Annotated in this window: 110 protein-coding genes and 1 tRNA gene (2 of these 111 running past the window's edge); 70 read left to right on the top strand and 41 right to left on the bottom strand. The window is 70.7% G+C overall.

Translation table 11 applies throughout. The features are described 5' to 3' along the window. The 3 genes in view from flhA to AC2D9U_RS10635 are tightly spaced (at most 2 nt apart) and all read left to right on the top strand, a layout consistent with a single transcriptional unit that may run on beyond the window. Positions 1–2,027 carry the 3' portion of a flagellar biosynthesis protein FlhA gene (gene flhA, locus AC2D9U_RS10645; protein WP_484748634.1) on the top strand. Its footprint begins 34 nt before the window's first position, so 2,027 of the gene's 2,061 nt are visible here — the last part of the coding sequence; its start codon lies beyond the left edge, outside the window; the stop codon is at positions 2,025–2,027. A gap of 2 nt (positions 2,028–2,029) precedes the next feature. Beyond that, entirely contained in the window at positions 2,030–2,911 is an 882-nt protein-coding gene (locus AC2D9U_RS10640) for a flagellar biosynthesis protein FlhF (RefSeq protein WP_484748632.1), read from the top strand. Then, positions 2,908–3,648: a nucleotide-binding protein gene (locus AC2D9U_RS10635; protein ID WP_484748630.1), complete on the top strand. Its 741-nt coding sequence runs from the start codon at positions 2,908–2,910 to the stop codon at positions 3,646–3,648. The genes AC2D9U_RS10640 and AC2D9U_RS10635 overlap by 4 nt, the downstream gene beginning before the upstream one ends. Here AC2D9U_RS10635 and AC2D9U_RS10630 read toward each other — a convergent pair. The 3 genes from AC2D9U_RS10630 to AC2D9U_RS10620 all read right to left on the bottom strand — a co-directional run bounded on the left by AC2D9U_RS10630 (position 3,614) and on the right by AC2D9U_RS10620 (position 6,151). Continuing rightward, positions 3,614–4,594, bottom strand: a complete 981-nt coding sequence (locus tag AC2D9U_RS10630; RefSeq protein ID WP_484748628.1) for a sterol desaturase family protein — start codon at positions 4,592–4,594, stop codon at positions 3,614–3,616. The two genes, AC2D9U_RS10635 and AC2D9U_RS10630, sit on opposite strands and share 35 nt — an antisense overlap. Positions 4,595–4,643: 49 nt before the next feature. Continuing rightward, the gene (locus AC2D9U_RS10625) at positions 4,644–4,817 is read right to left on the bottom strand and encodes a hypothetical protein (protein WP_481998366.1); all 174 of its coding nucleotides are present in this window, start codon (positions 4,815–4,817) and stop codon (positions 4,644–4,646) included. A 116-nt stretch (positions 4,818–4,933) separates the two neighbouring features. Next, positions 4,934–6,151: a class I SAM-dependent DNA methyltransferase gene (locus AC2D9U_RS10620; protein WP_484748626.1), complete on the bottom strand. Its 1,218-nt coding sequence runs from the start codon at positions 6,149–6,151 to the stop codon at positions 4,934–4,936. Positions 6,152–6,180: 29 nt separating this feature from the next. Between AC2D9U_RS10620 and AC2D9U_RS10615 the strand changes: the two genes are divergently transcribed. Both AC2D9U_RS10615 and AC2D9U_RS10610 read left to right on the top strand, forming a co-directional pair. Further along, entirely contained in the window at positions 6,181–7,350 is a 1,170-nt protein-coding gene (locus AC2D9U_RS10615; protein ID WP_484748625.1) for an OpgC family protein, read from the top strand. After that, positions 7,347–8,096, top strand: a complete 750-nt coding sequence (locus AC2D9U_RS10610; protein WP_484748623.1) for a GDSL-type esterase/lipase family protein — start codon at positions 7,347–7,349, stop codon at positions 8,094–8,096. Before AC2D9U_RS10615 ends, AC2D9U_RS10610 begins: the two co-directional genes overlap by 4 nt. A gap of 15 nt (positions 8,097–8,111) precedes the next feature. Here the strand turns inward: AC2D9U_RS10610 and AC2D9U_RS10605 are convergent, their stop codons facing one another. The 3 genes from AC2D9U_RS10605 to AC2D9U_RS10595 all read right to left on the bottom strand — a co-directional run bounded on the left by AC2D9U_RS10605 (position 8,112) and on the right by AC2D9U_RS10595 (position 12,019). Next, positions 8,112–9,782, bottom strand: coding sequence for a formate--tetrahydrofolate ligase (locus AC2D9U_RS10605; RefSeq protein ID WP_484748621.1), 1,671 nt, complete (start codon positions 9,780–9,782; stop codon positions 8,112–8,114). Between the two features lie 90 nt (positions 9,783–9,872). Beyond that, complete coding sequence (locus AC2D9U_RS10600; protein ID WP_484748619.1) at positions 9,873–11,015, bottom strand: M24 family metallopeptidase; 1,143 nt, start codon at positions 11,013–11,015, stop codon at positions 9,873–9,875. A gap of 2 nt (positions 11,016–11,017) precedes the next feature. Next, positions 11,018–12,019, bottom strand: a complete 1,002-nt coding sequence (locus AC2D9U_RS10595) for a Bug family tripartite tricarboxylate transporter substrate binding protein (RefSeq protein ID WP_484748617.1) — start codon at positions 12,017–12,019, stop codon at positions 11,018–11,020. Positions 12,020–12,216: 197 nt separating this feature from the next. On the opposite strand from AC2D9U_RS10595, the gene AC2D9U_RS10590 reads away from it, so the two are divergent. Beyond that, entirely contained in the window at positions 12,217–13,035 is an 819-nt protein-coding gene (locus AC2D9U_RS10590) for a MipA/OmpV family protein (protein ID WP_484748615.1), read from the top strand. A 9-nt stretch (positions 13,036–13,044) separates the two neighbouring features. Here AC2D9U_RS10590 and AC2D9U_RS10585 read toward each other — a convergent pair whose 3' ends face one another. Together AC2D9U_RS10585 and AC2D9U_RS10580 are read right to left on the bottom strand one after the other, a co-directional pair. Further along, on the bottom strand, positions 13,045–13,428 hold the full coding sequence (locus tag AC2D9U_RS10585; protein WP_484748613.1) for a hypothetical protein: 384 nt from the start codon (positions 13,426–13,428) through the stop codon (positions 13,045–13,047). 4 nt (positions 13,429–13,432) lie between these two features. Beyond that, positions 13,433–14,158 (bottom strand): M48 family metallopeptidase, encoded by a 726-nt coding sequence (locus AC2D9U_RS10580; RefSeq protein ID WP_484748611.1) that lies wholly within the window; start codon positions 14,156–14,158, stop codon positions 13,433–13,435. A 76-nt stretch (positions 14,159–14,234) separates the two neighbouring features. Between AC2D9U_RS10580 and AC2D9U_RS10575 the strand changes: the two genes are divergently transcribed. Then, on the top strand, positions 14,235–15,134 hold the full coding sequence (locus AC2D9U_RS10575; RefSeq protein ID WP_484748609.1) for a DMT family transporter: 900 nt from the start codon (positions 14,235–14,237) through the stop codon (positions 15,132–15,134). Here the strand turns inward: AC2D9U_RS10575 and AC2D9U_RS10570 are convergent. From AC2D9U_RS10570 to AC2D9U_RS10560, 3 genes are read right to left on the bottom strand one after another with little or no spacing between them, the layout of a single operon-like run. Continuing rightward, on the bottom strand, positions 15,115–15,429 hold the full coding sequence (locus AC2D9U_RS10570) for a cupin domain-containing protein (RefSeq protein WP_484748607.1): 315 nt from the start codon (positions 15,427–15,429) through the stop codon (positions 15,115–15,117). The genes AC2D9U_RS10575 and AC2D9U_RS10570 overlap by 20 nt on opposite strands. Further along, positions 15,426–16,364 (bottom strand): dihydrodipicolinate synthase family protein, encoded by a 939-nt coding sequence (locus AC2D9U_RS10565; RefSeq protein ID WP_484748606.1) that lies wholly within the window; start codon positions 16,362–16,364, stop codon positions 15,426–15,428. Before AC2D9U_RS10565 ends, AC2D9U_RS10570 begins: the two co-directional genes overlap by 4 nt. Continuing rightward, positions 16,361–16,873, bottom strand: a complete 513-nt coding sequence (locus tag AC2D9U_RS10560) for a YcgN family cysteine cluster protein (protein WP_484748604.1) — start codon at positions 16,871–16,873, stop codon at positions 16,361–16,363. The genes AC2D9U_RS10565 and AC2D9U_RS10560 overlap by 4 nt, the downstream gene beginning before the upstream one ends. Before the next feature lie 71 nt (positions 16,874–16,944). Between AC2D9U_RS10560 and AC2D9U_RS10555 the strand changes: the two genes are divergently transcribed. Next, complete coding sequence (locus AC2D9U_RS10555) at positions 16,945–18,078, top strand: hypothetical protein (RefSeq protein WP_484748602.1); 1,134 nt, start codon at positions 16,945–16,947, stop codon at positions 18,076–18,078. A 10-nt stretch (positions 18,079–18,088) separates the two neighbouring features. Here the strand turns inward: AC2D9U_RS10555 and AC2D9U_RS10550 are convergent, their stop codons facing one another. Further along, positions 18,089–18,694: a hypothetical protein gene (locus AC2D9U_RS10550; protein WP_484748601.1), complete on the bottom strand. Its 606-nt coding sequence runs from the start codon at positions 18,692–18,694 to the stop codon at positions 18,089–18,091. 97 nt (positions 18,695–18,791) lie between these two features. Here AC2D9U_RS10550 and AC2D9U_RS10545 point away from each other — a divergent pair, with 97 nt between their 5' ends. The 3 genes from AC2D9U_RS10545 (at position 18,792) to AC2D9U_RS10535 (ending at position 23,249) form a co-directional block, all read left to right on the top strand. Next, positions 18,792–20,327 carry a UxaA family hydrolase gene (locus tag AC2D9U_RS10545; RefSeq protein WP_484748599.1) on the top strand — a complete coding sequence of 512 codons (1,536 nt, stop codon included), beginning with the start codon at positions 18,792–18,794 and terminating at the stop codon, positions 20,325–20,327. Positions 20,328–20,406: 79 nt separating this feature from the next. Further along, complete coding sequence (locus AC2D9U_RS10540) at positions 20,407–22,614, top strand: esterase-like activity of phytase family protein (protein WP_484748598.1); 2,208 nt, start codon at positions 20,407–20,409, stop codon at positions 22,612–22,614. Beyond that, positions 22,611–23,249, top strand: a complete 639-nt coding sequence (locus tag AC2D9U_RS10535) for a class II aldolase/adducin family protein (RefSeq protein WP_484748597.1) — start codon at positions 22,611–22,613, stop codon at positions 23,247–23,249. Before AC2D9U_RS10540 ends, AC2D9U_RS10535 begins: the two co-directional genes overlap by 4 nt. On the opposite strand, the gene AC2D9U_RS10530 is transcribed toward AC2D9U_RS10535, so the two are convergent. From AC2D9U_RS10530 to AC2D9U_RS10495, 8 genes are all read right to left on the bottom strand, one after another. After that, positions 23,246–23,560: a YdhR family protein gene (locus AC2D9U_RS10530; protein ID WP_484748595.1), complete on the bottom strand. Its 315-nt coding sequence runs from the start codon at positions 23,558–23,560 to the stop codon at positions 23,246–23,248. The genes AC2D9U_RS10535 and AC2D9U_RS10530 overlap by 4 nt on opposite strands. A gap of 7 nt (positions 23,561–23,567) precedes the next feature. Beyond that, positions 23,568–23,759: a hypothetical protein gene (locus AC2D9U_RS10525; RefSeq protein WP_484748594.1), complete on the bottom strand. Its 192-nt coding sequence runs from the start codon at positions 23,757–23,759 to the stop codon at positions 23,568–23,570. Between the two features lie 30 nt (positions 23,760–23,789). Beyond that, entirely contained in the window at positions 23,790–24,635 is an 846-nt protein-coding gene (locus AC2D9U_RS10520; RefSeq protein WP_484748593.1) for a fumarylacetoacetate hydrolase family protein, read from the bottom strand. Between the two features lie 24 nt (positions 24,636–24,659). After that, the gene (locus tag AC2D9U_RS10515) at positions 24,660–25,409 is read right to left on the bottom strand and encodes an SDR family oxidoreductase (protein ID WP_484748591.1); all 750 of its coding nucleotides are present in this window, start codon (positions 25,407–25,409) and stop codon (positions 24,660–24,662) included. A gap of 73 nt (positions 25,410–25,482) precedes the next feature. After that, positions 25,483–26,004 carry a response regulator gene (locus tag AC2D9U_RS10510; RefSeq protein ID WP_484748589.1) on the bottom strand — a complete coding sequence of 174 codons (522 nt, stop codon included), beginning with the start codon at positions 26,002–26,004 and terminating at the stop codon, positions 25,483–25,485. Positions 26,005–26,053: 49 nt separating this feature from the next. Continuing rightward, complete coding sequence (locus tag AC2D9U_RS10505; RefSeq protein WP_484748587.1) at positions 26,054–27,055, bottom strand: asparaginase; 1,002 nt, start codon at positions 27,053–27,055, stop codon at positions 26,054–26,056. A 253-nt stretch (positions 27,056–27,308) separates the two neighbouring features. Then, entirely contained in the window at positions 27,309–27,737 is a 429-nt protein-coding gene (locus tag AC2D9U_RS10500) for a PaaI family thioesterase (RefSeq protein ID WP_484748585.1), read from the bottom strand. 27 nt (positions 27,738–27,764) lie between these two features. Next, positions 27,765–29,213, bottom strand: coding sequence for an MATE family efflux transporter (locus AC2D9U_RS10495; protein ID WP_484748583.1), 1,449 nt, complete (start codon positions 29,211–29,213; stop codon positions 27,765–27,767). 75 nt (positions 29,214–29,288) lie between these two features. Here AC2D9U_RS10495 and AC2D9U_RS10490 point away from each other — a divergent pair, with 75 nt between their 5' ends. Both AC2D9U_RS10490 and AC2D9U_RS10485 read left to right on the top strand, forming a co-directional pair. After that, positions 29,289–30,332 carry an alpha/beta hydrolase gene (locus AC2D9U_RS10490; protein WP_484748581.1) on the top strand — a complete coding sequence of 348 codons (1,044 nt, stop codon included), beginning with the start codon at positions 29,289–29,291 and terminating at the stop codon, positions 30,330–30,332. A 115-nt stretch (positions 30,333–30,447) separates the two neighbouring features. Then, complete coding sequence (locus tag AC2D9U_RS10485) at positions 30,448–31,974, top strand: flavin monoamine oxidase family protein (RefSeq protein WP_484748579.1); 1,527 nt, start codon at positions 30,448–30,450, stop codon at positions 31,972–31,974. Positions 31,975–32,033: 59 nt separating this feature from the next. Here the strand turns inward: AC2D9U_RS10485 and AC2D9U_RS10480 are convergent, their stop codons facing one another. Then, positions 32,034–33,827, bottom strand: a complete 1,794-nt coding sequence (locus AC2D9U_RS10480; RefSeq protein ID WP_484748577.1) for an IlvD/Edd family dehydratase — start codon at positions 33,825–33,827, stop codon at positions 32,034–32,036. Between the two features lie 127 nt (positions 33,828–33,954). Here AC2D9U_RS10480 and AC2D9U_RS10475 point away from each other — a divergent pair, with 127 nt between their 5' ends. From AC2D9U_RS10475 to AC2D9U_RS10465, 3 genes are all read left to right on the top strand, one after another. Further along, positions 33,955–34,710: a response regulator gene (locus tag AC2D9U_RS10475; protein ID WP_484748575.1), complete on the top strand. Its 756-nt coding sequence runs from the start codon at positions 33,955–33,957 to the stop codon at positions 34,708–34,710. Continuing rightward, positions 34,703–35,803 (top strand): ATP-binding protein, encoded by a 1,101-nt coding sequence (locus AC2D9U_RS10470; RefSeq protein ID WP_484748574.1) that lies wholly within the window; start codon positions 34,703–34,705, stop codon positions 35,801–35,803. The genes AC2D9U_RS10475 and AC2D9U_RS10470 overlap by 8 nt, the downstream gene beginning before the upstream one ends. Before the next feature lie 163 nt (positions 35,804–35,966). Continuing rightward, entirely contained in the window at positions 35,967–36,839 is an 873-nt protein-coding gene (locus tag AC2D9U_RS10465) for an FkbM family methyltransferase (protein ID WP_484748572.1), read from the top strand. 234 nt (positions 36,840–37,073) lie between these two features. Here AC2D9U_RS10465 and AC2D9U_RS10460 read toward each other — a convergent pair whose 3' ends face one another. Then, positions 37,074–37,403, bottom strand: a complete 330-nt coding sequence (locus tag AC2D9U_RS10460) for a hypothetical protein (protein WP_484748570.1) — start codon at positions 37,401–37,403, stop codon at positions 37,074–37,076. Between the two features lie 325 nt (positions 37,404–37,728). Between AC2D9U_RS10460 and AC2D9U_RS10455 the strand changes: the two genes are divergently transcribed. The 23 genes from AC2D9U_RS10455 to AC2D9U_RS10345 all read left to right on the top strand — a co-directional run bounded on the left by AC2D9U_RS10455 (position 37,729) and on the right by AC2D9U_RS10345 (position 64,121). Beyond that, the gene (locus AC2D9U_RS10455) at positions 37,729–39,009 is read left to right on the top strand and encodes an ABC transporter substrate-binding protein (protein WP_484748568.1); all 1,281 of its coding nucleotides are present in this window, start codon (positions 37,729–37,731) and stop codon (positions 39,007–39,009) included. A gap of 189 nt (positions 39,010–39,198) precedes the next feature. Then, entirely contained in the window at positions 39,199–40,212 is a 1,014-nt protein-coding gene (locus AC2D9U_RS10450; protein ID WP_484748566.1) for a branched-chain amino acid ABC transporter permease, read from the top strand. Between the two features lie 19 nt (positions 40,213–40,231). After that, positions 40,232–41,305, top strand: a complete 1,074-nt coding sequence (locus AC2D9U_RS10445; protein ID WP_484748564.1) for a branched-chain amino acid ABC transporter permease — start codon at positions 40,232–40,234, stop codon at positions 41,303–41,305. Then, entirely contained in the window at positions 41,302–42,120 is an 819-nt protein-coding gene (locus AC2D9U_RS10440) for an ABC transporter ATP-binding protein (protein WP_484748562.1), read from the top strand. The genes AC2D9U_RS10445 and AC2D9U_RS10440 overlap by 4 nt, the downstream gene beginning before the upstream one ends. Then, complete coding sequence (locus AC2D9U_RS10435) at positions 42,107–44,338, top strand: Tm-1-like ATP-binding domain-containing protein (protein ID WP_484748560.1); 2,232 nt, start codon at positions 42,107–42,109, stop codon at positions 44,336–44,338. Before AC2D9U_RS10440 ends, AC2D9U_RS10435 begins: the two co-directional genes overlap by 14 nt. Then, positions 44,335–45,174, top strand: coding sequence for a phosphoenolpyruvate hydrolase family protein (locus AC2D9U_RS10430; protein ID WP_484748558.1), 840 nt, complete (start codon positions 44,335–44,337; stop codon positions 45,172–45,174). Before AC2D9U_RS10435 ends, AC2D9U_RS10430 begins: the two co-directional genes overlap by 4 nt. A gap of 18 nt (positions 45,175–45,192) precedes the next feature. Next, positions 45,193–47,886, top strand: a complete 2,694-nt coding sequence (locus AC2D9U_RS10425) for a flotillin family protein (protein WP_484748556.1) — start codon at positions 45,193–45,195, stop codon at positions 47,884–47,886. Continuing rightward, positions 47,887–48,324, top strand: coding sequence for an SRPBCC family protein (locus AC2D9U_RS10420; protein WP_484748554.1), 438 nt, complete (start codon positions 47,887–47,889; stop codon positions 48,322–48,324). It abuts the gene before it with no gap. A 1-nt stretch (position 48,325) separates the two neighbouring features. Next, positions 48,326–48,772 carry an SRPBCC family protein gene (locus AC2D9U_RS10415; protein ID WP_484748552.1) on the top strand — a complete coding sequence of 149 codons (447 nt, stop codon included), beginning with the start codon at positions 48,326–48,328 and terminating at the stop codon, positions 48,770–48,772. Next, entirely contained in the window at positions 48,772–49,566 is a 795-nt protein-coding gene (locus tag AC2D9U_RS10410) for an FAD binding domain-containing protein (protein WP_484748550.1), read from the top strand. Before AC2D9U_RS10415 ends, AC2D9U_RS10410 begins: the two co-directional genes overlap by 1 nt. 1 nt (position 49,567) lies before the next feature. Further along, positions 49,568–50,041, top strand: coding sequence for a (2Fe-2S)-binding protein (locus tag AC2D9U_RS10405; protein ID WP_484748548.1), 474 nt, complete (start codon positions 49,568–49,570; stop codon positions 50,039–50,041). Beyond that, the gene (locus AC2D9U_RS10400) at positions 50,038–51,717 is read left to right on the top strand and encodes a xanthine dehydrogenase family protein molybdopterin-binding subunit (protein ID WP_484748547.1); all 1,680 of its coding nucleotides are present in this window, start codon (positions 50,038–50,040) and stop codon (positions 51,715–51,717) included. The genes AC2D9U_RS10405 and AC2D9U_RS10400 overlap by 4 nt, the downstream gene beginning before the upstream one ends. A gap of 2 nt (positions 51,718–51,719) precedes the next feature. Next, complete coding sequence (locus AC2D9U_RS10395; protein ID WP_484748545.1) at positions 51,720–52,742, top strand: xanthine dehydrogenase family protein molybdopterin-binding subunit; 1,023 nt, start codon at positions 51,720–51,722, stop codon at positions 52,740–52,742. Between the two features lie 57 nt (positions 52,743–52,799). Continuing rightward, positions 52,800–53,678 carry an AAA family ATPase gene (locus AC2D9U_RS10390; protein WP_484748543.1) on the top strand — a complete coding sequence of 293 codons (879 nt, stop codon included), beginning with the start codon at positions 52,800–52,802 and terminating at the stop codon, positions 53,676–53,678. Further along, positions 53,675–54,778, top strand: coding sequence for a vWA domain-containing protein (locus AC2D9U_RS10385; protein WP_484748542.1), 1,104 nt, complete (start codon positions 53,675–53,677; stop codon positions 54,776–54,778). The genes AC2D9U_RS10390 and AC2D9U_RS10385 overlap by 4 nt, the downstream gene beginning before the upstream one ends. Then, on the top strand, positions 54,775–55,656 hold the full coding sequence (locus tag AC2D9U_RS10380; protein WP_484748540.1) for an amidohydrolase family protein: 882 nt from the start codon (positions 54,775–54,777) through the stop codon (positions 55,654–55,656). The genes AC2D9U_RS10385 and AC2D9U_RS10380 overlap by 4 nt, the downstream gene beginning before the upstream one ends. 10 nt (positions 55,657–55,666) lie before the next feature. After that, positions 55,667–56,515, top strand: coding sequence for an N-acyl homoserine lactonase family protein (locus AC2D9U_RS10375; RefSeq protein ID WP_484748538.1), 849 nt, complete (start codon positions 55,667–55,669; stop codon positions 56,513–56,515). A gap of 11 nt (positions 56,516–56,526) precedes the next feature. Next, on the top strand, positions 56,527–58,086 hold the full coding sequence (locus tag AC2D9U_RS10370) for an isochorismatase family protein (protein ID WP_484748537.1): 1,560 nt from the start codon (positions 56,527–56,529) through the stop codon (positions 58,084–58,086). A 539-nt stretch (positions 58,087–58,625) separates the two neighbouring features. Beyond that, positions 58,626–59,687: an ABC transporter substrate-binding protein gene (locus AC2D9U_RS10365; protein ID WP_484748535.1), complete on the top strand. Its 1,062-nt coding sequence runs from the start codon at positions 58,626–58,628 to the stop codon at positions 59,685–59,687. A gap of 64 nt (positions 59,688–59,751) precedes the next feature. Further along, positions 59,752–60,492, top strand: a complete 741-nt coding sequence (locus AC2D9U_RS10360) for an ABC transporter ATP-binding protein (protein WP_484748533.1) — start codon at positions 59,752–59,754, stop codon at positions 60,490–60,492. Continuing rightward, the gene (locus AC2D9U_RS10355) at positions 60,489–61,295 is read left to right on the top strand and encodes an ABC transporter permease (protein WP_484748531.1); all 807 of its coding nucleotides are present in this window, start codon (positions 60,489–60,491) and stop codon (positions 61,293–61,295) included. The genes AC2D9U_RS10360 and AC2D9U_RS10355 overlap by 4 nt, the downstream gene beginning before the upstream one ends. Before the next feature lie 22 nt (positions 61,296–61,317). After that, positions 61,318–62,709 carry an amidohydrolase family protein gene (locus AC2D9U_RS10350; protein ID WP_484748529.1) on the top strand — a complete coding sequence of 464 codons (1,392 nt, stop codon included), beginning with the start codon at positions 61,318–61,320 and terminating at the stop codon, positions 62,707–62,709. Then, entirely contained in the window at positions 62,706–64,121 is a 1,416-nt protein-coding gene (locus tag AC2D9U_RS10345; protein WP_484748528.1) for an amidohydrolase family protein, read from the top strand. The genes AC2D9U_RS10350 and AC2D9U_RS10345 overlap by 4 nt, the downstream gene beginning before the upstream one ends. Positions 64,122–64,139: 18 nt before the next feature. On the opposite strand, the gene fahA is transcribed toward AC2D9U_RS10345, so the two are convergent. The 6 genes from fahA to AC2D9U_RS10315 form a co-directional block, all read right to left on the bottom strand. Continuing rightward, on the bottom strand, positions 64,140–65,462 hold the full coding sequence (fahA, locus tag AC2D9U_RS10340; protein WP_484748526.1) for a fumarylacetoacetase: 1,323 nt from the start codon (positions 65,460–65,462) through the stop codon (positions 64,140–64,142). Between the two features lie 7 nt (positions 65,463–65,469). Then, the gene (locus tag AC2D9U_RS10335; protein ID WP_484748525.1) at positions 65,470–66,456 is read right to left on the bottom strand and encodes a Bug family tripartite tricarboxylate transporter substrate binding protein; all 987 of its coding nucleotides are present in this window, start codon (positions 66,454–66,456) and stop codon (positions 65,470–65,472) included. Then, positions 66,453–68,237 carry a hydantoinase B/oxoprolinase family protein gene (locus AC2D9U_RS10330; protein ID WP_484748523.1) on the bottom strand — a complete coding sequence of 595 codons (1,785 nt, stop codon included), beginning with the start codon at positions 68,235–68,237 and terminating at the stop codon, positions 66,453–66,455. Before AC2D9U_RS10330 ends, AC2D9U_RS10335 begins: the two co-directional genes overlap by 4 nt. A gap of 13 nt (positions 68,238–68,250) precedes the next feature. Next, the gene (locus tag AC2D9U_RS10325; RefSeq protein WP_484748521.1) at positions 68,251–70,302 is read right to left on the bottom strand and encodes a hydantoinase/oxoprolinase family protein; all 2,052 of its coding nucleotides are present in this window, start codon (positions 70,300–70,302) and stop codon (positions 68,251–68,253) included. 106 nt (positions 70,303–70,408) lie between these two features. After that, complete coding sequence (locus AC2D9U_RS10320; protein ID WP_484748520.1) at positions 70,409–71,323, bottom strand: LysR family transcriptional regulator; 915 nt, start codon at positions 71,321–71,323, stop codon at positions 70,409–70,411. A gap of 165 nt (positions 71,324–71,488) precedes the next feature. Further along, positions 71,489–71,564: transfer RNA gene (locus AC2D9U_RS10315), tRNA-Ala, on the bottom strand. A gap of 131 nt (positions 71,565–71,695) precedes the next feature. On the opposite strand from AC2D9U_RS10315, the gene AC2D9U_RS10310 reads away from it, so the two are divergent. Next, positions 71,696–72,433 (top strand): CoA transferase subunit A, encoded by a 738-nt coding sequence (locus tag AC2D9U_RS10310; protein ID WP_484748517.1) that lies wholly within the window; start codon positions 71,696–71,698, stop codon positions 72,431–72,433. A 13-nt stretch (positions 72,434–72,446) separates the two neighbouring features. Then, positions 72,447–73,097, top strand: a complete 651-nt coding sequence (locus AC2D9U_RS10305; RefSeq protein WP_484748515.1) for a CoA transferase subunit B — start codon at positions 72,447–72,449, stop codon at positions 73,095–73,097. 21 nt (positions 73,098–73,118) lie between these two features. Here the strand turns inward: AC2D9U_RS10305 and AC2D9U_RS10300 are convergent, their stop codons facing one another. The 4 genes from AC2D9U_RS10300 to AC2D9U_RS10285 all read right to left on the bottom strand — a co-directional run bounded on the left by AC2D9U_RS10300 (position 73,119) and on the right by AC2D9U_RS10285 (position 76,188). Then, complete coding sequence (locus AC2D9U_RS10300) at positions 73,119–73,595, bottom strand: hypothetical protein (RefSeq protein WP_484748513.1); 477 nt, start codon at positions 73,593–73,595, stop codon at positions 73,119–73,121. A gap of 94 nt (positions 73,596–73,689) precedes the next feature. Next, on the bottom strand, positions 73,690–74,493 hold the full coding sequence (locus AC2D9U_RS10295) for an undecaprenyl-diphosphate phosphatase (RefSeq protein ID WP_484748511.1): 804 nt from the start codon (positions 74,491–74,493) through the stop codon (positions 73,690–73,692). Between the two features lie 81 nt (positions 74,494–74,574). After that, on the bottom strand, positions 74,575–75,675 hold the full coding sequence (locus AC2D9U_RS10290) for a TRAP transporter substrate-binding protein (protein ID WP_484748509.1): 1,101 nt from the start codon (positions 75,673–75,675) through the stop codon (positions 74,575–74,577). A gap of 93 nt (positions 75,676–75,768) precedes the next feature. Then, positions 75,769–76,188, bottom strand: a complete 420-nt coding sequence (locus tag AC2D9U_RS10285) for a DUF4149 domain-containing protein (RefSeq protein WP_484748507.1) — start codon at positions 76,186–76,188, stop codon at positions 75,769–75,771. 164 nt (positions 76,189–76,352) lie between these two features. On the opposite strand from AC2D9U_RS10285, the gene folE reads away from it, so the two are divergent. Continuing rightward, positions 76,353–76,991: a GTP cyclohydrolase I FolE gene (folE, locus tag AC2D9U_RS10280; protein WP_484748505.1), complete on the top strand. Its 639-nt coding sequence runs from the start codon at positions 76,353–76,355 to the stop codon at positions 76,989–76,991. Positions 76,992–77,148: 157 nt separating this feature from the next. On the opposite strand, the gene AC2D9U_RS10275 is transcribed toward folE, so the two are convergent. Together AC2D9U_RS10275 and AC2D9U_RS10270 are read right to left on the bottom strand one after the other, a co-directional pair. Then, complete coding sequence (locus AC2D9U_RS10275) at positions 77,149–77,394, bottom strand: hypothetical protein (RefSeq protein ID WP_484748503.1); 246 nt, start codon at positions 77,392–77,394, stop codon at positions 77,149–77,151. Between the two features lie 159 nt (positions 77,395–77,553). Then, positions 77,554–77,988 carry a DUF1489 family protein gene (locus tag AC2D9U_RS10270; protein ID WP_484748502.1) on the bottom strand — a complete coding sequence of 145 codons (435 nt, stop codon included), beginning with the start codon at positions 77,986–77,988 and terminating at the stop codon, positions 77,554–77,556. Between the two features lie 128 nt (positions 77,989–78,116). On the opposite strand from AC2D9U_RS10270, the gene AC2D9U_RS10265 reads away from it, so the two are divergent. The 3 genes from AC2D9U_RS10265 to AC2D9U_RS10255 all read left to right on the top strand — a co-directional run bounded on the left by AC2D9U_RS10265 (position 78,117) and on the right by AC2D9U_RS10255 (position 82,824). Continuing rightward, positions 78,117–79,109 carry a TAXI family TRAP transporter solute-binding subunit gene (locus tag AC2D9U_RS10265; RefSeq protein WP_484748500.1) on the top strand — a complete coding sequence of 331 codons (993 nt, stop codon included), beginning with the start codon at positions 78,117–78,119 and terminating at the stop codon, positions 79,107–79,109. An 82-nt stretch (positions 79,110–79,191) separates the two neighbouring features. After that, a complete protein-coding gene (locus tag AC2D9U_RS10260; protein ID WP_484748498.1) occupies positions 79,192–81,510 on the top strand; it encodes a methyl-accepting chemotaxis protein in 2,319 nt (772 codons plus the stop codon). 111 nt (positions 81,511–81,621) lie between these two features. Next, positions 81,622–82,824, top strand: a complete 1,203-nt coding sequence (locus AC2D9U_RS10255; protein WP_484748496.1) for a multidrug effflux MFS transporter — start codon at positions 81,622–81,624, stop codon at positions 82,822–82,824. A 90-nt stretch (positions 82,825–82,914) separates the two neighbouring features. Here the strand turns inward: AC2D9U_RS10255 and AC2D9U_RS10250 are convergent, their stop codons facing one another. The 6 genes from AC2D9U_RS10250 to AC2D9U_RS10225 all read right to left on the bottom strand — a co-directional run bounded on the left by AC2D9U_RS10250 (position 82,915) and on the right by AC2D9U_RS10225 (position 89,101). Further along, on the bottom strand, positions 82,915–83,736 hold the full coding sequence (locus AC2D9U_RS10250) for a CheR family methyltransferase (RefSeq protein WP_484748494.1): 822 nt from the start codon (positions 83,734–83,736) through the stop codon (positions 82,915–82,917). Further along, positions 83,733–84,839 (bottom strand): chemotaxis-specific protein-glutamate methyltransferase CheB, encoded by a 1,107-nt coding sequence (gene cheB / locus AC2D9U_RS10245; protein ID WP_484748493.1) that lies wholly within the window; start codon positions 84,837–84,839, stop codon positions 83,733–83,735. The genes AC2D9U_RS10250 and cheB overlap by 4 nt, the downstream gene beginning before the upstream one ends. Positions 84,840–84,853: 14 nt before the next feature. Next, positions 84,854–85,258, bottom strand: coding sequence for a response regulator (locus AC2D9U_RS10240; RefSeq protein ID WP_484748492.1), 405 nt, complete (start codon positions 85,256–85,258; stop codon positions 84,854–84,856). Further along, on the bottom strand, positions 85,255–85,719 hold the full coding sequence (locus AC2D9U_RS10235; protein ID WP_484748490.1) for a chemotaxis protein CheW: 465 nt from the start codon (positions 85,717–85,719) through the stop codon (positions 85,255–85,257). The genes AC2D9U_RS10240 and AC2D9U_RS10235 overlap by 4 nt, the downstream gene beginning before the upstream one ends. Positions 85,720–85,829: 110 nt before the next feature. Then, positions 85,830–88,412 carry a hybrid sensor histidine kinase/response regulator gene (locus tag AC2D9U_RS10230; protein WP_484748488.1) on the bottom strand — a complete coding sequence of 861 codons (2,583 nt, stop codon included), beginning with the start codon at positions 88,410–88,412 and terminating at the stop codon, positions 85,830–85,832. Positions 88,413–88,486: 74 nt separating this feature from the next. Further along, positions 88,487–89,101, bottom strand: a complete 615-nt coding sequence (locus AC2D9U_RS10225; protein ID WP_484748486.1) for a histidine phosphotransferase family protein — start codon at positions 89,099–89,101, stop codon at positions 88,487–88,489. A 176-nt stretch (positions 89,102–89,277) separates the two neighbouring features. Here AC2D9U_RS10225 and AC2D9U_RS10220 point away from each other — a divergent pair, with 176 nt between their 5' ends. From AC2D9U_RS10220 to AC2D9U_RS10115, 22 genes are all read left to right on the top strand, one after another. Then, positions 89,278–89,457, top strand: coding sequence for a DUF3553 domain-containing protein (locus AC2D9U_RS10220; RefSeq protein WP_484748485.1), 180 nt, complete (start codon positions 89,278–89,280; stop codon positions 89,455–89,457). Between the two features lie 8 nt (positions 89,458–89,465). Beyond that, complete coding sequence (locus tag AC2D9U_RS10215) at positions 89,466–90,209, top strand: sulfite exporter TauE/SafE family protein (protein WP_484748484.1); 744 nt, start codon at positions 89,466–89,468, stop codon at positions 90,207–90,209. Positions 90,210–90,291: 82 nt separating this feature from the next. Next, the gene (moaA, locus tag AC2D9U_RS10210; RefSeq protein ID WP_484748483.1) at positions 90,292–91,284 is read left to right on the top strand and encodes a GTP 3',8-cyclase MoaA; all 993 of its coding nucleotides are present in this window, start codon (positions 90,292–90,294) and stop codon (positions 91,282–91,284) included. A 4-nt stretch (positions 91,285–91,288) separates the two neighbouring features. Beyond that, entirely contained in the window at positions 91,289–91,666 is a 378-nt protein-coding gene (locus AC2D9U_RS10205) for a hypothetical protein (RefSeq protein ID WP_484748481.1), read from the top strand. Between the two features lie 72 nt (positions 91,667–91,738). Next, positions 91,739–92,134: a hypothetical protein gene (locus AC2D9U_RS10200; protein ID WP_484748480.1), complete on the top strand. Its 396-nt coding sequence runs from the start codon at positions 91,739–91,741 to the stop codon at positions 92,132–92,134. Positions 92,135–92,207: 73 nt separating this feature from the next. Further along, the gene (locus AC2D9U_RS10195; protein WP_484748478.1) at positions 92,208–93,053 is read left to right on the top strand and encodes a carbon-nitrogen hydrolase family protein; all 846 of its coding nucleotides are present in this window, start codon (positions 92,208–92,210) and stop codon (positions 93,051–93,053) included. Beyond that, positions 93,050–93,817: an NAD kinase gene (locus tag AC2D9U_RS10190; protein WP_484748476.1), complete on the top strand. Its 768-nt coding sequence runs from the start codon at positions 93,050–93,052 to the stop codon at positions 93,815–93,817. The genes AC2D9U_RS10195 and AC2D9U_RS10190 overlap by 4 nt, the downstream gene beginning before the upstream one ends. 184 nt (positions 93,818–94,001) lie before the next feature. Next, complete coding sequence (hisG, locus tag AC2D9U_RS10185) at positions 94,002–94,712, top strand: ATP phosphoribosyltransferase (protein WP_484748474.1); 711 nt, start codon at positions 94,002–94,004, stop codon at positions 94,710–94,712. Next, on the top strand, positions 94,709–96,016 hold the full coding sequence (hisD, locus tag AC2D9U_RS10180; RefSeq protein WP_484748472.1) for a histidinol dehydrogenase: 1,308 nt from the start codon (positions 94,709–94,711) through the stop codon (positions 96,014–96,016). Before hisG ends, hisD begins: the two co-directional genes overlap by 4 nt. A 91-nt stretch (positions 96,017–96,107) precedes the next feature. Beyond that, positions 96,108–96,326, top strand: a complete 219-nt coding sequence (infA, locus tag AC2D9U_RS10175) for a translation initiation factor IF-1 (protein ID WP_007003972.1) — start codon at positions 96,108–96,110, stop codon at positions 96,324–96,326. A 12-nt stretch (positions 96,327–96,338) separates the two neighbouring features. After that, the gene (locus AC2D9U_RS10170) at positions 96,339–96,917 is read left to right on the top strand and encodes a Maf family protein (RefSeq protein WP_484748470.1); all 579 of its coding nucleotides are present in this window, start codon (positions 96,339–96,341) and stop codon (positions 96,915–96,917) included. A 37-nt stretch (positions 96,918–96,954) separates the two neighbouring features. After that, complete coding sequence (locus AC2D9U_RS10165) at positions 96,955–98,100, top strand: ribonuclease E/G (RefSeq protein WP_484748469.1); 1,146 nt, start codon at positions 96,955–96,957, stop codon at positions 98,098–98,100. Then, positions 98,097–98,270, top strand: a complete 174-nt coding sequence (locus AC2D9U_RS10160; protein WP_484748467.1) for a DNA gyrase inhibitor YacG — start codon at positions 98,097–98,099, stop codon at positions 98,268–98,270. The genes AC2D9U_RS10165 and AC2D9U_RS10160 overlap by 4 nt, the downstream gene beginning before the upstream one ends. Positions 98,271–98,340: 70 nt before the next feature. After that, positions 98,341–99,321 carry a Bug family tripartite tricarboxylate transporter substrate binding protein gene (locus AC2D9U_RS10155; RefSeq protein ID WP_484748466.1) on the top strand — a complete coding sequence of 327 codons (981 nt, stop codon included), beginning with the start codon at positions 98,341–98,343 and terminating at the stop codon, positions 99,319–99,321. Positions 99,322–99,440: 119 nt separating this feature from the next. Continuing rightward, on the top strand, positions 99,441–100,355 hold the full coding sequence (locus AC2D9U_RS10150; RefSeq protein WP_484748465.1) for an ABC transporter permease subunit: 915 nt from the start codon (positions 99,441–99,443) through the stop codon (positions 100,353–100,355). Positions 100,356–100,393: 38 nt separating this feature from the next. Continuing rightward, on the top strand, positions 100,394–101,686 hold the full coding sequence (livM, locus tag AC2D9U_RS10145; protein WP_484748463.1) for a high-affinity branched-chain amino acid ABC transporter permease LivM: 1,293 nt from the start codon (positions 100,394–100,396) through the stop codon (positions 101,684–101,686). Then, a complete protein-coding gene (locus AC2D9U_RS10140; RefSeq protein WP_484748462.1) occupies positions 101,683–102,498 on the top strand; it encodes an ABC transporter ATP-binding protein in 816 nt (271 codons plus the stop codon). Before livM ends, AC2D9U_RS10140 begins: the two co-directional genes overlap by 4 nt. Beyond that, the gene (locus AC2D9U_RS10135; protein ID WP_484748461.1) at positions 102,495–103,211 is read left to right on the top strand and encodes an ABC transporter ATP-binding protein; all 717 of its coding nucleotides are present in this window, start codon (positions 102,495–102,497) and stop codon (positions 103,209–103,211) included. The genes AC2D9U_RS10140 and AC2D9U_RS10135 overlap by 4 nt, the downstream gene beginning before the upstream one ends. 85 nt (positions 103,212–103,296) lie before the next feature. After that, positions 103,297–104,259, top strand: a complete 963-nt coding sequence (locus AC2D9U_RS10130) for a Bug family tripartite tricarboxylate transporter substrate binding protein (protein ID WP_484748459.1) — start codon at positions 103,297–103,299, stop codon at positions 104,257–104,259. Further along, positions 104,256–104,711 (top strand): tripartite tricarboxylate transporter TctB family protein, encoded by a 456-nt coding sequence (locus AC2D9U_RS10125; RefSeq protein ID WP_484748458.1) that lies wholly within the window; start codon positions 104,256–104,258, stop codon positions 104,709–104,711. Before AC2D9U_RS10130 ends, AC2D9U_RS10125 begins: the two co-directional genes overlap by 4 nt. A gap of 6 nt (positions 104,712–104,717) precedes the next feature. Next, positions 104,718–106,205, top strand: a complete 1,488-nt coding sequence (locus tag AC2D9U_RS10120) for a tripartite tricarboxylate transporter permease (RefSeq protein WP_484748456.1) — start codon at positions 104,718–104,720, stop codon at positions 106,203–106,205. Continuing rightward, positions 106,202–107,410 carry a YncE family protein gene (locus AC2D9U_RS10115; RefSeq protein WP_484748455.1) on the top strand — a complete coding sequence of 403 codons (1,209 nt, stop codon included), beginning with the start codon at positions 106,202–106,204 and terminating at the stop codon, positions 107,408–107,410. The genes AC2D9U_RS10120 and AC2D9U_RS10115 overlap by 4 nt, the downstream gene beginning before the upstream one ends. Here the strand turns inward: AC2D9U_RS10115 and gluQRS are convergent. Then, the gene (gluQRS, locus tag AC2D9U_RS10110) at positions 107,377–108,234 is read right to left on the bottom strand and encodes a tRNA glutamyl-Q(34) synthetase GluQRS (RefSeq protein ID WP_484748454.1); all 858 of its coding nucleotides are present in this window, start codon (positions 108,232–108,234) and stop codon (positions 107,377–107,379) included. The genes AC2D9U_RS10115 and gluQRS overlap by 34 nt on opposite strands. A gap of 45 nt (positions 108,235–108,279) precedes the next feature. On the opposite strand from gluQRS, the gene AC2D9U_RS10105 reads away from it, so the two are divergent. The 3 genes from AC2D9U_RS10105 to AC2D9U_RS10095 all read left to right on the top strand — a co-directional run. Further along, a complete protein-coding gene (locus AC2D9U_RS10105) occupies positions 108,280–108,936 on the top strand; it encodes an alpha/beta hydrolase (RefSeq protein WP_484748453.1) in 657 nt (218 codons plus the stop codon). 151 nt (positions 108,937–109,087) lie between these two features. Continuing rightward, complete coding sequence (locus tag AC2D9U_RS10100; RefSeq protein ID WP_484748451.1) at positions 109,088–109,663, top strand: HNH endonuclease; 576 nt, start codon at positions 109,088–109,090, stop codon at positions 109,661–109,663. A 110-nt stretch (positions 109,664–109,773) separates the two neighbouring features. Beyond that, positions 109,774–110,934, top strand: partial view of a VCBS domain-containing protein gene (locus AC2D9U_RS10095; RefSeq protein ID WP_484748450.1) — the 5' portion only. Its footprint extends 1,062 nt past the window's final position; only the first 1,161 of its 2,223 coding nucleotides appear in the window; its start codon is at positions 109,774–109,776; its stop codon lies off the right edge, out of view.

The raw sequence follows: 110,934 nt of genomic DNA, 5'->3' as shown, positions 1-110,934 counted from the left end.
GGATCCGCCTGACCGGCGACGTGATCCTCGGGCTTGGCGTCGTGCTGCTGGTGGCGGTGCTGGTGGTGCCGCTGCCGGGCTGGCTCCTCGATGCGGGGCTGGCGCTGTCGATCACCAGCTCGGTGCTGGTGCTGATGGTGGCGCTGTTCATGCGCCGGCCGCTCGACTTCACCTCCTTCCCCACGGTGCTGCTGCTCTCGACGCTGCTGCGCCTCGCGCTGAATGTCGCCACCACGCGCGCCATCCTGACCGCGGGGCATGAGGGGCCGCAGGCGGCGGGGCAGGTGGTCTTCGCCTTCGGCGGCTTCCTCATGGGCGGGGATGTGCTGGTCGGGCTGATCGTCTTCGCCATCCTGCTGCTGGTGAATTTCGTCGTCGTCACCAAGGGCTCGGGCCGCATCGCGGAAGTCGCCGCGCGCTTCAGCCTGGACGCCATGCCGGGCAAGCAGATGGCGATCGACGCCGATCTCTCCGCCGGCGTGATCACCGAGGACGAGGCGCGCCGCCGCCGCCGCGACCTGGAGGAGGAAAGCGCCTTCTTCGGCGCCATGGACGGTGCCGCGAAATTCGTGCGCGGCGACGCGATCGCGGGCCTCGTCACCACGCTGATCAACCTGCTCGCCGGCATTGCCATCGGCACGCTGCGACACGGCCTGCCCTTCAGCGAGGCGGTGACGACCTTCTCGGTGCTGACGGTGGGCGATGGGCTGGTGGGGCAGATCCCCGCACTGCTCGTCTCGCTCGCGGCCGGCATCGTGGTGACCAAGAGCGGCGCGGAAGGCCGCGCCGACCAGGCGCTGGCGCTGCAGCTGGGCGGGGCGAAGCCGCTCGCCATCGCCTCGGGCGCCTCGGTGCTGATGGGGCTGATGCCAGGCATGCCGCTGCTGCCCTTCCTGGGCCTGGCGGGCGCGGCGGGCTGGGGCGCCTGGCGGCAGCACCAGGCGGATCTCGCGCGGGCCATCGCCGAGCTGCCGCGCCCCGCGCCGCCGCAGGAACCGCCGGCCTCGGACGCGCTGCGCATGGACCTGCTGCGGCTCGAGCTCGGCTACGGGCTGCTCAGCCTCGCCGCCGGCGATGCGGCGCGGCTGTCGGAGCAGATCCGCACGCTGCGCCGGCAGACGGCGCAGGAGATGGGCTTCGTGCTGCCCTCGGTGCGCATCCAGGACAATCTGCAGCTGCCGCCCGACACCTATGTGATCCGGGTGAAGGAGATCGAGGCCGCGCGCGGCGTGCTGAAGCCGCCGCTGCACCTGGCCATCGATCCCTCCGGCAATCCGCCGCCCCTGCCCGGTGAGCGCGTGGCCGAGCCCACCTTCGGCCTGCCCGCCGCCTGGATCGAGGAGGTACAGCGCGAGGAGGCGCTCGCCATGGGCTGCACCGTGGTCGATTGCGCGGGCGTGCTGGCGACGCACCTCACCGAGGTGACGCGCGAGAACATGGCCGAGATGCTCTCCTTCGCCGAGACGCAGAAGCTGGTCGATGAACTGCCGCCCGAGCACAAGCGGCTGGTGGCGGATCTCATCCCCACCCAGGCCAGCCTGGGCACGGTGCAGCGCGTGCTGCAGGGGCTGCTGAGCGAGCGGGTGTCGATCCGCGACCTGCCGACCATCCTGGAAGGCGTGCAGGAAGCGGCCGCCGGGGGCGCGCGCAGCCTCGCCCCCATGCTCGCCGCCGTGCGCGCGCGGCTTGCGCGCCAGATCTCGGATGCGGCGCGCGGGCCTGCGGGGCATGTGCCGATCATTGCGCTGTCGAATGACTGGGAGCAGGCCTTCGCCGAGGCGCTGATCGGCCCCGGCGAGGAGAAGCAGCTGGCGATGCAGCCCTCGCGCCTGTCGGCCTTCATGCACGCGCTGCGCGCCGCCTTCGACGCGGCGGCGAGTGCGGGGGAGCCGGCGGTGCTGGTCTGTTCGGGCGGCATCCGTGCCCATGTGCGCGCGGTGGTCGAGCGCTTCCGCCCCGCCACCGCCGTGCTGGCGCATAACGAGATCCATCCGCGCGTGCGGATCCGCACCATCGGCACGGTCTGAGCATGCGCCTGAAGGTGGTGCGCGCCGCGCGGATGTCGGACGCCCTGGCGAGCCTGCGCGCCGAACTGGGGGAGGAGGCCGTGATCCTTTCCACCCGGCGGGTCCAGGGCGGGGTCGAGGTCACGGCCGGCGAGGCGCCGGACGACGAGCCGCTGATGATCGCGCCCGAGGCCGCGCCCGCGGCGGTGGCGATCCCGGCCGCGCTGGCCCGGCACAATCTGCCGCGCGAGCTTGCCGCGGCCCTGGCCGGCGGCGGCCTGGCCCCGGCGCTGGCCGGCACGCTCGGCTTCCAGCGCCTGCCGGAGGGTCCGCTGCTGCTCGCGGGCCCGCCCGGCGCGGGCAAGACGCTGACGGCGGTGAAGCTCGCCACGCGCTGGGTGATGGCGGGCGCGAAGCCGCTGCTGGTCACGGCCGATGGCAGGCGGGCCGGGGCGACCGAGCAGCTTGCCGCCTTCGCGCGCGTGCTCGGCCTGCCGCTCGCGGTCGCCGCCACCGCCTCGGCCCTGCGCAAGACGATGCAGCGCCGCGACGTGGCGCAGCCCGCCATCATCGACCTGCCCGGCTGCGACCCCTTCGACCCCGCCGCCGCGCATCACCTCTCGGCCCTGATCGAGGCAGCGCAGGGCACGCCAATCCTGGTCCTCCCCGCCGGGCTGGATGCCGAGGAAGCGGCCGAGACGGCGCGCGCCTTCGCGCTGCTTGGCTGCCGGCACCTGCTGCCCACGCGGCTCGACATCGCGCGCCGGCTGGGCAGCGTGCTGAGCGCCGCGGCGGCGGGGCTGGCGCTGACCGAAGCGGGCACGGGGGCGGAGGCGGCCGATGGCCTCACCCCCCTCACGCCGGAGTGGCTGGCCGCGCGGTTGCAGAAGGGAGCGACGCCGTGAGCGGACGCGTGATCGCCGTGGCCTCCGGCAAGGGCGGCCTGGGCAAGACCTGGCTTGCCATCACGCTGGCGCAGGCGCTGGCGGCGGCGGGGCGGCGGGTGCTGCTCTTCGATGCGGATTTCGGCCTCGCCAATCTCGACGTGCAGCTCGGCCTCGCCCCGGCGCGCGACCTCGGCGATGTCATCGCGGGCCGGGCCGAGGCGCGGGCGGTGGTGATCCGCCATAGCGCGGGGTTCGACCTGCTGCCCGGCCGCGCGGGCTCGGGCCGGCTTGCGGGGCTGGCCGGGCCGGGGCTGGAGGCGCTGCTCGCCCTGCCGCGGCAACTCGCCGCCGAATGGGATGAGGTGGTGGTGGATCTCGGCGCGGGGGTGGAGCCGCCGCAGCGCCGCCTCGCCGCCGCCGCGGACCTGCTGCTGGTCCTGGCCAGCGAGGAGCCGACCAGCCTGACCGACGCCTATGCCGTGCTGAAGCTGCACGCGCAGGACGCGCCGGCGGGCGCGGCGCGGCTGGTGGTGAACCTCGCGGCGAGCCAGGCGGCGGGGCTGCATGTGCATGCCACGCTGCGGGCGGCGATGCAGCGTTTTCTCCAGCGTGACCTGGTCCTGGGGGGCATCCTGCGGCGCGACCCGAAGGTGCCCGACGCCATCCGCCACCAGGTGCCGCTGCTGACGCGCCACCCGGGCAGCCCGGCGGCGTGCGACGTCACCGCGCTGGCGCAGGCGCTGCTGCGCGGCTGAGGAAGCCGCGCCAGCGGCGCGCCAGCAGGCCATAGGGGCGGATCGAATCCGCCAGGGGCTGGCGCGTGTCATAGGTCGCATCCGGCGCGCCGAGCTGCGCGGGTGGGGCGGCCTGCCAGAGCAGCGTGCCGAACAGGCGATCCAGCCAGGGGAAGACGATGGCGAAGTTGCGGTCATGGTGCCGCACCTCCGTGCTGTGGTGCAGCCGGTGCAGATGCGGGCCCACCAGCACCCAGCGCTCGACCCAGCCGGGCATGGGCAGGGCGGAATGCGTCAGGCTGCTCGCGAAGGCGGCGCAGGCCATGGCCCAGGCCAGGGCGTCGGGATCCGGGCCGAGCAGCAGCAGGGGCAGGAAGCCGGTGGCGATGCGCGTCAGCACATTCTCCAGCGGATGGCTGCGGAAGGTGGAGAGCACGGTCAGCTCCTCCGCGGCGTGATGCATCGCATGGATCGGCCAGAGCCAGCGGCTGTGTAGCGCGCGGTGGCACCAGTACTGGCAGAAATCGCCCAGCAGGATCAGCGCCAGCACCTGCGCGGGCAGCGGCAGGCCGGCGACGAGGCGCCAGCCCTCGGCCTCGGCGAAGGCCATCTCGAAGGCGATGAGCAGCCCGGCACTCGCCACCACCATCAGCGCGATGCCCAGGCCGGAGACCTCGATCAGGAACCACAGCAGATCCGAGCGCGTGGCGAGGTGACCCTCATCGCTCAGCCGGCCGAGGCTGCTCGGCGCCAGGCCCACCCAGGCGGCCTCGGCGACCAGCATGGCGCCGACCACCATCAGCATCACGCCCGAGCCTTCCTCGAAGGGGGAGAAGGGCAGGCTGGCGAGGTCGAGCGGCGCCTGGGCCAGCACTCGTCGCGCGGCTTCCAGCGCCGCCGTCATCATCGCTCCCGCGCCGAACAGCGCGGCGAGGAGCAGCAGGAAGCGAAGGGGGCGCTGGCGCATGGCGATGAGGGCCGGCGCTGCCCGCGACGGGGCGGCGCCGGCCAGCCCTTCAGCGCGCGGCGCCGGGCAGGGTGATGCCGGTCAGGCGCTGCGCCTCGATCGGCTGGGTCGCCTGGTCGGCGACACCGGATTCGGAGACGCCCTGGAAGCGCATCCGCGCCTCGGCACCGAGGCTCATGGTGCAGGCGATGGCGAGGGCAGCGAGGGCGAGGGAAAGGCGCATCGGGGTGATCCTTCTTTGGGTCCGTCCGGGCGCTGCGGAAGTGCAGGCTGCGGCGACGAAGCGAGGATGGTGTTCGGATGTTGCAATCCGACTGCGCTCTGTGGTGCGTCGTTGCGTCAGGTTTCGCTCTGCTTCGCGACCAGCAGCAGCGCGCCGGCGACCGGCACGCCCTGCTCCTGGCGCAGCACCGCCGCTTCCTGCGCGCGCAGCCGCAACCCGGCGGCCTGCGCCAGGGCCACGACATGCGCCGGGTCGTGGCGATAGCGCAGCCCGGCGCCGAGGGCGAAGGGCTGTCCCTCGCCCACCTCCAGGCTGAACACGGCAAGCCCGCCCGGTCGCAGCGCGGCAGCGATGGCGGCCAGGGCTTCGGTCAGGTCGCCCAGGTAGTTCAGCACATCCACCGCCGCGATCAGGTCGAAGCGCGCCTTGTGGCGGGGCAGGAAGTCCAGCAGGTCGGCCTCATGCAGCGCGTCGTAGAGGCCGCGCGCCCCGGCCTGCGCCAGCATGCGCGGCGAGAGGTCCAGACCCTCCAGCCGCCGGGCGAAGGGCCTGAGCACAAGGCCCGACAGCCCCGTGCCGCAGCCGAGGTCGAGCACCTGCAGCCCGCCCGCCGCCGCCACGCCCTGGGCACGCAGCAGATCGGCGATCAGCTGCGGCGTGCGGTAGCCAAGCCGGCCTTCGAGATCCGCGTCGAAGCGCGGCGCATACTGGTCGAACAGGTCGCGCACATAGGCCGCTGGCGCGCGGGCCGGCGCGGGTTCATCGCCCAGCCCCGCCAGCAGGAAGCGCGCCTGCTCGGCCAGCGCTTGCGGCACGCCTGGCAGGGCGAGCAGGCGCTGCGCGGCGGCGGCGGCGCCGGCCCGGTCGCCCAGTTCGCGCCGGGCATGCGCAAGGCCGAGCCAGGGCTCGGCCGCCCCGGGGGCGAGCTGCGTGGCGCGCAGCAGCGGTGCCAGCGCCGCCGGCGCCTCGCCCTTCGCGCAGAGCGCCTGGCCCAGGTTGCGCAGCGTCGTCGCATCCGCCGGCCGCAACGCCAGGGCGGCGCGGAAGGCGGCGATGGCCTCATCGAGTTGCCCGGCCTCGGCCAGGGTGGCGCCGCGGCTGGCGAGGAAGACCGGGCTTTGCGGCATGCGCGCGAGCGCCTGCGCCGAGAGATCGAGCGCCGCGGCAATATCGCCACGCTGCCGCGCCAGGACGGAGAGCAGGTTCAGCGCATTGGCATCCCCGGGACGCAACTTCAGGACGCGGCGATAGAGCCGTTCCGCCATCGCAAGATCGCCGCGCGCATGGCGCGCGCCGCCCTCGCGCAGCAGCTCGTCAGCGGATGCTTGCGCCATGGCCCCCTTCTCCGCGATGGTGTCGTTGCATGTCGGTTCCTCGCATTCCACTCGTCCGGCCGGGGCGGGACCTTCGGGTCGATTTCTTCCGGGGACTCGCGCTGTGGATGATCTTCGTGAACCACACGCCCGGCAATGTCCTCAGCTACTTCACGCTGCGCAAGATCTCGCTGGGCGATGCGACGGAGGCTTTCGTGCTGCTCGCCGGCTACGCCGCGGGCATCGCCTATGGCAAGGCGCTGGAACGCGATGGCTGGCTGCGCACCGGGGCGCGGGTGCTGCAGCGCGTCGGCACGCTCTATGTCGCGCACATCTTCCTGTTCGTCGTGTTCACGGCGCAGGTCGGCTTCTCGGCCGCGGCGCTCGACCAGGCGGCCTTCCTGGACGAACTGGCGCTCGATCCGTTCAGCCAGGAACCCTACCGCGCGCTGTTCGAGGCGCTGCTGCTGCGCTACCAGCCCGCCTTCCTGGACGTGCTGCCGCTCTACATCGTGCTGCTGGCGATGTTCGCCTTCACCATGCCGCTGATGTTGCACCTGCCGGCGATGCTGGCCTGCTCGGCGCTGCTCTACGCCGCCACCCGCTTCTACGACCTGCAATTGCCGAGCTGGACGGGCGACACCTGGTTCTTCAACCCCTTCGCCTGGCAGCTGCTGTTCGTCATCGGCATCTGGATGGGCCGCACCCCGCCCGAGACCATGGCGCGCTGGTTCCCCTGGAACCGCTGGCTGGCGGTGCTGCTGGTGATCCTGCTGGCGGCCAATGCCGTCGCGCTCAACCTGTTCTGGGGGGTCGCGCCATCGGGTTTCGAGACGCCGGAATGGATCTATGACTGGTACTCGACCATCGACAAGGCGGGGCTGCACCCGGCGCGGCTGGCGAGCATCCTGGTGCTCGCCTGGCTGCTCGCGCATCTGCTGCCGATGGGGGCCGCCTGGCTGAACGGGCGGGTCGCGGGGCTGTTCATCCTGATGGGCCAGCACGGGCTGCCGGTGTTCTGCCTGGGCATCTTCCTGTCCTTCCTCGGCCGCGTGGCGATCGAGATCTCGGCCGGCTGGGAGATGCAGCTGGCGGTGAACCTGCTGGGGCTGGCGGCGCTGATCGGCATCGGTGCGCTCTCGGCCTGGTATGACGGGGCGGAGGGCAAGCGCCGGCCGCCCGCCTTGCCGGCCAAAAGTGACATGGCTAAAGTTTCATGATGCCTCGGGGAAAGCTGCTCGCGACTGCGCTGCTCGGACTGCTCCTGGCCCTGCCGGCCCGGGCAGAGGGCCCGGGCTGTGGCGCCCCGCCCGATGCGCTGCAGGCCACGGCGCTGAAAGGCACGCAGGTCGCGGTGGATCGCGGCACGCTGCGCGTGATGGTGGTGGGCTCGGCCTCGACGCAGACGGGCGGCACCTCCGGCACCAGCTCAACCTGGCCGCATCGCTTCCACCGGCTGATGGAAGCGCGCCTGCCCGGCGTGCAGGTGGATCTGCGCAATGAGGGCGCGCGCGGCATGACGGCGGCCGAGCATGCGCGGGTGCTGGCCGATATGGCGCCGGATTTCCGGCCGCATCTGGTGATCTGGCAGCTCGGCACGGTGGAGGCCGCGCGCGGGCTCTCGGCCGACGAGATGGCCGACACGGTGAAGGTGACGGCCGGGCACATCCGCGCCGCGCGGGGCGAACGCACGGATGTGGTGCTGATGGACCCGCAATTCTCGCGCTTCCTGCGCGCCAATGCCGATGTCGATCTGTATCGGGACCGGCTGAAGATGGCCGGTGCGGCCGTGGGCGCGCAGCTCTTCAGCCGCTGGGCGATCATGAAATACTGGTCGGAGAATGAACGGCTCGACCTGGAGCGCGCGCCGCGCGGCATGCGCGTGGCGGTGGCGGATGAGCTGCATGATTGCCTCGCCCGCGCCCTGGTGGCCTTCGTGCTGGATGGCGTGAACGAGGCGCGGTAGGGGCGCCGCCGCCCCTCAGAACAGCCCTTCGATCTGCCCCGCCGCGTTCAGGCCGATGGTCTCCGCCGCCGGGCGGCGCGGCAGGCCGGGCATGGTCATGATCTCGCCCGCCACCGCCACCACGAAGCCCGCCCCGGCCGAAAGCCGCACGTCGCGCACCGGCAGCACATGGCCGCTGGGCGCGCCCAGCGCGGTCGGGTCGGCGGAGAAGGAATACTGCGTCTTGGCCACGCAGACCGGCAGATGGCCGAAGCCCTCTTCCTCCCAGCGCTTGAGCTTCTGCATCACCGTCGCCGGCAGGGAGACATCGGCGGCGCGGTAGATCTCGCGCGCGATGGTGCGCAGCTTCTCGGCCAGCGGCATCGCATCGGCATAGAGCGGCGCGAAGCGCGCGGCCCCGGCGGCGATGCGCGCCTGCACGGCCCGGCCCAGCTCCATCGCGCCGGCCGCGCCATCGCCCCAATGCGTGCACAGGATGGCCTGCGTGTCGAGCCGCGCCATCGCCGCCTGCACGGCCTTGATCTCGGCCTCGGTGTCGGAGGTGAACTTGTTCAGCGCCACCACCACGGGCACGCCGAATTTGTGCAGGTTCTCGACATGGCGGGCGAGGTTCACCACGCCGCGCTCGACCGCGGCGACATCCTCGGTACCGAGCGCGGCCTTGGCCACGCCGCCATGCATCTTGAGCGCGCGCACCGTCGCAACGATCACCGCGCAGGCGGGGTTGAGGCCCGCAAGGCGGCACTTGATGTCGAAGAACTTCTCGGCGCCGAGATCCGCGCCGAAGCCCGCTTCCGTCACCACCACATCGGCGAGGCCCAGCGCGAGGCGCGTCGCCACCACCGAGTTGCAGCCATGCGCGATGTTGGCGAAGGGCCCGCCATGCACCAGCGCCGGGCTGCCCGCGATGGTCTGCACGAGGTTGGGCGAGAAGGCGTCGCGCAGCAGCGCGGCCATGGCGCCATCCGCCTTCACGTCGCGCGCCGTCACCGCCGAGCCGTCCCGCCGCCGCGCGACGATGATGCGGCCGAGGCGTTCCTGCAAATCGGGCAGGTCCTTCGCGAGGCAGAACACCGCCATGACCTCGGAGGCCACGGTGATGTCGAAGCCGTCCTCGCGCAGGATGCCCTGCGAGGCGCCGCCCATGCCGACGACGCAATCGCGCAGGTTGCGGTCGTTCATGTCGAGCGCGCGGCGCCAGCTCACCCGGCGCGGATCCATGCCCAGTTCGTTGCCCCAGTAGAGATGATTGTCGATCATCGCCGAGAGCAGGTTGTTGGCGCTGGTGATGGCGTGGAAATCGCCGGTGAAATGGAGGTTGATGTCCTCCATCGGCAGCACCTGCGCATAGCCGCCACCCGTCGCGCCCCCCTTCACGCCGAAGCAGGGGCCGAGCGAGGGCTCGCGCAGCGCGATCATGGTGCGGGTGCCGAGCGCGTTCAGCGCATCGCCCAGGCCGATGGTGGTGGTGGTCTTGCCCTCGCCGGCGGCGGTGGGGTTGATCCCGGTGACCAGCACCAGCGCGCCGGGCGGGCGGGCCGAGGCTTCGGCCACGAAGCCCGCGGCGACCTTGGCCTTGGTCTTGCCATAGGGCTCGAGCGCGGAATCGGGGATGCCCGCCTTGGCGGCGATGGCCGCGATCGGCTGCAAGGTGGCAGCGCGCGCGATCTCGAGGTCGATGCTCATGGCGGATCCTGTCTCCCTGGTCGCCCGCGCTTATCGGCAGGCGCGCGCGGGAGCAAGACCATCCGCGATCAGTGATCGACCATCCCGCGATCAGTGATCGACCACGAACAGCTCCTGGAACCCCGCCGTCAGCCGCTCACCGCCACCGGGCCGCGCCACCACCACATCCTCGGTCCGGGCGCTGAAGCCGCGCTCCTGCAGGATGGAGGGCTCGACGGTGAACAGCATGCCCTCCTGCAGCACCGTGGCGTTGCCCTTGGTCAGGAAGGGGGGTTCGTGCACGTCCCAGCCGATGCCATGGCCGAGCCGGTGCCGGAAGGCCGGCCCGAGCCCGGCGTCGAGGATCACCTGCCGCGCCGTCGCATCCACCTGCTCGCAGGTATCGCCCACCTTCAGCGCGGCGATGCCGGCGCGCTGCGCTTCCATCACCAGGGCATGCACGCGGATCTGCTCGGAAGAGGGCGCGCCGAAGCTCACCGTGCGGCCGTAATCATAGCAGAGCCCCTCATGCGAGGCGCCGAAATCGAACAGCACGGAGACCGGCGGCACCACCTTGCGCTTCCAGCTCTCGAGCCGCCGGCCGAGCAGCAGCGGGTGGGTGGGCCCCGAATTGTAGAGCGTGGTGGTGAAGGTGGGGCCGAGACTGTCCTGGCGCTTCATCTGGTAGTCGATCTCGGCGACGATATCGAGCTCGGTCATGCCGAAGCGCAGCTTGGGCAGCACCTCCGCGAAGGCCGCCTCGGTGCGCCGCCCGGCCTCGCGCATCAGGGCGATCTCTTCCTCGCTCTTGATCAGGCGCAATTCGCGGATGATGGCGGTGGCGGAGACGAAGCGTGCCTCGGGCAGCAGCGCCTGGAGATGGATCAGGCTCTCCGCATGGGCACGCTCGCTCACCGCGATGCGCGGCTTCGCGGGCAGGCGGAAGCGGGCGATGATGTCGCGCACCAGCGCGGCGGGGTCATCCCAATCGCCGAGCACGCGCACCTCGATGCCCTCGGCCGCGCCCCTGCCGCCGAATTCCGCCGTCATGCGCGGCAAAGCGAGCACCGGCGCATGGCCCGGCGCGACCCAGGCGCCTTCCAGCCAATCGCCCGGATGCAGCGTGACGCCGTATTTCGGGATGTCGCGCGCGATGCCGGCCAGGTAGTGCAGGTCGGTCGAAAGAGGGATGAAGGCGAGGTCGGCCCGGCCTTCCAGGAGACCCTGGAAGGCGAGCAGGCGGGAGTTGTTCACGCTCAATCCACCGTCGCACCCGAGGCGATGACCAGCGGCCGCCAGGTCTCGACCTCCTGCGCCACGAAGGCCTGCGCCTCGGGCCCGAAGCGCGTGCCGGTGTCGATCGCGAGCTGCTGGTAGCGCGCGATGATGGCGGGCAGTTCCAGCACCTCCTTCAGCACGGCGGTGAAGCGCTGCTGGATGGGCAGCGGCGTGGCGGCGGGCATCGCCATGCCGGCCCAGCCCTCCGCCACCAGCCCTTCGAAGCCATGCTCGACGAAGGTGTGCATGTCGGGGAAGGAGGTCTGGCGCGTCGGCGCGGTGATGCCGATGCCGCGGATCTGCCCGGTGCGGATCTGGTTCACGCTGCTCGCGATGCCATCGAGCGTCACCGGCACCACCCCCGCCATCGTGTCCGTCACCGCCTGGCCGCCGCCGCGATAGGGCACATGGGTCAGCTCGATCCGCGCCGCCTGGGCGAAGCGCAGCATGAACAGATGCGGCAGCGAGCCGACGCCGGAGGTGGCATAGGCGATGCCCGGCGTGCGCCGCGCGGCGGCCGCCAGCTCACCCGGATTGCCGAAGGGCGCGTTGCGATAGGCCATCAGCGCGTAGTAGCCGGACTGGATCATGCCCAGATGCGCGAAGCTGCGCACCGGGTCCCAGGTGATCCGCCCGCGATAGAGCGTGCTGCCGACGCTGAAGGCGCTGATCACGCTCAGCAGCACCGTATAGCCATCGGCCGGCGCCTCCGCCCCCAGCCCGGTGCCGAGCGTGGCCCCCGCGCCGGGGCGGTTGTCGATGATGAAGGGCTGGCCGAGGCGCGGCGACATCTGCTCGGTCAGCAGCCGGGCCAGCACATCGGTGGACCCGCCGGGCGCGAAGGGCACGATCAGGCGGATCGGCCGGTTCGGCCAGGTGCCAAGGCCCTGCGCCTGCACCAGGGCGGGCGCGCCGAGCAATGCGGCGGCGCCGGCCAGCAAGGGGCGACGCCCGAGGGGCGGCAGCTTCGGCTCGGTCATGGGTCAGCCCTTTCTTCGGCAAAGGTGATTCGAAAGTTAATCAGGCGGTCAGCTTGGCGACAATCGCGTTCCAGCGCTTTTCCTGGCGTATCAGGGCGCAAGGCGCGTGTTGCCTTGGCACGGATGACATGGAAGAAGCGAGCCGAGGGCGCGCCTCCCCGCGCCGGAACGCTCGCCGCCGGAAGGATTCCCTGGAGATGCGCCTGTTGCTTCGCCCGTTCCTGGCCGCCGCCGCCCTGCTGGCGAGCGCCGGCGCCAGCCTCGCCCAGACCGGGCTTGCGCCGCAGGCGCTGCCGCAGGTGACGCCGCAGGGGCAGACCGGCTGGCGCATGTCGCTCGGCGCCGGCTCGATCTTCGGGCCGGCCTATCAGGGTTCGGACCAGTTCCGCCCGGTTTTCATCGTGGCCCCCGATGTGCGCTACGGCGACGACACCTTCTTCCTCTCGATCCGCGACGGCGTGGGGCTGACGCTGCTGCGCCAGGGCGGCTTCAGCGCGGGGCCGCTGGTGCGCCTGCGCATGGGCCGCGACCAGGATGACAACACGGCGCTGAACGGGCTCGGCAATATCGACCCGGCAGGCGAGGCCGGCGTCTTCCTGCGCTACCAGGAAGGCGCCTGGGTGGGCCGCGCCGAGTTGCGCCAGGGCTTCGGCGGGCATTCGGGCGTGCTGGGCGATCTCAGCCTCGACCGCGTCTTCCGCGTACGGCCGGACGTGATCATGACGGCGGGGCCGCGCCTCAACTGGGGCAATCGCGACTTCGCCGACACCTATTTCGGCATCACGCCGAGCCAGGCGGCGCGCAGCGGCTACCAGACCTATCGCGCCGACGATTACTGGTTCGCCGGCGCCGCGGCGAGTGCGACCTGGATCATCAACCGCAACCTCGCCGCGACGATGTTCGGCGAGGTCGGCCAGATCATCGGCAGCAGCGCCGACAGCCCGCTGGTCGACCAGCGCGGAAGTGCGACGCAGGGCGTGCTCGGCATCGTGCTCGCCTGGCGCTTCCTGAACTGAGGCAGGGCACTAAAGCAGGCGACCGATGAGGTCGCCGAAGCCCCACACCAGCGTGCCCAGCACCAGCAGCGCGAAGCCCGCCCGTTCCATCACCTGACGATCCAGGTCGCGCTGCAGGCGCTTGAAGCTGTCCAGCCGCGCGGTGCGCTCGGCGCCGTCCACGCGCTCCATGTCGGCGAGCAGCGCCAGCAAATCGGCGCGCGCGATCAGCACCTTGCGGCTGGTCAACACGAGGCCGAGCGCGGTGAGGATCGCACCCGAGCGCGCGAACCACGTCCAGTCCGCGCTGGCGAGGCTGAGCGCCACGCCGCCGGCCATGGTGAAAAGGCTCGCCAGCGCGAAGCCGCGCACGACGCGCCGCAACGCGCGCGAGCCTTCCTCGGTCACCGGCATCCGATCAGCCGATCCGCAGCAGGGCCGGACCTTCCCGGGTCAGCCAGGCCACGGCCTCCTCGCGATGCGGGGTGAGCTTCGCCAGATGCGCCCAGAAGCGGGGCGAGTGGTTCAGCTCCTTCAGATGCGCCACCTCATGCGCCACGACGTAGTCCATCACCCATTCCGGTGCCATGACGAGCCGCCAGGAGAAGGCGAGCGTGCCATCCGGCGCGCAGGAGCCCCAGCGGCTGCGCGTATCCTTCACGCGGATCGGCCCCGGCTCCACGCCGAGCGCGGCCGCATGGGGGGCGATGCACGCGGTGATGCGCCGGCGCGCCTCGGCGCGCATGAAGTCCATGGTGCGGCGGCGGAACATCTCCACCGCGCCGGGCACCACCAGCGCGCGGCGATGCAGGAAGGGGCCACCCTTCGCATCAGGCTCATGCAGCAGGCGATGCTTCACGCCGCCGATCGGCACGCGCGCGCCCGGCACGAAGGGCATGGCGGGCGCCAGCGCGGCCAGGCGATCCATCACCCAGGCGCCATGCTCCTTCAGCAGCGCGAGCCCCGCGCGCCGTCCCTCGCCGGGCGGCAGCGTGACCAGCACCGTGCCGTCGCGCGGGCAGACGCGCAGCGACACGCGCTGCGCGCGGGTGGAGGGACGCCAGCAGACGGTGAATTCCATCGTGGGCGCGAGCGCGCCGCGCGGCGCGGGCAGGAGGATGCGTTCGGAGTCGGGCAAGGCCATGCGCGCAGATTTGCGCGCGCCGGCGCGTCGCATCAACCGCTTGACAGCGCAGGCCGGTCATCCGTTGTTGAATGTGATGGTCCGCACCCTGAAGATTTTCGGCGCGCTGCTGCTGCTCGGTGCGGTCTGGGGGCTGATGCCCTCGCTCGCCAAGCTCATGATGGGCCACGGCATGCGGCCGCTGGGCATCGTTGCAATCGCCGCGAGCCTCAGCATGATCGCCTTGTTGCTCGTGGCGGCCTGGCAAGGCCATCTGCCGCGCTTCACGCCGGCGCATCTGCGGCACTACCTGCTGGGTGGCTTCGTCGGCATGGCGCTGGCGAATCTCTTCGCCTTCACAGGGCTGCAGCGCGCGCCGGCCGGCCTGTTCGCGCTGATCGTGCCGCTGGCGGGGCTGTTCAGCGTGCTGCTCTTCGCGCTCGCCGGGCTCGACCGCGCGACGCCGCGGCGCATCCTGGGTTCGCTGGTGGGCCTCGCCGGCGTGATGCTGGCGATGGCGCCGGGTGCGGCGCTGCCCGATCCGGCCGTGCTGCCCTGGGCGGCGCTGATGCTGCTGACCCCGCTCTGCTATGCGCTGGCGAATCTGCTGTCGGTGAAGCTCGCCGTGCCGGGCAGCGCGCCGGTGGCGCAGGCGGCGGGGACGGTGATGGGGGCGGCGCTGACCTCGGTGCTGCTCGCCTGGCCGATGGGGCATCTCAGCCTGCCGGCGAATGGCACGGTGGCGCTGCTGCTGCTGGCGCATGGCCTGCTGAATGCGGCCGGCTACCTGCTCTATTTCCGCCTGCTGGTCGGCGTGGGCGGCATCGTCACCAGCCAGACGAGCATGACGCTTACGCTCTGCGGGCTGTTCTACGGCTTCGTGGTGTTCGGCGAGGTGCCGGGATGGCTGACCATCCCGGCGGTGGTGCTGATCTTCGGCGGGCTCGCGCTGGTGACCATGCCGCCGCGGCGCAAGATCACCCCGGCAGGTTCTTGAGCTCGACCTCGACGAAGGAGAGCTTCTGCGCGCCGCCATTGACCACATTGTGCTCCACGCCGGCATCGCGCGTATAGGCGACGCCCGCCTTGAGTTCCGCGGTCATGGTCGCGCCGCCGGGCAGTTCCAGCAGCAGCGTGCCGTCCGTGATCGGCACCACGACATAGCCGAAGCCATGCCGGTGCCAGCCCGTCTCCGCGCCGGGATCGAAATCCCAGCGCGTGACGCGCATCTTCGCATCATCGACCTGCACCGTGCCGACCGCCGGCGCGCGGCAGGTAAGGGGCTGGTTCATTCGGCGGCCTTCGCGAGCCCGAGGCCAGGCAGCGGCAGCGCGCCGGTGGCGTTCATCGCATCCCAGGCCTTCTGCGCCTGCTCGGCCGTGAGCGGCATGTTGGGCGGCCGCACATTGCGCCAGCCCGCATCGCCGGTCGCGCGCGCGAAGATCTCACGCAGGCCGGAGATCAGCGGCACGGAGGTGGCGGCCTTGCGCGTCGCGTTCAGCACCGCCTGCGCGGCATCGGCCTCGGGGCCGGTGCGGTGCTTGTAGACGGTCGCGCCGAAGCGCGCATTCACGTTGGAGGCGGCGGTGATGCAGCCCGCGCCACCCTCGGCCAGGATCTTCTGGATGAACTCGTCGCTGCCCGAATAGACCTCGAACCCGTCCTTGGCGAAGGCGTCGATCATCGCCTTCATGTTGGCATAGTCGCCCGAGGAATCCTTCACGCCCTTGATCGTGCCCGGGAAGGCCTTGAGCAGCCGGCCGATGAGATCCAGGCTGAAGGGCACCGCCGATTGCTGCGGGAAGTGATACAGGTAGATGGCGATGCCGCCGCCGACGCGATTCACGACTTCGCTGAAATAGGCGAAGATCCCGTCATCGGAGGGGTTCTTGTAGTAGAAGGGCGGCAGCACCAGCACGCCGCGGCAGCCCGCATCGCGCGCATGCTTCGTCAGCGCCACCGTGTCGCCGAGGCTCGCACAGCCCGTGCCGGGCATCAGCGCCGTGGCGGGCACGCCGCGTGCCAGGATGCCTTCCAGGATCTCGCGCCGTTCCTCATAGCCGAAGCTCGCTGCCTCGCCGGTCGTGCCCAGGATGCCCAGGCCGTTGCAGCCATTGGCGAGCAGCCATTTGCAATGGGCCGCGAAGCGATCGAGGTCGGGCGAGAGATCCGCCTTCATCGCCGTCAGCGCCGCGGCGTTGATGCCGCCGAACAGGGCGTCCTTCATGGGGTGATGTTCCTTCCTTCGGTGTCGTCGCGACGGACTCGCGGGTGGGGCCGCGCGCTGCGCGGGATCTTGCCGGGCCAGTCCACGGCATGGCTTTCGAGCGGCCCGGCCTCACGCTCCGCCACCACGCGCCCGGCCACGGCGATGCCGGCCTTGGCGACGGTGGCGGGATCGCCGGAAACGAGGGGGTGCCACCAGGCCAGGTCCCGCCCCTCCGCCAGCATGCGGTAGGCGCAGGAGGGCGGCAGCCAATCGATGGTGGCGAGCTTCTTCGGCGTCAGCTTCACGCAATCGGGCACGCGCGCCTTGCGGTTGGCGTAGTCGCTGCACCGGCAGGTGCTGGTGTCGAGCAGCCGGCAGGCGACCTCGGTCCAGATCAGCTCCTGCGTCTCCTCATTGCGGAGCTTGTGCAGGCAGCAGCGGCCGCAGCCATCGCACAGGCTTTCCCACTCCGCGCGCGACATCTCGCCGAGGGTCTTGGTGCGCCAGAAGGGGGCGGCGTCGGTCATCGCGGGCAACCTAGCGCCTGGGGCGTCGGGCGCAAGCTTGACCGGGCGCGGCGCTCACGCGACCAAGGCGCATGGCTCTCCCCCGCCGCGCCCTGCTGGCCAGCCTGCTCGCCGCGCCGCTCGCCGCACCTTTGGCCCCACGCGCCCAGCCACAGCCGGTGGCCGTGGGCGCGATCCGCTGGGATGCCTGGTACGCGCCGGGCTCCGTGCCGACCGAGGCGGTGGTGCGCAGCCTCTCGCCCGCGCCCTGGCGCGCCCGCGCGCCCTTCTTCGCCGAGGTGCCGCCCGGCGAGGCGCCGATCCGCTTCCCACCGCCTTCCCAGGCGGTGATGGACCGCCAGATCGCGCTCGCCGCCGCTGCCGGGCTCGATTACTGGGCCTTCCTCGCCTATCCGCGCGGCAGTTCCATGAGCGAGGGGTTTCGCCTCTATCGTGCCAGCGCCGATCGCGCGCGCGTAAAATTCTGCTTCATCACCGAGCTGGTGCGCTGGGGCCGGGCGGAGGCACCCTCCGACATCCTTGCGAGCCACCCGGCCCTGCTGGCCGACCCGGACTACCAGACCGTGGCGGGCGGGCGGCCGCTCTATTTCCTGGCCTTCCTTTCCGATGAGATGCTGGTCGAGAACTGGGGCGGCATCGAGGGGCTGCGCCGCGCGCTGGCCGATTTCCGCCGCCGCGTGCGCGCCGCCGGCGCGCGCGACCCCTACATCGTCATCATGACGCCCGTGCCCGACCAGGCGCGGCGCTGGGTGCCGCTGCTCGGCGCCGATGGCGTCTCGGCCTATGCGCTGCAGGCGGGCGCGCGCGCCGCCCCCTATGCCGCGCTGGCGAGCCATGCGGAGCGCGCCTGGGCGCAGCAGGCCGCCCTCGGCCTGCCGGTGATCCCGACCGCGATGTCGGGCTGGGACCGCCGCCCGCGCGTGCAGAACCCCGTGCCCTGGGAGAGCTGGCAGCGCCCCGGCGAGGGCATGGCCCTGCACTACGCCGCGCCAACCCCGGCGGAGCTTACCGCGCATCTCGGCCGCGCCGTCGCCTTCGCCGCGGGGCAGCCGGCGCGGGCCGCGCTGATCTATGCCTGGAACGAGAATGACGAGGGCGGCTGGCTGCTGCCCACCCATCCCTTCGACGACCAGCGCCTGCGCGCACTCCGCACCGCGCTGTGTCAGCCCCAGCCCGCGACCGCCTGCGTCAGGCGAGCCGCCTGAGCGCCAGGTTTCAGGAAAGCCGCCGCAGAGCGGCGAGAAACCGCGCGGCGGCCACCTCCGGCGGCCAGGGCTCCCAGGGCGTGCCGCCGAACTCGGCCTGCAGCGGGTCCTCGCGCAGCACGGGGGCGCGGATGCCCAGCGTGGCGCGCACCTCCACCGGCGCCCAGCCCGCCACATGCACCGCCTCGGCCGCCGCCATCACGATGTCGAGCCGCTTGTGCTGCGCGCGTTCGGGCGCGCGCCAGGGGGGCAGCGCGTAGCGCGCCGCGATCACCACCGAAAGGCGATGCTGCAACTGCAGGAAGCCCTCGCCCAGGAAGGGCTTGAGCGGCGAGATGCAGTCGAAATTCGTCAGCCCCTCCTCCGCATCATGCAGCAATTCGCGGCGCAGCTCGTCGCGCGTCGCGGGCGTGCGCTGGCGCAGCGCGAGCACCGAGAGGCTGTGCTGCGCGACGGAAAGCGGGCTCGGCCAGATCGAATGCCCGCCCCAGCGGAAGGTGCGCGACAGGCCGATGGCCAGATCCTCATCGGTCCAGTCGAGCGGCGTGGGCGCCAACAGGTCGAGCCGTCGCCCCGAGGGCAGTCTGATCCAGGCCCGTGCCTCACCCGCCGCCATCATTCCTCCTGCCTGCCATGAAGCTGCAACATAGGCGGAAGGGGAATCGCGCGCCACGCCGGGGGGCGCTAAGCTCGGCCGACCGGAGGAATCGATCATGGACGCCCACACCCTGCCGCCCACCATTCGCCTTGCGCCGGAAGATGGCGTGGTGATCGCCCGCATCGCGCTCCCGCCCGGCACGCCGGTGGCCGATGGCGTGCGCGTGGGCGCCCGGCGCGTGCCGCCGGGCCACAAGGTCGCCACCCGCGCCCATGCGCCGGGCGAGGCGATCCGCCGCTACGGCCAGATCATCGGCTTCGCCACCGAGGCCATCGCGCCGGGCGATTGGGTGCACACCCATAACTGCGCCATGGGCGAATTCGCCAAGGACTATGCCTGGGGCGCCGAGGTGAAGCCGCTGGAGCCGGTCGCGGCCCCCGCGCATTTCATGGGCTATCGCCGCGCGGATGGGCGGGCGGCGACGCGCAACTACATCGGCATCATCACCTCGGTGAACTGCTCGGCGCATGTCGCGGACCTGATCGCCGATGCCTTCAAGCGCAACCCCTTCACGGGGGCCGATCCGCTGGCGGATTTCCCGAATGTGGATGGCGTGATCGCGCTGACCCACAAGACCGGCTGCGGCATGACGATGGGCGAGCCGCTGCGCCTGCTGCGCCGCACGCTCGCCGGCTTCGCGCGCCACGCCAATTTCTCGCACGTCATCGCCATCGGCCTGGGCTGCGAAGTGAACCAGCTCGGCCCGATGCTGGAAGAACAGAAGCTGGCGGGCCGGCTGCGCAACATGGACATCCAGGAGATGGGTGGCACGCGCAAAACCGTGGAAGCCGGCATCGCCTTCGTGCGCGAGGTGCTGGCCGAGGCGAACCAGGCGAAGCGTGAGCCCATCCCGGCCAGCGAGTTGATCGTCGCCCTGCAATGCGGCGGCTCGGACGGCTATTCGGGCATCACCGCCAACCCGGCCCTGGGCGCGGCGAGCGACCTCGTGGTGCGGCATGGCGGCACGGTGATCCTCTCCGAGACGCCCGAGACCTATGGCGCGGAGCATCTGCTCACCCGCCGCGCGACCTCCCGCGAGGTGGGCGAGAAGCTGGTGGGCCTGATGCGCTGGTGGGAGGACTACACGGCGCGCGAGGGGGCGGAGATGAACGCCAACCCCTCGCCCGGCAACAAGGCCGGCGGGCTGACCACCATCCTCGAGAAGTCGCTCGGCGCCATGGCCAAGGCGGGCACGACGAACCTCACCGCCGTCTACAACTATGCCGAGCCCGTCACGGAAAAGGGGTTCGTCTTCATGGATACGCCGGGCTACGACCCGGTGGGGGCGACGGGCCAGGTGGCGGGAGGTGCCAACCTCATGTGCTTCACCACCGGGCGCGGCAGCGTCTTCGGGATGAAGCCCGCGCCTTCCATCAAGCTCGCCACGAACACGCCCATGTATGAGCGCATGAGCGATGACATGGACATCAATTGCGGCACCATCGTCACCGGCGAGGAGACGATCGAGCAATGCGGCCAGCGCATCTTCGAGATGATGCTCGCCGTGGCGAGCGGCCAGAAATCCAAGAGCGAGGCCTATGATTTCGGCGGCTCGGAATTCGCGCCCTGGATCCTCGGCGCGACGATGTGAAGTGTCACAAATCTGACCATTGAGAGGGGGCCGAGGCTGCCTGTAGCACACGGACGAATCCGCCCGGAGATATAGCACGATGAGTCTGCGCGCCCTCGCCCTCGCCACCGTCTTCTTCCTGCCGTTCGGCGCGCAGGCGCAGGCGCCGCAGCCGCCGGTCTTCAACCGCGTCGCCACCATCGAGGCGGTGCGCATGCTGCCCGCCGAGCGGCCGCGCAGCGGCAAGTCCATCGCCGAGATCGTCGCCGCCTCGGCCGATGGCAACACGCTGGTCTATGTCGATGGCGACCAGCGCGGCCTCGGCTTCGTCGACATCACCGACCCCGCCCGGCCGCGCCCGGCGGGCTTCGTGCCCCTGGCGGGCGACCCGACCTCGGTCACCGTCTCGGGCGGGCGCGCCTATGCGGTGGCGGATACCTCGCCCGACAAGGTGAATCCCTCGGGCATCCTCGTCGTGGTGGACATGGCGACGCGCCGGATCGAGGCCACCTGCCAGCTCGGCGGCCAGCCGGACAGCACCACGGCCTCCAGGGACGGCCGCTTCCTGGCCGTGGTGATCGAGAATGAACGCAATGAGCAGCTCAACCGCGGCGCCATGCCGCAGCTGCCCGGCGGCAACCTCACCATCATCCCGCTGACCCCGGCGGGCGCCGATTGCGCGGCGATGCGCGTGGTGGACCTCACCGGCCTCGCGGCTGTCGCCCCCACCGATCCCGAGCCGGAATTCGTGGACATCAACGCGCGCAACGAAGCCGTGGTGACGCTGCAGGAGAACAACCACCTCGCCATCATCGACCTCGCCACCGGGCGCGTCACGGCGCATTTCAGCGCCGGCACGGTGACGCTCGAGCAGGTGGATGGGCGGCGCGACGGCATGATCCGCCCGACCCAGCGCCTGGAGAATCTGGTGCGCGAGCCCGACGCCGTGCGCTGGCTGGACGAGGAGCGCTTCGTCACCGCGAATGAGGGCGACATGGTCACCGGCTCGCGCGGCTTCACCATCTTCCGCCGCGACGGCACGGTGGAATGGGATTCGGGCAATCTGCTGGAACACCTCGCCATCCGGCTCGGCCATTTCCCCGAACTGCGCGCCGGCAATCGCGGCAATGAGCCCGAGGGCGTGGAGGTCGCGACCTTCGGCGATCGCCGGCTGATCTTCGTGGGCAGTGAGCGCGCGAACCTCGTCACCGTCTGGCAGGACAATGGCCCGAACCAGGCGCCGAGCTACCTTCAGGCGCTGCCGACCGGCGTGGGGCCGGAGGGGCTGCTGGCCATCCCGGCGCGCGGCCTCTTCGTCGCCGCCGCCGAGGTGGACAATGCCGAGACCGGGCTGCGCTCCGCGTTGAGCATCTACCGCCTCGGCGCCGGGCCGGTGGCCTATCCGACGATCGAATCCGGCAATGGTCCCACGGGGCTGCCGATTTCCTGGGGCGCGCTGTCGGGCCTCGCTGCGGATCGCACCGTGCCGGGCCGGCTCTATGCGGTGACCGACAGTTTCTACAGCGAGGCCCGCATCCTCACCATCGACGCCACCGTGACACCCGCGCGCATCACGAGCGCGACGACGGTGGCCCGCCCCGGCGCGCCGGCCGCCAATCTCGACATCGAGGGCATCGCCACGCGCGCGGGCGGCGGCTTCTGGCTGGTCAGCGAGGGCAATCCCGAGCGCGAGCAGAACAAGACCGCGAACCTGCTGCTGCGCGTCGCCGCCACCGGCGAGATCGAGGAAGAGATCGCCCTGCCCGAGGCGCTGGCCGCCCAGGCCAGCCGCTTCGGTTTCGAGGGCGTGACAGTGACCGGCGAGGGCACGGAGGAGACGGTCTGGATCGCCGTGCAGCGCGAGTGGCGCGATGATCCGCGCGGCCATGCCAAGCTGCTGCGCTACAGCGTCGCCACCGGGGCCTGGGGCGTGCTGCACTATCCGCTCGGCGCGACGCCTGCGGGCTGGATGGGCCTCTCCGAGATCACCGCCACGGGCCCCGACAGCTTCGTGGTGATCGAGCGCAACAACCAATGGGGCGAGGGCGCGATCAAGCGGCTCTACGCGGTCTCCGTCGCCGGCCTCACGCCGGCCGCGCCGGGGGCGGCGAGCGTGCCGGTGGTGAGCAAGCGCCTGCTGCGCGACGTGGTGCCGGACCTCGCCGCGCCGGGCGGGGTGGTGCAGGAGAAGCTGGAAGGCTTCGCCATCGACGCGGCCGGGAACGCCTTCGCCGTCACCGACAATGACGGCGTGCAGGGCAGCCCGGGCGAGACGCAATTCCTGCGCCTGGGCCGCCTGCTGCCGTGACCGAGGCCGCGGCCCGCAACGAATTGGTGCGGGCCGCGCAGGGGCTGGATGCAGCGGGCATGATGCCCTCGAAATCCGGCAATTTGTCGTTGCGCTGGGGCGCGGGGCTGCTGATCACCCCCGCTGCCCTGCCCTATGCGCGGCTGACGGCCGCCGACATCGTCGCGGTGGCGGATGGCGCGCCGCGCGCCGATGCCCGGCACCGGCCGAGTTCCGAATGGCGGCTGCATGCGGCGATCTATGCGGCGCGGCCGGAGATCGGCGCGGTGGTGCACACGCACAGCCCGCGTGCCACCGCGCTCTCCTGCGCCCGGCGCGGCCTGCCGCCCTTCCACTACATGGTGCTGCTGGCGGGGGGCGAGGTGCGCTGCGCCGCGCACGCCACCTTCGGCACGGCGGCGCTGGCCGCGAATTGTGTCGAGGCGCTGGAAGGCCGGCGCGCGGCGCTGCTCGCCAATCACGGCGCCGTGGCGGTTGGCGCCAGCCTCGCCGCGGCCGAGACCCTGGCGCGGGAGGTGGAGAACCTCGCCGGCCAGTATCTGGACCTGCTGGCGGCGGGGCTGACGCCCGTGCTGCTGGATGCGCAGGAATTGGCCGAGGCCGCCGCGCAATTCGCGGAGTATGGGCGAGGCTAAACTGCGGGTATCGGCGCGCGGTCGATCAGGCTGAGCGCCGCGTTCACGCCCCGATAGGTCGCCTCGATGCCCGTGACGCCGCGCGCGGCCAGCCGCTTCGCATGCATGGCGTGATAGGCCTCGGCCGCTTCGCGCGTGGCGAAGAGATAGACGCCACCGGCGCGCTGCGCGGCGGGTTCCTCGGTCCAGATCTTCCACAACAGCCCGGCCTCGCCGGCGATGCTTTCCGCCATCGGGCGCAGCGCCTCGGTCCGGTCGGGACCGAAGGCGCTGTTGGGGAAGTCGAAGATGAGGACCGTCAGGTCACTCACCGGGGGTTCAGCCCGCCGGCGGGGCGGCCGGGGCGTTGAGGTCGAGGAACTTCAGCGGACGCCAGCCGGAGACGTTGTTCGCCTCGAAGCTCAGCTTCCAGGACCGGCCATTGGTGCTGTCCACCAGCACCACGAACATCCCCGTGCCCACCGGGCAGGCGACAACCTGGTAGCGGCCCTTGTCGGTCGTGTCGGACATGAATCTTTTCCCTGTTCTGCGCTTGCTGGTTCAGCCGTAGGCGACGGTGCGCTGCACCTGCTCGCCCAGGCCCTGGATGGAAAGCCGGATGGACTGGCCCGCCTTGAGGAACATCGGCGGCTTCTTGCCGAGGCCCACGCCAGGCGGGGTCCCGGTGGAGATCACATCGCCCGGATGGAGCGTAATGAAGTGGCTCACATAATGCACGAGGTGGCGCACGCCGAAGATCATGGTGCGCGTCGAGCCGTCCTGCATGCGCACCCCGTCGATGTCGAGCGTCATCGCCAGGTCCTGCGGGTCGGCGATCTCGTCCTTCGTCACCAGCCAGGGGCCGAGCGGGCCGAAGGTGTCGCAGCCCTTGCCCTTGTCCCAGGAGCCGCCGCGCTCGATCTGCCACTCGCGCTCGGAGACGTCGTTGCACACGGCGTAGCCCGCGACGTGGTCCATCGCCGCTTCCTCGGAGACGCATTTCGCGGTCGACCCGATGATGATGGCGAGCTCGACCTCCCAATCGGTCTTCACCGAGTTCTTGGGGATCATCACGTCGTCATTCGGCCCGCAGAGCGCGCCGAGCGACTTCAGGAACACGATCGGCTCCTTCGGGATGGCTGCACCCGTCTCCGCCGCATGGTCGGCGTAGTTGAGCCCGATGCAGACGAAGTTCTTCATCCCCGAAACGGGCGGGCCGAGCCGCGGGTTGCCGCCGACCACCGGCAGGCTGGCCGGGTCGAGTGCGGCGAGCTTCGCGAGGCCGGCCGGCGAGAGGGCGGCGCCGCTGAGATCGGCGATCACGCCGGAGAGGTCGCGGATGGCCCCGGAGGCATCCAGCAGGCCGGGTTTTTCCTGGCCCGCAGGGCCATAGCGAAGGAGTTTCATGGGGTTCTCCCTAATCCGTGCAACCTAGAGTGTCCATCCGCCATCGATGACGATGGCCTGGCCGGTGACGAAGGCGCTCTCATCCGAGGCGAGGTAGACGGCGAGCGCGGCCATCTCCTCCGCCGTGGCGAGCCGCCCGAGTGCCTGGCGCGCCACGAAGGCCGCCCGCGCCGCCTCCACGCTGCCCGCGGCCGCCGCATTGGCCGCGATCCGCTCACCCAGCGAGGGCGTATCGACCGTGCCGGGACAGATCGCGTTGCAGCGGATGCCCTGCGCGACATAGTCGGTCGCGACCGACTTGGTCAGCCCGATCACCGCCGCCTTGGTGGTGCCGTAGATGAAGCGGTTCGGCGCGCCTTTGATCGAGGAACAGGCCGAGGACATGTTCACGATGGTGCCGCGCTTGCGCTCCAGCATCCCCGGCAGCACCGCGCGCAGCACGCGCCACATGGCGCGCACATTCAGGTCGAAGGCGAAATCCCACTCGGCCTCGGTCGCGCTCAGCACCGTGTTCTGGTGCACGAAGCCCGCGCAGTTGAACAGCAGGTCGAGCGGCCCGGCCTGGGCCACGGTGGCCTCGATCGCCGCCACGTCCAGCACGTCGAGCGCGGCGACGCGGATGCCCGGGCCGGCGAGGTCGGCAAGCTTCGCGCCGTCCTTGTCGGTGGCGAAGACCTCCGCCCCCTCGGCGGCGAAGGCCAGGGCGGTGGCGCGGCCGATGCCCTGCGCCGCGGCGGTGATGAAGGCGCGTTTCCCCGCGAGCCGTCCGGCCATGTGTTTCGTTCCCCTCCGATCTTCAGCGGGCGCGACCTTGGGCAGGCCCGCCCCCGGCGTCAACCGGGCGCCGTCAACCGGTGAGGGCGCGCGCGGGGTCGGGCCGGCCGCGGCGGTCCGGCCCCTCGAAGAAGGGGTCGATGCGCCGGCGCCGGCAGGGGCCGAGATAGTGCCGCGCGCGGATGAAGGGGCGCGGGCGTTCCAATATCGCCAGCAGCCGGCCCGCGAGGTCGAGGGGGCTGACGGGCCGGGCCAGCACCTCATTCACGCCCGCGTCGCGCAGCGCGGCGACGCGCCAGGCCTCGGTCTGGCCGGTGACGGCCAGCACCGGGATCATGCGCAGCCGCGGATGCGGCAGGGCGCGCAGCGCGCGGAGGAAGGCAGGCGCCTCCATGCCCCCAAGCGTCCAGTCGAGCACGATGAGGTTGGGCGGGCGGCGGCGGATCTCGGTCAGCGCCGCCGTGCCCTCCGCCAGGTCCCGCAGCCGGGCGAGGCCCAGCTCGCGCAGCTGGTCGCGCAGCGCGCGGCGCGCGCCGCGATGCGCGTCGAGCAGCAGCACGTCGAAGCGCGCGAGGGCATCGAGCGGGGCGGTCATGGCCCCGCCAGTCTCGCCGGCGCGCGTTAACGCGGCGCCAATGCGCGGTTCAGAAGCGGTCGAAGAGCGCGGCGATCCCGGCCGGCTCGGCGGTGCGGGTCAGCGCCAGCATCAGCAGGATGCGCGCCTTCTGCGGGTTGAGGTTGTCGGCGTTGAGGAAGCCCTCCGCCGTGTAGCGCCGCGCCGGGAAGGTGCGGCCCGAACCGGCCCGCGACGACAGCACCACGACGCAGCCCTGCCCCATCGCCGCGACCAGCGCGCGGCGTTCCTCGGGCGTGGTGAAGCCCGGCGCGAAGGCCGCCGCGACGATGCCCCGCGCGCCCGCCGCCAGATAGGCCGGCACGGCGACGCCATCGCCCCCCGCGACAGAATAGAGCACATCGACCCGCGGCGGCGCGGCGAGGCCCGTGATGTCGAAGCGCTCCGCCAGCGGCACCAGGCGCGTCGGCGCGCGCCAGAAGCTCACGCGATCCGCATCGACATGGCCGAGCACGCCCACATCGGGGCTGCGGAAGGTCTGCATCCGGCCGGTGGAGGTCTTGGTGACTTCCCGCGCCGCATGGATCTCATCGTTCAGCACCACCAGCACGCCAAGCCCCCGCGCGGCGGGCGACCCCGCGACGCGCACGGCGGCCACGAGATTCATCGGCCCGTCCGAGGACAGGCCCGTGAAGGGCCGTTGCGCGCCCGTGACCACCACGGGCAGGTCGCCGGGCAGGCTGAGCGAGAGCGCATAGGCGGTCTCCTCCAGCGTCGCGGTGCCATGGGTGATGACCACGCCGGCGAGGTCGGGGTGCTGCGCCTGCACCTGGGCGATGGTCGTCACCAGACGCTGCCAATCGGCAAAGCCCACGGCGGTCGAGGGAATGGCCGAGAAGGGCACGGCGACGATCTCCGCCACCCGCGCCAGCGCCGGCACGCCGGCAACAAGCTGCGCCGCGTCCAGCAGCGGCAGGCCGGAGGAGGCATAGTCCTGCACATCCAGCGGATGCGTGCCCTGGGAGGCGATGGTGCCCCCGGTTCCGATGACAGCGACCTTTGGTAGCGCCATGCGATTCAGACCTCCGGTGCTCGCGCGCACAGCGCGCTGCGCCCTGCGGTCATCGCAGGGCTGGTGGGTAGCGCCATGCGATTCAGACCTCNGGTAGCGCCATGCGATTCAGACCTCCGGTGCTCGCGCGCACAGCGCGCTGCGCCCTGCGGTCATCGCAGGGCTGGTGGGTAGCGCCATGCGATTCAGACCTCCGGTGCTCGCGCGCACAGCGCGCTGCGCCCTGCGGTCATCGCAGGGCTGGTGGGATGCTTCACGTCGGGTCTCCGATCACCTGGCAGGTCAGGCGTGACACGCAGGCGAGCTTGCCGTCGGCGCGGTGGATCTCGGTCTGCCAGACCTGGGTGGTGCGCCCGGTATGCAGCGGGCGGCAGATGGCGGTCACGGTCTCGCCGATCGCGACACTGGCGACATGGTTGGCGTTGACCTCGATGCCCACGGCGCGCTGGCCCTCGGGCAGGGTCAGCAGGCAGGCGGCGGTGCCGAGCGTCTCGGCCAGCACCACGGAACAGCCGCCATGCAGCCTGCCCCAGGGCTGGGCGTGGCGCGCATCCACCGGCATCTCGGCCAACAGCGCATCGGGGCGGATCTCGGTGATGCGGATGCCGAGCAGGCCGGGCATGCAGCCCGCGAGGCGGGCATTCATCTGGTCCGGCGTCGCCACCCGCTTCCAGAGACTCATCCCCACCCCCCCTTTCTTCGCCGCCACTCAGGCGCGCAGCCGGCGCATCGTCAAGCCGCCACTGGCCGAAAGGCGCATCCAGCGCGCCAGCATCAGCCCCGCCACCAGCAGCAACCCGACCGCGAGGCCCACCCAGATGCCCACTGCCCCCAGCCCCGCCCAGAAGGCCAGGACGATGCCCAGCGGCAGGCCCACCACCCAATAGCCGAAGCCCGCCAGCAGCATCGGCACCTGCGTATCCTTCAGCCCGCGCAGCGCCCCGCCCGCCACCGCCTGCACGCCATCCGCCAGCTGGAACAGCCCCGCCACCACCAGCAGGCTCGCCCCGAGCGCGGCCGTCTCCGCCGCGCCGGGATTGTCGGCATCGAGGAACAGCCAGGCCAGCGGCGCGGCGAAGACCAGCAGCGCCAGGCAGGAGAGCGCCATGAAGCCGGCGCCGAGCGCGATGCCGATCCAGCCCGCCTGCGCGGCCTCCCGCAGCCGGTTGGCGCCGGCCATCAGCCCGACCCGCGCCGTGGCCGCCTGGGCGATGCCCATCGGCACCATGAAGGTCATGGAGGCGATCTGCACCGCGATGGCGTGCGCCGCCACCGGCACCGCGCCCAGCCAGCCGATCGCCAGCGCCGCTGTCGCGAAAACCCCAATCTCCAGCGCCATGGTACCCGCGATCGGCAGGCCGATCCGCACCACCTCCCGCAGCCGGGCCGCATCGAAGCGCCAGAAGCGGCCCAGGATGCGAAAGCGCCGCAGATGCCGCTGCCGCCCGATCAGCGCCAGCAGCCCCGCGAAGGTCGCCACATTGCACAGGCTCGAGGCCAGCCCCGCCCCCACCACGCCCAGCGGCGGCACGCCAAGCCCGCCCCAGATCAGCCAGTAGTTCAAGGGCACGTTGAGCGCGATGCCGGCGAAGGCCATGACCAGCGCCACGCCCGGCCGCTGCTCGGCCGCGAGGAAGCCGCGCAGCACCACGAAGGCGCAGAAGAAGGGCAGGCCCCACATCAGCGCGCGCACATACTGGCCCGCCAGCGCCGCCAGCGCGGGCTCCTGGCCGAGCGCCAGCAGCACCGGCTCGGCGAACCACAGCACCGCCCAGACCGGCAGGCAGGCGCCGAGGCAGGCCCAGAGCGCGGCCCGCACGTCCCGCCGCTGGCCGCGCACATGCCCTCGCCCCCGCCCGCGCGTCTGCGCGCACATGGGTGCGGCCGCCAGCGCGAGGCCGAAGGCCGGCGCCATGGCCGCGAAGAAGAGGTTGCCGCCGATCGTCGCAGCCGCCAGCGCCTCGGTCCCGACACGGCCGAGGAACAACGCATCGGTCAGGCTCAGCGCGAACTGGCTGAGATTGGTCAGCACCAGCGGCCAGGCGAGGGCCAGGGTGAGCCGCGCCTCGGCCAGCCATCCGCCGCTTCGTGCCGGTTGCGTTGCGATCGATCCGTCCATGCGGGGGCTGTAGCGGAAGGCGCGGGCCAGCGCATCCATCCCCGGCGCGGATCGGCTTTTGGTAGCGCGCCTGTGTTGGGCTATCCTTGTGGCAACGCTGCCGGAGACGCCCTGATGCACCGCCGCCCCTTCCTCGCCGCCCCTGCCCTGCTCGGCCTTGCCGCTTCCCTGCCGGCGCGGGCCCAAACCAGCGCACCGGCGATCGAGACCGAGGAATTCATGGTCCCGGCCACGGATGGCCAGGGCGAGATCTTCCTGCGCGCCAAGCGCCCGGCCGGCCTTGCGCCCTCGCCCGGGCGCACGCTGCTCTTCGTGCATGGCGCGACCTATCCGGCGCATACCGCCTTCGACCTGCCGCTCGCCGGCCTGTCCTGGATGGACTACATCGCCGGGCGCGGCTTCGATGTCTGGGTGATGGACCTGCGCGGCTATGGGCGCTCCACCCGCCCCGCCGCCATGTCCCAGCCGCCTGAGGCCAACCCGCCGGTGATGCGCGGCGAGACGGCGGTGGCCGATGTCGCCGCCGCGGCCGCCTTCATCCGCGCCCAGCGCGGCGTGCCGCGCCTGGTGCACATGGCCTGGTCCTGGGGCTGCTCGCTGATGGCGCGCTACGCCACCGACAATCCCGGCACGGTCGAGCGCCTCGTGCTCTACGCGCCGCAATGGCTGCGCGAGGGCGCGAGCCCGGCCGCCACCGGCGGCAATGCGCTGGGCGCCTATCGCACCGTCACCCAGGCGCAGGCGCGCACCCGCTGGATGAACGGCGTGCCCGAGGCCGCGCGCGCCGGGCTGATCCCGCCCGGCTGGTTCGAGCATTGGGCCGGCGTCACCTGGGCAACGGACCCCGAGGGGCTGCGCCGCAACCCCGCGGTGCTGCGCGCGCCGAACGGCGTGCTGGCCGACAGCGCCGAATACTGGCAGTCCGGCCGGCCCTTCTGGGACCCGGCGAAGGTCACGGTGCCCACGCTGCTCGTCGTCGCCGAGTGGGACCGCGACACGCCGCCCAGCATGGCCACCACCATCTTCCCGCTGCTCACCGCCAGCCCCGGCAAGCGCTGCGTCATCCTCGGCGAGGGCACGCACACGATGTTGATGGAGCGCAACCGTGGCGCGCTGTTCCAGGCGGTGCAGGTCTTCCTGGAGGAAGGCGCGGCCTGACCCTGGTCGTGGTGACGTCCTGTCGCCGCGCCCATTGATGTCATGGCGAGATAGGCGCTGAGATAGGCTTGTCTGAACGCTTCTTGCTTCAGCAGCAACGCCGCGAGGTCACGCCATGTCGCGCACGCCGATCTTCGCTGCCCTGGCCCGCGCCTTCGCGCTGGCCCATGCCGCGCAGCGCCCCGGCGCGCCGCCGCTGGATGAACTGGCCGATCCGGCCCGCCTGACGCGTCGCGGCGTGCTGGGCGCTGCCGCCGCGCTCGCGGCCGCGCCGCGCTTCGCGCAGGCGCAGATCGCCTCGCCCCTCGCGCGGCGGGAGGCGCGGATCGCGGTGGTCGGCGGGGGTCTCGCCGGCCTCGTCGCCGCGCATCGCCTGGTCGAGGCGGGGGCGGTGAACGTCACGCTCTACGAGGCCAATACCCGCGCCGGCGGGCGCGTGCTCTCGGGCCGCGGCCTGCTCGGGGAGGGCGTGGTCAGCGAACTCGGCGGCAGCTTCATCAATGCCGAGCATGGCGACATGCTGAACCTCGCGCGTGAATTCGGCCTCGCCCTGGAAGACGGCGCCGCCCCGGGCGGGCCCGATCTGCGCGGGCGCTTCTTCTTCGAGGGCAGCGCGCGGAGCCTGGAGGAGATCGCCACCGCTGCCGCGCCCTTCCTGCCGCGGCTGCGCACCATGCGCGCGAGCAACGAGGCCGCGAAGGTGGCGCTCGACCGCGCCTCGGCGGCGGCGCTGCTCGACCGGCTGGGGGCGAGCGGCTGGGTGCGCAAGCTGCTCGACATCGGGCTGACGCAGGAGATGGGCCTGCCGCCCGATCGCATGTCGGGGCTCTATCTGGTCGAGACCTTCGCGCCCGATCCGCGCCGGCCGCAGGCGGGGCTGTTCTCCTCCGACCAGCGTTACCAGATCGCCGGCGGCAATGATGCGCTGCCGGCGGCCATCGCGGCGCGGCTCGGCGCGCGGCTCCGGCTCGGCCATCGGCTGCTGTCGGTGCGCCGCCAGGGCAGCGCCTATGCGCTGGCCTTCGAGGCCGGAGGCACGGGCGTGGCGGTGCCGGCCGACATCGTGATCCTCGCCCTGCCCACCACCATGCTGCGGCAGGTGGAGCTGGCCATCGACGCGCCCGCGCTCACGCGCCGCGCGATCCGCGAGCTGACCTATGGCACCAACGCCAAGCTCTTCGCCGGGCTCGACCGCCGCCCCTGGCGCGACCAGGGGGCGAGCGGGGAATGCCTGAGCGACCTCGGCATGCAGACGGTGTGGGAGGACCATGCGAAGCCCGGCAGCGGGCCGGGCGGCATGACGATCTTCGCCGGTGGCGACACGGGAATCGGCTTCGCCCAGGGCCGCGCGGCGGATCGCGCGCGATTCGCCACCACCGCGATCGACGTGGCGCTGCCCGGCGCGGCGGCGGCCTTCAATGGCCGCGCGGGGCGGATGGACTGGCCGGGCAACCCCTATGTCGGCGGCAGCTACAGCTGCTTCGCACCCGGCCAGTGGATGGGCTTCGGCGAGGCCTTCAACACGGTCGGCCGCGTGATCTTCGCCGGCGAGCACACCAGCGAGGAACATTCCGGCTACATGGACGGCGCCGCCGAATCCGGCCGCCTCGCGGCGGCGGAGGCGGCGGCGCTGCTGCGGTGAGACCTTGCTTGATCGTGTGATTCAGCCCTCCGGGGCCTTCGCCCCTGCCGCCATCACACTCAGTGGTTGTGCCGGGATTCGCCGCGCGTCTCGAGGATGTTGAGATAGAGCGTGGCGGCCTCCAGGCAGGCCCCATTGCCAAGCTGTCCCACCGAATTGCGGTAGATCTCCTCCCAGGGCGTCTTGTTCACCAGTGTGGGCGGCACCCAGGCGGCGCGGCGCGCGGCGAGTTCTTCTTCCGGCACCAGCACATCCACGCGCCGGCTCTTGAGATCGATGCGGATACGGTCGCCATGGTGCAGCAGCGCGAGACCCCCGCCCACCGCCGCCTCGGGCGTCACGTTCAGGATGGAGGGTGAGCCCGACGTGCCGCTCTGCCGCCCATCGCCCATCGTCGGCAGCGCCTTGATGCCGGCTTTGATCAGCGCGGCGGGCGGCTGCATGTTCACGACCTCCGCACTGCCCGGATAGCCCACGGGGCCGCAATTGCGGATGACGAGGATGGTCTTCTCGTCGATGCCCAGCGCCGGGTCCTCGATGCGCGCGTGGTAGTCCTCCGGCCCTTCGAAGACGGCCGCCTTGCCCTCGAACACGTCGGGGTCGTCGGAGAAGAAGCGCTTGCGGAACTCGGCGTCGATCACACTCACCTTGATGACGGCACTGTCGAAGATGTTGCCGGTGAGCACCAGGTAGCCGGCCTGCTCCTTCATCGGCTTCGCATAGGCGCGGATGACCTCGCGATCCGGCGAGAGCGGGATGGCCGCCAGGTTCTCCGCCACCGTCTTGCCGGTGACCGTCATCACATCGCCATGCAGGCGCCCGGCCTCGAGCAATTCGCGCATCACGGCGGGCACGCCGCCGGCGCGGTGGAAGGCCTCGCCCAGGAAGCGGCCGGCGGGCTGGCAATCGACCAGCAGCGGGATGTCGGCGCCGACGCGCTGCCAATCCTCCAGATTGTGGTCCACGCCCATGTGGCGCGCGATGGCGATCATGTGCGGCGGGCAGTTGGAAGAGGCGCCGATGGCGCTCGCCACCGCCACCGCATTCTCGAAGGCCTTCTTGGTCATGATCTTCGACGGCGTCAGGTTCTCCCGCACCATCTCGACGATGCGCCGGCCCGACCAATAGGCCATCTGCGCGCGTTCCCGGTGCGGGCCCGGAATGGCGGCGCAGCCGGTCAGGCTCATCCCCGCCGCCTCGACCAGCGAGTTCATCGACAGCGCCGTGCCCATGGTCGAGCAATGGCCCCAGGAGGTCGCACTCGCCGCCACCATCTCCATGAAGCCGCGATAGTCGATCTCGCCGGCGGCGAGCATGCGCCGCGCCTCCCACACCACGGTGCCGGAGCCGACCAGCCTTCCCTTGTGCCAGCCATCCAGCATCGGCCCGCCGGAGAAGGCGAGGGCGGGGATGTTCACCGTGGCGGCCGCCATCAGCCCCGCGCCGGGCGTCTTGTCGCAGCCGATGGTCAGCACCACGCCATCCAGCGGATAGCCGTGCAGCACCTCGACCAGGGAGAGGTATTGCAGGTTGCGGTCCAGCGCCGCGGTCGGGCGCTTCAGCGTCTCCTGGATCGGGTGCACCGGGAATTCCAGCGGCACGCCGCCCGCATCGCGGATGCCCTCCTTGATGCGCTGGGCGAGGATGGTGTGGTGGCGGTTGCAGGGGGCGACATCGCTGCCGGTCTGGCTGATGCCGATGATCGGCCGGCCCGATTGCAGCTCATCGAAGGTCATGCCGAAATTGAGCTGCCGCTCGCAGTAGAGCGAGGTCATGCCGGGATCGGCGGGGTCGTCGAACCAGCGCTGGCTGCGCAGCTTGAAGGGCTTCTTCGTCTGGTCGTGGTCGTCCATCGGGCGCTTCCTCGTGTCCTTGGGGCGAAGTGACGCGCCCCGGGCGGCGCCTGTCAATCATGCGCGCTGTTGCGTTGCGCGCCCCGGCGGGCTTTGCTGTCGGCGGGGGCTTCAAGGGGGATCAGGCATGGCGGAAGGCCCGGCCCTGGTGGTCGTCGATGACGAGACCGACCTGCGCGAGGCGGTGGCGGAATACCTCACCCGGCGGGGCCTGGATGTGCGCCAGGCGCCGGACGGCATGGCGCTGCGCCGGCTGCTGGCCGAACGCCCCGCCGACCTCGTGGTGCTGGACATCTCCATGCCGGGCGAGGACGGCCTGACCATCGCGCGCTGGCTGCGCGCTGAATCCGATGTCGGCATCGTCATGCTCACCGCGGCCGGCGATGTGGTGGACCGCGTGGTGGGGCTCGAGGTCGGGGCCGATGACTACATCGCCAAGCCGGTGGATCTGCGCGAACTGCTCGCCCGGCTGCGCGCCGTGCTGCGCCGGCGCGAGGCGATGGCCGGGCTGCTGGCCCCGGAACCCGCCCCCCCTGCCCCCGCCGCGCCCCCGCCGCCCACGCCCAACCCCACCATCCGCATCGGGCGCAACCGGCTCGACCTCACGGCGCGGCGTCTCTTCGGGCCCGAGGGACGGGAGATCGCGCTCGGCGCGGCGGAATTCGAGCTGCTGAAGGTGTTTGCCGAGCGCCCGGGCCGCACCCTCTCCCGCGAAAGCCTGCTGGAACTGGCGCATGACCGCGGCGAGGAGCGCGTGGACCGCTCGATCGATGTCCGCATCGCCCGGCTGCGGCGCAAGATCGAGGCCACGCCCGACCAGCCGCAGGTCATCCGCACGGTGCGCGGCATGGGGTATGTCTTCGACCCCACAGCGGATGCCTGAAGCCGCCGCCGCGCATCTGCGCGCCATCCTCGCCAACATCGCCGATGGCGTGAACATCGTCGGCCCCGACGCGCGGATCGTGCTGTGCAACGCAGGCTTCCTGCGGATGTACGACTTCCCCGAGGAACTCGGCCGCCCCGGGACGCCGCTCGCGGATTTCGTGCGGCACCGCCTGCGCCGGCGCGAGCACTACCCCGGCGAGAACCCGGCCGAACCGGAAGAGACATTGGTGCAGGCGCGCGTCGCCGCCATCATGTCCGCCCCGGCCGGACATTTCGAGGAGGAGCGGCCCGGCGGGCGCACCATCGCCGTGCGGCGCGAGCGGCTGGAGGACGGCACGCTGCTCAACACCTATCGCGAGACCACGGCCGAGCGCGAGGCCGCGCGCGCGCGCCGCGCCAGCCGCGATGCGCTGCGCCGCAACGAACGGCTCTCCGCCATCGCCTCCCTGCTGGCGGGCGTGGCGCATGAGATCAACAACCCCCTCGCCGTTGTCGCCGCGCAATCGACGCTGCTCGCCGAAGAGGCCGAAGGCACGCCGATGGAAGGCCGGGCCGAGAAGGTGCGCCTCGCCGCCGAGCGCTGCGGTCGGATCGTGGCGAGCCTGCTGGCCAGCGCCCGGCAGAAGCCGCCGCGGCGCGATCTGGTCGCGGTGGAGGCGGCAGTGGAGGCGGGGCTCGATCTCGCCACGGAATTGCCGCGCGAAGGGGCAGCGGAAGTGCTCCGCCGGATCGATTCCGACCTGCCGCGGATCCGCGGCGATGCCGACCAGATCGCGCATCTCGTTGCGAACCTCGTCGGCAATGCCCGCGCGGCGCTGGCCGGCACGCCCGGGCCGCGCATCGAGGTCGCGCTCAGCCGGGGCGACCACTGGCTTGAGCTGCGCGTCGCCGACAACGGTCCGGGCATTCCCGCCGCGCTTCGCGAGAAGGTGTTCGACGCCTTCTTCACCACCAAGCCGGAAGGCGAGGGCACGGGGGTGGGCCTCGCGCTCTGCCGCACCATCGCCAAGGCGCATGGCGGGAGCATCACGGTGGCGGAGACGCCCGGCGGGGGCGCGACCTTTACGGTACGACTGCCCTTGCAGGGCTGAGGCAGAGCGGCCCAGCCTTGCGTGCCCTGCATCGCCGGCGCTAATGACGCACCCGCCGCGCATCGGACGTGGCCGGTGCGGAGGCGCGCGAAGCTTGGCGAATTCGGTTCATTCCCTCCTGGGTCGCCTGACCGGGCTCGGGCGATCAGTGGGTGCCTCGGTCATGCGCCTCGGTCGTGGGGAGACGCAGGGTCCCGGGGCCGCCCCGCGCCCGGCCCCACAGGGGCATCTCGGCATCACGGGCTTCCCGACGCGCAACGCCTATCTGGGCGACCATACGGCGCTGGCCCTGCTGCATGGGAACTACCTGATCTATGTGGATACGCGCGGGGTGGACATCGCACCGCACCTGATGATGCACGGCGATTGGGAGCCGGTGGACCTGCAGCTTTTCTCGCGGCTGATCCGCCCGGGCGATACCGTGTTCGATGTCGGCGCGCATCTGGGCGTCTACACGCTGATCGGTGCCGCTGCGGCCGGGCCGGAAGGGCATGTCCACTCTTTCGAACCCAATCCGCGCCTGTCGCAACTGCAACGCAAATCGGTGCTGGTGAACGGTTTCGGAGGCCGGGTGAGCGTCCATGAGGTCGCCGTCGGCAGCCAGGAGGGCATCGCCGAGCTCGTCTTTTCCGACGAGTGGGCGGGCGGTGGCCATCTGTCGAAGAGCAATCGTCAGGGGCAAGGCCAGCCGGTGCGCGTGGTTGCCCTCGACGATCTCTTCCCGGATCCGGATTTCCGCCTCGGCGTGATGAAGATGGACGTGGAGGGTACGGAAGGCCGCGCCCTGACGGGCATGCGCGGCATCCTCGCGCGCTCCGACCAGGCGCGCATCATGATGGAATTCGCGCCGCAGATGATGGCCTCGCAGGGTTTCGCGGGGCCCTATGTGCTGCAGTTCCTGGCGGAGCTCGGCTTCGCCTTCTGGAACGTCACCCCGCAGGGCACGCTGCTGCCCGCAAGCCTGGACGAACTCGCCGCGCTGCAGGACGGGGTGCGGAACATCGTCGTCTCCCGTACCCCGCCCTTTCCCGGCTAGAGCACGCTGCGTTCTCATGAACGCAGCTCGTGCTCTGGAAGTTATTGAATCCAGAGCAAGAAATGCGTTCAGATGATGCCATCTGAACGCATATTGCTCCAGAGCAATTTCCGATCGAACGGAATCGTTCGATCGGACTTCTGGCGCGAGAAACAAGAAGTCACGGAACACCAGGTCCAGCCACACTGCCTAGGTGTGACCGGATGATGCTGCAGGGGCGCCCCGTCGTGCCCCTCAGTTCAGGTTCACATCCGTGAGCTGGCAGGTGTTGATCTGCATCCGCTCCATCGTCTGGCCGTTGGCATAGACCACCTTGATGTCGTTCAGGCATTGCCCGGCCGGGATGCGGATGGTCAGCGTCTGGCCATTCTGCAGGACGTTGGCGCCCAGCAGGTCACGACCCCAATCGCTCAGCCGCGAGGAGGAGACATAGACCTCGTTGATCGTCTGCCCGGTACGGTTGTTGAGGCGGAAGGAGGGATCCTGTGCCATCGCGGGCCCGCCAGCCGCAAGCAGAGGCAGGGCGAGGGCGGCCATCGGGAGCAGGCGGCGAAACAGCGTCATCGGAAGGGCTTCCATCAGGGCCGGCGGGACTGCCGGCATCGAATGTTGCGGGCGGCATCGCGGCACCCGCAAGGCCAAGAATGGCGGAACCGAGGCCGGATGACAAAGAATCCACACCCCTCCCCCGGAAGGCCCACCAGGGCGGACGACGCGCATGACCCAAAGGTCAGGGTTTCCGCTTGACGGGGGGGATGCTCGACCGCCACCTTGTTACTTGCGGGACATGTTGCCCAAGAACGGCAGCAGCGACGCAGGAAACGATGGCGTAGCCGGGCCCGACGCGAAACGGCGAGGCCCGGCAAATCGTCCAGACGGGAGGAAAGAAATGCAGTGGAGTAAGCGGTCTCTCTTCGGACTGGTCGGCGCCGCCGCGCTGTCGCTTGGCTTGGCCGGGCCCGCGGCCGCGCAGACCCAGCCGCCGATTCGCATCGGCATCCTCGTCGCCCTTGAAGGCGCCTTCGCTGCCGGTGGCGCGGATGCGGTGCGCAATGTCGAGATGGCGCTCCGCGAAGTGAACAACACGGCGGGTGGCCGGCGGATCGAGACCGTCGTGGCGCCGACCGACACGCGCCCGGACACGGCGGTGCGCCAGGCGCGCAAGCTGATCGAACAGGACCGCGTGGACTTCGTGATCGGCCCGCTCTCCGGCTCCGAAGGCATCGCGATCCGCGACTACGCCAAGACGGTACCGAACCACACCTTCATCAACGGCATCTCCGGCGCGCTGGAGATGACCTGGGTTGATCCCGCGCCGAACGTCTTCCGCTTCAACCTGGATGGCGCGCAGTGGGGTGCCGGTCTGGGCAGCTATGTGGTGCGCAACCGCAACATCCGCCGCATCGCCGCCGTCTCCGCCGACTATTCCTTCGGCCACACCAATTTCATGGGCTTCGCGGCCGATTTCTGCCGCGCCGGCGGCACGATCGTGCAGCGCTTCTGGGTGCCGCTCGGTGCCTCCGACTTCGGTGGCGTGATCGCGCAGCTGCCGGACAACATCGACGCCGTCTATCTCGGCCTCGGCGGCACGGATGCGATCAACTTCCTCAACCAGTGGCAGCAGGCCGGTGCGGGCACGCGCATCATCGGCGGCACGATCATGGCCGACCAGACCGTGCTGACCGCGCGCGGTCGGGCGCGCAACGCGCTGGTCGGGGCGCTGACCTCCGGCCCCTTGGCTGAAGACAACCCCGATCCGGCCTGGCGCGCCTATGTCGCCCGCTATCAGGCGGCGTTCCCGGCGAACCAGCGCTTCCCGAGCCCGACGCTGTTCGGCACGGGCTACTACATCGCCACCCAGGCGGCGATCGCCGGCCTGAATGCGGTGAATGGCGACCTGAGCGACGGCCAGCGGCGCTTCAACGCGGCCCTGTCCTCGCTGCGTCTCGCCTCCCCGCTCGGGGAGATCGCGCTGAACGAGAACCGCCAGGCCTCCGGCACCGTGTTCATCAATGAAGTCGCCGAAGGCCCTGGCGGGACGCTGGTGAACCGCAACGTCGGCAAGGTCGAGGGCGTGACCCAGACGCTGGGCATGACGCCGGCGGCCTTCCGCGCGATGGGTCTTCCCTCGCGCACCACCCCGGATTGCCGGGCTCTGGGCGGCGGCTGACCCTTCCAGTCTGACATGGGGGCGGAGGCAGGAGGGATCGCGTGACCCTCTCCTGCCTCCGTCGCCGGTTTCGCACAGCGTGATCGGGCCGGGCACCGGCGCTGCGCGCCAGTCGTGACCTTCGCCAGCAAAAGCATCCGCATCGCCGTTTCTTCCTGGCCCGCCTCTCTTGCCGGAGACGCTAGATCCATGCCGGACGTCACCCGACGTCATCCCATCTGGACGCTGGTGATCGTCGTCCTGGCGGCCGCCCTGCTGTGGCTCATTCTCGCTCCCTGGACGCCGGGGGTGGAGAATGTGCTCGGGCGCAAGCGCGTTTTCCTCAATGCCGTGTTTGGCGGGCTGACGCTTGGGGCGCTCTATTTCCTTGTCGCCTCGGGCTTCACCCTGATCTTCGGCCTGATGCGCAACGTGAACCTGGCGCATGGCTCGCTGTACCTGCTGGGCGGCTATCTCGGCTACATGACGGTGGGCATTGTCGGCTACTGGGTGATCGCCCTGCCCATCGTGTTCATCCTGGTGGCGCTTCTCGGACTTGTCCTGCAGCATCAGGTGTTCCGCCGGATGGAAGGGCAGGAACTGCGCCAGACCATGGTCACCATCGGCCTTTCCGTGGTCTTCGCGGACATCATGCTATGGATCTGGGGCGGGCAGTCCTACACGATCCAGGGACCGGAATGGCTGGAAGGCCCGGCGATCCTGCCATTCATTGTCGGCCTCGATCGTGCCGGGAACCCGATCTACATGCGCTTCCCGCAGGTGCGCATCGCCATCCTGGTCATGGCCATCGTGATCGGCGTGGGCATGTGGCTGGTGCTGAACCGAACCCGCCTTGGCATGCTGATCCGCGCCGGCGTCGATGACCGTGAGATGCTGACCGCCTCCGGCATCCCGATCCAGTATGTGTTCCTGGCGGTCTTCGGCTTCGGCGCCGGCCTCGCTGGCCTCGCGGGGGTCGTGGGCGGCACCTTCCAGTCACTCTCCCCGGGCGAGGATACGCGCTTTCTCCTGGCCAGCCTGGTCGTGGTGATCGTGGGGGGCATGGGATCGATCCCCGGCGCCGCGCTGGGGGCGCTGATCATCGGGCTCGTCGAGCAGATCGGGCTTGTCTATGCGCCAACCTACTCGGTGGTCTTCACCTTCCTGATCATGGCGCTGGTCCTGGCCTTCCGTCCGCAGGGCCTCATGGGCTCGCGGCGTTGAAGGGATGGCGGACGTGTCTGTGACCAATTCCCCTCCCGCCCCGCAGGCCCTGAGCCTTTTCGGAACAAGCCAGCAGGATCGCATCAACCCCATATGGCCGGTCAGCGGACTTGTCCTCCTGATCCTGCCGCTCTTCGTCGGGAATTTCTGGCTGTTCCAGGTCTTCGGCTGGTCCTTCTGCCTGGGGATCATCGCGCTGTCGCTGATGTTCCTGGCAGGCTATGGCGGCATGGTGAGCCTGATCCAGATGACGGTCGCCGTGCTCGCCGGCTACATGGTCGCCATATTCGGCAATTCGGGGGTGCAGCAGATCAGCATCGGCTTGCCGTGGTGGCTCTACATACCGATCGCCATCATCATCGCCACCGCCTTCGCGACGGCGGTTGGAGCGCTCGCCGTGCGGACCGAGGGCATCTACACCATCATGATCACGCTGGCGATCGCCAGCGCCTTCTTCTATTTCACGCGCCAGAACTACGACATCTTCAACGGCTACAACGGCTTCAACCTGGTCGTCCCGCCGCCGCTGTTCGGGGTGGATTGGCGGCAGCCGACCGCCTTCTACTACCTCTCCCTGGTCTTCGCGGCGCTGTGCTTCCTGGCCGTCGTCTATGTCTCGCGCTCGCCCTTCGGCCTTGCCCTTCAGGGCATCCGCGACAATCCCCGACGCATGGCCGCGATGGGCTTCAACGTCACCGCCCACCGCATCGCCGCCTACAGCTTCGCGGGCGTGCTGGCCTCGATCGGCGGCATCCTGCTCGTCTGGCAGACCACCCAGGTCGCCGCCTTCAGCGCCGGCACGGGCGCGGTCATCGACATCCTGATCATCGCCGTCATCGGCGGGCTTCGCCGGCCCATCGGTCCCTTCATCGGCGCCTTCATCTATGTGCTGCTCAGCACCTTCAGCCCCGATGTGCTGTCCAGCTTCGGCATGTCGAATGAGCGATTCAAGCTGCTGATCGGCCTGGGCTTCCTGGCTTTCGTCTTCTTCTCGCCCGACGGCGCGCTGGGCCTGTGGGATCGCTGGCGCGACAGGAGCCGGCAAAAGGCGGACCCGCTGACGGGCCTCGCGCGCAAGGATGGCGCGCGGTGAGCAGCGCCGGCACCACAGCCCCGCCCGGCGGCGCCGCCGATCGCATCGGCGCGGCGAGCTCGGGCAACGCGCTGGAGTTGCGGGGCGTGACCAAGATGTTCGGCGCACTCGCCGCCATCGCCGACGTCACCATGACCGTTGCCGCCGGCGAGCGGCGTGCCGTGCTGGGCTCCAACGGCGCGGGCAAGACCACGTTGTTCAACTGCGTGACGGGCGATTTCCTGCCCTCTTCCGGCACCATCCGCCTCTTCGGCGAGGAGGTGACGAACTTCCCCGCGCATGAGCGGATCCGCCGTGGCCTGCGTCGCACCTACCAGATATCGCTGCTGTTCGGCGGGCTCAGCGTGGCGGACAATGTCTACCTCGCCTGCCGCGGGGTCAGCCGCAATCGCTTCTCGCTGCTGCGGCCGCGACGCGGCGATGCGCTGGTCACGCGCAGCGAGGAACTGATCGAGGCTGTGCACCTCACCGAGGTACGCAACCGCCTGGTGAGCGAACTCAGCTACGGCCAGCAGCGTCAGCTCGAGATCGCGCTGGCCCTGGCCGGCGCACCGAGGCTCATCCTGTTCGACGAGCCCGCCGCCGGTCTCTCGCCCACCGAGCGGGCGGAACTCGTGGCGATCCTCACCAACATGCCCGGCCATATCGGCTTCGTCATCATCGAGCACGACATGGACGTGGCGCTGCGCGTCGCCCAGCGCGTGACGATGATGCACAACGGCCGCGTCTTCAAGGAAGGCACGCCCGCCGAGATCGAGGAAGATCCGGAGGTCCAGGAACTCTACCTGGGGGATGGTCGCCATGCCCACACCTGACCGCCCCGCGCCCGGTCGGCTCGCGCCTGACAGGGCAGGCCCGCCGGCGCTTGAAGTGCGCGGCCTGAACGTCTTCTACGGCGCAAGCCATGCGCTGCAGGGCGTCGATCTGCGCCTTGTCTCGGGCGTGCTGTCCGTGGTCGGGCGCAACGGCATGGGCAAGACCACGCTGTGCAAGGCGATCATGGGCATGGTGCCCGTCGCGGGTGGTTCCATCTCCTTCCGCGGCCAACCGTTGCTCGGCCGCTCACCGGCCGATATCGCGCGCCTGGGCATCGGCTATGTGCCGCAGGGCCGCCGGCTGTGGCGTTCGCTGACGGTCGATGAACATCTGCGCATGGTCGCCCGCAAGGGCGGCGCCTGGACCATCGATCGGATCTACTCCACCTTCCCGCGCCTGGCGGAACGGCGCGGCAATGGCGGCGCACAGCTCTCGGGTGGCGAGCAGCAGATGCTGGCCATCAGCCGCGCGCTGCTGATGAACCCGAAGCTGCTGGTGATGGACGAGCCGACCGAGGGCCTCGCCCCCGTGATCGTCGCCCAGGTGGAGGAACTGCTCGTCGCCCTCGCCGAGGATGGCGAGATCGACGTGCTGGTCATCGAGCAGAACATCGGCGTCGCCTGCGCGGTGGCCGATACCGTGGCCATCATGGTGAACGGCCGGGTGAATCGCAGCAGCCCCGCGCGCGATCTCGCGGCCGATCGTGACTTGCAGCAGCGCCTGCTCGGCGTGGGCCGGCACGGGCATGAGGATACGCCCGCTTCGCCCGAGGCGCCCGGCGCACTGCCTGCCGCCGCAGCCGCCACGCAGGCCGCCGCCGCCAGCGCGATCAAGATCTACATGTCCAACCCCACGCCGCCGACGCGCTGGTCGAAGCCCACGCCGGTCGCGGTGATCGAGCGCACGGCGCGCCTGCTCACCGCCCAGCCGCTGGCACGCGCCGGCGCGGAGGCCGAGATCCGCCCGCTCGCCGCCCCGGGCGGCGAGGTGGTGCTGGTCGCCGGCACGCTCGACACCAAGGGTGCCGAGCTGCGCTTCATGCGCGACCTGCTGAAGGAGGCCGGCGTCCCCGTGCGGCTGGTCGATCTCTCGACCTCGGGCGGTCACTCGGGGGCGGACATCCCGGCGCACCAGGTGGCGGCCTTCCATCCGCGTGGCGCGGCGGGTGTCTTCACCGGCGATCGCGGCGCCGCCGTCGCCGCGATGACCGAAGCCTTCACCCGCTGGATCTCGCGCCAGTCGGGCATCGCCGGCGTGCTCTCGGCCGGCGGGTCGGGCGGCACGGCGATGGTCGCCCCCGCCATGCGCGCCCTGCCCGTGGGGGTGCCCAAGCTGATCGTCTCCACCGTCGCCAGCGGCGAGGTGCGGCAATATGTCGGCACGGTGGACATCACGCTGATGCACTCGGTCGCCGATGTGCAGGGGCTCAACGTCATCACCGAGGATGTGCTGGGCAATGCCGCCCACGCCATGATCGGCATGGTGCAGGCGCGCCGCGCCGCCCGGCCGCGCCGTGCGCTGCGCCCGGCCATCGCGCTGTCCATGTTCGGCGTCACCACGCCCTGCGTGCAGCAGATCGCCGGCGCGCTGCAGGCGGAGTGGGACTGCCTCGTCTTCCACGCCACCGGCATCGGCGGCCAATCCATGGAGCGCCTGCTCGATGAGCGCCGCATCGCGGGGCTGATCGACATCACCACGACCGAAGTGCCGGACATGCTCTTCGGGGGCGTCTTCCCCGCCACGGAAGATCGTTTCGGCGCCGCGATCCGCACCCGCCTGCCCTATATCGGCTCGCTCGGCGCGGTGGACATGGTGAATTTCGGCCCGCCCGAGACGGTGCCGGAACGCTATCGCGGGCGGGTCTTCTACCGTCACAACCCGCAGGTGACGCTGATGCGCACGACGGCCGAGGAATGTGCCGAGATCGGGCGCTGGATCGGCGGGCGGCTCAATCTCATGGAAGGCCCGGTGCGCTTCTTCCTGCCAGAGGGCGGCGTCTCCGCGCTCGATGCGCCGGGCCAGGCCTTCCACGATCCGGCGGCGCGGCAGGCGCTGTTCCGCGCGCTTGAGGCGACGCTGCGCCCCGCGCCGAACCGGCAGGTGATCCGCCTGCCGCACAACATCAACGACCCGGGCTTCGCCGCCGCGGTGCTGGCCGAGTTCCGCCAGTTGCACGGCGCCGCGCGGGCCAGCCGCCAGAGGAAGGCCAAGCCGTGACCACCCATCCCCAGAGCCGCGCCGAGATCCTCGCCCGCTTCCAGGCCATGATCGCGCGCGGCGAGCCCATCATCGGCGGCGGCGCCGGCACGGGGCTGTCGGCGAAATGCGAGGAGGCCGGCGGCATCGACCTCATCGTCATCTACAATTCCGGGCGCTTCCGCATGGCCGGGCGCGGCAGCCTCGCCGGGCTTATGCCCTATGGCGATGCGAACGCCATCGTCATGGAAATGGCTGGCGAGGTGCTGCCCGTGGTCAAGCGCACCCCCGTGCTCGCGGGCGTCTGCGCGACCGATCCCTTCCGCCGCATGGATGTCTTCCTCGATGAGGTGAAGCGCATCGGCTTCGCCGGCGTGCAGAACTTCCCCACCGTTGGCCTCATCGACGGCACCTTCCGCGCCAATCTGGAGGAGACCGGCATGTCCTTCCAGCTTGAGGTGGACATGATCGCCCTCGCCGGGCGCAAGGGGCTGCTGACCACGCCCTATGTGTTCAACGAGGCCGATGCGAGGGCGATGGCCCGTGCGGGGGCTGACATCATCGTGGTGCATCTGGGCCTGACGACGGGCGGCAGCATCGGCGCCGAGACCGGCGTGAAGCTCGCCGACTGCCCGGCCATCGTGGACCGCCTCTCCGCCGCCGCGCTGGCCGAGAAGCCCGACGCCATCGTGCTGGTCCATGGCGGGCCGGTGGCGATGCCCGCGGATGCCGAGTTCGTGCTGAAGAACACGAAATCCTGCCACGGCTTCTACGGCGCCTCCTCGATGGAGCGGCTGCCGGCCGAGATCGCACTGACCGAACAGACCCGCGCCTTCAAACGCATCCAGGGCCGTTGAGCCGAAAAGGGAACGAGCATGACCGGGCAATTCATCGGGCAACTCATCCTATTGCTGATCGTCGCCGTCATCGGCATCGCCATCATCTACTGGGTGATGCAGCGCCTGTACCGGCGTTCGACCAAGGAGATCGCCTTCGTCCGCACCGGCTTCCTGGGCGAGAAGGTGGTGATCGACGGCGGCGCCTTCGTCTGGCCCATCGTGCACGACATCACGCCGGTCAACATGAACGTCGTGCCGCTGCAGGTCTCCCGCGCGAAGGGCGAGGCGCTGATCACGCGCGACCGCATGCGAATCGACCTCGAGGCCGAATTCTACGTGCGCGTGCAGCCGGAGAAGCGCGCCGTGGCCATGGCGGCCTCCACGCTTGGCCGACGCACGCTCGAACCCGAGAGGCTGAGCGCCCTGCTCTCGGGCAAGTTCGAGAGTGCGCTGCGCGCCGTGGCGGCCGAGATGGACATGGCCGGGATGCATGAGAAGCGCTCGGACTACGTGGCGCGGGTGAAGGCCCTGGCGCAGGCGGATCTGGAGAAGAACGGGCTTGAGCTCGAGAGTGTCGCGATCCTGGACATCGACCAAACGAGCCTGGAATTCTTCAACCCCTCCAACCGCTTCGACGCCGAGGGCCTGACCGCGCTGATCCGCGACATCGAGGACAAGCGCAAGCTGCGCAACGACATCGAACAGGATGCGATGATCAAGATCCGGGCGCGCAACCTGGAATCCGAGAAGCAGGCCCTGGATATCGAGCGCGAGAGCGAGGAAGCGCGGCTCGACCAGGAGCGCGAGATCGAGTTCCGCCGCGCCCAGCAGCGGGCACTTCTGGCCCGCGAGCGTGCAACCCGCGACACCGAGGCGGAAGAGGCGCAGATCACCGCGCGCGAGGCGATCGAGAAGGCGCGCATCGCCAATGAACGCGCCATCGCCGAGGCGCGCATCGCCTCCGAACGCGAGGTACGCGGCCGCGAGATCGCGCGCCAGAAGGCGATCGACGCCGAGGAGATCGCCGCGCGCGAGGAGATCGAGAAGCAGCGCAGCCTGCAGGAACGCAATGTCCGCGAGGCGCGCATCGAGAATGAGCGCGAGACCCAGGCGCGCGAGATCGCCAAGCAGCGATCGCTGCAGGAGGCCGAGATCGCGGCGCGCGAGGCGACGGAACGCGCGCGCATCGCCCAGGAGAAGGCGATCGAGGAAGCGCGCATCGCCAAGGATCGCGAGACCCAGGGGCTGGAGATCGAGCGCCAGCGCAGCGTCGAGCAGGCCGAGATCGTGGCGCGCGAGGAGACCGAGAAGCGCCGCATGGCCCAGACCCTGCTGCTGACCCAGACCCGCATCTCGGGCGAGGAGAAGGTCCGCCGCCAGGAGATCGAGCGCCAGAAGACGCTGGAGGAGGCCGAGATCGCCGCGCGCGAGGCCGTGGAACGCGCCCGCATCGCCCAGGCCGCCGAGGTGAACGAGGCCCGGATCAGCGAGGATCGGCGCATCCGCGAACTGGAGATCGAGCGCCAGAAGGCGGTCGAGGCGGTGGAGATCGCGGCGAACCAGGCGACCGAGGCCGCGCGCATCGCCGCGGCGGAGACGATCCGCGCCCGCGAGATCGCCCGCGAACAGGCGCTCGAGGGGGCCGAGATCGCCCGGCGCGAGGAAGTGGAGAAGGCGCGCATCGCCGCCGAGCTCGCACTCGAGCAGGACCGCATCGCCAGCCGCCAGACGCGCGAGATCACCGATATCGAGCGCTCCCGCATCGTCGAGGCTGCGGAGCAGTCCAAGCTGGTTGCCCTGGCGGCGGAGAAGGCGCGCGCCGCCCAGGCCGATGCCGCGGTGCGTCAGGCGCAGATCGCCGCCCAGCGCGATGTGGAATCGGCGGAGGTCGAGCGCGAGCGCACCGTGGCCGCCGCGCAGGTCGAGCGCCGCCGCGCACTGGAGCAGATCGAAATCGCCCGCGTGCAGGCGCTGCGCGAGGCCGAGATCGAGAGCCGCGAGGACATCGAGCGCGCGCGCATCGCCTCCGAACGGCAGCTCGACGAGATCCGCATCGACCACGAAACCATCCGCCGACGGCTGGAGGTCGAACGCGAGCGCACGGTCGAGAGCGTGCAGATGGACAAGGCCATCGCGCTCTATCGGAAGTCTCTGGAGGAATCCGCCGCGCGGGCCGAGGCCGAGATGGCCAGGGCGCTGGCTGCGGCCTCCGAGGAGAAGGTGCAGACGGCCCGCGCCACCGAGGTCGCTGCCCGCCAGAAGTCGGTCGATGTGCTGCTGGCGGAAAAGGCGGCGGCCGAGGCGCGCCTGATGGCCGAGGCCGAGCAGATTCGCGCGGCGGTGATGGCCGAAGCACAGAAGCTGATGAACGAGGCGGAGAACATCCTGACCGACGAGGCGCGCAGCTCGCTGTTCCGGCGCAAGCTGCTCGAACATGTCGAGGGGATCGTCGCGGCCAGCGTCAAGCCGCTGGAGAAGATCAACGACATCCGCATCGTGCAGATGGATGGCCTGGGTGGCGGCTCTGGCGCCGGCGGCTCGCCGACGGACGAGGTCATCAACTCCGCGCTGCGCTACCGCGTGCAGGCGCCGCTGATCGACAGCCTGCTCGGCGACATCGGCATCGAGGGCGGCAGCCTCGCCAAGCAGGGTGGGCTGATCCGCGAGGCTTCCGACATGCAGCGCATCGCGGAAGGCGCGCGCAAGGCCGGCAAGGGGGACCAGAAGTAGATGCCCCGCGTCTATGTGAGCTCGGTGATCGAGGCACCCGTCGCGCGCGTCTGGGAACGCGTGCGCGACTTCAACGGCCTGCCGCGCTGGGTGCCGGCGGTACGTGAAAGCCGCATCGAGAATGGCGAACCCGCGGACCGGGTGGGCTGCGTGCGCGACTTCCGCCTGCAGAATGGCGACAGGTTGCGCGAACAGCTGCTCGGCCTGTCGGATTACGAGTATTTCTGCACCTACTCGATCCTCGAAAGCCCGATGCCGCTGACCAACTACGTGGCAACGCTGCGACTGAGCCCGATCACCGATGGCGACCGCACCTTCGCGGAGTGGTCGGCGGAATTCGACTGCGCGCCGGAAGCGACGGACGACCTGGTGAACGGCATCGGCCAGAACGTCTTCCAGGCGGCCTTCTCGGCGCTCAAGCGCCAGATGGCGGCGTGACATGCCCAAGGTCGTGCGCAGCACCGTGATCGCCGCGCCGGTCGAGACGGTCTGGGCGGTGCTGCGCGACTTCAACGGGCATGACCGCTGGCACCCCGCCGTGGCGCAGAGCCAGATCGAGCGCGGGCAGAGCGCCGATCGCATCGGCTGCGTGCGGCGCTTCACGCTGCAGGATGGCTCGGAACTGCGGGAACGGCTGCTCGCCCTCTCGGATGCCGACATGGCCTTCAGCTATTGCCTGCTGGAGACACCGATTCCGCTGCTGAACTACGTCGCGCATGTGCGCCTCGCCCCGGTGACGGATGGCGACCACACCTTCTGGCACTGGGAGAGCCGCTTCGATACGCCGGCGGGGCGTGAGGCGGAGCTGGCGCGGATGGTCGGCGAGAACATCTACAATGGCGGCTTCGCGGCGATCCGCGACCACCTGGCACGGGGGGGCGGCTGATGGCCGTGACGGTGGAGAGCTTCGCCTCGATCACGGAGGCGCAGCGCGCGCTTGGCACCGGCGACGTGTATCTTGGCGGCGGCACGCTGGTGATGCGCGACCTGAATGCAGGGCTGGTGCAGGGCCGCATCCTGCGCAGCACGGATCCCGCGCTGGCGCAGATCCGCGCGCAGGGCGATGGCTTCGAGATCGGTGCGGGCGTGACCATGGCGGCGATCGCCGCGCATCCGGACCTCGCCTTCCTGCACCCGGTGGTGCGCGCCGTGGGCGGGCCGCAGATTCGCAACATGGCAACGATCGGCGGCAATCTCTTCGCCGCCCATCCCTATGGCGACCTCGCCGCCGCGCTGCTGGCGCTCGGGGCGCGGGTGGTGATGGCGGGCGGCATGCAGCGCCCGATCGAGGACCTGCTGCGCGATCGCGCCCGCGCGGGCCTGGTTGCCGCCGTGCAGGTGCCGCGCCCGCGCGATGCGCGCGCCTTCGGCTTCCACAAGGTCAGCCGCGTGAAGCCGAAGGGCGTCTCGGTGATGTCCTTCGCCGCGCATCTGCCGCGCGAGGGCGGGCGGCTGCGCGGCGTGCGCATCGCCTGCGTCGGGCTCGGCCCCCTGCCGCTGCGCGCGCTCTCGGCCGAGCGCGCGCTGGAGGGCGGCACGCTGGATGCTGCCGCCATCGCGCGCGCCGCGCAACTCGCCACCGATGGGCTCGACCCGCCGACGGATGCGCTGGCCAGCAGCTGGTATCGGCGCGAGGTGGCCGGCGTGCATCTGCGTCGGCTGCTGGAAAGGATGGCGTGAAATGGCGCTGAAGCCGGTCACCTTCACGCTGAACGGTGAGGCCAAGGCCGCCTTCACCGAGGATGGCCAGAACCTGCTTGACCTGCTGCGCCGCGGCGTGGGGGATCTCTCGCCGAAATATGGCTGCGGCCAGGGCAGTTGCGGCGCCTGCACGGTGCTGATCGATGGTGCGCCGCACCTCGCCTGCCTGACGCTGGGCGAGGCCGCGCAGGGAAGGCGGATCGAGACCGCGGCGGGGCTCGCCACGCCGGCGCTGCATCCGCTGCAGGATGCCTTCATGGACCGCTTCGCCGCGCAATGCGGCTATTGCACGCCGGGGATGCTGATGGCGGCGAAGGCGCTGCTCGACCGCAACCCGCGCCCGGACCGCGAGGCGGTGATCGAGGCCATCGCCGGCAACATCTGCCGCTGCACGGGCTATGAGCCGATCATCGCCGCGATCCTCGACGTGGCGGAAGGGAGGAAGCGGGCATGAGCGGCACGCTGACGCAGCAGGCGATGATCGACTTCCGCAAGGATCTCTTCGCCGATGAGCGCGACGACAACCTCAACGAGGTCGGCCGTCCGACGCGCCGGCAGGACATCACCGGCCATGTCACCGGCCGCTCGCCCTTCTATGACGACCACCTGTTCGAGGGGCTGTTGCACATCCGCTGCGTGCGCTCGCCCCACCACGCGGCGCGGGTCCGGCGCATCGATACGCAGGCGGCGGCACAGATGCCGGGCGTGGTGCGGATCCTCACCGGCAAGGACGTGCCGCGCAACCTGAACACGCTGCTCTCGCTGCTCGATTTCGGCCTCGATGACGAACCACTGCTGTCCACCGAGCGCGTGCGCTACCGGGGTGAGCCCGTCGCCGCCGTGATCGCGACCAGCGAGGCGCGCGCGCGCGACGCGGTGGCGAAGGTGATGGTGGAGTGGGAACCCCTGCCCCATGTGCTCGACGTGGAGGAGGCGATCCGCCCCGGCGCGCCCACCGTGCTCGACATCTATCCCGGCAACAAGTTCGTCTATCACGGCAAGTACGATCACCAGAAGCTGCGCTTCGGCGATGTCGAGGCCGCCTTCCGCCAGGCCGACCATATCGTCGAGGGCCGCTACCAGATGTCGCCGATCGAGCAGGCGCCGATCGAGACCTGCGGCGCCATCGCCGCGCCCGAGCAGAATGGCCGCTATGTCTGCTACACCTCGACCCAGGCGCTGTTCTTCTCGCTCGCCACCTCCTCGAAGGTGCTGGAGATGCCCTCCTCGCGCCTGCATTTCATCGGCGGGACGGTCGGTGGTGGCTTCGGCGGCAAGGTGGACAGCATCCACGAACCGCTTGCCATCCTGGGCGCGATGCTCACCGGCCGCCCCTGCAAGTACATGTGGGACCGGGAGGAGGAAATGCAGGTCGGCGCGCCACGCGGGGCGGAGCGCTGGTACCTGAAGGATGGCGTCATGCGCGATGGCCGCATCGTCGCGCGGCACTTCACGGGCTACTTCGATTCCGGCGCCTATACGCGGCTTTCCTCCTACGCGATCATCAAGGGCGTGGGGCATCTGCCGGGTCCCTACACCATCCCGAACGTCTCGGCGAACGTCTATTGCGTGTTCACGAACCGCACGCCCGCCACGGCGATGCGCGGCTTCGGCATCACCGGTGTCGATTTCGCCATCGAGGCGCATATGGACAAGGTGGCCGAGGCGGTCGGGATGAATCCGATCGAACTGCGCATCCTCAACGCCTATCGCGACGGCGACATGAAGGCGCATCGGCGCCTTGCGAAGAACTGCGCGCTGATCGAATGCGCGCAGGTCGTGGCGGAGAAGGCGGGCGTGAAGCTCAGCCCCGCCATGCAGGCGGCCTCCTCGCGCCGCGATGGCGGGGGTGAGCGCGCGCGCCTGCCGGCCTTCACCGCGACCGATGAGGGCGGGCGCGTGCAGGGTTTCCAGGCGGGCTCCTACGCGCGGAAGAACCTGCGACAGCCCACCTCTCCGGGCGTGCCAGCCGCCTACGCCACGCCGTCACGTGCCACGCCGCCCGCCCCCTCGCCCATGCCGACATCCAACTCGACGCCGGGCGGCCCACCACCGCCGCCCGCACCGCCCGCCACGCCGCGCGCGGGGGCGATGCGCTTCTCCTCCCTCTCCGGCTTCCGGAGGCGCTGAGCATGGCGCTGCATCGCGGCCGCGGTTTCGCGGCGATCAACTATCCCATCGGCATGAATCTCGGCGGTGATCCCAGCCAGGCGCTGATCCATTCGAACCCCGACGGCAAGTTCACCGTGGCGCTCTCCGCCATCGATCTCGGCCAGGGCATGAAATCCGTCACGCGCCAGATCGCGGCCGAGACGCTCGGCGTGCCGGTCGAGGATGTCTATGTCGACACCGCCGACAGCGACACGGGGCCCCATGACATGGGCAGCTTCGCCAGCCGCGGCACGCATCGCATGGGCAATGCCGTGATCATGGCGGCGCGCGAGGCCCGCGCGGTGATGCTGGAAGCCGCTGCCGAGGAGTTGGAGGTCGATGCCGGCGACCTCGTCACCGATGGGCGCGGCAACATCCATGTGCGCGGCGCGCCGGGGCGTTCCATCACCACCATGGCGGCGGCGCAGGCGGCGCAGTTCAAGCAGGGGCGCACCATCGCCGGGCGCGGCATCTTCCTGATCCCGCTCAGCGATGTCGATCCCGACACGGGCGAGATGTCGCCCGTCACCACCTTCGCCCATGCCGCGATGCTGGTGGAGGTCGAGGTGGATGACGAGACCGGCGAAGTGACGGTCGTTGACATGAAATCGGCCTATGAGGTCGGCCGCGCACTGAATCCGCGCTTGGTCGAACAGCAGCTGCGCGGCGGCGCCTGGATGGGCATGAGCCACGCTGCCTGGGAAACGACCGAGCCCTACTACCCGGCGCGAGAGCACGGGCCGGTGGATTTCAACACCTACCTGATGCCCGGCCCCGGGGACCTGGCGCCGCACCATATCAGCGTGCTGGAACGCCCCGCCGAGGATGGTCCCTATGGCGGCAAGGGGCCGGGCGAGATGTGCGCCAACCCGGTGCTGCCGGCCGTCGTCAACGCGGTCTATGACGCCATCGGCGTGCGCATCGATGAGCTGCCCGTCACGCCGGAGAAGGTGCTGCGCGGCCTGCGTGCCAATGGCGGCGCCAAGCCGCGCCGCCGGCTGTGATGGCTGGGCCGATTCACGCTGCTGTCGAAATCCGACAGCAGCGACCGGGCCAGTAGCATGGCGATCCGGCGCAGCATCGGCGGCATCGACAGCCCCGAGGCGCTCGCACGCGCGCTGCGCGATGCGCAGTACCTTGCCGATGAGGGCATCGCCACCGCCGCCTACCTGGCGCTTGCACTCGGCAAGCCGCTGCTGCTGGAAGGCGCGCCCGGCGTGGGCAAGACCGAGGCCGCCAAGGCCATCGCCGCCGTGCTGGGGCGCGAACTCGTGCGGCTGCAGGCCTATGAGGGCATCGACGCCGCGGCGGCGATGTATGAATGGAATTTCCCGCGCCAGATGCTCGCCATCCGTCAGGCCGGCGATGCCTATGTGAACCTCTATGGCGACGAGTTTCTCATCGCGCGCCCGCTGCTGCTGGCGCTGCAACGGCCGAAGGAACGCGTGCTCCTGATCGACGAGATCGACCGTTCCGACCATGAATTCGAGGCCTTCCTGCTGGAATTCCTCTCCGATTTCAGCCTCTCCATCCCGGAACGCGGCACCATTCGCGCGGCCGAGGCGCCGGTGGTGATCCTCACCTCCAACCGCACGCGCGAACTGCATGAGGCGCTGCGCCGGCGCTGCGTCTATCACTGGATCGGCTATCCCGAGCCGCAGCTTGAGGCGCAGATCGTCATGATGCGCGCCTCCGCCGTGGCCCGGGAGACCGCACATAAGGTCGTGGCGGCGGTCGGGCGGTTGCGCGCGGAACCCCTCGCCAAGCCGCCAGGCGTGGCCGAGACGGTGGAATGGGCCGAGGCCGCGACGCTGCTCAACGCGCAGGGCGCGCCCTGGCCGGCGGCCTTCGCGCGGTCCATCGGCGTGGTGCTGAAGGACCAGGACGACCTCGCCTTCATCGCGCCGCGGCTTGATGCCGTGCTGAAGGGCGCCGCGTGATCCCGCCTGCACTCGCCCCCTTCCTGGCCTTCGCCCCGGCCCTGCGCGGCGCCGGCTTCGCGGCTGCACCGGAACAGGTACAGAGCTTCCTCGCGGCGGTGGGTCTGCTCGGGCCGCGCTCGATCCGCGACGTGCGGCGCGCCGCCCATGCGCTGTTCGGCCCGTCGCCCGATCGGCGGCAGGACTTCGACGATGTGTTCGACACCATCTTCCTCGGCCGCGCCTTCATCGCACCCGGCGAGGCGCAAGGCGAGGAGATGCCCCGCGCCTATGATGCCGGCACCTTCGAACTGCTGCCCGAACCGCAGGAGGAGGAGCCCTCCGGCGCCGAGGCCACGACCCAGGAGAGGCTGATCGCGCGCACGCTGCAGGCGCTGGATGAGGATGCGGTGCTGCGCGCCTTCGCGCGCGCCCTGCCCGATGCAATGCCGCGGCGCAGGTCGCGGCGCATCCAGGCCGGGCGCGGGCGGCTGGCCGATCCGCGCCGCGCCTTCCGCGACTTGCTGAAGCGCGATGGCGAACTGGCCCGGCTGCCGACACGCCGCCGCCAGCAGCGCCAGCGCCGCCTTCTGCTGCTGGTCGATGTGTCGGGCAGCATGAAGGCGGGGACAGATGGTGCGCTGCGCCTCGCCCACGCCATGGTGCAGTCGGCCGAGCGGGCGGAGGTCTTCACCCTCGGCACGCGGCTGACGCGCGTCACGCGCCCGCTGCGGCATCGCTCTCGGGAACAGGCGCTGACGCTGGCCGCCGGCCTGGTCGCGGATTGGGATGGCGGGACAAGGCTGGGCGAGGCACTCTCGGTCTTCCTCGCCGTGCCGCGCTTCGCGAGCTTCGCGCGCGGGGCGGCAGTGGTGATTCTCTCCGATGGGCTGGAACGCGGCGGTCCGGAGGCGCTGCTCGGCGCCATGCGGAAGCTGCGGGGACTCGCCTGGCGGGTGATCTGGCTCACACCGCTCGCCGGCGACCCCGGCTTTCGGCCAGAGACAGGGGCGCTGCGCGCAATCCTTCCCTTCATCGACGAGTTGGGTGACGGATCAAGCCCGCTTGCCATCGCCCGGCACCTGCTGGGCCCGCGCCCCCTGGCGAGGATCGGCGCATGAGGATCGTGGACAGCCACTTCCATACCTGGCGGCAGGCCGACCTGCCCTGGCTGAGCGGACCGATGCAGCCGCGCATCTTCGGCCCCTATGAGGCGATCCGGCGCGACTATCCCATCGCCGAGTATCGCACCGATCTTGCCGGCACGGGCGTGGAGAAGGCGGTCTACGTCCAGGCCAATTGGCCGGTGGATCGCGCCTTCGAGGAAGCTTCCTGGATCGAGGGGCTCGGGCGGGAAACCGGCTGGCCGCACGCGACCATCGCCTATGCCGACATGACGGTGGCGGATGTGCGGCCCGCGCTGGATCGGCTGGCGCGCCTGCCGCGGGTGCGTGGCATCCGCCAGCAATTCCATTGGCACGCCAACCCGCTGTACCGCTTCGCACCGCATGCGGATCTCTGCGCGGATCCGACCGTACGGCGCAACATCGCGCATCTGGCCGACTATGCCTTCAGCTTCGACCTGCAGGTCTTCCCCGGGCAGATGGAAGGCGCGGCTGCCCTGGCCGCCGCCTGCCCGCGCGTGACCTTCGTGCTTCAGCATGCGGGGATGCTGGAGGACCTCTCCAGCGCCGGCCGGAATTCCTGGCGCTCGGGCATGGCCCGGCTCGCTGCTTGCTCCAATGTGATGGTGAAGCTCTCGGGCTTCGGCACCTTCATCCACCGCAACGATCCCGACCACATCGCCTGGCTGGTGCGCGAGACCCTGGCGCTGTTCGGCACCGCGCGCTGCCTCTGGGGCTCCAACTTCCCCATCGAGAAGCTCTGGACCGGCTATGCGCCGCTGCTGGCCGCGCATCTGCGCGCGACCGACACACTGGACGACGCCGCAAGGCGTGCCCTGTTCTTCGACAATGCCTGCCGGGTCTACCGGCTTTAGGGAGGAAAAGATGGCCCTGGAGATCAAGCTGCTCGACTACGGAGACATCGAACTGGAATCGAGCTTCCTGGTTCTGGCGCGCGATTGCGGACGCATCCGCCGCGTGCCCGTCTATGGCTTCCTGATCCTGGGCGGGCGCTATCCCATCGTCGTCGATACCGGCTATCGCGACAATGCGATCATGGAGACGCTGGGCATGCGCGGCCTGCAATTCCACGAGAACATGATCGAGCGCCAGCTCGCCCGCCACGGCGTGAAGGTGGGCGATGTGCGCTATGTGCTGCACACGCATCTGCATATCGATCACGCCGGCAAGGACGACCATTTCCCGATGAACACCACCGTGGTGGTGAACCGGCGCGAGATGGAGTGCTCCGTCTCGGGCCTCATGCATCCGCAATATCCCAAGCCCGACATCCAGCACCTGATCGAGCGGCTGCACACGCGCCACGCGCTGCGCTTCGAGGATCTGGAACTCTCCGGTCCCGTCGAGATCATGCCCGGCGTGGTGCTGGAGGCCGCGAACGCCCATACCGAGGGCTCGATGAACGTGCATGTCGAGACGGCGGAAGGCCTCGCCACCATCTGCGGCGACGTGATCTACGACTTCAACGACCAGATCGTGGAGCCGCTCTACCAGATCAGCGCCAATGAGCCGCAGGTCACGGGCAACCATGCGGGCTCGAAGCGCAGCGAGAAGGCGGCGATCAAGAAGCTGCTGAATTCCTCCCGCTTCCTGCTGCCGGTGCATGACAAGCCCGCGAAGATCGAGCGCGGCCAGGTGGTGGGCCGGCTCGACCTCGCCGTGCCGGGGCCGGTGACGCAGACCGTTGCGCGCCGGGACTGGTTCCCGGTCTGAGGAGTCCAGCCATGGCCCATGCCGCGCTCGATCCCGCCTTTCGCCGCCTGATCGACGAGCACGCACCCGTGCGCCAGGCCGGCAGCGGCTTCACCTTCACCGAAGGGCCGATCTGGCACCCGACGGAGCACTACCTTCTGTTCTCCGACATGCCGGCGGATGTGCGACGGCGGCTGGATCGCGCGGGGGTGCGTGATGCGACGCGCCCTTCGAACAAGGCCAATGGCCTGACCTATGATGCCGATCTCAACCTGCTCGCTTGCGAACACGCGACCTCCTCGGTCGTGCGCATCCGGCCGGATGGAACGCGAGAGACTTTGGCCAGCCATTTCCAGGGGCGCGAGCTGAACTCGCCCAATGATCTCTGCGTGCATTCCTCCGGCGCGATCTACTTCACCGATCCCTGGTATGGCCGCATGCCGGTCTATGGCGTGGAACGGCCACGCCAGCTCGGCTGGCAGGGCGTTTTCCGCATCCGCCCCGGTGCAAGACCAGGGGAAGAGCCGCAACTGCTGGTCGATCGCTACACCTACAGCCAGCCCAACGGACTGTGCTTCTCGCCCGATGAATCGCTGTTGTATGTGAACGACACCGACCAGGCCAATATCCGCGTCTACGAGGTCGCCCCGGATGGGACGCTCAGGAACGGGCGCATCTTCGCCTCCGGCCTGCGCGATGCGCTGCTGCCCGGCGTGCCGGACGGCATGAAATGCGATGCCGAGGGCAATCTCTGGGTGACGGCACCGGGCGGGCTTTGGGTCTATTCACCGGGGGGCCGCCTGATCGGGAATGTTTCGATTCCAGAACTCGCGGCCAACCTGCACTGGGGCGGGCCGGATTGGCGCACGCTCTATGTCTGCGCCTCAACCTCGGTCTATGCCATTCCGGTCAAGGTCGGGCCGCGCAGCGAGCCCTTCATGCAGGCGCGCCCGCAGCACGGCGCCACGCCGGCCGGCGGCGAAGAGAGGCTGCGGCTCGACCCGGCGCGCTGCGCGCTGATCATCCAGGACATGCAGAACGACGTGGTCATGGATGGTGGTGCCTTCGCATCTTCCGGCAGCCCCGATCACTGCCGCCAGCAGAACGCCATCGCGAACATCGCGCGCCTTGCCGCGGCCTGCCGCGCGCGCGGCGTACCGGTGATCCATGTCTGGTTCATTCGCCGCGCGGATGGCCGCGACATGACGCTGAATGCGCCGCTCTTCGAAGGCTGCATCGATGCCAATGCGCTGGTCGAGGGCAGTTGGGGCGCTGAACCCGTGCCGGGGTTGGAGGCGCAGCCGGGCGACCACATCATCCGCAAGGCCCGGATGAGCGCCTGGGAGGGGACCTCGCTTGAGCGGATCCTGAAGGCGGAGGGCCGTGACCTCATCATCGAGACCGGCGCCTGGACAAACATGAGCATCGAGCACACCGCCCGCACCGGCGCCGACAAGGGCTATGTCATGGTCATCCCCGAGGATGGCTGCTCGACCATGAACGCCGATTGGCACCGCGCCTCGATCGACTACGCGATGCGCAACGTCGCACTTGTGACCACGACCGAGGAGGTGATCCGCGCGCTGGGCTGAAGCAGCATCGCCAGGCACCAGAACGAATTTCTGTTCGGACGGCACCATCTGAACGCGTTCCCGAGCCCGGATTCAACGGGTACCAGAGCACCGGGTCCATCCGACGGGATCGATCTGGCGCTTCTGGTCGCGGGCATGGCGCGTGGCGTCGGCTGGCCAGGCAGACGCCCGGGCGGATGCCCAGAGCAATACGCGTTCAGATGGGTCGCGGCGCTGCCGCGACGCTGAGCGCATTTCTTGGCCTAGATTCAATGATTTCCAGAGCACGAGCTGCGTTCATGAGAACGCAGCGTGCTCTGGTCCGCCGGGACGGGAAGATCGAAGTACAGCCGCTCCATCGGCACCCTGTGGCGGGATCGGGCGGCAGCCAGCGCCAGCTTCGCCGGGAGTGATCGAACCGCTGGAGACGCGCAAGCCACGCATCCGTCCGCACAGCGTGCCGCGCTGATGGCGGCGTCCGCCGGATTTCCCGCGTTGACCGCTGTCAGAAGGGATTGCTAACGTTTGATCGCCGCGCTGTGCAGAGCAGGAAGATCCTCATGATCCATCCGACGACGCGACGTCGCCTCATCGGCACCTCCGCAGGCGCGGCTGCCGCCCTTGCCGCGCCCCGCGTGATGGCACAGGCGAACTTCCTGGAACCCGCACGCATCCGGATGGGCTACGCGCCCTACATCTCGGCCGGTCCCTACCTGATCGCCGAGGCGAAGGGCTATTTCCGCCGCCTGAACATCGAGATCGTGCCGACCTCCCATGTCGATGGCAGCCTGTCACTGCCCTCGCTCGCGGCCGGCGAACTCGACGTGACCGGGGCCACGATCAGCGCCGGGCTGTTCAACCTCATGGCGCGCGGACTCGGCATCAAGCTGTTCATGGAGCGCGGGCGCGAAACGCCGGGCATGGGCTCCAACGCCATCCTGGTGAGCAACGAGATGTGGGAGCGCGGCTTCCGCGGCAAGGAGGGCTACCGCCTCGCGCGTGGGCAGGCGATCGGCATCTCCTCGCGCGGCAGCGTCGCGCAATACCTGCACACCATCGGGCTCGAGGCCGCCGGGCTTTCGGTGAACGATGTGGACTGGCGCTGGGGCATGGCGCCGGCCACCTCGCTGCCGCTGCTGCAGCAGAACCGCATCGGCCTGATGAACCTGCCACTGCCCGGCGCCTACGCCGCGCAGAATCGCGGCGTCGGCCGCGTCGCAACCTGGAGCGACGAGCTGGCACCCGGCATGGTGCTGGCCTGTTCGCTGGCGAGCGAGCGCTTCCTGCAGGAACGGCATTCGGCGGCCGTGCGCTTCTGCATGGCGATCATGCAGGGCAACCGCGAATTCATGGCCGCGGCGCAGGACGGCAACCCTGAGATCCTGCGCATCCTGGCCGAAGGCACGCGGCTGACGCCCGAGGTCATCGACAGCACGCGCCCGCGCTGGACCTTCATGCAGATCAACGGCATGCCCAACCTCGACTCCATCGTCGCGCAGCAGCGCTTCTGGCGCGAGCGCACGGACCTGGTGGCCCGCGCCGTGCCGGAGGGCCAGATCTTCGACACGCGCGCGATCACGGAGGCCTGGCAGAGGCTGGAGAACGCAAATCCCTTCGGCTGAAACGACCTTCACCGGCATCACGATCGAGCGGCTCTCGCACCGCTTCGAGACCGCGAGCGGCGCGGTGACGCAGGCGCTGCAGGATGTCTCCTTCGAGTTCCCGGCCGGCAAGGTCACCGCCATCGTCGGCCCCTCCGGCTGCGGCAAATCCACGCTCCTGCTCATCCTGCGCGGCCTGCTGAGCGCGAGCGAAGGCGCGGTGCGTTTCCATTATGGCGAAGGCGCATCGCGCATCGCCGGACCGCCGCCGCGCATGGCGACGGTCTGGCAATCCTTCAACCTGCTCCCCTGGCGCAACGTGCTCGACAATGTCGCCTTCGGCCTGGAACTCGGCGGGATGCCGCGCGCGGAGCGCGAGGCGCGCGCGCAGGAGGCGATCCGCGCCGTGGAGCTTGCGGGCTTCGAGAAGCACTTCCCCGGCCAGCTCTCCGGCGGCATGCGCCAGCGCGTGGGCCTGGCGCGCGGCCTGGTGATGGAGCCGGAGATCCTGTTCCTGGACGAGCCCTTCGGTGCGCTCGACGCGCAGACGCGCCTCTACCTGCAGGAACAGCTCGCCAGCCTGGTCGAGAGCAGCCGCCGCACCGTCGTGCTGGTGACGCACTCGATCGAGGAGGCGATCTTCCTGGGCGACCGCGTGCTGGTGATGACCGCACGGCCGGGCCGCGTCGCCGCGACGCTCGATGTGGAGCTGCCGCGGCCGCGCGCGCTGGATGTGCAGAAGTCGCCGCGCTTCGGCGCGCTGTTCGACGAGATCTACGGCCTGCTGCGCGACGAGGTGCGCCGGACCATGCTGGAGCGCCTATGAGCGACATCGCCGCCGGCTCCGCCAAGCCCGCCTCGCGCCGCGCGGCCCGCCGGCGCGACGAGACCTGGTTCTACGGTCCCCTCGCCATGGCGGTCTTCCTGCTGGGCTGGGAGGCGGCGGTGCGTCTCTCGGGCATCCCCGAGCTGTTCCTGCCCGCCCCCTCGGCGGTGGTGACCTCGCTGGTGCGGCTGTTCCTGGAGAAGGGCCTCGCCTACGACATGGGGCTCACGCTCTGGCGCATCTTCGGCGGCTTCCTGCTCGGCTCGGTGGTCGGCGTCATGCTCGGCGTGCTGATGGGCACCTCGCGCAAGTTCTTCGCCGCCAGCGACATCTTCGTCGCGGCGATCTATCCCGTGCCGAAGATCTCGCTGGTGCCGCTGCTGGTCATCTGGCTCGGCACCGGCGATTTGTTCCTGATCGTGCTGGCGGCGCTGGGGGGGCTCTTTCCCGTGCTGGTCAGCACCATGACGGGCGTGAAGCAGACCGACCCGGGCCTGATCCTCGCGGCGCGCGACCTCGGCGCCTCGCGCGCGCAGATCCTGCGCCATGTCGTCATCCCCGGCGCGGTGCCGGCGATCTTCGCCGGGCTGCGCCTTGGCCTGGGCATCGCCATCATCCTGATCGTGGCGGCGGAGATGCAGACGGCGCGCTACGGGCTGGGCGCGAAGCTGCAACTCGCCGGCCAGATCCTCGAGACCGGCGACGTCTTCGCCATCCTGCTGCTGCTCTCGATCATCGGCGTCGTGCTGACCAAGGCGCAGGGGCTGGCGGACCGCTTCGTCAGCCGCTGGCGCGCGACCTGACACCGGCCTGGAGGCCATGACCATGACCCGAACCCTGATCCGCTGCGGCTGGATCGTGACCGGCGATCCCGCGCTGGGCGAACTGCGCGACGCCGAGATCCTGGTGCAGGACGGGCGCATCGCCGCCATCGGCCGCGCGCTGGGCGCGACGGCGGAGACGGTGGTGGAGGCCGGCGACATGATCGCCATGCCCGGGCTGATCGATGCGCATGTGCATCTGTGGCAGGCGGGGCTGCGCGCCATCGGCTCCGAATGGCTCGGGCCCGACTACCACGCGACGATGCACGCCAACCTCGCCACGCGCTACGGGGCGGAGGACAACTATCTCGGCAACCTTCTCTCCTGCCTCGCGCATCTCGATGGCGGCGTCACCACCGTGCTCGACTGGTGCCACAACATCACCTCGCTCGAGATGGCGGAACGCTCGGTCGATGGCCTCGTCGAAAGCGGCATCCGCGCGGTCTTCGCGCATGGCACGGCGAAGCCGCCGACGCGGCCCGGGGAGCTTCCCTATACCCACGTCCCGCACCCGCGCGATCGCGTCACGGCGCTGCGCCGATCGCGCTTCGCCTCGGATGAGGGGCTGGTCACCCTCGCCCTCGCCATCCTCGGGCCGCATTGGGGCACGCTGGAGGTCGCCGAGCAGGATCTGCGGCTGGCGCGCGAATTGGGGCTGCTCTCCACCTCGCACGCCACCAAGCCGCGCGCCGCCTGCGTCGCGCCCGGCGGCTATGAGGCGCTGGCCAGGCAAGGGCTGCTCGGCCCCGACCACAATATCGTGCACGGCAACTACTTCAGCGACGAGGAACTGCGGATCATCCTCGACACCGGCGCCTCCATCACCTCGACCGTGATGACGGAGCTGCACGGCCATGCCGCGGAACCGCTGCTGGTGCGCGTGCGGCGGCTGGGCTTCATGCCCTCGATCGGCATCGATGTGGAACCGATCAACAGCGGCGAGATGTTCCGCGAGATGCAGGCCGCGCTGCTCTTCGCGCGCTTCAGCGAGCACCGCGACAACGCTGCCGCGAACCGGCCGCCCTTCAGGCAGATGCCCGTCCGCTCGCGCGAGGCGCTGGGCTGGGCGACGCTCGGCAATGCGCGCGCCATCGGGCTCGAAAGCCGCATCGGCAGCCTCACGCCCGGCAAGCAGGCGGATCTGATCCTGCTGCGCGGCGAGGATCTCAACCTCTTCCCGGTGCATGATCCTGTGCACAGCGCCGTCGAGCAGGCGGGCGCGGGCAATGTCGATTCCGTCATGGTCGGCGGCGCCTGGCGCAAGCGGCATGGCCGGCTGCTCTTCCCCGAGGCGGTGCTGCGCCAGCGCAAGCAGCAGCTTGTCGCCAGCGCCGCGCGCATCCTGGAGGAAGGCGGCTACACGCCGAAGGCGCTGGAGCACGCCGCGGTCCCATGAACGCGGCTCCTGCTCCAGAAACCCTGGACTCCCGCGGGCGGCGCAAGCTGCTGCGCTGCGGCTGGCTGGTCTCGATGGACCCGGCCATCGGCGATCTGCGCGATGCCGAGATCCTGGTCGAGGGCCACACCATCCGCGCCATCGGCCATGGCCTGCAGGCCGCGGATGCGGAGGTGATCGGCGGGCCTGGGTTCATCGCCATGCCGGGCCTGGTCAACGCGCATCTGCACACCTGGCAGACGGGGCTGCGCGGCATCGCCGCCAATTGGGGGCATGGCGGCTATTTCCGTCACATCCATGCCGACATGGCGACGCGCTATGGGCCGGAGGACAACTACCTCGGCAACCTCCTCGGCGCGCTGGCGCAGCTCGATGCCGGTGTGACCACGCTGCTCGACTACTGCCACAACGTCACCTCGCTGGAGCAGGCGGAGCGGTCGATCGACGCGCTGGAGGAAAGCGGCATCCGCGCCGTCTTCGCGCTGGGCGCCGGCAAGCTGCCGCCGGCGCGCGAGGCCGCCGAGCCCTTCGAGCAGCGCGTCAACCCGCGCGAACGGGTGGAGCGCATCCGCCGCGGCCGGCTGGCCGCGGAGGACGCACGGGTGACGATGATGCTCGGCATCGCCGGCCCGCATTGGGCGACGCTGGAGGCCACACGCATCAACCTGCGCCTGGCGCGCGAGCTTGGACTGCGCTCTTCCTCCCACGCCACGAAGCGCCCGGCGGAGGCGATCGCCGTGGAGGGCTACCGCGCGCTCCTCGCCGAGGGGCTGATCGGGCCGGATCACAACATCGTCCATGGCAACTACCTCGGGGATGATGAGCTGCGGCTGCTGCTCGAGGCCGGCGTCAGCACGACGGCGACGGTGCAGACCGAACTGCGCGGCTATGCGGTGGAACCCATCGTGCGGCGCGTGGTGGAGATGGGCTTCGTGCCCTCGATCGGCGTGGATGTGGAGCCGCGGGTGAGCGGGGAGATGTTCCGCGAGATGCAATGCGCGCTGCTCAGCGCGCAGCACGGCCAGCAGCGCGCCGATGCCGCTGCCGGCGGGGCGCGGCCGGGCATCGCCCCCATCGGCTCCCGCCACGCCCTGTCCTGGGCGACCATCGGCGGGGCGGCCGCGATCGGCCTCGATCGCGTGACGGGCAGCCTCACGCCCGGCAAGCGGGCGGACATCGTGCTGTTGCGCGGCACCGACCTCAACCTCTGGCCGGTGCATGACGCCGCGACGGCCATCGTCGAATGCGCGCAGGCGGGGAATGTGGACACGGTGATGGTCGATGGCGTGCTGCGCAAGCGCGAGGGCCGCCTGCTGGAGGACCCGGCCCGCCTCGACGCCTTGCGGCGCCGGCTGGCCGAGTCCGCGCTGCGGCTCATGACCGAGGCCGGTCTCGCCCCCGGCCGCGGCTGAAGGCGCCGCCCTTCCCCCCTACGCGGCCGGCACCACCACGCCGCGGCAGGGGCCGAAGCCGATCGGCACCGCGCCCGGCGCCGTGCAGCGCCCGGCCAGTACCAGCTCGTCGCCATCTTCCAGGAAGGCGCGGCGCTCGCCGCCCGGCAGGGCCAGCGGCGCGCGGCCATTCTCGGTGATCTCCAGCAGGCAGCCATATTCCCCCGGCCCGAAGCCGGAGATGGTGCCTGTGCCGAACACATCGCCCGGCCGCAGATCGCAGCCATTGGCGGTGTGGTGCGCGAGCATCTGCGCCGGCGTCCAGTAGAGCCAGCCGGCATTGGCCGCGCCCAGCAGCACCGGGGCGGCGCCGGCCGCGCGCATCGCCGCCGTGGCGATGGCGGCCGAGACGGCGATGCCGAAGCCGCCGCGCGCCGCATTCGCCGCGTCATCCAGATAGGGCAGCGGCGGCGGCTCCTCCGGCCCCGTGCGCGGGCGGGCGGGCTGGCGGAAGGGGGCCAGGGCCTCCAGCGTCACCACCCAGGGCGAGAGCGTGGTCATGAAGCTCTTGCCCTGGAAGGGGCCGAGCGGCTGGTATTCGAAGCGCTGGATGTCGCGCGCCGACCAGTCGTTCAGCAGGCACAGGCCGAAGAGATGCGCCTCGGCCTCGGCCAGCGGCACAGGCTCGCCCAGCGCATTGCCGGGGCCGAGGATGCAGCCGATCTCGGTCTCGTAGTCGAGCCGGATGCAGGGCGCGAAGACCGGCGGGGCCGAAGCGTCGTCCCGCCGCTGGCCGACCGGGCGGCGCAAGGGCGTGCCGCTCACCCGCAGGCTGGAGGCGCGGCCATGATAGGCGATGGGCATCCAGCGGAAATTCTCGCCCACCGCCGGCTGGCCCGGGCGCATCACCCGCCCGGCATTGGTCACATGCTCCACCGAGCAGAAGAAATCGGTGTAGTTGCCCGGCGTCACCGGCAGGTCGAATGCGGCGCCGCCCATCGGCACCAGCGCCTCGGCCGCGCCCGGGGGCGGGGTGGACGCCGCCAGCAGGCCAGAGAGCGCGGCGCGCAGCGCCACCCAATGCGGCCGGCCCAGGGCGGCGAGGCCGTTCAGATCCGGCCCCCGCCCCGCCACCGCCGCGGCCTCCGCCGCCAGCCCGGCGAAGAGGCCCAGGCGATGCCAGACGGCGAGGTCCACCACCTGGTCGCCGATCGCGACACCGCCCCGCCAGGGCTCCTCCGTGCCGCTGCGGCGGAAGATGCCGAATGGCAGGTTCTGGATCGGGAAATCCGTGCCCGTGTCGTGGGCCGAGGCGACCCAGCAGCGCAGCGCGGGGTCGTGGGTGGCGTCCAGGCCGTGCATGTCCATCCTACTCCGGCTTGATGCCCATGGCGGCGGCCAGGCTGCGGAACTCCGCCACCTCGCGCTGCATCAGGGCGCGGAACTCGTCCGGGCCGAGCCCCACCGGCTCCGCGCCCAGCGTGGCGAGGCGCCCCAGCACCCAGGGGTCGCGCATCACCTCATGGAACAGCCCGGCGATGCGATCGACCAGCGGGCGCGGCATGCCCGCCGGCCCCGCCAGGCCGAACCAGGTGTCGGAGCGCACATTGGGCACGCCGCCCTCGGCGAAGGTCGGGATATCGGGCAGGAAGGAGGTGCGGCGCTCGGTCGCCACGCCGATGGCCCGCACCGTGCCGGCCTGGATATGCGCCAGCGCCGAATTCACCGAGGAGAACACCACCGGCAGCGTGCCCGCGATCACCGCCTGGATGGATTCGTTCGAGCTTCGATACGGCACATGGCGCATGCGGATGCCCGTGGCCGCTTCCAGCATGCCGGCGGTGAAATGCACCGTCGTGCCGATGCCCGAGGAGGCATAGGCGATGTCCTCCGGCCCGCGCGCCCGCGCATAGGCGAGGAATTCCTGCATGGTCCGCGCCGGGAAGGCGGGGTTCACCACCATCACATTGGGCGAGGTGGCGAAGAGGCTGATCGGTTCCAGGTCGCGCAGCACATCGATGGTCTGGTTCGCCATCACGGCCGGCACGATGGTGATGGTGCCCGGAATGGCGATCAGCGTGTGCCCGTCCGGCGTGGCGCGCGCGACCTGCCCGGCGGCGACCATGCCGCTGGCGCCGGCGCGGTTCTCGATCACGATGGGCTGCGGCAGGCGGTTGCGCATGGCCTCCGCGAAGAGGCGGATGACCACGTCGGTGACGCCGCCGGCGCCGAAGCCGACCATGATGCGCACCGGGCGCGCCGGCCAGGCCTCCTGCGCCCGGGCGGGGCCGGCGAGCAGCGCCGCACCGGCCGCGGCCAGCACGCCGCGCCGGTTGAGAATCCCTTGCTGGGTCATGGTGTCGTTTCCTCCTGGATGTTGTTCTTGTCGCGGAGCTTGCTGCGCCGCGTTTCGGTGGCGATGGGGTCGAGCGTGCCGTCCGGGGCCAGGACCACGCCATAGAGATCTTCGGCCTGCGCCGGCGTGACATAGCCGGCGGCGAGGTCGTCCAGCACGCGCGCGGGCTCGCGCTCCCAGGCCGGGCCGTAGCCGCCGCCGCCCCCGGCCACGATGCGCAACAGGTCGCCGGGCTCGAGCGCATAGGTGCCCTTCCAGACGCGCAGCACCTCGCCCCCCCCGGCGCGGGCGATCTCGACATGGCCGGTGGCACCCGCCTGCCCACCCGCGAGGCCCCAGGGCGGGCATTGGCCGCGCTCGAACTTCAGGCTGACCTTGCAGGGATGGAGGATGCGGTAGGTCTTCTCCACCCCCAGCCCGCCGCGCCGCCGCCCTGCCCCGCCGCTGTCCGGGCGCAGCGCCTTGCCGAGCAGCCGGAAGGGATACAGCGCCTCCTGCATCTCCACCGGGATGTCCGGCACATCGCCATGCGCGTTGGAGCGCAGCGGGAAGGCGCCGTCCTCCTGCGCGCTGGCGCCCCAGCCGCCGGTCGCTGTGTCGAGGTTGGTGAACAATTCGCCGCTGCCCGGCAGGCGGCCGAACAGCGTGTGCACGCCATAGGTGCCGTGATGCGCCGCCGCCGCGCGCTCGGGCAGCGCCTCACCCAGGGCGCGCAGGATGGTGTCCACCACCGTGGGGATGGTGTTGCCCGAGCCCCCGATCGGCGCGTCGGGCCGGGCGGTGAGGAAGGTGCCGTCCGGCGCCTCCACGGTCAGCAGGTCGAAATCGCCCTGGTTCACGGGCTCGTCCGGGGTCAGCACGTATTTCGCCGCGATCCGCGCCGCCGCCACCGCCCCGCCGTTGCGCCCGGCATTGGAAGGCCCGGCCATCTGCGGCCCGAGGCCCGAGAGATCGACCGTGAGCCGACCCTCTTCCACCCGCACCGCGACGCCGACGGGCACGCGCAGGCCGCCCTCGCCGTCGAGGAAGCTCTCGGCGCGGTATTCGCCGGGCGGGATGGTGGCGATGACGCGCGCCGCCGCCGCCCGCGCCTGCCGGCGCATCGCCGCCAGCGCGCCGCGCAGCAGCGCCGGGCCGCGCCGCGCGGCCAGGTCCAGCACCATGTCGCGGCCGAGCAGGCAGCCCGCCAGCTGCGCCTCCAGGTCGCCCAGCAGCAGGCGCGGGAAGCGCGAATTCGCCGCGCAGAGGCGGAACACATCCTCGTTGCGGCGGCCTTCCTGCATCAGCCGCATGCTCGGCAGTTGCAGACCTTCCTGCCAGACATCGGTGGTGGAGGTGCCGGTGGAGGAGCCCGGCGTGGACCCCCCCACATCGATCCAATGCACCAGCACCGCGAAGAAGCCGAGCAGCGGGCCATTCGCCGCGCCGCCCTCGCGCACCGGGGTCGAGAGCACCACGTTGTTGAGATGCTGGCCGAGCGTGGCGGCGGAATTGGTCAGCACCGCATCGCCATGGCGCAGGGCGTCCGCGCCATGCACCTCCAGCGCCTCGCGCACCCCGGTGCCGAGCGCATTCGCGACGAAGATCGGCAGGCTGCCGCGGGATTGCGCGACCAGCGCGCCATCCGGGTCCACCAGGCCGACGGCGTAGTCCTTGTATTCCTGCACCAGCGGGCTGAAGGCGGTGCGCTCGATGTTGCGCTCGATCTGGTTCGGGATCGAGAGGATCTCGTGGCGCAGCACCTCGAGCTCGATGGGGTCGTGGCGCGGGGTCTGGTCCATGCCGGGCCTCTCCTCAACCTGCCGCGACGCGGATGGTGATCTCGCCCAACGCGCCGATGGTCGCGGCGTCGCCGGGGCCGAGCACGGTGGTCGAGCCATATTCCTCGATCACCGCGGGGCCGGTGAGGCTGAAGCCCACGGGCAGGCTCTCGCGCTGCCAGACGGGGGCCTCGGCCCAGCCCGCGCGCGTGTGCAGGCGGCGATGCGCCACGGGCACGGGATCACCGGCCGGCGGCGCCTGGGAGAGCGCGGCGAGGTCCGGGCGCGCCCCGGCGGCCTCGGCCACCACGCGCAGGCCGACGATCTCGGGCGTGAAATCCTCGCCCAGCGAACGGCCATAGCGGCTGCGGTAGACGGCCTCGAAGGCGTGGCGGAGCATCGCGGCCTCGGGCGCGCCGGCGAAGCCGACCATCACCGTGTGGCGCTGGCCGCGATAGCGCATCTCCGCCTGGTGGCTGAAGCGCGCCACGGCGCCGCTGAACTCGCGCGCGGCCATGGCCCGCGCCTCGGCCTCCAGCGCGACCAGCGCCTCGGCCAGGCTCGCAATGCCCTCCGGCGAGAGGTCGATCACCAGGGAGCGCGCGACATCCAGCCGCGCCCCGGCGAGCAGCATGCCGATGGCCGAGAAATTGCCCGGCTGCGGCGGCACCACCACCAGCGGGATGCCCAGGCCCCGCGCCAGATCCGCCCCGAAGAGCGGCCCGCCGCCGCCGAAGGCCATCAGCGCGAAATCCCGCACGTCGCGCCCGCGCGCCACCGTGATCTCCTTCACCGCGCCTGCCATCAGCGTGACGGCAAGGTCGAGCACGCCGCGCGCGACGCGGGGTGCGGCATCCGCCCCGTAGCCGAGCGGCAGGGCCAGCCGGTCGCGGATCGCTGCCGCCGCGCCGGCCGCATCCAGCGCGAGGCGCCCGCCGAGGAAGCTCGCCCCCCCGATGCGCCCGAGCACGAGGTTGGCGTCCGTCACCGTGGGCTCGGTGCCGCCGCGGCCGAAGGCGACCGGCCCGGGCTCCGACCCCGCGCTGCGCGGGCCGACGCGCAGCCGCCCCTGCGGATCCACCCAGGCGATGGACCCGCCCCCGGCGCCGACTTCGACGATGTCCAGCACCGGGCTGCGGATGGGGAAGCCGCGCGCATAGCCGCCGACCCAATAGGTCGAGAGCACCGAGAAGCCGCCGGCCTCGACCAGCGCGCATTTCGCCGTGGTGCCGCCCATGTCGAAGGCGACGCAGCGCGGCAGGCCGAGCGCCTGGGCATAGTCCACCGCCGCGATGACGCCGCCGATCGGCCCGGATTCGACCAGCGAGACCGGGCGCGCCACGGCCGCGGCGAAGGGCATGATCCCGCCATTCGAGCCCATCATGGCCAGGCTGCCGGCGAAGCCCTCGGCCCCCAGCCGCGCGGCGAAGCCCGCAGCGTAGCTGGCGATGGCGGGGCCGACATAGGCATTGGCGGCGGCGGTGGCGCTGCGCTCATACTCGAACCACTCGCGCGTCAGCGAGGTGCCGGTGGTGACGTAGCAGCCCGGCAGCCCGGCGCGCAGCAGCGCCGCCGCGCGCTCCTCATGCGCCGGGTTGGCATAGGCATTGAGGAAGGAGACCGCGACGGCGTCCACCCCCGCCGCGCGCAGGGCGGCAAGCAGTGCCGCGCATTCCGCCTCGGCCAGGGGTTCCACCACGGCGCCGTCGGCGGCGATGCGCTCGGTGAGTTCGAAGCAGAGCGCGCGCGGCACCAGCGGCGGGTCGCGGCGGAAGCCGAGCTCGAAGGGCACGGGGCGGTTGCCGCGGCCGACCTCCAGCACGTCGCGGAAGCCGCGCGTGGTGACCAGCGCCGTGCGCGCGCCGCGGCGCTGGAGGAAGGCGTTGATGACATGGGTTGTGCCATGGCGGAGCGAGGCCGTGCCGGCCGGGGTGGCGCCGGCCTCCGCCATGCCCTGCGCCACGCCATCCACCAGATTGGCATAGGTGGTCAGCGTCTTGCCGAAGCGGATGCGCGCGGCGGCGGGGTCATAGACGGCGATGTCGGTGAAGGTGCCGCCGGTATCGGCGGCAACGAGAGACGGCACCCGGCTTCCTCCAGCATTCTTGGGCGGAAGTCTGGGCCGCAGTCGGGCGGCGGGCCAGCGCGGGGTTGGTCCGGCTTTCGTGCGGATCACGCACGAATGGGGCGGCCTATTTCCCCTGGCTGCGATGCAGCGCCAAGAGCCGCTCGGTGACGAAATCGGCGAAGAGCCGCGTGCGCAGCGGCAGCCGCCGATGCGCGAAGAGCACCCACATCGCCGGCGGATCGCCATCCGCATAGACCGAGCGCAGGGGCGCGAGCAGTTCCACCAGCCGCCCTTCCGCCAGATCCTGCCGCACCAGCGACTCCGACAGCCGCGCGATGCCCGCCCCGGCCAGCGCCATGGCGCGCAGCATGGTCCAGCTGTCGGCCGCGACCTGGGAGCGCACGGGCTGGGCGGTGATGGCCCCCTGCGAATCCTCGAAGCACCATTCCTGGGGCTCGCTGACCGTATGCGTCAGGCAGGCATGGCCGGCGAGGTCGGCCGGCGTCGCCGGGGCCGGGCGCCGGGCGAGATAGGCGGGCGAGGCCACCAGCCGGCGGCGGTATTCGTAGATCCGCCGGCCCACCAGCGCGGCATCCGGCCGGCGCCCGGCATGGATGGCGAGGTCGCAGGCCCCCTCCAGCAGCCGCGCGGGATCCTGCGCCAGGGAGATCACGACGCGGATGTCGGGGTGCAGCGCGACGAAATCGGCCAGGATGGCGGGCAGATAGGCCGAGGCCGCGTAGTCATTGGTGGCGAGGCGCACCAGCCCCGCGGCATGGCCCTCCAGCGCGCCGATCTGCTCGCGCACGCGGGCCCAATCCTCTGTCGCCTCCCGCGCCCAGGCAAGCAGCGCGAGGCCCGCCTCGGTGGGGGCCAGGCTGCGCGTGGTGCGCAGCAGCAGCCGCGCGCCCACGCTCTGCTCCAGGGCGGCGATGCGACGGCTGGCGAAGGAGGGCGACATGTCGAGGCTGCGCGCCGCGGCGGCGATCCGCCCCTGCTCGACCACCGCGACGAAGAGACGCAGCGCATCGAAATCCATCGCGCCCCCCCCCCGGCATGGCGGTGGTCAGCCTCGCATGGATCAGCGCGGCAGGACCAGGGAGGCGGGAGGCTGTGAAGGGGAAGGAAGCTCGTGCGCCTTACCGGCGGCGCCCTGCGGTGGTGGAGCCCCCGGTGGTGGAGCCCCCGGTGGTGGAGCCCCCGGTGGTGGAGCCAAGGGGAGTCGAACCCCTGACCTCTTGAATGCCATTCAAGCGCTCTACCAACTGAGCTATGGCCCCGCACCGTGGGAGGCCGGCCGTATAACCGCGCCGGAGGAGGTGCGCAAGCCTACCTCCCCCCTCTTCCTGCAGGGCGCGCAGGCGAATAGGTTGCGCCCGCAACACCGCACGGGACCGGAGCCCCAGCCACCATGCGAAAAATCTACCCGGATGCCACTGCCGCCCTGGCCGGGCTGCTCAAGGATGGCATGACCATCATGTCCGGCGGCTTCGGCATTTCCGGCATCCCCTCGGTGCTGATCGAGGCGATTCGCGAAAGCGGCGTGAAGGGGCTCACCGTCATCTCCAACAATGCCGGCGTCGATGATGCGGGGCTGGGGCTGCTGCTGCACACGCGCCAGATCGCGAAGATGATCAGCAGCTATGTGGGCGAGAACGCGACCTTCGCGAAGCAGTACCTGGCCGGCGAGCTCGAGATCGAGTTCAACCCGCAGGGCACGCTGGCCGAGCGCATCCGCGCGGGCGGCGCGGGCATCCCCGCCTTCTTCACCAAGACCGGCTACGGCACGGATGTGGCGAAGGGCAAGGAGACGCGCGAATTCGACGGCGAGCACTATGTGATGGAGCGCGGCCTGTTCGCCGACCTCGCCATCGTGCACGCCTATATGGGCGACCACGAGGGCAACCTCGTCTATCGGAAGACGGCGCGGAACTTCAACCCGATCATGGCCACCGCCGCGCGCGTCACCGTGGCGCAGGTGGAGCACCTGGTGCGCCCCGGCGAGATCGACGCCGACCACATCCACACGCCGGGCATCTTCGTGAAGCGCATGATCGCGCTGCCGCCCGGCTTCGAGAAGCGCATCGAGCAGCGCACCGTCCGCAAGCACCCGGCGGCCGCTGCCGCCGGCGCCGAATCCCAGGCGTAAGGAGACCCCCAACATGCCCTGGACCCGCGACCAGATGGCCGCCCGCGCGGCGCGCGAATTGCAGGATGGCTTCTACGTCAATCTCGGCATCGGCATCCCCACGCTGGTGGCGAACCATGTCCCCGCCGGGATGACCGTGCAGCTGCAATCCGAGAACGGCATGCTCGGCCTCGGCCCCTTCCCCTATGAGGGGGAGGAGGATCCGGACCTCATCAACGCCGGCAAGCAGACCATCACCCAGCTGCCGACCTCCAGCTTCTTCGACAGCGCCCAGAGCTTCGGGATGATCCGCGGCGGGCATATCGACCTGTCGATCCTGGGCGCGCTGCAGGTGGCGCAGAATGGCGACCTCGCGAACTGGATGATCCCCGGCAAGATGGTGAAGGGGATGGGCGGCGCGATGGACCTCGTCGCCGGGGTGAAGCGCGTGATCGTGCTGATGGAGCACAATGCCGGTGCGTCCAACAAGCTGCTCAAGGCCTGCAACCTGCCGCTGACCGGCCGGCGCGTGGTGGACATGGTGGTGACGGATCTCGGCGTCTTCGCGATCGACAAGAAGGGCGGCGCACCGATGCGCCTGCTCGAGATGGCGCCCGGCGTCACCGCCGAGGAGATCCGCGCCAAGACGGAAGCCGAATACGAAGTGGCGCTCCGCCCCGCGTAAGCGGGGCGGCGCCTGCCGTCCCTACCGAAGCTGCGGCTGACGGGCCTGTTCGTAGCGCAGCCGGTCCTGCTCCAGGATCTGGCGCAGGCGGGCGAGTTCACGCTCGCGCTCGGCGAAGGAGCGCTCCCAGTCGCTCTGGCTGATCGGCTGGGCCTGCGGCGCCGCGTTCAGCGGCGGCAGGGTGGCGGCGGGCAGCGGCGCGGGGTCGCGCATCACCGGATCCTGGCGCGGGCGCGTGGTGCGCCGCGGGGCGCTGCGCGGGCGCGGGGCGGGCGTGGCGCTGACCGGAGGCGGCGGCACCCAGTCGATGATCGGGATGGGCCCGCGCGCATCCGCGGCCTGCGGGGCGGCGCCCACGGCACCGAAGCTCGGCGTGCCGGGCAGGCGCTGGCGCAGCGCGTCGAATTCGAAACCCGTGGAACTCAGCAGGTCACGACCCGGGCCGGCATCGTTCCAATGCTGCGCGCCGGCCGGAGGGGCCAGCAGCAGGGTCGCCAACGGCAGGAGCAAGGCAAAGCGGCGCATGGGGGGTCCCGATCCGGACGAGTCTATTGCTGCGAAGATGGACGCGCCTGCCGCGCCGCACAAGCGTTCAGCGCAGCGCGAGGAACACCAGCATGAAACTGCCCAGGGCGATGCGGTACCAGCCGAAGGGGGTGAAGCCGATGCGCCCGATCACCCGCAGCACCCAGCGCACCACCAGCAGCGCCACCACGAAGGCCGCCGCGAAGCCCACGCCGATCTGCCCCAGCGCCGAGACATCGAGATCCGCCCGCGCCTTGTAGAGGCTGTAGGCGGTGGCCGCGGCCATGGTCGGGATCGCCAGCACGAAGGAGAATTCCGCCGCCGTGCGCCGCTCCACCCCCACCAGCAGCGCGGTGATGATGGTGGCGCCCGAGCGCGAGGTGCCCGGGATCATCGCCAGGGCCTGGCCGAAGCCGATGATCAGCGCCGCCAGCGGGCCGATCTGCGGCACGGAGAGGATGGTGGGGGTGCGGCGGTAGCGCTCGATCGCGATGATCGCGACGCCGCCGACGATCAGCGCCACCGAGACGACATAGGGGTTGAACAGGGCGCGCATGATGGGCCCGTGCAGCGTGGCGCCGATCGCCGCCGCCGGCAGGAAGGCGAGCAGCAGGTTCTGCGCGTAGAACCGCTCCGGCCCCGGCCGCCAGGCCTTGGTGACCAGCGAGATCAGCGTCGGCCAGAACACGATCACCACGGCGAGGATGGCGCCGAGCTGGATCGAGATCTCGAAGGTCTTGCCCGGCGGCCCCTGGAAGCCGAGCAGCTCGCCCAGCAGGATCAGGTGGCCGGTCGAGGAGATCGGCAGGAACTCGGTCAGCCCCTCGACCACGCCCATCACCAGGGCATTGAGAAAGCTGTCGAGGGTCATGGCGGGCCTGCGCTGCGGGGGATCTCGTCCCCGCTATAGGCCGAAGACGCGCGGAGGGCGACAGCCCCCCGCGCGCGCTGCTCAGCGGACCGTCTGGGCCGCCGAGAAGGCGAAGTTGTCGAAGCTGTTCTCGGCCACGCGGAACCACTGGAACTGCTCCGTGCGGAAGCGCAGGTAGCTCTCCATGATGGTGCGGAAGCGGGCGTTCTGGCGGCCGAGATCGGCGTTCAGCTCCTCATTCGCGCGCCAGGCGGCTTCCAGGATCGGGCGCGGCCAGAAGCGCAGCTGCGCGCCGGCGGCGACCAGGCGGCGCAGCGCCTGCGGGTTCAGGTGGTCATAGCGCGCGACCATGTCCGAATCGGCCTCGGCGCAGGCGACGTCGAGCGCGTGCTTGTAGAGGTCCGGCAGCGCGTCATAGGCGCGCTTGTTGGACATGAAGTGCAGCCGCGCGCCGGGCTCCCAGAAGCCCGGGGCGTAGTAGAAGCGCGCCACGCGCACGTAGTTCGCGCGCTCATCATCGTGCGGGCCGACGAACTCGGCCGCGTCGATCACGCCGCGCTCGAGCGAGGGGTAGATGTCGGCCGGGGCGATCAGCGTGGGCGCCGCGCCCAGGCGGGTGAAGAGCTGGCCGGCGAGGCCCGTGATGCGGAACTTCAGGCCGCGCAGCTGCTCGACCGAGGTGATCTCGTTGCGGAACCACCCACCCATCTGCGCGCCGGTGTCGCCGGCGGGGATGCCGTGGATGTTGTAGCCGTTGAACAGCTCGTTCGCGAGCTCATTGCCGCCGCCGAAGCGGAACCAGGCGGTCATCTGCCGCGTGGTCAGGCCGAAGCTCATCGCGGTGAAGGGGGCGAAGGCCACGTCCTTGCCGATGTAGTAGTAGCTGGCGGTGTGCCCGGCCTCCATCGTGCCGGCCTGCACGGCGTCGAGCACCTGCAGCCCGCCGACGATCTCGCCGGCCGGGAAGGGCTGGATGCGGAACTTGCCCTCGGTGAGCTGCGCGACGCGCGCGCAGATGCGCTCGAAGGTGCCGTAGAGCACGTCGAAGACGCGCGGGAAGGAGGATTGGGCGCGCCAGCGTACCTCCGGCATCGCGGTCTGCGCGAGCGCCGGCGTGGCCAGGCTGGTGAGGGCGACGGGCGCGGCCGCGGCGGCGGCGCCCACAAGGGAACGGCGGTTCATGGAAAGCTCCTCCCGGTTTCGTCTCGCGGCCTTTGCCGCGTCTGCGGCGCGGTTTTAAGCCATTGCGTGGGCGGCGCAAAGTGGCGGGCGGCCTCAGATCACGAAGCCGGCCAGCACCACGCCGGCGGCCACCAGCTGCGCCACATTCGCCCAGACCGAGAGCTTGTGCGCCCGATCGAAGGCCTGGGCGGCGGCGGCGTCGCCGGCCTTGGCGGCGTCCGACAGCGCGTTGATGCGCGGCATGAGCACCCGGCGCAGCCAGAAGGCAAGGCCGGCCACCACCAGCAGGATGCCCGAATCCGGCTTGGAGAGGGGGAACAGCGCCACGCCGCCCGCCGCCGCCATGGCCATGACCCAGACATAGTAGGGCGGGAAGATCGCGCGCACGAAGCGCCCGGCCATCTCGGCGGGCAGGGCCTTGAAGGTCAGGGGCGCCACCAGCGCGGCGAAGAAGGCCATGCCGCCGAACAGGCAGGCCGTGGCAAAGAGGGCGATCAGGGCGAGGATGCTCAAGGGGCGGGTCTCCGTTTCGCCGCACATGTCGGCCTCGCGCGGCCCCGCGCAAGCCAGCGGTTGCGCGATCCGCGGAGCGCCCCATCTGCGGTGCCGAGGAAGGCGCCCCGAAGCGGTAGCGCCACAGAGAGCACCACCGCCTGCGACGCCATAGGAACCTGGACGTGAACATCCTGACCCCGCCGACCCTGGCCACCCCGGCCGCTTCCGCCATCGCCCGCCCGACCCGTGAGGAGGCCGAGGCCGCCGTGCGCACCCTGCTGCTCTGGGCCGGCGACGATCCCGACCGCGAGGGGCTGGTCGACACCCCCGCCCGCGTCGCCCGCGCCTATGAGGAATTCTTCGGCGGCTACGCCGTCGATCCCGTCGAGCTGCTCGCCCGCTCCTTCGAGGAGACGGACGGCTATGACGAGATGGTGGTGCTGCGCGACATCCGGCTCGAGACGCATTGCGAGCACCACATGGTGCCGATCATCGGCCGCGCGCATATCGCCTATATCCCCGATGGCCGGGTGGTGGGCATCTCCAAGCTCGCCCGGGTGCTGGAGGCCTATGCCAAGCGCCTGCAGATCCAGGAAAAGCTGACCGCGCAGGTCGCCAACACCATCGAGCAGGTGCTCAAGCCCAAGGGTGTCGCCGTGGTGATCGAGGCGCAGCACCAGTGCATGACCACGCGCGGCATCCACAAGCCGGGCGTGAGCATGGTGACCAGCCGCATGCTCGGCGCCTTCCGCGACAATTCCGACACGCGGCGCGAGTTCCTCGCGATGATCGGCGCGCCGCGCCAGGGCGCCGAGGCCTGAGCCGCGGCCCATAAAAAAGGCCGGCCGCGTTGCCGCGGCCGGCCGAAGCGGCCCCCCCTGGCCCCCGTGCCGGCCCGGCGGGGCACGGCAGGGGGATGGGGGGCCTGGACGGCGACGGCCTGCCGGGATGAGGCCGCCGCCAAAAACCTCCCGCGCTTCAGCCCTGGGCGGGCCGGCTGCGACGCGAATTCGTGCGCTGAGCCGATTGCCGATTCCGGCGCTCGCTCCGGGCGTGTTCACGCCGATTGCGGCGCGTGCTGCGCGCCTGGGGCCGCGTCTCGCGCGCGGCGGCGACCTCCTGATAGGGCACGGCGGGGCCATTGGCGGCGGCCGGGGCCGGTGTCAGCAGCAACGGCGCGCAAAGCGTGGCAGCGCCGAGGAACAGGCGGAACAGACGGGTCATGACGTGCATCCTCACGGGCGTGATGGCGAAAGGCCTTTGCGCGCGGGGGGAACGACGCCAGGTGCCGCACCTTGCGCCGCGTCCCGTGACCACGCCGTGGGGCGGCGCTGAAATCGCCGTAATGGCGCCGATCCGGTGCCCGGTTCAGATCAGCCCGGCTCAGATCAGGCAGAGCGCCTGCAATTCGGCGCGGAGCGCCGGCGGCAGGCTCTCGAGCCCGCTGGTCCCGGCCGGCCCGGCGCCGGGGCGCAGCAGGTCGGGCGGCGCGGCCTCGGGGCTGAGGTAGCGCCAGCCCTGGAAGGCCTTCTGCGGGCGCGGCTCGACCAGCACCAGCTCGGGGTCCAGCACCAGCCCGGCGCAACTCGTGCCGTCGTCCCAGCGATCCTCGGTGATGTCCAGCAGCCGCTGGCGCACGCGCACATGGCCGGCAATCACCCAGTAGATCGAACCGCCTTCCAGCAGCTCGTCACGCCGCTTGGGCACCATGCGCGTCTGGTGGCGCAACGGCGGGTCCAGCTTCGCCCGGCGCGCCTGGATGGCAGCGAGTTCCGCCACCTCCTTCGGCCCGACGCTGAGTTTGATAAGGTGCAGCACGGCACCGCCATGTGGCCGCTTGCCGAGTCCGCGCAAGCCCTTTTGCGGCTCCGTTTTCCAGGACGATGCTTGCCGGATGCGGCGAGCGCGCGATAAAGCTCCCGGACAACAAGCCGGAGGAGAACGTCATGCGTCGTCGCCACATCCTTGCCGCCTCGCTGATCGGGGCGGGTGCGCCGCTGCTCGGCAGCCCGGCCATCGCGCAACCGCGCAACGCCGCCTGGCCGCGTGCGCTGACCATGGGCACCGCCGCCCCCGGCGGCACCTATGCGCTCTATGGCCCGGCCTGGGGCCAGATCGCGCAGGAGGCGACGGGGGTCGCCATCTCCTTCCGCACCACCCAGGGCCCGAACCAGAACATCATCCTGGTCAACCGCCGCGAGGTCGAGCTCGGCATGGTGACCATGGGCGTCGCACTCCAGGCCTGGAACGGCCAGGGCGAGTGGACGCAGGGCAACCGCTTCCGCGACATCCGCGCGCTGTTCCCGATGTATGACACGCCCTTCCACGGCATCGCGCTGAAGCGCAGCGGCATCACCGGCCATGGCCAGCTCGGCGGGCGCTCGGTCGGCGTCGGCCCGCGCGGCGGCACGCCGGGCACCTACTATCCGCAGATCCTGAACACGCTCGGCGTGCGGCCCTCCGCCGTGCGCTACGGCTCGGCCTCCGACCTCGTGGGGCAGATCCAGGACGGGCTGCTCGATTGCTTCCTCTTCGCCTCGGGCGTGCCGGTGCCGGCCTTCAGCGAGATCGAGGTCCAGGCCGATGTGAACTACCTGGATTTCACCGCCGCCGAGGTCACGCGCCTGACCGCGCAATTCCCGGAACTCGCCCCCGGCACGCTGCCCATGGGCACCTATCGCAAGCAGGAGCGCCCGCTGAACGTGGTGGGCATGTTCAACTTCGCCATCGGGCACCGCAGCCTGGGCGAGGACCTGGTCTATGAGATCACCAAGTCGGTGCTCAGCCAGAATGCGCGCTTCAAGCAGGTGATCTCGGCGGCGTCGGAGACGCTGGCGGAGAACTGGAACAAGAACACCTTCCTGCCCTTCCACCCCGGCGCCGCACGCTACCTGCGCGAAGTCGGCCACGCGGTGCCGGACAGCCTGGTCGCCGCCTGAGGAAAGCTGTCCGGGCCGTCATTCACGGCCCGGCAAGGCTTCCACGCTAGAGGGTGTTTCCTGCCCACGCCAGGAACACCCGATGCGCCTCTTCCTCGACATGTCCGTTGGCCGCAAGCTTGCCGCGACGGCCACCCTCACTGTCCTGATGCTCACCGGGCTGGTGGCCTTCGCCTGGCAGGGCACCAGCACCATCCTGGACGCGCAGCGCATGCTCGCGCGCAGCCAGCAGACGATGGACGGCATCGAGGCTGGCGCGGATCGCCTGCGCCAGGTCCCGGAGCTGGAACGCGACCTGCTGCTGCGCCATGACCGGGAAGGCCAGGGCCCGGCCTGGGCCTCGATCGCCAGCGCCATCGAGGAGGGGTCGCGCGCCGTGACGGTGGCCGTCAACGGCTCCGGCGACCCGGCCCTGGTCGCCGCGGCCGCCGCGACCACCCAGGCGGCGGAGGCCTATCGCCAGGCGCTGGAGGCGGTGTCGCGGCAGCGGCTGGCGCTGATCGCGGCCCGCGACGAGGAGCTTTTCCCGCGATCCGGCGAATATGATTCCATCTTCGAGGCGGTCTCCGCCTCCATCGGCTTCGACCTGCCCGCCGACCAGCAGGATGACGCGCGCCAGCGGCTGATGACCGTGCATGCGGCGGTGAACGACGTGCGGCTCGGCACGCAGCGCATGCTGGCGACCGGCGAGGTGTCGGAAGTGCGCCGGGTGCGCCGGGGCATCGCCCAGGCGCGCGTGCATGGCCGCGGCCTGTCCAACCTGGAGGCGCCGGCGCGGCTGAAGGATGACCTCGCCCGGCTGGCCGAGAAGGCCCAGGCGATCGGCGAGGCGGCGTCCCGGATCCTCACCGCCGGGGAGGAGATCGCCAGCACCCGCGCCGAGCAGGTCGCACCCGCCCGTGCGGCGGTGGAACGTCAGATCGCCGCGCTTGCCGCAGCCGGCGGCGCCATCACCGACCTGCATGAGACGCAGGTGATGGCCACCGCCGTCGCGGTGCGCGACGCCACGCTCTATGCCGGGCTGGGCATCGCCCTGGTGCTGGTGCTGTCGGGCGTGCTGGCCGCGCGCACCATCGGCGCGCCGCTGCGCCGCCTCTCGGCCGAGGTCGCGCACATCGCCGCGGGGCGCGCCGACCGCCCCGTGCCGGACCGCACCCGGCGCGACGAGATCGGCAACCTCGCGAACGGGCTCGAGACGCTGCGCGGCACCGTCGCGCGCGCCTTCGCGCAGGGCCAGATGATCGAGCAACTGCCCACCGCGGTGATGAGCGCCGACCCGAATGACGGTTTCCGCATGACCTACCTGAATGCGGAAACCAGGCGCCTGCTCGGCAAGCTGCGCCACCTGCTGCCCTGCCCGCCGGAGGAGATGCTCGGCCAGAGCATCGACATCTTCCACAAGAACCCCAGCCACCAGCACGCCATGCTGGGCGACCCGGACCGGCTGCCGCACACCGCGCGCATCACCCTGGGCGACGAGGTGCTGGAACTGCGCATCAGCGCGATCCGCGACGCCGCCGGCGCCTACAATGCCGCGATGCTCACCTGGATGCTGGCGACCGAGAAGGTGCGCCTGGCCGACACCTTCGAACACGACATCGGCGCCGTGGTGGATTCCGTCGCCAGCTCCGCCGCGCGGCTGCAGGCCTCGGCCGAGGCGCTGAGCGGCACGGCCGCGACCTCCGGCCAGGAAGCCGCCGCGGTGGCCGATGCCGGCGGGCGGGCGCATGGCGATGTGCAGGCCGTGGCCGCCGCCGCCGAGGAGATGGCCGCCTCGGTCGCCGAGATCTCGCGCCAAGTGGCGGAAGCCGCCGCGGTGGCGGGCCGCGCCGTGGCGGAAAGCCGCGCCACCGACACCACCGTGCAGGGCCTGTCGGAAGCCGCATCGCGCATCGGCGACGTGGTGCGCCTGATCGGCGACATCGCCGGCCAGACCAACCTGCTTGCGCTGAACGCCACCATCGAGGCCGCGCGCGCGGGCGAGGCCGGCAAGGGCTTCGCCGTCGTCGCCAGCGAGGTGAAGTCCCTCGCCGGCCAGACCGCCAAGGCGACCGAGGAGATCGGCGCGCAGATCGCGCAGATGCAGCAGGCGACCACCCAGGCCGTCGCCGCCATCCGCGGCATCGGCGCGACGGTGGAGCGCACCAGCGAGATCGCCACCGCCATCGCCGCCGCGGTGGAGGAACAGGGCGTGGCCACGCAGGAGATCGCGCGCAGCGCCGCCCAGGTGGCGGAGGCCACGCAGACGGTGGCGGGGCGCATCGCCGCGGTGCGCAGCGGCGCGGACAGCACCGTCTCCGCCGCCGGCGCGATGCGCGAGGACAGCTCGACGCTGGCCGGCCAGGCCGGCGTGCTGCGCGACAAGGCCGCCAGCTTCCTCCACTCCGTGCGGGCGATGTAGGGCAAGAAGGGCGCTGACCGGACCGCGGCGTGCCCTGGGCTTGTCTCCTGCCGCTGCTTCCGGGCCGCCCGGGGGCTGCCCTCGGCTCTCGGCTGAGCCTACCCTGCGGCGGTGACCCTGACGCCCGCATCCCCGCCGACCGCGCCCCGTCCCGCCATCTGGCTGCTGGTGGCGATGATCGGGATCGGGCCATTCACCATGCAGATCCTCGTGCCGTCCCTGCCTGCGATGGGCCGGGATCTCGGGGTGAACACCGCAACGCTGCAGCTCACCGTCACGCTCTACCTTCTGGGCGTCGCGATGGGGCAGCTCGTCTATGGCCCCCTGTCGGACCGCTTCGGCAGGCGGCCGCTGCTGATGGGTGGCCTCGCGCTTTATGCCATCGCGAGCCTGGGCGCGGCGCTGGCCGTCGGAATCGGCACCCTGGTCGTCGCACGGGTCGCGCAGGCCTTGGGCGCTTGCGCTGGCGTTGTGCTGGCGCGGGCGGTGATCCGCGATGTCTGGGCGCGCGACGAGGCCGCCAGCGTCCTTGGCTACGTCACCATGGGGATGACGATCGCGCCGATGCTCGCGCCCTTGCTGGGCTCGCTGCTCGAAGAGAGCCTCGGATGGCGGGGCAGCATGTGGGCCTGCCTCGCCGTTGGCTTGCCGCTGGCGATCGCGGCCTGGGCTCGACTGCCCGAGACCCTGCCCGCACCGCAAGCCTTGCCGGGCCTCTTCGCGATCGGGCGAGCCTTCGGCTCCCTCTGGGCCGTCCCCGCCTTCCGGGCCTATTGCGGCGTCACCGCCTGCGCGACGGGCGTCTTTTTCGCCTTCCTGGGCGGGGCGCCCTATGTGGTGGTGCAGGGCATGGGGTATTCGCCCGTCACCTTCGCCCTGGCCTTCGCGAGCATCTCCGTGCTCTTCGCGCTGGGCAACTTCCTGGCCGGGAAGCTGTCACGCCGGCTGGGCGTGCTGCGCATGCTGGCACTTGGCACGTCGCTGACGACCGGCGGTGCGCTGCTTGCGATCCTGGTCCTGCTGGCATTCCCGCCACATCTGATGACCTTCTTCGTACCCATGGGCATCGTTGCCATCGGCAATGGCATGACCAACCCCAATGCGATTGCGGGCGCGCTCAGCGTGAGGCCGAAACTGGCGGGCACCGCTTCGTCGCTGATCGGCGCCCTGCAGATGGGGATCGGCGCCTGCCTCACCTTCATCGTCGGATGGGTCGAGTTCGGCGCGGGCATCGGCACTGCCGTGACGATGGCGTTGACGGGAATCGGCTCGGCGCTCGCGCTGCACGGTGTCTGGCGTGCCGAAGGATCCTGACGTGCCCTCCCTGCGGTGCCGGGACCTGACCCTGGCGCGTCCTTCCGTGCCTGGGAAAAGACTGCGCCATCACGCCCGGGGACCAGACACCTAGGCGGCCTCCTGCTTCACGGCCAGGCCATAGGCCCCGCGTTCGCCGCTGATGGGGCGCAGCCGCTCGGTCAGGCCGAGCACCGTCTCCGCGCCGCCGAGATAGAGCACGCCATCCGGGTTGAGCTGCCGTGCCATCGCTTCAAGCACACGCGACTTGGTCGGCGCATCGAAGTAGATCAGCACGTTGCGGCAGAAGATGGCATCGAACCGGCCGAGGCTGCTGACGTCGGCAAGCAGGTTGCGCTCCTCGAAGCGAACCATGGCGCGCAGGTCGGCGGATACCCGCCAGCGGCCCTCCTCCTGCTTGAAGTGCTGCACCAGGGCGCGGATCGGCAGGCCACGCTGCACCTCGAACTGGCTGTAGAGTCCCTCCCGCGCCCGCGCCAGGACCTCGCCCGAGATGTCCGTGGCCAGGATCTCCACGCGGCGGTTCCGCCCGGCCAGCACGTCCGAGACGATCATCCCGATCGAGTAGGGCTCCTGGCCGGAGGAGCAGGCCGCGGACCAGATGCGCAGCGGCTGTCCCGGCGGGCGCAGGCCGGCCAGCTTCGGCAGAAGCTGCGCCAGGTGGTCGAACGGCTTCTGATCGCGAAAGAAGCTGCTCTCGTGGGTCGTGAGCGCTTCCACCACAGCCCGTTCGAGCATGTCATCGGGGCGCTCCCGCAGGCGCCGCCCCAGTTCCGCCTGGCTGGACAGGTTGAAGCGCGCCAGCACGGGACCAAGGCGTGTCTCCAGCAGATACGCCTTGTCCTCGGTCAGCACGATGCCCGCACGCCTGCGCACGAGGCCCGAGATCTCCGCGAAGCCTGGGTTGTTCATGGCCTGCCACCGCCTCCACCCGCGGCCAGGATACGGCCGGCGATGTCCTCGAGGGTTGTCGTCGCACTCGCCAGCCCCGCCTTCGAGACGGCGCCCGGCATCCCCCACACCACGCTGCTGGCTTCATCCTGCGCCAGCACCTGCGCTCCTGCGGCCACCGCGGCCTTGCATCCCATGAAGCCGTCCTGGCCCATTCCCGTCAGGATCGCGATCAGCAGCCGGCCCTGGCAGGCGCCCACCAGGCTGCGCAGCAGGGGATCGACGGCCGGACGGCAGAAATTCTCCGGCGGGTCCTGCGTGAGGTGCGCCACCAGCGCGCCGCCCTGCTCCCGCACGAGCAGATGGCGGTCCCCGGGCGCGACATAGGCATGGCCCGCCTGCAACACCTCGCCATCCCGTGCTTCATGGCATCGCAGCCGTCCGAGCCGGTCCAGGTGCTCGGCCAGCAAGGTCGTGAAACCCGCCGGCATGTGCTGCACGACGATCAGGGGCACGCCGAGCGGCGCCGTCAGCCGCGCGATCAGCGTTGCCAGGGCCTGGGGTCCGCCGGTCGAGCTGCCGATGGCGATGGCGCGCGGCCGCTGCGGCATGGCGGCAGGCCGCAGCGGCGTGACCGGCGCCGATGGGGCACTCACGCGCGGGGCCTGCAGGCCGGTGGCAGCGACACCACGCGGCGCCGCCTGCTTGCGCGCCCAGCCTTTCACCTTGGCGATCAGTTCGGCCTGGAAGCGTTCGTCATGGATGCCTCCTGCCGCCGCAGCCGGCTTCGGGATGTAGTCCACCGCGCCCGCGGCAAGCGCGGCCATGGTCGCACTCGCCCCACGCTGGCTCAGCGCGCTCGCGACGATGACAGAGATGCCGGGGGCTGCCGACAAGAGCAGCGGCAGGGCGGTGATGCCATCCATGACAGGCATCTCGAGATCGAGCAGCAGCACATGCGGCCGCTCGGCCGGGGCCATCGCGCGCAACAGGCTCAGCGCCTGCTGGCCGTCGGCAACCTTCGCCACGACCCGGATGGCCGGATCGGCGGCCAGCAGGCGCGACAGCGCGCCGCGCACCACCACGCTGTCATCGCAGAGCATGACGCGCACCGGCTCCGTCATGGCGGAAAGAGCATTCACGTGCCGGTGCTGACCAGGCCAAGCCGGGCCAGCTTGTCGCCCAGGATCTCGGCGTCGAAAGGCTTCATCACGTATTCCTGGGCACCGGCCTCCAGCGCCTGGACGATTCGCTCGAACGCGTTCTCGGTCGTGCAGAGCACGACGACCGGGCGGCTCGGCCCGTGCTCCGCGCGCGCCGCCTTCAGGAAGCTCAGCCCGTCCATGACCGGCATGTTCCAGTCGAGCAGCACCAGATCTGGCAGGGAATCACGGCAGGCGAGAAGGGCCTCCTGGCCGTCGCCGGCTTCACGGACCTGGAAGCCGAAGCCCTCGAGAAAGCGGCGCGCAGCCTTGCGCACGACCCGGCTGTCATCCACCACCAGGCAGTCGCGATGCGACCCATCGGCAACGGTCAGGCTCATCGCACACCTCCGATCGTCAGCACGCGCTCGACATCCAGCAGGATCAGGAGCTGGTTGTCGCGCCGATGCACACCGCGCGAGACCTCACGCCACACCGGATCGAGCGTGGGCGGGTTGCCGACGGCATCGCAGGCCTGCAGCGGCACCACCTCACCGACCGCATCGGCGAGCAGGCTGTAGAGCTCGCCCGCCATCTCGACGACGATGGACATCGGCTGCTCCGTTCCTGCGCGTGGTGGCAGGCCGAGCCGGCGGCGCAGATCGACCGCCGTGACGATGCGCCCGCGCAAGTTCAGGCCGCCCGCCACCTCAGGCGGCGCCAGGGGGATCCGCGTGATGGTCTGCGGCCCGAGCACATCGCGCACGACGAGCACGGGCACGCCACAAGGCTGGCCGGCGACTGTCAGGGTAAGGACAAGGTCAGTCTCGACGACGGCGGCCTGGGTGGTCTGGGTCTTCATGGCTTGGATCCCCTGGGGCGCCCGCGCGAACGCCGCTCATGGCTGGAAAGGAAGGAAGCGAGGCGCAGGAGGCACCCACACCTCGATCACGGGTGGACGAAGCCGGACGCTCAGGCAGCCAGCGCCGTGTCGAGGACCTCGGCCAGGCTCGTGAGCAGCGCATCACGGTCATACTTGCCGACATAGTCGGTGAAGCCCGCCGCGCGGCCCTTGGCGACCGCGGCCGAATCGACCCGCCCGGACAGCGCGACGAGCGGCAGATCCCGCCAGATGCCCTCGGCGCGCACCTCCCGGGCGAAAGCGAACCCATCCATCCCGGGCATCTCGATGTCGGAGATGATGGCATCGAAGGCCACGCCCTGCTCGCGCAGCTTCAGGGCCTGCGCAGGGTGTTCCACGCCCACCACCTCATAGCCCGCCGCCCCGAGCGCCGGGACAACAAGCTCGCGGAAGAAGGTGCTGTCCTCCACCACCAGCAGGCGGCGCGCGGCGCGTGGGCCGTTGCCTGGCTGGAACCAATCCGCCCCGGCCTGGCGCAGCCACCAGCCGGTGTCGATCACGTCCGTCACCTTGCCCGAGATCACCGCCGAACCGAGGAAGCCGGGCCGCCCCTGGCCGGTCTGCACGTCCAGGCGCTCTTCCACAACATCGAGGATGGCGTCGACCATGAGGCCCAGGCTGCGGTCGCGCTCGCTGAACACCAGCACCGTCTGTCGCCCCCGCCCGGCTTCATCGGCAGGCGGGGCGCCGCTCATGGAGATCAGGGGCATGAGCTGCCCGCGATACTGCACCACGGGCTGGCCACCGGAGTATTCGATGCTGTCGAAGGGCAGGTCGTCCAGGCGCGCGACGAGGCCGAGCGGCACCGCCTTGGGCGTCGGCTCGCCGGCGCGGAACAGCAGCAGGGCGGTACGTTCGGAGGTACGGAAGGCCGACGACGCCGCCCCGTCTGCGCCGCGCGCCGCATTGCCCTCGGCCGCGACGGCGGTGGCACGCGCGATGCCATTGGGATCGAGGATCATGATGACGCTGCCATCGCCCAGGATCGTGTTGCCGGAGAACATGCCGATGTGGCGCAGGATCGGCGGCACCGGCTTCACGACGATCTCCTCGGTGTCGTAGAGCCGATCGACGATGATGCCGAAGACCGCGGCACCGACCTGTGTGACGACGATGAAGCGCTGCTGCAGCGCCTCGGCCGCCAGGGCCGTCTCCTCCTCCTCCGCCAGGCCGAGCACGCGCGCCAGGGAGACAAGCGGCAGCAGACGGTCGCGCAGGCGCAGCACGGGGGCGTTCTTGATGTGCTCCACCTTGGCGTCCGAGCCGCCGCCGACTCGCACCAGTTCCAGCACACCGATCTGCGGCACGGCGAAGCGTTCGCCCGCCACCTCGACGATCAGCGCCGAGACGATGGCGAGCGTGAGCGGGATCTTGATGGTGAAGCTCGTGCCGCGCCCGAGGGCGGAGGTGACGTCGATGGTGCCGCCGATGCGCTCGACATTGGTCTTCACCACATCCATGCCGACGCCGCGCCCCGAGACGGCCGTCACCGCGGCGGCGGTCGAGAAGCCGGCGCGGAAGATGAAGCGATGGATCTCGCTCTCCGCCATGCCCGCGACCTCGCCCTCCGAGGCAAGGCCCTGAAGGATGGCCTTCTCGCGGATGCGCGCGGTGTTGAGCCCCTTCCCGTCATCGGCGATCTCGATGAGGATGTGGCCGCCCTCATGATACGCATTCAGCATGATCCGCCCGGTGTCGGCCTTGCCGGCGCGGCGGCGCTCTTCCGTGCTTTCCAGCCCGTGATCGGCGCTGTTGCGGACCATGTGCGTCAGCGGATCCTTGATCAGCTCCAGCACCTGGCGGTCGAGCTCCGTGTCCGCGCCGCGCATGTCGAGCTCGATCTTCTTGCCCAGCTCATGCGCGAGGTCGCGCACGAGGCGGGGCAGCTTGTTCCAGGCATTGCCGATCGGCTGCATCCGGGTCTTCATCACCCCGTCCTGCAGATCCGAGGTGATATGGGACAGGCGCTGCAGCGGCACCGTATAGGCGCCATCGCCCCGCGCGCGGGAGAGCTGGAGAAGCTGGTTGCGGGTCAGGACGAGTTCGCTCACCAGCATCATCAGATCCTCGAGCACATCGACCGAGACCCGGATGGATTGCGGCGCGGCGTGGCTCGCCGGCGGGTCCTGCGGCGGTTCGGCAGGGCCCGCGACCGGCTGGGGAAGGGCGACAGGGGTGGCGGGCGGCATCTCGGCGGCCGCCACGGCAAGCTCCGCCGCCGGCGCGACCGGCTGCTCCTCCGGCGGGGCCGTGACATGGCCCTCGGCCATGGCGTCGAGTTCGGCGATCAGCGCCGCGTCATCGCCGGCCGGCTCGCTGCCCTGGGCCTCGATACCGGCGATGATCAGCTTGATCCGGTCCAGCGCGCGCAGCACCAGCGTCACCCCTTCGGGTGTCACCGCCAGAAGGCCGTCGCGGTAGCGACCGAGGATGTTCTCCCCGGCATGCGCCACGGCTTCGAGACGCGACAACCCCAGAAAGCCGCAGGTTCCCTTGATGGTGTGGACCAGTCGGAAGATCTCGGAGAGTGTCGGCTTGTCGTTGGGGGATTTCTCCAGCCGCAGCAGCGCCACATCGAGCGCCGCCAGCCCTTCATGGGTTTCGGTCAGGAAGTCGGCGATCAGGTCGTCCATGGTGGCTCCGCAGCTTCCAACGTCGGGCGAGAATGCGGTCGGGCCACCAAGATTCCGTAAATGGCGCGCAGAAATCAGGGGCGATCCGGCCCGCTCAGCAGCAGCGGCGCCGCCCCGGGTGTACTACCCAGCAGAAGGTCCAGGCGCAGGCCCGCCGCCTGGCTGTTCGCGATCAGCAGCGGCACCGCCACGCCACGCGCCGTGAGAGCCACCTCATCACCCGCAAGCGCGGCGGCCAGCCCCACCGGCCAGGCCGAGGACGGGCCATCGGGCCAGATCGAAAGGCCCGCCGCCAGCGTGCCACCCACGCGCACGGTGCCGCCGCGCGGCAGGGCGTCGATCCCGATCCAGAGCGCCAGGAGAAGCGACTGCGCCATCGCGGCCGGCACCACCATGTCGGCACTCAGGGCGGAGAGGTCGATATTCGCCCGACGCCCCAGGGTCAGCCCCTCCGCCGCCTGGGCCAGGTCGTCACGCCGGCACTCTCCGGCAGCCCCCCCGACCGCGGCACGGAAGAAGCGGATGCGCCGGTCGATGATCCGTGCCGCATCGCGCGCGACCTCAAGCGCGTCATCACCCTCGCCCTCCAGCAGGTCGAGCGCGCCGGTCAGTGCCCCGGCAGGGCCGCCGAGATCGTGGCAGAGCCGCGTGCAGACCATCTGCGCCAGGCCAATCTTCACAGCTACCATCCTGGTTCTCCGTCTCGCAGCGCATTCTGCCCTGCGCCTTCCTCACGCGGCTGCCCAAAAAAGCGGCTGCCGAAAACAGGCCGCACGATCCCATGCAGCAGGAATGGGGCTGCCCCGTGACGGCCAGAGGGCGGGGAGGCTAGGCGCAACCCGCTAATGATTGGTAACTGGCGCGCATGGCGAGTGAGATCTTCCCCGGGCTGCGCGTGCGCCATCCGGCCTTCCCGGACTGGGGCATCGGGCAGGTGCAGTCGGTCGCGGGCGAGCGCATCACGGTGAATTTCGAGCATGCCGGCAAGAAGACCCTGATCGGCCCGGCCGTGGTTCTGGACATCCTGCCGGAGGAACGGGCTTGAACGTGGTGATGGCCGATCTCGCGGTGCTGTTCGCGGATTGGCGGATCTGGGCGGCGATCGTGGTGACCAGCATCGCCGGCGTGATGCGCGGCTATTCCGGCTTCGGGACGGCGGTGCTGCTGGCGCCGGCCTATTCGGTGCTCTGGGGGCCGCGCATCGGCGTGCCCGTGATGCTGCTGATGGAACTCGCGGTTTCGCTCCAGCTGCTGCCAAAGGCGTTCGGCCAGGCGGATCGGCGGGTCATCCTGCCGATCGGCGCTGCCGCCTGCCTGATGACCCCCTTCGGTGCCTTCGTGCTGCTGACCGCCGACCAGGATGCACTCCGCCGGGCGATCGGCGCGCTGGTGCTGGTGTTCGGCCTGCTGCTGGCGAGTGGCTGGCGCTACCACGGTGCGCGGCCGCTGCCGCTCAACCTCGCCGTCGGCGGGCTGGCGGGCTTGCTGAAGGGGGCCACGGGCATCAGCGGGCCGCCGGTCATCCTCTACATGCTGGCGGGGCCGGAGGCGGCGAAGCAGCACCGGGCCAACCTGATCCTGTTCTTCGCCACCATTTCGGTGATCTCCATCATCCCACCCGCGCTCGGCGGGCTGATGGGGTTCCAGGTGATCGCGAAACTCCTGATCCTGCTGCCGGTCATGCTGCTCAGCGTCCCGATCGGCGTGCGCCTGTTCCACGTGATACCGGAACGGCTCTACAAGCGGCTCGCGCTGATTTTCCTGGTCGCGACCGGGCTGGTCACCGTCCTGGCCTGAAGGGCTTGCAATACCGAGGGGGGGCGGACCAAATGCCCCTGGGGACGGCCCCGATCGGGCCGATGATTGGGGAAAGCCTGCCATGATCGATCCGTTCGGCCGACGGGTCCGCTATCTGCGCGTCTCGGTCACCGACCGCTGCGACCTGCGCTGCGTCTATTGCATGGCCGAGGACATGACCTTCCTGCCAAAGGCAGAGGTGCTGAGCCTGGAGGAGCTGGACCGCCTTTGCGGCACCTTCATCGGCCTCGGCGTCGAGAAGATCCGCCTGACCGGGGGCGAGCCGCTGGTGCGCAAGAACGTCATCAGCCTGTTCCGCAGCCTGGGCGCGCGGCTGGGCGCGGGCGGGTTGCAGGAGTTGACCGTCACCACCAACGGCACCCAGCTGACCCGGATGGCCACGGAGCTGTACGCGGCCGGGGTCCGGCGCATCAATGTGAGCCTCGACACGCTCGACCCGGCGACCTTCGCCGCCGTGACTCGCTGGGGCAAGATCGAGCAGACGCTGGACGGCATCTTCGCGGCCAAGGCCGCCGGCCTGCACGTGAAGATCAATGCCGTGGCCCTGAAGGGCGTGAACGAGCACGAATACGACCGCATGCTGGCCTGGTGCGGCGAGCACGGCTTCGACCTCTGCCTGATCGAGACCATGCCGCTCGGCGACATCGGCGGCGACCGCACGGACCAGTACCTGCCGCTCTCCCTGGTGCGCCAGCGCCTGCAGCAGACCTGGACGCTGGTGCCCTCGGACCACAATACCGGCGGGCCTGCGCGCTATGACACGGTGGCGCAGACCGGCCAGAAGATCGGCTTCATCACGCCGATGACCCATAATTTCTGCGAAAGCTGCAACCGCGTGCGGCTGACATGCACCGGCACGCTCTACATGTGCCTGGGCCAGGACGATGCGGCGGATCTCCGCCGCCCCTTGCGTGACCCTTCCGTGGATGAGGAAGGCCTGCGCCAGGCGGTGCTCGACGCCATCGCGCGCAAGCCGAAGGGCCATGACTTCGTCATCGACCGCACCCGGCGCGCGCCCGCGGTGGCACGGCACATGAGCGTCACGGGCGGCTGAGGGGATGTTGGAAGGCATCCTCGCGGCGCTGACCATCCCGGGCCTGCCCGAATGGGCCAGCCTGGTGCTGCTGCTGGTCGTCGCGCTCGTGGTGCTCGCCTATCTGCTCATGCCCTTCAGCGTGTTCGGCGTGAAGGGCCGCCTGGAAGCCATCGAGGCGCAGCTCGACGACATCCAGACGGAAATCCGCAGCCTCACCCTCCGCCTGCCGGAGCCGGGCCGGCGCCGCGCGCCACCCGTCGAGGAGGATTGGGTGGAACCGCCGCGCTTCGAGGAGCCTCCGCCCCGCGGCGCCCCCCCGGTGCCGCCCCCCGCCGCCTGGCCCGATCGTGGCGCGGGCCGTGCGGAGCCGCGCCTGGACTGGCCGCGGGATCGTCGCTGAACCGGGGTTGCCGACCCGACCTGTCCGATTATCATGCGTTCCGGTCATCAATCGGCAATATCGGGGAACGCCATGGCGGTTTCGAGAAAGGGATTCATCACGCGGGCCGGCCTGCTGGGCTTCGCCGCGCTCGGCCTGGTGGCCTGCACCGAGGACAACCGGCGCCCCGTGACCACCAACACCGTGATCGTGCCGGGCTGCGACACCTCCTTCCGCGTCGTGAACCAGTCCTCCCTGACGGTCGCGCAGCTGTTCTTCAGCCACGCCAGCTTCGGTTCCTGGGGCAATGACCAGCTTGGCACCAATGTCCTGCCGCCGGGCCGCTTCGTGAACTACCGGGCCGCCAATACCGGCGCCTATGATTTCCGGGTGGTCTGGCAGAATGGCCGCAGCGCCGAGCTGCGCCGCGTGGACATCTGCCGCGCCAGCCAGATCATCGTCACCAATAACGGCCTGCAGGCCATCTGACGCCTGAGCGGGCCGGGGCCTTGCCCACGGTCCGCCGACTGGGCTTGATGCGGGCTCTTCGCAAGGAGCCCGCATGCGCGTCGCCGTCATCCAGATGAACCAGGGCTCCGACAAGCCCTCGAACATCGACCAGGCCCGCCGGCTGATCGAGGGCGCCATCGCCGCCGACCGGCCGGACATGGTCAGCCTGCCCGAGACCTGGACGAATCTCGGCGGCGGGCGCGAGGCACGCAATGCCGCCGCCGAGATCCTTCCCGAGCCCGGCGGGACCGGCGGCGCTGCCTATGAATTCCTGCGCGACCTCGCACGCACCCATGCCATCCATGTGCATGGCGGCTCGATCATCGAGCAGGGGCCGGACAAGCTCTACAACACCACGCTGGTCTTCGACCCGACAGGGCGTGAGATCGCGCGCTATCGCAAGATCCACCTGTTCGACATCACCGCCCCCGACGGCACCGGCTACCGCGAAAGCGCGCTCTACGGTGCGGGCACGGAGCTGGTCGTGGTCGAGGCCGGCGGCGTGAAGCTGGGCCTGACCATCTGCTACGACATGCGCTTCGCCGAGCAGTTCGTCGCGCTTCGCCGGATGGGTGCCGAGGCCATCCTCGTGCCGTCCAACTTCACGCTCCAGACCGGCAAGGATCACTGGGAGGTCCTGCTGCGCGCGCGCGCCATCGAGACCCAGTGCTGGATCATCGCCGCCGCCAGCCACGGCGCCTATGAGGAGCGCGGCGCGACCCGCCAGGTCTATGGCCATTCCTTGATCGCCGACCCCTGGGGCCATGTCGTGGCCAAGTGCAGCGACGGCACCGGCTGGGCCACCGCACGCATCGATCCGGCCGTGACGGCGCGCGTGCGGCGCGACATGCCGGTGCTGGAACACCGCGATGCCCGGCGCGTGGACACGCTGGCGTGAGCCCAGGCATCGCCTTCCTCGCCGCCGGCACGGAACACGCCCTGGCGGCGCAGGCGCGGCTGGTCGCGCGCTACGGCGAGGCGGATCCCGAGACCGCCGCCTTCATCGTCGCCCTGGGCGGCGATGGGCTGATGCTGGAGACGCAGCATCGCCTGCTGGGCCGCAACCGGCCGGTCTATGGCATGAATTGCGGCTCCGTCGGCTTCCTGATGAACAGCTACCGCGAGGATGACCTGCCCGCGCGCCTCGCCGCCGCGCAGGCAGCCACGCTGCACCCGCTGCGCATGAACGCCTTCGTGGGCGAGGATGACCAGCCGGTCCAGGCGCTGGCCATCAACGAGGTCTCGCTGCTGCGCGAAACCCGCCAGGCCGCCAAGATCCGCATCGTGGTGGACGGCAAGGAAAGGCTGGAGGAGCTGATCTGCGACGGCGTGCTGGTCTCCACCCCCGCCGGGAGCACCGCCTACAACCTCTCGGCGCATGGCCCGATCATCCCGCTGGGCGCCAATCTGCTGGCGCTGACGCCGATCTCCGCCTTCCGCCCCCGCCGCTGGCGCGGCGCGCTGCTGCCGGCCGAGGCGCGGGTGGTGTTCGAGGTGCTGGAGCCCGAAAAGCGCCCCGTCGCCGCCGTCGCCGACTACACGGAGGTGCGCGACGTGCGCCGCGTCGAGGTGTGGGAGGACCGGGGCGTCTCGCTGACCATGCTCTTCGACCCGGACCACGGCCTGTCCGAGCGGATCCTGGCGGAACAGTTCACCGTTTAGCCCTCAGGCGCCGGGCGCCCGCTCCGCGGGCTTGGCTCGCCGCATGAGCGGCGGGCGCCGTTCGGCGCCTCGGCCGGCTTCGCCGTCCGCCAGGGTGGCTGCCATTGCCGGAGGCTAGCTTGGGGCCCCACACGCACACGCGCGCTCCCTTCCGCGCGCCCTTCCGGGGTGCTACCCCGCGCGCATGACCGCCACCCCCTATCCCGCCGATCCGGCCACGCATAGCGAGGCCGCGACGCCGCTGATCCTCGCGCTGCCCAAGGGCCGGATCCTGGCCGAGCTGGGTCCGGTGCTGGCGCGCGCCGGCATCGTCCCGGCCGCCGACTACACCGATGAGGACAGCCGCCGGCTGCGCTTCGAGACCAATGATCCGGGGCTCGACGTGGTGCGCGTGCGCCCCTTCGATGTCGCGACCTTCGTGGCGCATGGCGCGGCGCATATCGGCGTCTGCGGCGCCGATGTGCTGATGGAATTCGACTACGACCAGATCTATGCGCCGCTCGACCTGGGCATCGGCCGGTGCCGTGTCTCGGTGGCCGAGCCGGTCTCGCCGGCTTCGCGCATCGACATCGCCGCGGCCTCGCGCATCGCGGTCGCGACCAAATACCCCACCATCGCGCATCGCCATTTCGCCACCCGGGGCATCCAGGCCGAGATCGTGCACCTGAACGGCGCCATGGAGCTCGCCCCCTCGCTCGGCCTGTCGCGGGTGATCGTGGACCTGGTGCAGACCGGCTCCACACTGAAGGCCAACGGCCTGGTCGAGACGGATGTGATCGCGCATGTGACCTCGCGCCTCATCGTCAACCGCACCGCCCTCAAGACCCGGCCCGAGGCGATCGGCACCTGGATCGTCCGCTTCCGCGCCGCCCTCGCCGAGGCCCACGCAAGATGAAGCGCCTGTCCACCAGCCATCCCGATTTCGAGCCCTTCTTCCGCACCCTGCTCGAATCCGGGCGCGAGGAGGGCGCGCGGGTGGATGCCGCCGTCGCCGCCATCATCGCGGATGTCCGCGCCGAGGGCGATGCCACGTTGCTGCGCCTGACCACGCGCTTCGATCGCTGGCAGCCGCAGGGAATGGCCGGGCTGCGCGTCAGCGAGGCCGAGATCGCCACCGCCGTCGCCGCCATCCCGGTGGCGCAGCGCGAGGCCCTGGCACTCGCCGCGCAGCGGATCGAAGCCTTCCACCGCGCCCAGCTGCCGCAGAACCTGGAACGCACCGATGAGGTCGGGGTCACCGCCGGCATGCGCTGGGGCGCGCTGGATGCGGTGGGCATCTATGTGCCCGGCGGCAAGGCGGCCTATCCGTCCTCGGTGCTGATGAACGCGCTGCCGGCCCGGGCCGCGGGCGTCGCGCGCATCGCCATGTGCGTGCCCACGCCGGACGGCGTTCTGAACAACTTGGTCCTCGCCGCCGCTCACCTGGCCGGCGTCACCGAGATCTGGCGCCTCGGTGGCGCGCAGGCGGTGGCGGCGCTGGCCTATGGCACGGCGTCCCTCGCCCCGGTGGACCGCATCGTCGGGCCGGGCAACGCCTATGTCGCGGAAGCCAAGCGCCAGGTCTTCGGCCGGGTCGGCATCGATTCCATCGCCGGCCCGTCGGAGGTCGTGGTGCTGGCCGATGCCAGCAACGACCCCGCCGAGGTGGCGCTCGACCTGCTCGCCCAGGCCGAGCATGACGAGGCCGCGCAGGCCATCCTCATCACCGATGACGCGGCCTTCGGCGAGGCGGTGGAGCGCGCCGTCGCCACCGCCCTGCAGCGCCTGCCACGCGCCGCCATCGCCGGCGCCTCCTGGGCGGCGCATGGTGCCATCATCGTCGCGCGCGACTTCGACGAAGCCGCCACGCTGACCAACCGCCTCGCCCCGGAGCACCTGCAGATCATGGTGGCCGACCCCCGCGCGCTGTTCGGCCGGATCCGCCATGCCGGCGCGGCCTTCCTGGGCCGCTACGTGCCCGAGGCGCTGGGCGACTACGTCGCCGGGCCCAACCATGTGCTGCCGACCTCCGGCACGGCCCGCTTCGCCTCCGGCCTCTCGGTGTTCGACTTCCTCAAGCGCACCACCTGGATCGAGGCCGATGCCGCGGCGCTGGCGGCGATCGGGCCGGCGGCGGTGACCCTCGCGCGGGCCGAGGGGCTGGACGCGCATGGCGACAGCATCGCCCTGCGGCTCGGCTTGCCGCTTTCTGCGCCTTGACCCGCGCGCCGGTCACGATCATGTTCCGCGCGCCGCGGCCAGCCGCGGTTTCCCGTCTCCATGCCCGAGAAGCCAGAGATGAATAATCCGCATGTCTAAAGAGGACATGATCGAGTTCAGCGGCCAGGTGGTCGAGCTGCTGCCCAACGCGATGTTTCGCGTGAAGCTCGACAACGAACACATGGTGCTCGCCCACACCAGCGGGAAGATGCGCAAGAACCGCATCCGCGTCCTGGCCGGCGACCGCGTGAACGTGGAAATGACGCCCTACGACCTGACCAAGGGTCGCATCACCTTCCGGTTCAAGTAGATCGGCGCCACCGTGGCGCCGCCGCTTGTCCTGGCCTCGGCCAGCCCGCGCCGGATCGAATTGCTGGCCCGCCTCGGCATCGTGCCGGATCGCGTGCTGCCAGCGGATATCGACGAAACCCCCCTGAAGGCCGAGGTGCCGCGTGCCCTGGCCATGCGCCTTGCGCGCAGCAAGGCCGATGCGGTGGCGTCGCTCGCGCCGGAATCCCTCGTGCTCGCCGCCGATACGGTGGTGGGGCTCGGCCGGCGCATCCTCGGCAAGCCGCGCGACCGGGCCGAGGCCCAGGCCTTCCTTGAGGCCCTTTCCGGCCGCCGGCATCGCGTGATGACCGGCGTGTGCCTGCGCCGGCCCGATGGCCAGCGCACCGAAAGGCTGGTCACCACCATCCTCACCTTCCAGCGCCTCACCCCGGGGCAGGTCGCGGCGCACCTGGACAGCGACGAGTGGCGGGGCGTGGCCGGCGGCTACCAGATCCAGAAGAGCGCCGAGGCCTGGGTGCGCTTCCTCTCCGGCAGCCACTCGAACGTGGTCGGCCTGCCGCTGTTCGAGACGGCGCAGATCCTGCGAGGCGCGGGCTGGCTGAGGCCGTGACCCGCGCCCGATCGCCGGAGGGCGCATGCCCGGAAGCGTGAATCGGCCGCGCGACGCCACGGACGTCCCCGAGATCATCAGGGTCTCCGTCTCGCCCGGCGAGCATCGCCTGGCGCTTCTCCGCGACGATGTGCTGACCGAAGCGGTCGTCGAGCGCCCTGGCCGCCCCGATGGCGTGGGCGACCTGCACATGGCCCGCGTGAGCGCCCTTGCCCCCGCGATGAGCGGCGCCTTCCTGCTGCTCGGCGATGGCAGTACCGCCTTCCTCGCGGAGAATGAAGCGGCGGAGAGCCGGCAGCCCATCGGCCGGAGCGTGCAGGAGGGACAGATCCTGCCGGTGCGCATCACCCGCGCCGCCCTGGGCGGCAAGGGGCCGCGCGTCACGGCGAAGCTGAGCGCCGCGGAACGTGCGCTCGCCACGGATCGTCTCGGCCTGCTGGCCCGTGGCCCTGAGGCCGCGCTGCGACTCGCGCATCGGTGGCCCGGCGCGATGGTGCTGACCGATGGCGCCCCCCTCGCCGCGCGCCTGGCCCGGCAGATTGGCGCCGCGCGGGTGCAGCGCGTGCCGCGCGCCTTCGATGCCGCGCTCGAGGAGGCCTTCGCGGGCCTGACCGAGGCCGAGGTCCCCCTCCCCGGCGGCGGCCGTCTGCTGATCCACCCCACCCCGGCGCTGACCGCCATCGATGTCGATTCCGGCACCGGAAATGTGCAGACGGTCAATCGCCGCGCGGTGGAGGAAGCGGCCAGGCAGATACGCCTGCGCAACCTCGGCGGCGCCATTCTGCTCGATCTCGCCGGCCTGTCGCCGAAGCAGCGCGGCGCACTGGAACAGCCCTTCGCCGAAGCCCTGTCTGGCGACCCGCTCGGCCCGCGCCTGCTCGGCCTGACGCGGCTGGGGCTGATGGAGGTGGTGCGCCCGCGCATCCACCCCGCGCTGCATGAGGTGCTTGGCCTGCCGGCCTCGCCCCTGACCCATGGCCTGGCCGCGCTGCGCCGCGCGGCAGCGGAGGCTGCCGCCCAGCCCGCCCAGGCTCTGGCGCTGCGCGCCCATCCCGGCGTGCTGGCCGCACTCGACTCCCTGCCCGCCGCGCTGGCGGATTTCGCGGCCGGGGCCGGGCGCGCCTTGCTGCTGCGCCCCGATCCCCTGCTGCGCCCCGGGCAGGAAGTGCTGGAACCCGCATGAACAAGCCCGCCGCACCCCGGCCGCGACGCTGCCCGATCTGCCGCCAGCCGATCCTGCAACCCCGCGCCGCCTTCTGTTCCGAGCGCTGCCAGCAGGTGGATCTCGGCCGCTGGCTGCAGGGCGACTACGCCATCCCGGCCGCGCCGGAGCCGGAGGAGGAGCCGGAGTAGAGCCAGCCGCGCGGACTGCTCTTGATGAGAACGATTCTCATTCTCATATAACGGGCAAGGAGACCCCGCCATGCCCCTCGCACGCCGCGCCTTGCTCACCGCCTCCCTCTCTGCCCTCGCCAGCCCTGCCGTGCAGGCGCAGACCCCCCGCCCCATCCGCCTCATCGTCGCCTCCGGCGCCGGCGCCAATGCCGACGTCGTGGCCCGGCTGGTCGCCGCCGCCTGGGAGGAGGCCGAGGGGCGGCGCATCCTGGTCGAGAACCAGCCCGCCGTGGCTGGCAGCCGCGCGGTCGAACTGGTGGCCCGCGCCGAGCCGGATGGCGAGACGCTGCTCTTCGGCACCGTCTCGCAGCTGGTGATGAACCTCGCCCTCTTCGATTCCCTGCCGGTGGACGTCGCCACGGCGATCCGCGGCCTCGCCTTCATCAACCATGTGCCGATGGCGCTGGTCGTGGGCGCCGATCCGGCGGTGCCGGACCTTGCCACCTTCCTCGGCAGGCTGCGGATCGAGCAGGGGCCGATGCAGTTCGGCTCCGGCCCCACCGGCACCACCACGCATGTGGTAGGCGCCCGCTTCGCCCAGGCGGCGGAGATCACCCGCGGCGACCTGGTGCATGTGCCCTATTCCTCCAGCGCCCTGCCGCTGACCGACGTGATCGCAGGCCGGCTGACCTTCATGTTCGACGCCGCCGTCACCGCCCTGCCGCATCATCGCAGCGGGCGCGCGCGCATCCTGGGCGTGGCGGCCACGCAGCGCCTGCCGGCCGCGCCGGACATCCCCACCCTGTCGGAGTCCGGGCTGCCGGGCTTCACCGGCGGCACCTGGAATTCCATTGCCGCCCCCGCCGCGCTGCCGGAGGCAACCGCACAGCGGCTCAACGCCTCGCTGACCGCGGTGCTGGCCCGCCCCGCGCTGCGCGACCGGCTGGAGGCCATGGGCAGCGCCCCCGTCGGCCCGGCGATGAGCCCGGCCGAGGTCGATGCCTTCTACGCGGCCGAACGCGCGCTCTGGGTTCCGATGCTGCGGGCCTCGGGCATCCGCGCGCTGTAGGCCGCCGCCGCTCGGGCCGGACAGCTTTCCGAATTTTCATCCGGGCGTCTCAGCCTCCGCTTGCCAGCGCGCCGTGCTTCCCTGAGTGTCCTCGTAACGGGGCAACAGGGGGATGGCGCGTGGCCTATGCGCTGCAACAGCTGATCAACGGCATCAGCCTCGGCATGATCTACGGCCTGATCGCGGTCGGCTACACCATGGTCTATGGCATCATCGGCATGATCAACTTCGCCCATGGCGACGTGTTCATGGTGGGCGCCTTCATCGCGTTGATCTCGGTGGTCATGCTGATGTCGGGCGGGCTGATGGATGGCCCGGCCGCGCTGCTGCTGGTGCTTGCCATCTCCATGGCCTTCACCGCGCTCTATGGCTGGAGCGTGGAGCGCATCGCCTATCGGCCGCTCCGGGGCAGCTTCCGCCTCGCGCCCCTCATCTCCGCCATCGGCATGTCGATCGTGCTGCAGAACTTCGTGCAGGTCAGCCAGGGCGCGCGGGTGAAGCCGACCGAACCCCTGGTCACCGGCGGCATCGAGATCATGCGCGAGGGCGACTTCATCGTGCAGCTCTCCAACATGCAGATGCTCATCATCGGCTCGACGCTGACGGTGCTGGCGATCTTCACCTGGCTGGTGACCAAGACATCCCTGGGACGTGCGATGCGCGCCTGCGAGCAGGACCGGCGCATGGCCTCGCTGCTCGGCATCGACACGGACCGCACGATCAGCCTGACCTTCGTGATCGGCGCCGCGCTCGCCGCCGTGGCGGGCACGCTCTACCTGTTCCGTTACGGCGTCATCGATTTCTATATCGGCTTCCTCGCCGGGGTGAAGGCCTTCACCGCGGCGGTGCTGGGGGGCATCGGCTCGCTGCCGGGCGCGGTGCTGGGGGGCCTGCTGATCGGCCTGATCGAGACCTTCTGGTCCGCCTATTTCAGCGTGCAGTACAAGGATGTCGCGGCCTTCTCGATCCTGGCGCTGGTGCTGATCTTCCTGCCGACCGGGCTGCTCGGGCGGCAGGAGGTCGAGAAAGTATGAGCGCGTCCGATCGTCGGAGGGCCGAAGGGCCCGGAGACGTGAATCGGCCGCGCCGGAATTTCCTCTACATCGCGCTGCGCGAGGCGCTGATCGCGACGGCGGTTGCCTTCGGCCTCTTCGTCCTCATGGTCGGCCTGCGGACCGATGTCTCGCCCAGCGGCGCGCTGTTCCTGCGCACGCGCTGGCCGGAAGTGGCGGGGCTCTGCGCGCTGGTCTTCGTGGGGCGGTTGATCCTGTCGCTGTGGCAGGCGCGCGAGGCCAAGCCGCCCTCGATCGCGCTCGGCAGGCTCGGCGGCAAGGCCGCTGTCGTCTTCGCCCCGGCGCTGCTGGGGGCCGCGCTGGTGCTGCCGATGATCCCGGGCATCGGGCGCTATGAGCTCGACCTCGGCATCCTGGTGCTGACCTATGTGATGCTCGGCTGGGGGCTCAATATCGTCGTCGGCCTCGCGGGGCTGCTGGACCTCGGCTACGTCGCCTTCTACGCGGTCGGCGCCTATTCCTATGCGCTGCTGGCGCAGTATTTCGGCCTGTCCTTCTGGGTCTGCCTGCCGCTGGCGGGCATCCTCGCCGCCTTCTGGGGCATCCTGCTCGGCTTCCCGGTGCTGCGGCTGCGCGGCGACTACCTCGCCATCGTCACACTCGCCTTCGGCGAGATCATCCGCATCGTGCTGCTGAACTGGGTCGAGCTCACCGGCGGGCCGAACGGCATCGGCGGCATCCCGCGCCCTTCCTTCTTCGGCCTGCCATTCAACATGTCGGGCGACCCCAACAGCTTCGCGGGTTTCTTCGGGATCGAACCCGACCCCGTGCACCGCGTGATCTTCCTCTACTACCTGATCCTGGCGCTGGCGCTGCTGACGAACTGGGTCAGCGTGCGCATCCGCCGCCAGCCGATCGGCAGGGCGTGGGAGGCGCTGCGCGAGGATGAGATCGCCTGCCGCGCGCTGGGCATCAACGTGACCACCACGAAGCTGACGGCCTTCGCACTGGGGGCGATGTTCGGCGGCTTCGCCGGCGCCTTCTTCGCCACGCGCCAGGGCTTCATCAGCCCCGAAAGCTTCACCTTCATCGAGAGCGCCATCATCCTCGCCATCGTCGTGCTGGGGGGCCTCGGCAGCCAGATCGGCGTGGCCGTGGCCGCGCTGGTGATGATCGGCGGCTTCGAATTGTTCCGTGACCTGGAAGAGTGGCGCATGCTGGTCTTCGGCGCGGCCATGGTGGTGATCATGGTGGTGCGCCCGCGCGGGCTGGTCGGCAGCCGCACCCCCACCGTCGCACTCGGCACGCGCCGCGCGATCGGTGCGGAACATGTGGGAGAGGGCCGCGGATGAGCGCACCGATCCTCAAGGTCGAAGGCCTGACCATGCGCTTCGGCGGTCTGCTGGCCGTCGACACCGTGAGCTTCACGGCGGAACGGGGCGCGATCACGGCGCTGATCGGACCGAACGGCGCGGGCAAGACCACGGTGTTCAACTGCATCACCGGCTTCTATCGCCCGAGCGGCGGCACGCTGCGCCTCACGCGCGCGGATGGCAGCACGGCGCAGCTGGAGAGCCTGAAGGACCATCTGATCGCGCGCGCCGGCGTGGCGCGCACCTTCCAGAACATCCGTCTCTTCCAGGGCATGACGGTGCTCGAGAACCTGCTGGTCGCACAGCACCTCGCCCTCAATGCCGCGACGGGCTTCGGCATCGGCGCGCTGCTCGGCCTGGGTGGCTATCGCCGCGCGGAGGCCGCCGCCATCGAGCGCGCCAGCGCCTGGCTGCGCGCCATCGGGCTGATCGAGCGCGCCGATGATCCCGCCGGCGCGCTGCCCTATGGCGCGCAAAGGCGGCTCGAGATCGCGCGCGCCATGTGCACCAACCCGCAGCTTCTCTGCCTCGACGAACCCGCCGCCGGGCTGAATCCACGCGAATCCGACGAGCTGTCCGAACTGCTGCTGGCGATCCGCGATGGGCGCTCCGCGGCACCGGCGCCGACCTCGGTGATCCTGATCGAGCACGACATGGGCATCGTCATGCGCATTTCAGACCATGTCGTCGTGCTCGACCACGGCAGGAAGATCGCCGAAGGCACGCCCGAGCAGGTGCGCAACGACCGCCACGTCATCGCTGCCTATCTGGGCGAGGAGGAGGAGGCATGAGCAACCTTCTCGAGGTCGAGTCGCTGGTCACGAATTACGGCGCGGTGCAGGCGCTGAAGGGCGTTTCCCTGCATGTCGCGAAGGGCGAGATCGTCACGCTGATCGGCGCCAATGGCGCGGGCAAATCCACCCTGCTGATGAGCCTGTGCGGCGATCCGCGTGCGCGTTCCGGCCGCGTGCTCTACGATGGGCAGGACATCACCCAGCGCCCGACGCATGAGATCATGCGCATGGGCATCGCGCAGTCCCCGGAGGGCCGCCGCATCTTCCCGCGCATGAGCGTGCTCGAGAACCTGCTGATGGGCGCGCAGGCGCAGGGGCATGATCCGGGCGGGGATCTCGAGAAGGTCTTTGCCCTCTTCCCGCGGCTGAAGGAACGCGCGGCGCAGCGCGGCGGCACGCTGTCGGGCGGCGAGCAGCAGATGCTTTCCATCGGTCGCGCCCTGATGTCGCGCCCGCGCCTGCTGCTGCTCGATGAACCTTCGCTGGGGCTCGCGCCGCTCATCGTCCGGCAGATCTTCGCCGCGATCCGCGACCTGAATGCGCGGGAGGGGCTGACCGTCCTGCTGGTGGAGCAGAACGCCAACCAGGCGCTGCGCCTTGCGCATCGTGGCTACGTGCTGGTCACCGGGCGCATCACCATGGAAGGCACGGGCGCCGAGCTGCTCGCGCGGCCGGAGATCCGCGACGCCTATCTCGGCGGCGGGCATTGAGGGCGATCGCTGCAACCGATTGTTGACCTGCCCGCGGCGAGTCACGATGATGCGCGGACAAGAACATGATCGGGGAAAACGTGCCATGCGCCTCACTCGCAGAACCGCGCTCGCCGCCGGCCTGGGCAGCCTCACCCTGGCCCGCCCTGCCCTCGCCCAGGCCTGGCGCCCGACGCGCGACGTGGAATTCGTCATTCCCTTCGCCGTCGGCGGTGGCGCCGACCTCATGGCCCGCGTCATCCAGAAGATCATCACCGATGAGCGGATGGTGCCCGTCGCCGTCAACCCGGTGAACCGTCCCGGCGGCGGCGGCGCGGTGGGCATCGCCTATGTCGCGGCCAGCCGGCGCACCGATCCGCACACGCTGGTGCTCATCAACGGCACCACGCAGATCACGCCGATCATGGTGCCCAATGTCCGCACGCTCTCCGAAGTGCGGCCCATCGTGAACGTCATGCTCGACGATTTCCTGCTCTTCGTGCGCGCCGACAGCCCGCATCAGAGTGCGAGCGCCTTCGCCGCCGCGGCCCGCGCCGCGCCGGCGCGCAGCGTGAACTTCTCCACCGGCGGCACCACCGACCAGATGGCGATCACCGTCTTCGGCCGCGCCATCGGCGCCGAGCTGAACATGGTGAACTTCAATTCGGGCGGCGAGGCGCTGACCGCGCTGCTGGGCGGGCATGTGCAGGCCTCGATCGGCAATCCGCTGGAATTCATGGGCCATCTGAATTCGGGCGCGGTGCGCGCCATCGGCGTGTTCCGCGACACGCGCTTCGCCGACCTGCCCAATGTGCCGACGATGAAGGAACAGGGCATCAACGCCGAGAATTTCCAGATGTGGCGCGGCGTGGCCGTGCCGCGCCAGGTGCCCGATGCCGCCGCCGCCTACTGGACCGAGGTGATGCAGCGCGTGGTCGCGACCGATGCGTGGAAGAAGTATCTCGCCGACAATGTGGCGAGTGCGGCGACCATGGTGGGCACCGATTTCACCAACTTCCTCGCGGCGCAGGAACGGCTGTATCGCGAATTGCTCGGCCGCCCGGCGTGAGGCAGCGGATCGGGGGGGGCGACCTCCTCGTCTCGCTGATCTTCGCCACCCTCGGCCTCGTCTGGGTGATGGGGGCGGCGGAACTGCCGCGCTGGGATCGGGAGACACCCGGGCCGGGCTTCCTGCCGCTGGTCTTCGGCGTGCTGCTGCTGGGCTTCGCAGGATTGTCGGCGGCGCAGGCGATCTTCGCACCGGCCGCGCCCGCCGAGGATCAGGGCGGGCTGCGCAAGCCGCTGCTGGTGCTGGTGATCACGGCGGCAGCCGTCACGGCGCTGGAAGTGGTGGGCTTCGTGCTGACCATCTTCGCCATGCTGCTCGCCCTCTACGCGCTGGTGGAACGCAAGCCGCCCGTCGCTGCCTTCATCGCGGCCGCGGCGGTGACCGGCGCGCTGCACGTGATCTTCGCGGTGTGGCTCGCCGTGCCGCTGCCGCTTGGCCCCTTCGGAGGCTGACGCGGCATGGATGCGCTTGCCTCGCTGATGGCCGGCTTCGCGGCCGCGCTCACCCCAACGCATATCGCGCTGTGCTTCCTCGGCGTGCTGCTCGGCCAGATCGTCGGCGTGCTGCCGGGAATCGGGCCGGCAGCGGCCATCGCGCTGCTGCTGCCGATCACCTTCGGCATGGACGCGACCGGCGCGATCATCATGTTCGCCGGCATCTACTATGGCAGCCAGTATGGCGGCACCCTGACCTCGGTGCTGATCTCGGTGCCGGGCGAGAGTTCCACCGTGATGACCGCCATCGATGGCTACCAGATGGCGCTGCAGGGGCGTGCGGGCGTCGCACTCGGCATCGCCGCCATCGGCAGCTTCATCGCCGGCACCATCGGCACGATCGGGCTGATGCTGATCGCCCCGCCCCTGGCCAAGATGGCGCTGGCCTTCGGCCCGCCCGAGTATTTCTCGCTCGTGCTGCTGGGGCTGATGGCGCTGGCGGCGGTCGGCGGATCGCTCATCAAGGGGCTGACGGCGGGGCTCGCGGGGCTTGCGCTCGGCACCATGGGCATCGATCCGCAGGTGGGCATCCCGCGCTATGATTTCGGCCAGGTCTGGCTGCTGGACGGGTTGGAATTCATCGTGCTCACCGTTGCCCTGTTCGGGCTGGGCGAGGTGCTGGGCGGGTGCAATGCGGGCGTGGCGCGGCCGGTGGCGAAGGTGGCGAATGTCCTGCCCTCCCGCGCCGAGTGGCGGCAATCGCGCCTGCCGATCCTGCGCGGCAGCGTGATCGGCTTCATCATCGGCGTGCTGCCGGCCACGGGGGCCACCATCGCCTCCTTCGTCGCCTACATCGTCGAGAAGAAGCTGTCGCGCGACCCCTCGCGCTTCGGCAAGGGCGCCATCGAGGGCGTGGCCGGGCCTGAGGCCTCGAACAACGCCGCGGCCGCGGGGGCGATGGTGCCGATGCTGAGCCTCGGCGTGCCGGGCTCGGGCACCACGGCGGTGATCCTCGGCGCGCTGATCATGTTCGGCGTGCGGCCAGGGCCCGAGATGTTCACCACCAACGCCAATCTCGTCTGGGCGTTGATCGCCTCCATGCTCATCGGCAATTTGCTGCTGCTGATCATGAACCTGCCGCTGGCCGGCTTCTTCGCGAAGCTGCTGACGGTGCCTTATTCCTGGCTCTACCCGCCGATCCTCGCGCTGTGCATCGCGGGGGTCTATTCGCAGTCCAACAGCGTCGAGGATGCCTGGCTGCTGGTCGGCTTCGGCGCCCTGGGCTGGCTGATGAAGCGCTACGACTGGCCGATGCCGCCGATGATCCTGGGCCTGGTGCTCTCACCGCTGTTCGAGACATCGCTGCGCCAGTCGCTGACCTTGAGCCTGGGCGACCCGGCCATCTTCGTCACACGCCCGCTCTCGGCCACGCTGCTGGCCTGCGCGGCGCTGGCGCTGGTGGTGCCCATCCTGATGATCCTCTGGCGCAAATGGCGGAGTGGCCTGGCATGAGTGGCACGCTGATTCTCGCGAGTGGCCGGTGGGACAACAACATCGCGGTGATCGATGCCGAGGCCGCGCGCGATCCGGCGAATGACGCCACGGATCGCGCCGTGCTCTCGCGCCCGCGCGTGACCCCAGATGTGCAGGGCGCACCTGCCTCGGGCCAGCCGGTTTCGGTGCTGGTGCCGCGCAGCGGGCAGCATGGCTATGTGGTGAATCATTCCGGTATCGTGCCCGCCGCCGCCGCGCTGGGCTACCAGCACGGGCACCCAGGCACGATCACGGTGCTCGACCTCGCCAAGCTGCGCGACCCGCGCATCGATGGCACCACGGCCGCGATGGCCGGCATCATCGAGACGGGCACGAGCGGCCCTGTCGGCTCAGCCATCACGCCCGATGGCGCCTATCTGCTGGTGGGCTCGGCCGAGGCGCCGGGGGCGGAGGATGGCGGCGTGGAGATCACCGCCATCGATCGCGCCACGCAGCGTGTGGCGCGGCGCATAAGGCTGCGCGATGGCGGTGGCGCGCCCTGCCGGCACGACAATCCGCACGCCGATTACGGGCGCTTCCCCAACCCCAACGGCATCGCCGTCAGCGCGCTCGGCACGGGCTGGCTGTTGAGTGCCAATGGCGGGACGGATGATGTCTCCCTCATCGATCTCGCGCGCGCCCTGGCCGGGGAAGAGGATGCGGAGGTGGCGCGGATTCCCGTGCAGTCCGGCGGTTTCGGCATCAGCGTCTCCCCGGACCAGAGGACCGCCGCGGTGGCATCGCGGGAGAGCATGCGCACCGGCGCCTATGGCAACACGATCAGCCTGATCGACATCGCCGCGCGGCGTGAGAGCGCGCGCATCCAGGTCGGCACCGATGATCCCGGCACCGGCACGCGGCCCTTCGTGGCCGCCTTCACGCCCGATGGCGCGCATCTGGTGGTGACGTGTTTCGCTTCCGACACGGTCTCGCTGGTGCATGTGGCGAGCGCGCGGGAGGTGAAGCGCCTGCATCTTGTCGATCCCTCCGGCGGGCCGGCGCGGCCGCGCGGGGTGGCGATCAGCGCCGATGGCGCCTGGGCCGCGATCACCGGCGGCAAGAAGACCGGGCCGCGCAGTTCCGTGCTCTGGATGCTCGACCTGCCCGGCTTCACCGTGGCGTCGCGCGTCACCGGCATCGGCAACGAGACCTACCTGCTGGACATCCTGCCCGCCGGGCGCTGAGCCATCGCGCGCGCCTCCTCGGGCGTCACACCGCGGGCGCGCAGGTCGCGCAGCGTGGCGGCGCCGTCGCGCTTCGCCAGGCGCCTTCCCTGCGCGTCGGTCAGCAGCGGGTGGTGCTCATAGAAGGGCTCGGGCCAGCCGAACAGCGCCTGCAGCAGCCGGTGCAGATCGGTCGCGGCACGCAGATCCTCGCCCCGCGTCACCAGCGTGACGCCCTGCAGCGCATCGTCATGGGTGACGCAGAGATGGTAGCTCGCGGGCGCATCCTTGCGCGCCAGTACGACATCGCCGAAGCGCGCGGGGTCGCATCGCAGCCGGCCTTCACCTTCCTCATGATAGGTGAGCGGGCCCGGAACCTCGGCCAGGGCGCGCAGCATGTCGAGGCGCAGCGCATGCGGCTCGCCCCTGCCGATCCGCTCCGCGCGCTGCATCGCGGACAGTCCACGGCAGGTGCCGGGGTAGAGCGGACCGTCGGGGCCATGCGGCGCGTTCAGGCTCGCGGCAATGTCGCGCCGCGTGCAGAAGCAGGGGTAGAGCAGCCCGCGCGAGTCCAGCACGGCCAGTGCGGCGCGGTATTCGGGCAGATGCGCGGATTGCACCCGCACCGCGCCATCCCAATCCAGCCCGAGCCAGCGCAGATCTTCCTCGATGGCGGCGGCGTATTCCGGGCGGCAGCGACCGGGGTCGATATCCTCCAGCCGCAGCAGGAAGCGCCCGCCCACCGCCCGCGCCCGCGTCCAGCCCGCCAGCGCCGAGGCCGCATGGCCCAGATGCAGGAACCCGGTGGGGCTCGGCGCGAAACGGGTGGTCAGCGGCGCGGTCATCGCCATGTTGTGCCGTGCAAGCGGCGCGAAGGGGAAGAGGCAGGCATGACGCTGGATGGACCACGCTGGGGCCCCGCCGATGGCGGCACCCCGCGCAAGCTGGTGGTGCTGCTGCACGGCGTGGGCGCGGATGGCTTCGACCTGATCGACCTCGCGCCCGGCTGGGGCAAGGCGGTGCCCGGGGCGCTGTTCATCGCCCCGCACGGGCCCGAGCCCTGCGACCTCGCCCCCTATGGGCGGCAATGGTTCAGCCTGCAGGACCGCACCCCGGCGCGGATCGAGGCCGGTGCGGCGGCGGCAGCCATGGTGCTGATGCCGTGGTTGCGGACGGAGCTGGAGAGCCTCGGCCTCACCCCGGCGGATCTGGTGCTGATGGGCTTCAGCCAGGGGGCGATGACGGCGCTGTTCACGGGGCTGCGGCTCGCCCCCGGCTGTGCCGGCATCCTGGCCTATGCCGGGGCGCTGCCGGGGCCGGACAGCCTGGCGCGCGAGATCACCGCCCGCCCGCCCGTGCTGCTGGTGCATGGCGAGGCCGATGAGGTGGTGCCCGCCGCCGCCAGCCGGCAGGCCGAAGCTGTGCTGCGGCGCCTCGACGTGCCGGTGGAGACGCTGTTCCGGCCCGGGCTCGGCCATGGGCTGGATGAGGCCGGGATCAGCCTGGGCGCCCTGAGCCTGCAGAAGATGCTCAGCGCTGCCGCATGACCGCCCCGTGAATCCTGCGCAGGCGCCGGTTGCGCCGCAGCGAAGCGGCTGGCATGAAGGAGTCCGTAACGCGGCGATGCCACAGAATCTGGGGCTTCACTAACGTTTTCGGCCCCAGGGCTTGGTGTGCTGCTTCCGAGAGGAGTGGCGCTTGCCTGATGGCGGACACTTCAATGGCGGACAGGGATATCCAGCGCTCGTCCTGAACGCGGATTTCCGGCCCTTGTCCTATTTCCCGCTCTCCATCTGGGCCTGGCAGGATGCGGTGAAGGCCGTGTTCCTGGACCGGGTCTCGGTCCTCTCCGAATACGAGACCATGGTGCACTCGCCGCGCCTGACCATGCGCCTGCCCAGCGTCATCGCCTTGAAGGACTACATCCCCGCGGCGCGGCGCCCGGCCTTCACGCGCTTCAACGTGTTCCTGCGCGACAGCTTCGAGTGCCAGTATTGCGGCCAGCCCAAGCCCACTCCGGACCTGACCTTCGACCATGTCATCCCGCGCTCGCGCGGCGGGCGGACGAGCTGGGAGAACGTCGTCACCGCCTGCGGCCCCTGCAACCTGCGCAAGGCCAACAAGCTGCCGCGCGAGTGCAACATGCAGCCCCGCATGGAGCCCCGCCAGCCAACGAGCTGGGAGCTGCAGGAAAACGGCCGCAGCTTCCCGCCCAACCACCTGCACGAGAGCTGGCGGGACTATCTCTACTGGGATTCCGAGCTGGAGGCCTGACCTCCCGCTCTGGCATGGTTCCTGCCTCCTGACCCTTGGAAGGCGCACCCGTCGCAAAATGCGATTGCATTCTGCAACGGCATCGGGTCGCGCCCCGAGGAGACTGGTCCATGTCACGCGTCATCGCCCGCGGCACTGCGCAAAGCGACTGGCTGCACTTGCAGAATGCGACGGACGCCCACGAGGCGCTGCTCGGCGCCGGCGACGACGGTGCCTTCGGCTCGCGCTTCGGCGACCTGCTCGATGGCGGGCTGGGCCATGACAGGCTCTGGGGCGAGGCCGGCGCCGACACGCTGATCGGCGGGGCGGGCAATGACCTGCTCTATGGCGGCGAGGGCGCGGACAGCCTCGACGGCGGCACGGGCAATGACCAGCTCTGGGGCGGGTCTGGCGACGACTGGATGCATCTGGGCGAAGGCAATGACCAGGCCTGGGGCGAGGCCGGGGCCGACCGGATCCTCACCGGCGGCGGCCATGACAGCGCCTATGGCGGCGAGGGCGATGACCACATCGACGCCGGCGCCGGCGATGACAGCCTGCAGGGCGATGCCGGCAACGACACGCTGCTCGCCGCCGAAGGCCGCAACACCGTGGTCGGCGGCGAGGGCCATGACAGCATCCGCGCCGGGTCAGGCCATGACAGCCTGACCGGCGATGCCGGCGACGACACGATCGAGGCCGGCGGCGGCAACAACACCATCTGGGCGGGCCAGGGCGATGACAGCGTCACCGCCGGCACCGGCCACGACACCATCGCCGCCGATGACGGGCGCGACACGATCAGCGCCGGTGCGGGCAACGACGTCGCCTGGGGCAATGGCGGTGACGATCTGATCGACCTCGGCGCGGGCCATGACCTCGCCACCGGCGACATGGGCGCGGACACCATCCTCGGCGGCGACGGCAATGACACGATCCATGGCGGCGAGGGCGATGACCGGCTCTTCGCCGGCGCCGGCGCGGACCGGGTGCATGGCGATGGCGGCAACGATGTGGTGGTGATGACGGTCGGCACGGCGCGCGGCGACATCTATGATGGCGGCGCGGGCTTCGACACGCTCGGCTTCGAGATGACCCGTGCCGAATGGCTCGATGGCGGATTCCAGGCCAATCTTGCGCGCTTCCTGCTGCATGCCGGCACCACCCCCTGGGCGGATTTCCGCTTCGCGCCCCAGAACCTGACCGTGCGCAGCTTCGAGGCCGCCGCCGTGACGGTCGATGGCATCGCGCGCACGGCGGCCGATGATGCGGTGCTGGCCGTGGCGGACAGC

Source organism: Roseomonas sp. TF40, assembly GCF_057219975.1.
This window is presented reverse-complemented; position numbering and strand designations above follow the sequence as displayed.

What these genes read in the sequence shown, in the direction of transcription:
- AC2D9U_RS10545 (WP_484748599.1), top strand. Translation starts at nt 18,792, where the DNA reads ATGGACGCCCACACCCTGCCGCCCACCATTCGCCTTGCGCCGGAAGAT.
- AC2D9U_RS10485 (WP_484748579.1), top strand. Translation starts at nt 30,448, where the DNA reads ATGTCGCGCACGCCGATCTTCGCTGCCCTGGCCCGCGCCTTCGCGCTG.
- AC2D9U_RS10160 (WP_484748467.1), top strand. Translation starts at nt 98,097, where the DNA reads ATGAACAAGCCCGCCGCACCCCGGCCGCGACGCTGCCCGATCTGCCGC.
- AC2D9U_RS10415 (WP_484748552.1), top strand. Translation starts at nt 48,326, where the DNA reads ATGCCCAAGGTCGTGCGCAGCACCGTGATCGCCGCGCCGGTCGAGACG.
- AC2D9U_RS10500 (WP_484748585.1), bottom strand. Translation starts at nt 27,737, where the DNA reads ATGAGTCTCTGGAAGCGGGTGGCGACGCCGGACCAGATGAATGCCCGC.
- cheB (WP_484748493.1), bottom strand. Translation starts at nt 84,839, where the DNA reads ATGACGGAGCCGGTGCGCGTCATGCTCTGCGATGACAGCGTGGTGGTG.
- AC2D9U_RS10250 (WP_484748494.1), bottom strand. Translation starts at nt 83,736, where the DNA reads ATGAACAACCCAGGCTTCGCGGAGATCTCGGGCCTCGTGCGCAGGCGT.
- AC2D9U_RS10365 (WP_484748535.1), top strand. Translation starts at nt 58,626, where the DNA reads ATGATCCATCCGACGACGCGACGTCGCCTCATCGGCACCTCCGCAGGC.
- AC2D9U_RS10565 (WP_484748606.1), bottom strand. Translation starts at nt 16,364, where the DNA reads ATGAAGGACGCCCTGTTCGGCGGCATCAACGCCGCGGCGCTGACGGCG.
- AC2D9U_RS10455 (WP_484748568.1), top strand. Translation starts at nt 37,729, where the DNA reads ATGCAGTGGAGTAAGCGGTCTCTCTTCGGACTGGTCGGCGCCGCCGCG.
- AC2D9U_RS10490 (WP_484748581.1), top strand. Translation starts at nt 29,289, where the DNA reads ATGCACCGCCGCCCCTTCCTCGCCGCCCCTGCCCTGCTCGGCCTTGCC.
- AC2D9U_RS10580 (WP_484748611.1), bottom strand. Translation starts at nt 14,158, where the DNA reads ATGGCCTTGCCCGACTCCGAACGCATCCTCCTGCCCGCGCCGCGCGGC.
- infA (WP_007003972.1), top strand. Translation starts at nt 96,108, where the DNA reads ATGTCTAAAGAGGACATGATCGAGTTCAGCGGCCAGGTGGTCGAGCTG.
- AC2D9U_RS10200 (WP_484748480.1), top strand. Translation starts at nt 91,739, where the DNA reads ATGGCGGTTTCGAGAAAGGGATTCATCACGCGGGCCGGCCTGCTGGGC.
- AC2D9U_RS10310 (WP_484748517.1), top strand. Translation starts at nt 71,696, where the DNA reads ATGCGAAAAATCTACCCGGATGCCACTGCCGCCCTGGCCGGGCTGCTC.
- AC2D9U_RS10135 (WP_484748461.1), top strand. Translation starts at nt 102,495, where the DNA reads ATGAGCAACCTTCTCGAGGTCGAGTCGCTGGTCACGAATTACGGCGCG.
- AC2D9U_RS10235 (WP_484748490.1), bottom strand. Translation starts at nt 85,719, where the DNA reads ATGAAGACCCAGACCACCCAGGCCGCCGTCGTCGAGACTGACCTTGTC.
- fahA (WP_484748526.1), bottom strand. Translation starts at nt 65,462, where the DNA reads ATGCACGGCCTGGACGCCACCCACGACCCCGCGCTGCGCTGCTGGGTC.
- AC2D9U_RS10625 (WP_481998366.1), bottom strand. Translation starts at nt 4,817, where the DNA reads ATGCGCCTTTCCCTCGCCCTCGCTGCCCTCGCCATCGCCTGCACCATG.
- AC2D9U_RS10230 (WP_484748488.1), bottom strand. Translation starts at nt 88,412, where the DNA reads ATGGACGACCTGATCGCCGACTTCCTGACCGAAACCCATGAAGGGCTG.
- AC2D9U_RS10520 (WP_484748593.1), bottom strand. Translation starts at nt 24,635, where the DNA reads ATGAAACTCCTTCGCTATGGCCCTGCGGGCCAGGAAAAACCCGGCCTG.
- AC2D9U_RS10350 (WP_484748529.1), top strand. Translation starts at nt 61,318, where the DNA reads ATGACCCGAACCCTGATCCGCTGCGGCTGGATCGTGACCGGCGATCCC.
- AC2D9U_RS10505 (WP_484748587.1), bottom strand. Translation starts at nt 27,055, where the DNA reads ATGGCGCTACCAAAGGTCGCTGTCATCGGAACCGGGGGCACCATCGCC.
- AC2D9U_RS10115 (WP_484748455.1), top strand. Translation starts at nt 106,202, where the DNA reads ATGAGTGGCACGCTGATTCTCGCGAGTGGCCGGTGGGACAACAACATC.
- AC2D9U_RS10475 (WP_484748575.1), top strand. Translation starts at nt 33,955, where the DNA reads ATGGCGGAAGGCCCGGCCCTGGTGGTCGTCGATGACGAGACCGACCTG.
- AC2D9U_RS10220 (WP_484748485.1), top strand. Translation starts at nt 89,278, where the DNA reads ATGGCGAGTGAGATCTTCCCCGGGCTGCGCGTGCGCCATCCGGCCTTC.
- AC2D9U_RS10465 (WP_484748572.1), top strand. Translation starts at nt 35,967, where the DNA reads ATGCGCCTCGGTCGTGGGGAGACGCAGGGTCCCGGGGCCGCCCCGCGC.
- AC2D9U_RS10345 (WP_484748528.1), top strand. Translation starts at nt 62,706, where the DNA reads ATGAACGCGGCTCCTGCTCCAGAAACCCTGGACTCCCGCGGGCGGCGC.
- AC2D9U_RS10105 (WP_484748453.1), top strand. Translation starts at nt 108,280, where the DNA reads ATGACGCTGGATGGACCACGCTGGGGCCCCGCCGATGGCGGCACCCCG.
- AC2D9U_RS10400 (WP_484748547.1), top strand. Translation starts at nt 50,038, where the DNA reads ATGAGCGGCACGCTGACGCAGCAGGCGATGATCGACTTCCGCAAGGAT.
- hisD (WP_484748472.1), top strand. Translation starts at nt 94,709, where the DNA reads ATGAAGCGCCTGTCCACCAGCCATCCCGATTTCGAGCCCTTCTTCCGC.
- AC2D9U_RS10405 (WP_484748548.1), top strand. Translation starts at nt 49,568, where the DNA reads ATGGCGCTGAAGCCGGTCACCTTCACGCTGAACGGTGAGGCCAAGGCC.
- AC2D9U_RS10335 (WP_484748525.1), bottom strand. Translation starts at nt 66,456, where the DNA reads ATGACCCAGCAAGGGATTCTCAACCGGCGCGGCGTGCTGGCCGCGGCC.
- AC2D9U_RS10155 (WP_484748466.1), top strand. Translation starts at nt 98,341, where the DNA reads ATGCCCCTCGCACGCCGCGCCTTGCTCACCGCCTCCCTCTCTGCCCTC.
- AC2D9U_RS10420 (WP_484748554.1), top strand. Translation starts at nt 47,887, where the DNA reads ATGCCCCGCGTCTATGTGAGCTCGGTGATCGAGGCACCCGTCGCGCGC.
- AC2D9U_RS10265 (WP_484748500.1), top strand. Translation starts at nt 78,117, where the DNA reads ATGCGTCGTCGCCACATCCTTGCCGCCTCGCTGATCGGGGCGGGTGCG.
- AC2D9U_RS10275 (WP_484748503.1), bottom strand. Translation starts at nt 77,394, where the DNA reads ATGACCCGTCTGTTCCGCCTGTTCCTCGGCGCTGCCACGCTTTGCGCG.
- AC2D9U_RS10640 (WP_484748632.1), top strand. Translation starts at nt 2,030, where the DNA reads ATGCGCCTGAAGGTGGTGCGCGCCGCGCGGATGTCGGACGCCCTGGCG.
- AC2D9U_RS10395 (WP_484748545.1), top strand. Translation starts at nt 51,720, where the DNA reads ATGGCGCTGCATCGCGGCCGCGGTTTCGCGGCGATCAACTATCCCATC.
- AC2D9U_RS10390 (WP_484748543.1), top strand. Translation starts at nt 52,800, where the DNA reads ATGGCGATCCGGCGCAGCATCGGCGGCATCGACAGCCCCGAGGCGCTC.
- AC2D9U_RS10425 (WP_484748556.1), top strand. Translation starts at nt 45,193, where the DNA reads ATGACCGGGCAATTCATCGGGCAACTCATCCTATTGCTGATCGTCGCC.
- AC2D9U_RS10370 (WP_484748537.1), top strand. Translation starts at nt 56,527, where the DNA reads ATGGCCCATGCCGCGCTCGATCCCGCCTTTCGCCGCCTGATCGACGAG.
- AC2D9U_RS10610 (WP_484748623.1), top strand. Translation starts at nt 7,347, where the DNA reads ATGATGCCTCGGGGAAAGCTGCTCGCGACTGCGCTGCTCGGACTGCTC.
- hisG (WP_484748474.1), top strand. Translation starts at nt 94,002, where the DNA reads ATGACCGCCACCCCCTATCCCGCCGATCCGGCCACGCATAGCGAGGCC.
- AC2D9U_RS10120 (WP_484748456.1), top strand. Translation starts at nt 104,718, where the DNA reads ATGGATGCGCTTGCCTCGCTGATGGCCGGCTTCGCGGCCGCGCTCACC.
- AC2D9U_RS10240 (WP_484748492.1), bottom strand. Translation starts at nt 85,258, where the DNA reads ATGAGCCTGACCGTTGCCGATGGGTCGCATCGCGACTGCCTGGTGGTG.
- AC2D9U_RS10215 (WP_484748484.1), top strand. Translation starts at nt 89,466, where the DNA reads ATGGCCGATCTCGCGGTGCTGTTCGCGGATTGGCGGATCTGGGCGGCG.
- AC2D9U_RS10375 (WP_484748538.1), top strand. Translation starts at nt 55,667, where the DNA reads ATGGCCCTGGAGATCAAGCTGCTCGACTACGGAGACATCGAACTGGAA.
- AC2D9U_RS10290 (WP_484748509.1), bottom strand. Translation starts at nt 75,675, where the DNA reads ATGAACCGCCGTTCCCTTGTGGGCGCCGCCGCCGCGGCCGCGCCCGTC.
- moaA (WP_484748483.1), top strand. Translation starts at nt 90,292, where the DNA reads ATGATCGATCCGTTCGGCCGACGGGTCCGCTATCTGCGCGTCTCGGTC.
- AC2D9U_RS10195 (WP_484748478.1), top strand. Translation starts at nt 92,208, where the DNA reads ATGCGCGTCGCCGTCATCCAGATGAACCAGGGCTCCGACAAGCCCTCG.
- AC2D9U_RS10555 (WP_484748602.1), top strand. Translation starts at nt 16,945, where the DNA reads ATGGCTCTCCCCCGCCGCGCCCTGCTGGCCAGCCTGCTCGCCGCGCCG.
- AC2D9U_RS10460 (WP_484748570.1), bottom strand. Translation starts at nt 37,403, where the DNA reads ATGACGCTGTTTCGCCGCCTGCTCCCGATGGCCGCCCTCGCCCTGCCT.
- AC2D9U_RS10480 (WP_484748577.1), bottom strand. Translation starts at nt 33,827, where the DNA reads ATGGACGACCACGACCAGACGAAGAAGCCCTTCAAGCTGCGCAGCCAG.
- AC2D9U_RS10620 (WP_484748626.1), bottom strand. Translation starts at nt 6,151, where the DNA reads ATGGCGCAAGCATCCGCTGACGAGCTGCTGCGCGAGGGCGGCGCGCGC.
- AC2D9U_RS10320 (WP_484748520.1), bottom strand. Translation starts at nt 71,323, where the DNA reads ATGGATTTCGATGCGCTGCGTCTCTTCGTCGCGGTGGTCGAGCAGGGG.
- gluQRS (WP_484748454.1), bottom strand. Translation starts at nt 108,234, where the DNA reads ATGACCGCGCCGCTGACCACCCGTTTCGCGCCGAGCCCCACCGGGTTC.
- AC2D9U_RS10550 (WP_484748601.1), bottom strand. Translation starts at nt 18,694, where the DNA reads ATGGCGGCGGGTGAGGCACGGGCCTGGATCAGACTGCCCTCGGGGCGA.
- AC2D9U_RS10495 (WP_484748583.1), bottom strand. Translation starts at nt 29,213, where the DNA reads ATGGATGCGCTGGCCCGCGCCTTCCGCTACAGCCCCCGCATGGACGGA.
- AC2D9U_RS10570 (WP_484748607.1), bottom strand. Translation starts at nt 15,429, where the DNA reads ATGAACCAGCCCCTTACCTGCCGCGCGCCGGCGGTCGGCACGGTGCAG.
- AC2D9U_RS10525 (WP_484748594.1), bottom strand. Translation starts at nt 23,759, where the DNA reads ATGTCCGACACGACCGACAAGGGCCGCTACCAGGTTGTCGCCTGCCCG.
- AC2D9U_RS10260 (WP_484748498.1), top strand. Translation starts at nt 79,192, where the DNA reads ATGCGCCTCTTCCTCGACATGTCCGTTGGCCGCAAGCTTGCCGCGACG.
- AC2D9U_RS10630 (WP_484748628.1), bottom strand. Translation starts at nt 4,594, where the DNA reads ATGCGCCAGCGCCCCCTTCGCTTCCTGCTGCTCCTCGCCGCGCTGTTC.
- AC2D9U_RS10470 (WP_484748574.1), top strand. Translation starts at nt 34,703, where the DNA reads ATGCCTGAAGCCGCCGCCGCGCATCTGCGCGCCATCCTCGCCAACATC.
- AC2D9U_RS10510 (WP_484748589.1), bottom strand. Translation starts at nt 26,004, where the DNA reads ATGACCGCCCCGCTCGATGCCCTCGCGCGCTTCGACGTGCTGCTGCTC.
- AC2D9U_RS10615 (WP_484748625.1), top strand. Translation starts at nt 6,181, where the DNA reads ATGTCGGTTCCTCGCATTCCACTCGTCCGGCCGGGGCGGGACCTTCGG.
- AC2D9U_RS10380 (WP_484748540.1), top strand. Translation starts at nt 54,775, where the DNA reads ATGAGGATCGTGGACAGCCACTTCCATACCTGGCGGCAGGCCGACCTG.
- AC2D9U_RS10225 (WP_484748486.1), bottom strand. Translation starts at nt 89,101, where the DNA reads ATGGTAGCTGTGAAGATTGGCCTGGCGCAGATGGTCTGCACGCGGCTC.
- AC2D9U_RS10450 (WP_484748566.1), top strand. Translation starts at nt 39,199, where the DNA reads ATGCCGGACGTCACCCGACGTCATCCCATCTGGACGCTGGTGATCGTC.
- AC2D9U_RS10140 (WP_484748462.1), top strand. Translation starts at nt 101,683, where the DNA reads ATGAGCGCACCGATCCTCAAGGTCGAAGGCCTGACCATGCGCTTCGGC.
- AC2D9U_RS10575 (WP_484748609.1), top strand. Translation starts at nt 14,235, where the DNA reads ATGGTCCGCACCCTGAAGATTTTCGGCGCGCTGCTGCTGCTCGGTGCG.
- AC2D9U_RS10205 (WP_484748481.1), top strand. Translation starts at nt 91,289, where the DNA reads ATGTTGGAAGGCATCCTCGCGGCGCTGACCATCCCGGGCCTGCCCGAA.
- AC2D9U_RS10435 (WP_484748560.1), top strand. Translation starts at nt 42,107, where the DNA reads ATGCCCACACCTGACCGCCCCGCGCCCGGTCGGCTCGCGCCTGACAGG.
- AC2D9U_RS10605 (WP_484748621.1), bottom strand. Translation starts at nt 9,782, where the DNA reads ATGAGCATCGACCTCGAGATCGCGCGCGCTGCCACCTTGCAGCCGATC.
- AC2D9U_RS10330 (WP_484748523.1), bottom strand. Translation starts at nt 68,237, where the DNA reads ATGGACCAGACCCCGCGCCACGACCCCATCGAGCTCGAGGTGCTGCGC.
- AC2D9U_RS10130 (WP_484748459.1), top strand. Translation starts at nt 103,297, where the DNA reads ATGCGCCTCACTCGCAGAACCGCGCTCGCCGCCGGCCTGGGCAGCCTC.
- AC2D9U_RS10410 (WP_484748550.1), top strand. Translation starts at nt 48,772, where the DNA reads ATGGCCGTGACGGTGGAGAGCTTCGCCTCGATCACGGAGGCGCAGCGC.
- AC2D9U_RS10540 (WP_484748598.1), top strand. Translation starts at nt 20,407, where the DNA reads ATGAGTCTGCGCGCCCTCGCCCTCGCCACCGTCTTCTTCCTGCCGTTC.
- AC2D9U_RS10560 (WP_484748604.1), bottom strand. Translation starts at nt 16,873, where the DNA reads ATGACCGACGCCGCCCCCTTCTGGCGCACCAAGACCCTCGGCGAGATG.
- AC2D9U_RS10355 (WP_484748531.1), top strand. Translation starts at nt 60,489, where the DNA reads ATGAGCGACATCGCCGCCGGCTCCGCCAAGCCCGCCTCGCGCCGCGCG.
- AC2D9U_RS10305 (WP_484748515.1), top strand. Translation starts at nt 72,447, where the DNA reads ATGCCCTGGACCCGCGACCAGATGGCCGCCCGCGCGGCGCGCGAATTG.
- AC2D9U_RS10585 (WP_484748613.1), bottom strand. Translation starts at nt 13,428, where the DNA reads ATGCCGGTGACCGAGGAAGGCTCGCGCGCGTTGCGGCGCGTCGTGCGC.
- AC2D9U_RS10595 (WP_484748617.1), bottom strand. Translation starts at nt 12,019, where the DNA reads ATGACCGAGCCGAAGCTGCCGCCCCTCGGGCGTCGCCCCTTGCTGGCC.
- AC2D9U_RS10515 (WP_484748591.1), bottom strand. Translation starts at nt 25,409, where the DNA reads ATGGCCGGACGGCTCGCGGGGAAACGCGCCTTCATCACCGCCGCGGCG.
- AC2D9U_RS10590 (WP_484748615.1), top strand. Translation starts at nt 12,217, where the DNA reads ATGCGCCTGTTGCTTCGCCCGTTCCTGGCCGCCGCCGCCCTGCTGGCG.
- AC2D9U_RS10295 (WP_484748511.1), bottom strand. Translation starts at nt 74,493, where the DNA reads ATGACCCTCGACAGCTTTCTCAATGCCCTGGTGATGGGCGTGGTCGAG.